The organism is Coprococcus sp. AF99-45, assembly GCF_027663865.1.
GTDB classification, from domain to species: Bacteria; Bacillota; Clostridia; order Lachnospirales; family Lachnospiraceae; genus Allocoprococcus; species Allocoprococcus comes.
Genome location: NZ_JAQDGZ010000011.1, coordinates 1 through 91,324, shown reverse-complemented (window position 1 = coordinate 91,324; position 91,324 = coordinate 1). Strand labels below are relative to the sequence as shown.

General features: G+C 41.4%; 81 protein-coding genes, 4 tRNA genes and 2 pseudogenes. 70 read left to right on the top strand and 17 right to left on the bottom strand.

The annotated features are described in order from the left end of the window. The first annotated feature begins 77 nt into the window (after positions 1 to 77). The 11 genes from PGR14_RS09750 (at position 78) to PGR14_RS09700 (ending at position 12,079) form a co-directional block, all read left to right on the top strand. Positions 78 to 159, top strand: a tRNA-Ser gene (locus PGR14_RS09750). A 39-nt stretch (positions 160 to 198) separates the two neighbouring features. Beyond that, positions 199 to 272 (top strand) — tRNA-Met (locus tag PGR14_RS09745). A 19-nt stretch (positions 273 to 291) separates the two neighbouring features. Next, positions 292 to 364: transfer RNA gene (locus tag PGR14_RS09740), tRNA-Phe, on the top strand. Between the two features lie 34 nt (positions 365 to 398). Further along, positions 399 to 471: transfer RNA gene (locus PGR14_RS09735), tRNA-Lys, on the top strand. A gap of 206 nt (positions 472 to 677) precedes the next feature. Further along, positions 678 to 2,390 (top strand): ABC-ATPase domain-containing protein, encoded by a 1,713-nt coding sequence (locus tag PGR14_RS09730; protein WP_055248048.1) that lies wholly within the window; start codon positions 678 to 680, stop codon positions 2,388 to 2,390. Positions 2,391 to 2,417: 27 nt separating this feature from the next. Next, positions 2,418 to 3,881, top strand: a complete 1,464-nt coding sequence (locus tag PGR14_RS09725; RefSeq protein WP_055248050.1) for a D-alanyl-D-alanine carboxypeptidase family protein — start codon at positions 2,418 to 2,420, stop codon at positions 3,879 to 3,881. Positions 3,882 to 4,346: 465 nt separating this feature from the next. Next, on the top strand, positions 4,347 to 7,508 hold the full coding sequence (ileS, locus tag PGR14_RS09720) for an isoleucine--tRNA ligase (protein WP_055155686.1): 3,162 nt from the start codon (positions 4,347 to 4,349) through the stop codon (positions 7,506 to 7,508). A 37-nt stretch (positions 7,509 to 7,545) separates the two neighbouring features. Further along, positions 7,546 to 10,014 carry a glycogen/starch/alpha-glucan phosphorylase gene (locus tag PGR14_RS09715; RefSeq protein ID WP_270223322.1) on the top strand — a complete coding sequence of 823 codons (2,469 nt, stop codon included), beginning with the start codon at positions 7,546 to 7,548 and terminating at the stop codon, positions 10,012 to 10,014. 42 nt (positions 10,015 to 10,056) lie between these two features. After that, positions 10,057 to 10,956 (top strand): SpoIID/LytB domain-containing protein, encoded by a 900-nt coding sequence (locus PGR14_RS09710; protein WP_270223321.1) that lies wholly within the window; start codon positions 10,057 to 10,059, stop codon positions 10,954 to 10,956. Between the two features lie 43 nt (positions 10,957 to 10,999). Next, positions 11,000 to 11,776: a M23 family metallopeptidase gene (locus PGR14_RS09705; protein WP_270223319.1), complete on the top strand. Its 777-nt coding sequence runs from the start codon at positions 11,000 to 11,002 to the stop codon at positions 11,774 to 11,776. 45 nt (positions 11,777 to 11,821) lie between these two features. Next, complete coding sequence (locus PGR14_RS09700) at positions 11,822 to 12,079, top strand: GIY-YIG nuclease family protein (protein WP_055155688.1); 258 nt, start codon at positions 11,822 to 11,824, stop codon at positions 12,077 to 12,079. 115 nt (positions 12,080 to 12,194) lie between these two features. Here the strand turns inward: PGR14_RS09700 and trhA are convergent, their stop codons facing one another. Further along, positions 12,195 to 12,848 carry a PAQR family membrane homeostasis protein TrhA gene (gene trhA, locus PGR14_RS09695; protein WP_008375553.1) on the bottom strand — a complete coding sequence of 218 codons (654 nt, stop codon included), beginning with the start codon at positions 12,846 to 12,848 and terminating at the stop codon, positions 12,195 to 12,197. Between the two features lie 325 nt (positions 12,849 to 13,173). On the opposite strand from trhA, the gene PGR14_RS09690 reads away from it, so the two are divergent. Beyond that, complete coding sequence (locus PGR14_RS09690; protein WP_008375551.1) at positions 13,174 to 14,769, top strand: DEAD/DEAH box helicase; 1,596 nt, start codon at positions 13,174 to 13,176, stop codon at positions 14,767 to 14,769. Positions 14,770 to 14,910: 141 nt separating this feature from the next. Here PGR14_RS09690 and PGR14_RS09685 read toward each other — a convergent pair whose 3' ends face one another. Together PGR14_RS09685 and PGR14_RS09680 are read right to left on the bottom strand one after the other, a co-directional pair. Then, positions 14,911 to 15,456, bottom strand: a complete 546-nt coding sequence (locus PGR14_RS09685) for an NADH peroxidase (RefSeq protein ID WP_008375550.1) — start codon at positions 15,454 to 15,456, stop codon at positions 14,911 to 14,913. Positions 15,457 to 15,609: 153 nt separating this feature from the next. Further along, entirely contained in the window at positions 15,610 to 15,999 is a 390-nt protein-coding gene (locus tag PGR14_RS09680; protein ID WP_008375549.1) for a Fur family transcriptional regulator, read from the bottom strand. A 316-nt stretch (positions 16,000 to 16,315) separates the two neighbouring features. Here PGR14_RS09680 and PGR14_RS09675 point away from each other — a divergent pair, with 316 nt between their 5' ends. Both PGR14_RS09675 and PGR14_RS09670 read left to right on the top strand, forming a co-directional pair. Next, positions 16,316 to 17,236: a C40 family peptidase gene (locus PGR14_RS09675; RefSeq protein WP_270223316.1), complete on the top strand. Its 921-nt coding sequence runs from the start codon at positions 16,316 to 16,318 to the stop codon at positions 17,234 to 17,236. A 233-nt stretch (positions 17,237 to 17,469) separates the two neighbouring features. Further along, complete coding sequence (locus tag PGR14_RS09670) at positions 17,470 to 17,679, top strand: DUF1858 domain-containing protein (protein WP_022220329.1); 210 nt, start codon at positions 17,470 to 17,472, stop codon at positions 17,677 to 17,679. 99 nt (positions 17,680 to 17,778) lie between these two features. Here PGR14_RS09670 and PGR14_RS09665 read toward each other — a convergent pair whose 3' ends face one another. Next, a complete protein-coding gene (locus PGR14_RS09665; protein ID WP_008375545.1) occupies positions 17,779 to 18,573 on the bottom strand; it encodes an adaptor protein MecA in 795 nt (264 codons plus the stop codon). Between the two features lie 386 nt (positions 18,574 to 18,959). On the opposite strand from PGR14_RS09665, the gene PGR14_RS09660 reads away from it, so the two are divergent. From PGR14_RS09660 to PGR14_RS09620, 9 genes and pseudogenes are all read left to right on the top strand, one after another. Beyond that, entirely contained in the window at positions 18,960 to 19,193 is a 234-nt protein-coding gene (locus PGR14_RS09660; RefSeq protein ID WP_175305589.1) for a hypothetical protein, read from the top strand. 174 nt (positions 19,194 to 19,367) lie between these two features. Next, positions 19,368 to 21,227, top strand: coding sequence for a glycosyl hydrolase family 18 protein (locus PGR14_RS09655; RefSeq protein WP_270223323.1), 1,860 nt, complete (start codon positions 19,368 to 19,370; stop codon positions 21,225 to 21,227). A gap of 74 nt (positions 21,228 to 21,301) precedes the next feature. Beyond that, positions 21,302 to 22,045, top strand: coding sequence for an N-acetylmuramoyl-L-alanine amidase (locus PGR14_RS09650; protein WP_270223315.1), 744 nt, complete (start codon positions 21,302 to 21,304; stop codon positions 22,043 to 22,045). A gap of 38 nt (positions 22,046 to 22,083) precedes the next feature. Then, positions 22,084 to 23,622, top strand: a complete 1,539-nt coding sequence (locus PGR14_RS09645; RefSeq protein WP_055248207.1) for an L-threonylcarbamoyladenylate synthase — start codon at positions 22,084 to 22,086, stop codon at positions 23,620 to 23,622. Further along, entirely contained in the window at positions 23,604 to 24,233 is a 630-nt protein-coding gene (upp, locus tag PGR14_RS09640; protein WP_022220333.1) for a uracil phosphoribosyltransferase, read from the top strand. The genes PGR14_RS09645 and upp overlap by 19 nt, the downstream gene beginning before the upstream one ends. An 11-nt stretch (positions 24,234 to 24,244) precedes the next feature. Beyond that, positions 24,245 to 24,733, top strand: a complete 489-nt coding sequence (locus PGR14_RS09635) for a deoxycytidylate deaminase (RefSeq protein WP_008375533.1) — start codon at positions 24,245 to 24,247, stop codon at positions 24,731 to 24,733. 136 nt (positions 24,734 to 24,869) lie between these two features. Beyond that, entirely contained in the window at positions 24,870 to 25,076 is a 207-nt protein-coding gene (locus PGR14_RS09630; RefSeq protein WP_008375529.1) for a pro-sigmaK processing inhibitor BofA family protein, read from the top strand. A 319-nt stretch (positions 25,077 to 25,395) separates the two neighbouring features. Continuing rightward, entirely contained in the window at positions 25,396 to 26,322 is a 927-nt protein-coding gene (locus PGR14_RS09625; protein WP_147356970.1) for a hypothetical protein, read from the top strand. Beyond that, positions 26,297 to 27,148, top strand: a pseudogene (locus PGR14_RS09620) (CpaF family protein); the annotation flags it as partial. The gene PGR14_RS09625 and the pseudogene PGR14_RS09620, both read left to right, overlap by 26 nt. Positions 27,149 to 27,627: 479 nt before the next feature. Here the strand turns inward: PGR14_RS09620 and PGR14_RS09615 are convergent. The 6 genes from PGR14_RS09615 to PGR14_RS09590 form a co-directional block, all read right to left on the bottom strand. Further along, the gene (locus PGR14_RS09615) at positions 27,628 to 28,542 is read right to left on the bottom strand and encodes a DUF6551 family protein (protein ID WP_270223314.1); all 915 of its coding nucleotides are present in this window, start codon (positions 28,540 to 28,542) and stop codon (positions 27,628 to 27,630) included. Positions 28,543 to 28,544: 2 nt separating this feature from the next. Beyond that, positions 28,545 to 29,465 (bottom strand): hypothetical protein, encoded by a 921-nt coding sequence (locus PGR14_RS09610; RefSeq protein ID WP_055145197.1) that lies wholly within the window; start codon positions 29,463 to 29,465, stop codon positions 28,545 to 28,547. After that, positions 29,452 to 29,868 (bottom strand): hypothetical protein, encoded by a 417-nt coding sequence (locus PGR14_RS09605; protein WP_044999283.1) that lies wholly within the window; start codon positions 29,866 to 29,868, stop codon positions 29,452 to 29,454. The genes PGR14_RS09610 and PGR14_RS09605 overlap by 14 nt, the downstream gene beginning before the upstream one ends. Next, complete coding sequence (locus PGR14_RS09600; protein ID WP_055145192.1) at positions 29,828 to 30,616, bottom strand: hypothetical protein; 789 nt, start codon at positions 30,614 to 30,616, stop codon at positions 29,828 to 29,830. Before PGR14_RS09600 ends, PGR14_RS09605 begins: the two co-directional genes overlap by 41 nt. Next, the gene (locus tag PGR14_RS09595; protein ID WP_055145187.1) at positions 30,613 to 32,466 is read right to left on the bottom strand and encodes a recombinase family protein; all 1,854 of its coding nucleotides are present in this window, start codon (positions 32,464 to 32,466) and stop codon (positions 30,613 to 30,615) included. Before PGR14_RS09595 ends, PGR14_RS09600 begins: the two co-directional genes overlap by 4 nt. A 129-nt stretch (positions 32,467 to 32,595) precedes the next feature. Beyond that, positions 32,596 to 32,985 (bottom strand): helix-turn-helix domain-containing protein, encoded by a 390-nt coding sequence (locus tag PGR14_RS09590; RefSeq protein ID WP_008374249.1) that lies wholly within the window; start codon positions 32,983 to 32,985, stop codon positions 32,596 to 32,598. Positions 32,986 to 33,210: 225 nt separating this feature from the next. Here PGR14_RS09590 and PGR14_RS09585 point away from each other — a divergent pair, with 225 nt between their 5' ends. The 6 genes from PGR14_RS09585 (at position 33,211) to PGR14_RS09560 (ending at position 39,285) form a co-directional block, all read left to right on the top strand. Next, positions 33,211 to 33,426, top strand: coding sequence for a hypothetical protein (locus tag PGR14_RS09585; RefSeq protein ID WP_015525605.1), 216 nt, complete (start codon positions 33,211 to 33,213; stop codon positions 33,424 to 33,426). Between the two features lie 124 nt (positions 33,427 to 33,550). Then, on the top strand, positions 33,551 to 33,871 hold the full coding sequence (locus PGR14_RS09580; protein ID WP_013976760.1) for a helix-turn-helix domain-containing protein: 321 nt from the start codon (positions 33,551 to 33,553) through the stop codon (positions 33,869 to 33,871). A gap of 57 nt (positions 33,872 to 33,928) precedes the next feature. Continuing rightward, positions 33,929 to 34,402 carry a hypothetical protein gene (locus PGR14_RS09575; protein ID WP_015525606.1) on the top strand — a complete coding sequence of 158 codons (474 nt, stop codon included), beginning with the start codon at positions 33,929 to 33,931 and terminating at the stop codon, positions 34,400 to 34,402. Between the two features lie 124 nt (positions 34,403 to 34,526). Continuing rightward, the gene (locus PGR14_RS09570) at positions 34,527 to 37,325 is read left to right on the top strand and encodes a DNA methyltransferase (RefSeq protein ID WP_055164298.1); all 2,799 of its coding nucleotides are present in this window, start codon (positions 34,527 to 34,529) and stop codon (positions 37,323 to 37,325) included. 1,246 nt (positions 37,326 to 38,571) lie between these two features. Then, a complete protein-coding gene (locus PGR14_RS09565) occupies positions 38,572 to 38,739 on the top strand; it encodes a transposon-encoded TnpW family protein (RefSeq protein ID WP_015513594.1) in 168 nt (55 codons plus the stop codon). A 93-nt stretch (positions 38,740 to 38,832) separates the two neighbouring features. Beyond that, on the top strand, positions 38,833 to 39,285 hold the full coding sequence (locus tag PGR14_RS09560; RefSeq protein ID WP_129794634.1) for a VOC family protein: 453 nt from the start codon (positions 38,833 to 38,835) through the stop codon (positions 39,283 to 39,285). Between the two features lie 454 nt (positions 39,286 to 39,739). Here the strand turns inward: PGR14_RS09560 and PGR14_RS09555 are convergent, their stop codons facing one another. Then, positions 39,740 to 40,537: a helix-turn-helix domain-containing protein gene (locus PGR14_RS09555; RefSeq protein ID WP_055151981.1), complete on the bottom strand. Its 798-nt coding sequence runs from the start codon at positions 40,535 to 40,537 to the stop codon at positions 39,740 to 39,742. Between the two features lie 240 nt (positions 40,538 to 40,777). Between PGR14_RS09555 and PGR14_RS09550 the strand changes: the two genes are divergently transcribed. The 12 genes and pseudogenes from PGR14_RS09550 to PGR14_RS09495 all read left to right on the top strand — a co-directional run bounded on the left by PGR14_RS09550 (position 40,778) and on the right by PGR14_RS09495 (position 51,633). Then, the gene (locus PGR14_RS09550) at positions 40,778 to 41,881 is read left to right on the top strand and encodes a tyrosine-type recombinase/integrase (protein WP_270223313.1); all 1,104 of its coding nucleotides are present in this window, start codon (positions 40,778 to 40,780) and stop codon (positions 41,879 to 41,881) included. 18 nt (positions 41,882 to 41,899) lie between these two features. Beyond that, complete coding sequence (locus PGR14_RS09545) at positions 41,900 to 43,630, top strand: tyrosine-type recombinase/integrase (protein WP_270223312.1); 1,731 nt, start codon at positions 41,900 to 41,902, stop codon at positions 43,628 to 43,630. After that, positions 43,617 to 45,125, top strand: a complete 1,509-nt coding sequence (locus tag PGR14_RS09540) for a tyrosine-type recombinase/integrase (RefSeq protein WP_227337806.1) — start codon at positions 43,617 to 43,619, stop codon at positions 45,123 to 45,125. The genes PGR14_RS09545 and PGR14_RS09540 overlap by 14 nt, the downstream gene beginning before the upstream one ends. After that, on the top strand, positions 45,109 to 45,516 hold the full coding sequence (locus tag PGR14_RS09535) for a DUF6262 family protein (protein WP_008374214.1): 408 nt from the start codon (positions 45,109 to 45,111) through the stop codon (positions 45,514 to 45,516). Before PGR14_RS09540 ends, PGR14_RS09535 begins: the two co-directional genes overlap by 17 nt. 20 nt (positions 45,517 to 45,536) lie before the next feature. Further along, positions 45,537 to 45,761: pseudogene (locus tag PGR14_RS16395) on the top strand (TnpV protein); the annotation flags it as partial. Positions 45,762 to 46,192: 431 nt separating this feature from the next. Next, positions 46,193 to 47,506, top strand: coding sequence for a hypothetical protein (locus PGR14_RS09525; protein WP_055297397.1), 1,314 nt, complete (start codon positions 46,193 to 46,195; stop codon positions 47,504 to 47,506). A gap of 11 nt (positions 47,507 to 47,517) precedes the next feature. Next, entirely contained in the window at positions 47,518 to 47,718 is a 201-nt protein-coding gene (locus PGR14_RS09520) for a Flp1 family type IVb pilin (protein ID WP_022220442.1), read from the top strand. Positions 47,719 to 47,755: 37 nt separating this feature from the next. Beyond that, the gene (locus PGR14_RS09515; protein ID WP_055297396.1) at positions 47,756 to 49,123 is read left to right on the top strand and encodes a DUF5702 domain-containing protein; all 1,368 of its coding nucleotides are present in this window, start codon (positions 47,756 to 47,758) and stop codon (positions 49,121 to 49,123) included. Between the two features lie 32 nt (positions 49,124 to 49,155). Beyond that, entirely contained in the window at positions 49,156 to 50,064 is a 909-nt protein-coding gene (locus PGR14_RS09510) for a pilus assembly protein (protein WP_270223310.1), read from the top strand. Continuing rightward, the gene (locus PGR14_RS09505; protein ID WP_049938189.1) at positions 50,049 to 50,474 is read left to right on the top strand and encodes a prepilin peptidase; all 426 of its coding nucleotides are present in this window, start codon (positions 50,049 to 50,051) and stop codon (positions 50,472 to 50,474) included. The genes PGR14_RS09510 and PGR14_RS09505 overlap by 16 nt, the downstream gene beginning before the upstream one ends. Continuing rightward, positions 50,468 to 50,884 carry a TadE family protein gene (locus PGR14_RS09500; RefSeq protein ID WP_055261909.1) on the top strand — a complete coding sequence of 139 codons (417 nt, stop codon included), beginning with the start codon at positions 50,468 to 50,470 and terminating at the stop codon, positions 50,882 to 50,884. The genes PGR14_RS09505 and PGR14_RS09500 overlap by 7 nt, the downstream gene beginning before the upstream one ends. Further along, positions 50,881 to 51,633: a DUF6382 domain-containing protein gene (locus tag PGR14_RS09495; protein WP_055261911.1), complete on the top strand. Its 753-nt coding sequence runs from the start codon at positions 50,881 to 50,883 to the stop codon at positions 51,631 to 51,633. The genes PGR14_RS09500 and PGR14_RS09495 overlap by 4 nt, the downstream gene beginning before the upstream one ends. Positions 51,634 to 51,727: 94 nt before the next feature. Here the strand turns inward: PGR14_RS09495 and PGR14_RS09490 are convergent, their stop codons facing one another. Then, positions 51,728 to 52,459 (bottom strand): sensor histidine kinase, encoded by a 732-nt coding sequence (locus PGR14_RS09490; RefSeq protein WP_055261913.1) that lies wholly within the window; start codon positions 52,457 to 52,459, stop codon positions 51,728 to 51,730. Positions 52,460 to 52,570: 111 nt separating this feature from the next. Between PGR14_RS09490 and PGR14_RS09485 the strand changes: the two genes are divergently transcribed. Further along, positions 52,571 to 52,984 (top strand): HIT family protein, encoded by a 414-nt coding sequence (locus PGR14_RS09485; protein WP_008374196.1) that lies wholly within the window; start codon positions 52,571 to 52,573, stop codon positions 52,982 to 52,984. Positions 52,985 to 53,001: 17 nt separating this feature from the next. Beyond that, positions 53,002 to 53,556 (top strand): RNA polymerase sigma factor, encoded by a 555-nt coding sequence (locus PGR14_RS09480; RefSeq protein WP_055261915.1) that lies wholly within the window; start codon positions 53,002 to 53,004, stop codon positions 53,554 to 53,556. 78 nt (positions 53,557 to 53,634) lie between these two features. On the opposite strand, the gene PGR14_RS09475 is transcribed toward PGR14_RS09480, so the two are convergent. Further along, entirely contained in the window at positions 53,635 to 54,702 is a 1,068-nt protein-coding gene (locus PGR14_RS09475; protein ID WP_055155710.1) for an undecaprenyldiphospho-muramoylpentapeptide beta-N-acetylglucosaminyltransferase, read from the bottom strand. A gap of 143 nt (positions 54,703 to 54,845) precedes the next feature. On the opposite strand from PGR14_RS09475, the gene PGR14_RS09470 reads away from it, so the two are divergent. Together PGR14_RS09470 and PGR14_RS09465 are read left to right on the top strand one after the other, a co-directional pair. After that, positions 54,846 to 55,844 (top strand): DUF4367 domain-containing protein, encoded by a 999-nt coding sequence (locus tag PGR14_RS09470; protein ID WP_055261917.1) that lies wholly within the window; start codon positions 54,846 to 54,848, stop codon positions 55,842 to 55,844. Positions 55,845 to 55,902: 58 nt separating this feature from the next. Then, entirely contained in the window at positions 55,903 to 56,373 is a 471-nt protein-coding gene (locus tag PGR14_RS09465) for a DUF6147 family protein (RefSeq protein ID WP_082438294.1), read from the top strand. 452 nt (positions 56,374 to 56,825) lie between these two features. On the opposite strand, the gene PGR14_RS09460 is transcribed toward PGR14_RS09465, so the two are convergent. Next, the gene (locus tag PGR14_RS09460; protein ID WP_055261919.1) at positions 56,826 to 57,077 is read right to left on the bottom strand and encodes a TIGR03905 family TSCPD domain-containing protein; all 252 of its coding nucleotides are present in this window, start codon (positions 57,075 to 57,077) and stop codon (positions 56,826 to 56,828) included. Positions 57,078 to 57,267: 190 nt separating this feature from the next. Between PGR14_RS09460 and PGR14_RS09455 the strand changes: the two genes are divergently transcribed. The 9 genes from PGR14_RS09455 to PGR14_RS09415 all read left to right on the top strand — a co-directional run bounded on the left by PGR14_RS09455 (position 57,268) and on the right by PGR14_RS09415 (position 68,199). Further along, on the top strand, positions 57,268 to 57,960 hold the full coding sequence (locus PGR14_RS09455) for a 5'-methylthioadenosine/adenosylhomocysteine nucleosidase (RefSeq protein ID WP_055261921.1): 693 nt from the start codon (positions 57,268 to 57,270) through the stop codon (positions 57,958 to 57,960). A gap of 138 nt (positions 57,961 to 58,098) precedes the next feature. Next, on the top strand, positions 58,099 to 59,004 hold the full coding sequence (locus PGR14_RS09450; RefSeq protein WP_173692084.1) for a hypothetical protein: 906 nt from the start codon (positions 58,099 to 58,101) through the stop codon (positions 59,002 to 59,004). A 271-nt stretch (positions 59,005 to 59,275) separates the two neighbouring features. Further along, entirely contained in the window at positions 59,276 to 60,397 is a 1,122-nt protein-coding gene (locus PGR14_RS09445) for an ABC transporter ATP-binding protein (RefSeq protein WP_270223307.1), read from the top strand. Next, positions 60,381 to 61,247, top strand: a complete 867-nt coding sequence (locus PGR14_RS09440) for an ABC transporter permease (RefSeq protein WP_118218444.1) — start codon at positions 60,381 to 60,383, stop codon at positions 61,245 to 61,247. Before PGR14_RS09445 ends, PGR14_RS09440 begins: the two co-directional genes overlap by 17 nt. Before the next feature lie 12 nt (positions 61,248 to 61,259). Next, a complete protein-coding gene (locus PGR14_RS09435; RefSeq protein WP_178529922.1) occupies positions 61,260 to 62,714 on the top strand; it encodes a Gldg family protein in 1,455 nt (484 codons plus the stop codon). 18 nt (positions 62,715 to 62,732) lie between these two features. Then, positions 62,733 to 63,674 (top strand): DUF4340 domain-containing protein, encoded by a 942-nt coding sequence (locus PGR14_RS09430; RefSeq protein ID WP_178529920.1) that lies wholly within the window; start codon positions 62,733 to 62,735, stop codon positions 63,672 to 63,674. 203 nt (positions 63,675 to 63,877) lie between these two features. Further along, positions 63,878 to 66,100 carry an alpha-galactosidase gene (locus tag PGR14_RS09425; RefSeq protein WP_195412741.1) on the top strand — a complete coding sequence of 741 codons (2,223 nt, stop codon included), beginning with the start codon at positions 63,878 to 63,880 and terminating at the stop codon, positions 66,098 to 66,100. A 103-nt stretch (positions 66,101 to 66,203) separates the two neighbouring features. Then, the gene (locus PGR14_RS09420; protein WP_270223306.1) at positions 66,204 to 67,619 is read left to right on the top strand and encodes an aminotransferase class I/II-fold pyridoxal phosphate-dependent enzyme; all 1,416 of its coding nucleotides are present in this window, start codon (positions 66,204 to 66,206) and stop codon (positions 67,617 to 67,619) included. Next, a complete protein-coding gene (locus PGR14_RS09415; RefSeq protein WP_173688814.1) occupies positions 67,612 to 68,199 on the top strand; it encodes a guanylate kinase in 588 nt (195 codons plus the stop codon). The genes PGR14_RS09420 and PGR14_RS09415 overlap by 8 nt, the downstream gene beginning before the upstream one ends. 296 nt (positions 68,200 to 68,495) lie before the next feature. Here the strand turns inward: PGR14_RS09415 and PGR14_RS09410 are convergent, their stop codons facing one another. Together PGR14_RS09410 and PGR14_RS09405 are read right to left on the bottom strand one after the other, a co-directional pair. Further along, a complete protein-coding gene (locus PGR14_RS09410) occupies positions 68,496 to 69,422 on the bottom strand; it encodes a SufB/SufD family protein (RefSeq protein ID WP_270223305.1) in 927 nt (308 codons plus the stop codon). A gap of 17 nt (positions 69,423 to 69,439) precedes the next feature. Further along, positions 69,440 to 70,165 carry an ABC transporter ATP-binding protein gene (locus PGR14_RS09405; RefSeq protein WP_022220430.1) on the bottom strand — a complete coding sequence of 242 codons (726 nt, stop codon included), beginning with the start codon at positions 70,163 to 70,165 and terminating at the stop codon, positions 69,440 to 69,442. Positions 70,166 to 70,533: 368 nt separating this feature from the next. Between PGR14_RS09405 and holB the strand changes: the two genes are divergently transcribed. The 16 genes from holB (at position 70,534) to PGR14_RS09325 (ending at position 89,075) form a co-directional block, all read left to right on the top strand. Beyond that, positions 70,534 to 71,523 (top strand): DNA polymerase III subunit delta', encoded by a 990-nt coding sequence (holB, locus tag PGR14_RS09400; RefSeq protein ID WP_008374157.1) that lies wholly within the window; start codon positions 70,534 to 70,536, stop codon positions 71,521 to 71,523. 3 nt (positions 71,524 to 71,526) lie between these two features. After that, a complete protein-coding gene (locus tag PGR14_RS09395; protein ID WP_008374156.1) occupies positions 71,527 to 72,438 on the top strand; it encodes a PSP1 domain-containing protein in 912 nt (303 codons plus the stop codon). After that, positions 72,428 to 73,183, top strand: a complete 756-nt coding sequence (locus PGR14_RS09390) for a tRNA1(Val) (adenine(37)-N6)-methyltransferase (RefSeq protein ID WP_173690362.1) — start codon at positions 72,428 to 72,430, stop codon at positions 73,181 to 73,183. The genes PGR14_RS09395 and PGR14_RS09390 overlap by 11 nt, the downstream gene beginning before the upstream one ends. A 3-nt stretch (positions 73,184 to 73,186) precedes the next feature. Then, on the top strand, positions 73,187 to 74,026 hold the full coding sequence (rsmI, locus tag PGR14_RS09385) for a 16S rRNA (cytidine(1402)-2'-O)-methyltransferase (protein WP_055155721.1): 840 nt from the start codon (positions 73,187 to 73,189) through the stop codon (positions 74,024 to 74,026). 146 nt (positions 74,027 to 74,172) lie between these two features. Beyond that, on the top strand, positions 74,173 to 75,285 hold the full coding sequence (locus PGR14_RS09380; RefSeq protein WP_055248115.1) for an ABC transporter ATP-binding protein: 1,113 nt from the start codon (positions 74,173 to 74,175) through the stop codon (positions 75,283 to 75,285). Positions 75,286 to 75,587: 302 nt separating this feature from the next. Further along, positions 75,588 to 78,197 (top strand): cation-translocating P-type ATPase, encoded by a 2,610-nt coding sequence (locus tag PGR14_RS09375; RefSeq protein ID WP_044999181.1) that lies wholly within the window; start codon positions 75,588 to 75,590, stop codon positions 78,195 to 78,197. Between the two features lie 71 nt (positions 78,198 to 78,268). Beyond that, positions 78,269 to 79,507: an AI-2E family transporter gene (locus tag PGR14_RS09370; protein ID WP_242854812.1), complete on the top strand. Its 1,239-nt coding sequence runs from the start codon at positions 78,269 to 78,271 to the stop codon at positions 79,505 to 79,507. Between the two features lie 342 nt (positions 79,508 to 79,849). Next, positions 79,850 to 80,461: a hypothetical protein gene (locus PGR14_RS09365; protein WP_055155724.1), complete on the top strand. Its 612-nt coding sequence runs from the start codon at positions 79,850 to 79,852 to the stop codon at positions 80,459 to 80,461. 169 nt (positions 80,462 to 80,630) lie between these two features. After that, positions 80,631 to 81,626 carry an ABC transporter substrate-binding protein gene (locus PGR14_RS09360; RefSeq protein WP_055155725.1) on the top strand — a complete coding sequence of 332 codons (996 nt, stop codon included), beginning with the start codon at positions 80,631 to 80,633 and terminating at the stop codon, positions 81,624 to 81,626. A 24-nt stretch (positions 81,627 to 81,650) separates the two neighbouring features. Next, positions 81,651 to 82,586 carry an ABC transporter permease gene (locus PGR14_RS09355; RefSeq protein ID WP_055155726.1) on the top strand — a complete coding sequence of 312 codons (936 nt, stop codon included), beginning with the start codon at positions 81,651 to 81,653 and terminating at the stop codon, positions 82,584 to 82,586. An 8-nt stretch (positions 82,587 to 82,594) separates the two neighbouring features. Next, positions 82,595 to 83,389 (top strand): ABC transporter ATP-binding protein, encoded by a 795-nt coding sequence (locus PGR14_RS09350; protein ID WP_172676446.1) that lies wholly within the window; start codon positions 82,595 to 82,597, stop codon positions 83,387 to 83,389. A 262-nt stretch (positions 83,390 to 83,651) separates the two neighbouring features. Next, positions 83,652 to 85,223, top strand: coding sequence for an ABC transporter substrate-binding protein (locus tag PGR14_RS09345; protein ID WP_270223303.1), 1,572 nt, complete (start codon positions 83,652 to 83,654; stop codon positions 85,221 to 85,223). Between the two features lie 70 nt (positions 85,224 to 85,293). Continuing rightward, positions 85,294 to 86,244, top strand: coding sequence for an ABC transporter permease (locus PGR14_RS09340; protein WP_055297364.1), 951 nt, complete (start codon positions 85,294 to 85,296; stop codon positions 86,242 to 86,244). A gap of 12 nt (positions 86,245 to 86,256) precedes the next feature. Beyond that, a complete protein-coding gene (locus tag PGR14_RS09335) occupies positions 86,257 to 87,120 on the top strand; it encodes an ABC transporter permease (protein ID WP_055297362.1) in 864 nt (287 codons plus the stop codon). Next, the gene (locus PGR14_RS09330; protein ID WP_055297360.1) at positions 87,113 to 88,084 is read left to right on the top strand and encodes an ABC transporter ATP-binding protein; all 972 of its coding nucleotides are present in this window, start codon (positions 87,113 to 87,115) and stop codon (positions 88,082 to 88,084) included. Before PGR14_RS09335 ends, PGR14_RS09330 begins: the two co-directional genes overlap by 8 nt. 13 nt (positions 88,085 to 88,097) lie before the next feature. Then, on the top strand, positions 88,098 to 89,075 hold the full coding sequence (locus PGR14_RS09325) for an ABC transporter ATP-binding protein (protein ID WP_055297358.1): 978 nt from the start codon (positions 88,098 to 88,100) through the stop codon (positions 89,073 to 89,075). Between the two features lie 238 nt (positions 89,076 to 89,313). Here the strand turns inward: PGR14_RS09325 and PGR14_RS09320 are convergent, their stop codons facing one another. Beyond that, the gene (locus PGR14_RS09320) at positions 89,314 to 91,293 is read right to left on the bottom strand and encodes an ABC transporter ATP-binding protein (RefSeq protein ID WP_055297356.1); all 1,980 of its coding nucleotides are present in this window, start codon (positions 91,291 to 91,293) and stop codon (positions 89,314 to 89,316) included. Positions 91,294 to 91,324: the final 31 nt, after the last annotated feature.

Sequence of the window (91,324 nt, the reverse complement as noted above, 5' to 3'; positions counted from 1 at the left end):
GGTTCGAGTCCGATCATCGGCTTGCATCAGACAGTTAATCTGAATGATGTCTGTTGGAAGACAGTAAAACTTCATATGGGTGGATTCCCGAGTGGCCAAAGGGGACAGACTGGAAATCTGCTGCAAGTTGCTTCGGTGGTTCGAATCCACCTCCGCCCATTGCATATTTAGAAAAAATGTGCTATAATGAGATATCATCGCGGGATGGAGCAGTCTGGTAGCTCGTCGGGCTCATAACCCGAAGGTCGTAGGTTCAAATCCTGCTCCCGCAACTCACACATTAGTGTGTATGCCCAGATAGCTCAGTCGGTAGAGCAGAGGACTGAAAATCCTCGTGTCACTGGTTCGATTCCGGTTCTGGGCACTGTCTTCGAAAGAAGGCAAGCTGTATAACAGATGGAGCATTAGCTCAGGTGGTAGAGCACTTGACTTTTAATCAAGTTGTCCGGGGTTCGAATCCCCGATGCTTCATGATTTAGAAGATGTAAATCCTGTATAAATTGGGTTTACATCTTTTTTCGTTTTATAGAAAATTTAATATGCACCAAGTAAATTTTTGCTAGTAAAATAGAATGATACCAGGGTCAAAAGCTCAGAAAGCCGATGCAAGCTTGCCTGCAAGAGGATTCTTGACCTCTTGCCCCAACATCATAGAATTTGATAAGAGGGAGCAGGATATGAAATCAGCAGCAGAATTAGAAAAAAATTTGATGAGTATCAATCGAAGAAGCTATCCAGCTTACAAAGATTTGAGAGGAAGCTATCAGTTTCAAGGATACCAGCTCAATATTGATCATGTACAAGGAGATCCATTTGCTTCTCCGTCAAAGCTGAGTATTCAGGTGAAGAAAATCCAGGCGAGATTTCCAGAAGAATATTATAAAGAAGAACACAGAAGAATTGCGCTTCAGGATTATCTGACAAGACAATTTGGAAAAGCTGTTTCCAAATTTATTTTCCAGGCAAAGGGTTCCGGAAAAAGTGGATTGATTGGGATAAGCCGCTGTGGACAGGAGGTTCTGGACAGGACTGCATTTGAAATTAAGGATGGAGATCTTCTGGTACGGTTTGAAGTTGGATTTCCGGCAAATGGACGGACGATCAATGCATTTGAACTGAGGAAGATTTTGTTTGAGTATCTTCCGGAAATAGCTGACAGATCTTTATATTATAAGAACCTGAATCAGCAGGAAGTGAAAAAGTGTATAGAACTTGCGGAAGATCAACATTATATAAGAAGAGAACTGACAAAGCGGAGACTTATTGCATTTGTGGCAAATGGTTCTATACTGCCAAGAGAAAGCGGTGTATCACAGAAGCCTATGAAAGGTGCAATTGCTTTTGAAGCACCGGAAAGTATGGAAGTAGAGATGGAACTTCCACACCGGGGTAAAATAAAAGGAATGGGAATCCCGGAAGGAATTACTTTGATCGTGGGTGGAGGATATCATGGAAAATCAACACTTCTGAAGGCACTCGAGCAGGGAATTTACAATCACGTCGCCGGAGATGGAAGAGAATACGTGATTACTTCGGATACTGCGATGAAGATCCGGGCCGAGGATGGAAGATGTGTATCCCATATCAATATTTCACCGTTTATCAATGATCTGCCGAATAAGAAAGATACAGTAAATTTTTCCACAGAGGATGCCAGTGGTTCGACTTCGCAGGCTGCAAATGTGGTAGAAGCGGTACAGTCAGGTGCAAAATGTCTTTTGATCGATGAAGACACCTGTGCGACGAACTTTATGGTCAGGGATGAGCTGATGCAGGCTGTTGTATCCGGCGAACAGGAACCGATTACACCATTTACTCTTCAGGCAGGTAACCTGTATCAAAAGCAGGGAATTTCTATTATTCTGGTGGCCGGAAGTTCTGGATCTTATTTTTACATTGCTGATCATGTGCTGCAGATGGATAATTACCGAACGTACGATATCACAGAAAAAGTGAAAACGGTGATTGGTGAAAAAAGTGAGACCGGAGAGAAAAAGGTTCCGGTTGATGTAGCTGTCTTATTTGATAAAGATCATCACAGAAGCTTAAAGGCCGGAAAAATGGAAAAGAAGAGAGATCAGGTGAAGATAAAACAGTTTGGTAAAGATTCATTTTCTATTGGAAGAGAAAATGTGGATCTGAAATATGTAGAACAAATCCTGGATGCAGAACAGACAACGGCATTAGCGTACTGCCTGAAGAATCTGCTGGAAGAAATGGAACGGAAGGAACAGGATGTTGATCTTTGCGTGGAAAAGCTCTGTAGTCAGATTAAGAAGCAGGGTCTGGCATCCCTTTGCAAAGGAAGTTATCTTTCTGTATCAATGGCACAGATCCGTAAACAGGATATTTATGCATGTCTGAACAGATATCGGGGATTTATTGGATAAGATTAAAGAATTTGGAGGAGAAGATCCGTGAGGAGATGGAAGAAAATTTTAAGTGCATCGCTGGTGGCAGTGATGGTTGGAAGTCTTGGAATGACCGCATTTGCAGAAGATACGTCAGCAAATGAACCAATTGATACAACGGTCAGCAATTATAATCTGACAGAGGAAGAAACTTCCGGAAAAAATCAAGAAGAAATTAAAGCCCTGCAGCAGCAGAAAATCGATGAAGTAACACAGCAGGCATATGATATGAAGATTGCCAGCAATGAGCTGGAGAACTGGCCGGAAGGACCGGCTACTTACGGAGAGGCTGGGATTGTCATGGAGGCAAAAAGCGGTGCGATCCTTTATGCGAAAAACATTGACGGAAAGGCTTATCCTGCCAGTATTACAAAGATTTTAACGGCACTTGTCGCATTGGAAAACGGCAATCTTGATGACAAGATCACGATTACACAGAATAGTGTGGATTGTGTAGCAGAGGGGGATGCTTATATCGGAATGATCGCGGGGGAGGAAATTTCTTTAAATGATGCGCTTCACGCACTTCTGATGGCATCTGCAAATGAAGTTGCTTATGCGATTGCTGAAAATGTGGGTGGTTTAGGATATGATGGCTTTATTGCAAAGATGAATGAACGCGCAAAAGAGCTGGGAGCAGTAAATTCTGATTTTGAAAATCCGAATGGGCTGAATGCGCAGAACCATTATACGACGGCACGTGATATGGCACTTATTACACAGGAACTGCTTGAAAATCATGAAGAATTCAAGACGATTGCCCAGACACAGCAGTATACGATCGGTGCAACTAATCTGGTAAATCAGGCGAGAACCTTTCAGCAGAGTGATATGATGTTTTACGAGGGAAACGATTATTATTATCCAAAGACAATAGCCGGAAAAACCGGTTATACAGATGAAGCACTCAACACGTTGGTATCCTGTGCAGCGGATGATAATCTGGAGCTGATCAGTGTTGTCTTGAAGACACATGGGAAAAATGTATACCCAGACTCCATCAATTTACTGGAGTATGGATTTAATAATTTCGCAAAATATACGATTGCGGATTATGAAGACTCCGCAGATTTTAAAGAAATTGATCCGAATGCATATGTTGTACTTCCGGAAAATGTAAATTTCCAAAGCCTGGATTACGAAATTACGCAGGATGACACGAACAGCAGCACCGGAACAGTAACTTATACTTATCAGGGCAACCCAGTCGGAAAAGCAGCTGTGACATTAAGTGATGAATATCTGCAGAAGGATAACACAGAAAATGAAGCACCGGTGTCCGGCGATAAGTCAGACAGTGAAACACAAAAGCAGGCTCAGAGTACAATACCACGAGAGGTAATCCTTGTAATCTGTGTGATTGCAGCAGTACTCATTCTTATTATTGTATGGAGGGCTGTTCTGAAACACTTGAGAAAGAAGAAAGTGGAAACAAACAGAAAGCGCAGAAGAGAAGTTGACAAAGATTAACGTCTGGTCAGTCAAATATAAGGAAAGAATCACGAAATCCCGCAGAACCCCTTGACGAAGCAAGGGGTTCTTTATTATAATAACCTAGAAATGGTGAAAAAAGATCAAAAGACATTGACGAAGACAGTAAGGTTTATTTGAAAGGTAAAGCGAACCGGAGATGGTGGAAGACCGGTGCAAGTAGGGTAGATCTGAACATCACTTCCGAGTTGCAGTAACTGAAAGCAATCTGGCGAGTAAGTTCTGACGGTTATTTCCCCCGTTACAGGAAACTCATATGCTGGTATGCAGTAACAGGTGGTTAACGATGTACAGACTTTCGTCCTTTTACGGGTGAAAGTCTTTTTTAATTTTGCAGGAAATTCCAAAAACTTCCTGCAAAATTAAGGGCACTACGTGCCGGGGCACATTTTTCTATATACCCAAAAATGCATACAAAGTCATTGATTCAGAAAGGAGCTTATCATGGCTAAGTACAAAAAAGTGGATACAGACCTGAAGTTTGTAGACAGAGAAAAAGAAGTTGAAAAATTCTGGAATGAAGAAGATATTTTCAAGAAAAGTATGGAGAACCGTAAAGAAGGAGAAACTTATACTTTCTACGATGGACCTCCGACAGCAAATGGAAAACCGCATATCGGACACGTTCTTACCCGTGTAATCAAAGATATGATCCCGAGATACCGTACAATGAAGGGCTACATGGTTCCGCGTAAGGCAGGATGGGATACTCACGGACTGCCGGTAGAGCTGGAAGTAGAAAAGCTGCTCGGCCTTGACGGAAAAGATCAGATTGAAAAATATGGTGTAGAACCATTTATCAATAAATGTAAAGAAAGTGTCTGGAAATACAAAGGAATGTGGGAAGATTTCTCTTCTACAGTAGGTTTCTGGGCAGATATGGAAAATCCATATGTTACTTATGATAATAACTTTATCGAGTCTGAATGGTGGGCTCTGAAGAAAATCTGGGATAAGGGACTCCTTTACAAAGGATTTAAGATCGTTCCGTATTGTCCACGTTGTGGAACACCACTTTCAGCACAGGAAGTTGCACAGGGATATAAGGACGTCAAAGAACGTTCTGCTATCGTTCGATTCAAAGTGAAAGACGAAGATGCATACATCCTTGCATGGACAACCACACCTTGGACTCTTCCGTCTAATATCGCACTCTGCGTAAACCCGGAAGAAGATTACGCAAAAGTAAAATGTGCAGACGGATATACTTATTATATGGCATGCGCTCTGCTTGACACCATTCTTGGGAAATTTGCAGAAGAAGACAAACCGGCATACGAAGTTCTGGAAACTTACAAAGGAAAAGATCTGGAATACAAAGAATATGAACCGCTTTACCAGTGTGCATATGACTGTGCAGCAAAACAGAAAAAGAAAGCATTCTTTGTTACCTGTGATGATTATGTAACTCTGACAGATGGTACTGGTGTTGTTCATCTGGCACCAGCATTTGGTGAAGACGATGCAAAAGTAGGACGCAAATATGACCTTCCATTCGTGCAGCTTGTTGACGAAAAAGGTGATATGGGTGAGACAACTCCATTTGCAGGACTCTTTGTAAAGAAGGCTGATCCGGAAGTACTTAAAGATCTGGATGCTCGTGGACTTCTCTTCGATGCTCCGAAGTTTGAACACAGTTATCCGCACTGCTGGAGATGTGATACTCCACTGATCTACTATGCAAGAGAATCATGGTTCATCAAGATGACAGAAGTTAAAGATGACCTGATCGCAAATAACAATACTATCAACTGGATTCCGGAAAGCATTGGTAAAGGACGTTTTGGTGACTGGCTTGAAAATGTCCAGGACTGGGGTATCAGCCGTAACCGTTACTGGGGAACTCCACTGAATATCTGGGAATGCGAATGCGGATGCCAGCACTCGATCGGAAGCATTGAAGAACTGAAATCCATGTCAGACAACTGCCCGGATGATATCGAGCTTCACCGTCCATATATTGACGATGTAACAATCAAGTGTCCGAAGTGTGGAAAACAGATGCACCGTGTACCGGAAGTTATCGACTGCTGGTTCGACAGCGGATCCATGCCGTTTGCACAGCATCACTATCCATTTGAAAATAAAGAAGTATTTGAACAGCAGTTCCCGGCTCAGTTCATTTCTGAAGCCGTTGACCAGACAAGAGGATGGTTCTATTCTCTGTTGGCAATTTCAACCCTGATTTTCAACAAAGCACCATACCAGAACGTAATCGTTCTCGGACATGTACAGGATGAAAATGGTCAGAAGATGAGTAAATCCAAAGGAAATGCGGTTGATCCGTTTGATGCTCTGGAGACATACGGTGCAGATGCGATCCGCTGGTATTTCTATGTAAACAGTGCACCGTGGCTGCCGAACCGTTTCCATGGAAAAGCGGTTATGGAAGGACAGAGAAAGTTCATGGGAACACTCTGGAACACCTATGCATTCTTCGTATTGTATGCTAATATTGATGATTTTGATGCAACAAAATATGCACTTGAATATGACAAATTATCTGTAATGGATAAATGGCTCTTATCAAAACTGAATACACTGATCAAGACAGTAGATAATCATCTTGCAAATTACCAGATTCCGGAAGCTGCAAGAGCACTTCAGGACTTCGTAGATGATATGAGTAACTGGTATGTAAGACGAAGCCGCGAACGTTTCTGGGCAAAAGGAATGGAACAGGATAAGATCAATGCTTACATGACTCTTTATACAGCACTCGTTACTGTATCAAAGGTTGCAGCACCGATGATCCCGTTCATGACCGAAGAAATTTATCAGAACCTGGTAAGAAGCGTAGATGAAAGCGCTCCGGAAAGTATCCACCTTTGTGATTATCCGGTTGCAAATGAAGCTTATATCGATAAGACTCTGGAAGAGAACATGGATGAAGTTCTGAAGATCGTTGTAATGGGACGTGCATGCCGTAATACAGCCAACATCAAGAACCGTCAGCCAATCGGAAAGATGTTCGTAAAAGGTGCTTCCGATCTGCCGGAGTTCTATCAGGATATCGTGACAGATGAGCTGAATGTAAAAGAAATCGAACTTACAGATGATGTTCGTGCATTTACTTCTTATACATTTAAACCACAATTAAAGACAGTTGGACCAAAATATGGTAAACTGTTAGGTGGAATCAAAAATGAACTCAGCAATCTGGACGGAAATGCTGCTATGGACGAACTGAATGCGACAGGTGTTCTGAAGCTTCAGGTAAATGGACAGGAAATTGAACTTACAAAAGAAGACCTTCTGATCGACATGGCACAGATGGAAGGATATGTATCTGAGAGTGACTATGGTATCACCGTTGTACTGGATACAAACCTGACAGAAGAACTTCTGACAGAAGGATTTGTACGTGAGATCATCAGTAAGATCCAGACTATGCGTAAGGAAGCCGGATTTGAAGTTATGGACAAGATCAAGGTAACTTACGACGGAAGCGAAAAAGCAGAAAAAGTATTTGCAGAGTATGCAGAGCAGATCGGACAGGAGACACTTGCGGTAGCAGTTGAAAAGGCTGAACCTGCAGGCTATGTGAAAGACTGGAAGATCAACGGTGAAGCTGTAAATATGGGTGTAGAAAAGCAGGGAGAATAATCCCTGCCGCTGCGCAAAATGAGAAGGGAATATAAGCATGTACAGTAAAAGATTTGAAAAAGAAACTTTTAAAAATGATGTGAAAGAAAATGTGCGGACACTGTATCGTAAAGAGATTGAAGAAGCAAATCCGCAACAGATTTTCCAGGCAGTATCTTATGCAGTAAAAGAAGCAATCGTAGATGACTGGCTTGCGACACAGAAAACATACGAAAAAGAAGATCCAAAGACCGTATATTATATGTCAATGGAATTTCTTATGGGACGTGCACTTGGCAACAACCTGATCAACATGACTGCATATAAAGAAGTAAAAGAAGCCCTTGATGAGATGGGCATTGATCTGAATGTGGTAGAAGATCAGGAACCGGATGCAGCACTTGGTAATGGTGGTCTTGGACGTCTTGCAGCTTGCTTCCTGGATTCACTTGCATCTCTTGGATACGCAGCTTACGGCTGTGGAATCCGTTACCGCTACGGTATGTTCAAACAGAAGATCAAAGATGGCTATCAGGTAGAAGTACCGGATAACTGGCTCAAAGATGGCAATCCGTTTGAAATTCGTCGTGACGAGTATGCAAAGGAAGTCCGTTTTGGTGGTACCATTCGTGTACAGTATAATGAACAGACCAAGAAAGAAGATTTCATCCAGGAAAATTATGAATCCGTACTTGCTATTCCATATGATATGCCGATCGTAGGATATGGCAACCACGTAGTCAATACACTGCGTATCTGGGATGCACAGGCAATCACAGACTTTAAACTGGATGCATTTGACAGAGGAGAATACCATAAAGCGATCGAGCAGGAAAACCTTGCAAAAACGATCGTAGAGGTTCTTTATCCAAATGACAACCACTATGCAGGAAAAGAGCTTCGTCTGAAACAGCAGTATTTCTTTGTATCTGCCAGTCTTCAGGTTATGCTTGATAAATATAAAAAGAAACACAAAGATGTGCGCAAACTGTATGAAAAAGTTACGATCCAGATGAACGATACTCACCCGACTGTAGCAGTTGCAGAGTTGATGCGTCTGCTCATTGACCAGGAAGGTCTTGGATGGGATGAAGCATGGGAAGTAACAACAAAGACGGTTGCTTATACCAACCATACTATCATGTCAGAAGCACTTGAAAAATGGCCGATCGACCTGTTCTCAAGACTGCTTCCGCGTGTATACCAGATTGTACAGGAAATTAACCGCCGTTTTGTAGAACAGGTTCGCCGTATGTATCCGGGCAATGAAGATAAAGTCCGTAAGATGGCTATCCTGATGGACGGTCAGGTAAGAATGGCACATATGGCTATTATTGCAGGCTACTCCGTAAATGGTGTTGCAAGACTTCATACAGAGATTCTGAAACATCAGGAATTAAAAGATTTCTACGAAATGATGCCAGAGAAATTCAACAACAAGACCAATGGTATCACACAGAGAAGATTCCTTCTTCATGGAAACCCGCTGCTTGCAGACTGGGTAACAGACCACATCGGAGACGGCTGGATTACAGATCTGTCCCAGATGTCAAAATTAAAACCGCTTGCAGATGATCCGAAGGCAAGAGCAGAATTTATGGATATCAAATACAAGAACAAAGAACGTCTTGCAAAATATATTCTGGAACACAATGGAGTAGAGATCGATCCGAGATCTATTTATGATGTACAGGTTAAGCGTCTTCATGAATATAAGAGACAGCTTCTTAATATTCTGCATGTAATGTATCTGTACAACCAGATCAAAGAACATCCGGAGATGTCCTTCTATCCGAGAACATTTATCTTTGGTGCAAAAGCTTCCGCAGGATATGTCCGTGCAAAAGAGATCATCAAACTGATCAACTCTGTAGCAGATGTGGTAAATAATGACCTGAGCATCAATGGAAAGCTGAAAGTCGTATTTATCGAAGATTACCGCGTATCCAACGCAGAATGGATCTTCGCGGCAGCAGATGTCAGCGAACAGATTTCTACCGCTTCCAAAGAAGCTTCCGGAACAGGTAACATGAAGTTCATGCTGAACGGTGCACCGACACTTGGAACTATGGATGGAGCCAATGTAGAGATCGTAGAAGAAGTTGGAATTGAAAATGCATTTATTTTCGGCCTTAGTTCTGACGAAGTTATCAACTATGAGAATAATGGCGGATATAACCCGCAGGAGATCTACTTCAATGACTGGGATATTAAGAGAGTCGTTGACCAGTTGATGGATGGAACTTATTCACATGGTGACCATGAGATGTTCCGCGACCTGTATAATTCACTTTTGAATACACAGGGTGGAGACAGACCGGACAGATACTTTATCCTGAAAGACTTCCGCTCTTATGCAGAAGCACAGAAGAAAGTGGAAGAAGCTTACAAAGATCCGGATCGTTGGGCTAAGATGGCACTTCTGAATACAGCAAGCTGTGGTAAATTTACTTCAGACAGAACCATTCAGGAATATGTTGATAATATCTGGAAACTGGATTATGTTACAGTTAAACCAGAAGCATAATCAGTCAAAACCTCTCATACAGTGGTATGGGAGGTTTTATTTATGCGAAAATACTTCAGACAGGCAGGCTATTTTGCTGCCATTCTTATATTACTTCCGTATGTGGTTACGATTCTGCTGAATGGCAGAAGCAGTTTGGCACAGGACAATGGGACGAGCCCGTATGTGACCGTAAAAAGTGACGAAAAGAACAGAAAAATTTCGCTGGATGAATATGGGATCGGGATTCTGGCTAAAGAAATTGAGGGAGATGCGGAGGAGGAAGTGTTAAAGGCACAGGCAGTGTTGATCCGGACCAGCATTTACAAAAGCATCCAGGATGAGGGCACCAGCACTGTCCTGACGAAGGAATATTGGACCAGGCAGCAGATGGAGAGCAACTGGGGAGCAGATCATTATGGGGAATATTATGAGAAGATGAAAGCTGCGTGGGATGAGACAAGGGGACAGGTTCTGATGTATGACGGAAGGCTGATTCTGACCCCGTATCACCGGTTGAGCAACGGAAAAACAAGGTCTGGAAATGAAGTGTTTGGTTCGGAAGAGTATCCGTATCTTCAGAGCAGGGAATGTCCCGAAGATGTGGAGGCAAAAGAGGAGATGACAGTGTCCATGATCCAGGGAAGCGACATGGAAGTGACAGGAACAGACAATGCCGGGTATGTGACAGAGGTCCGTTGTGGCAGTGAAACAGTAAATGGTGAAGAATTCCGGAGAACCTACCATCTTGCCTCGTCATGTTTTGCGCTTCAGGATTATGACGGGCAGACAAGGGTTACGGCGAAGGGAATCGGGCACGGTCTTGGGATGAGCCAGTATACGGCAGAGAAGATGGCAGAGGAAGGGAAATCCTGCGAAGAAATCCTGCAATATTTTTTCACTGATGTCAGTCTGGAAGAGGTCACGGATATTGTGATCGAAAAAAACGAAAAGGGAGAATAAGTTGGTCATTTTCTGGCAAAAATATTGTCAGAGGTGATAGAATATGAATAAAAAGCAGCAGTCCTCTAATAAGAGGAGAAAAAGAGCGTCGATCAGTCTTGCGGTCTGCTTTGCCGCTGCTATTGTGCTTACAGGAGCCTATACATGGAGAAATTACCGGGCAAATGTGAAGGATGAGCAGGCAAAGATCGAGGAAGAACAGCAGGCGAAAGAGGAAGAAATCAAAAGAAATACGGAAGAGACAAGCAGTATTGCAAAGAAAGCGCTGGAAGATGAAGAACCTGTGACAAAAGAGGACAGCCAGGCTGCAAATACGGCAGCAGATGGAAGTACAGAGAACCGGATGGATACATGGGAGACGGACAGCACGCAGACCGCAGGAACGGCAATGAACCTGAATTTCGGGGAGGACAGCCAGCTTCTGTGGCCGGTGGACGGCAATGTGCTGATGAGCTACAGTATGGATAAAACCGTATATTTTTCTACATTGGATCAGTACAGATATAATCCGGCGATGATCATATCCGGTGCGGTGAACGATAACGTGATCGCAGCAGCACCGGGTCTTGTAAAATCCATTGATAACTTTGCGCAGACGGGAATCACGGTGACACTGGATATGGGGAATGGCTACGAGTGCATGTATGGACAGCTCAAGGAAGTGCAGGTGAAAGTCGGTGATTATCTGGAAGCGGGCAATGTGATCGGATATCTGGAGATTCCGACCAAGTATTACAGTCTGGAAGGCTGCAATCTGTATTTCGAGATGTTAAAAGATGGTCAGCCGGTCAATCCGATGGACTATCTGGCTGAAGAATAAGAGCAGAAGAAAGGAAGAGGGGCTTTTTGGTCCCTCTTTGAAGCGATGAATTATACATATATTTTAAAATGCAAGGATGAAACATTATATACCGGGTGGACGAATGATATTGAAAAGCGTCTGGAAGCGCATAATGCCGGGAAAGGCGCAAAATACACCAGATCCAGGAGACCGGTGGAGCTGGTGTATCTGGAGCAGTTTGAGACAAAGGAAGAGGCGATGCGGCGGGAGTATGCGATCAAGCATATGACGCGGAGGGCGAAGCTTGGGCTGGTGATGAGCTATAAAGAGACGGGGCAGTAGGGCATGAAACAGGAGAAGCAGATTTGCTTCTCCTGTCGGCATTTTGCGCGGAATAAAAAATTACTTCCGCAGCTTTAGTGGGGTGAGATTTCTGGATTTTTCGAGGATGCAAGGTTTACAATAAAGAATACATTACAACAAAGTGGCAGGCACTTCCGCCCATCACGAAGAGGTGGAAGATTTCATGGCTGCCGAAATTCTTATGCTTACTGTTGAAAATCGGAAGCTTCAGTGCATAGATTACACCACCGATTGTGTAAATGATTCCGCCGGCGAGAAGCCATCCGAATTCTGCACGTGTCAGATTGTTGAGGATCTGACTGAATGCGAGGACACAGATCCATCCCATACTAATGTAGAGGACGGAGGATACCCATTTCGGGCAGAATACCCAGAACCCTTTAATAATAATTCCGGTGATTGCGATACCCCATACAAGTGCGAGCATGATAAGTCCGGTTCTGCGTTCCAGTACCAGCAGGCAGATTGGTGTGTAGCTTCCGGCGATCAGTACGAAGATCATCATATGGTCGATCTTTTTCAGGATCGTGTTGACACGTTCGGAAAGATCAAAGGTATGGTAGGTTGTGCTTGCGGCGTATAAAAAAATCAGGCTGACTGCATAGATTGCAAGCGAGATCAGGTAAATCCGGCTCGGTTCGTGGGCTGCTTTTATTAAAAGTGGAAATGCGGCGAAAATTGCCATCAGCATGCCGATAAAATGTGTGATTGCACTTCCTGGATCTTTAATATGTTTCTTTTTCATCATAAATCCCTCCTTAGAGATGAATAATTAAAACCATTACATGTAGTAATCAATACTACATTAAGTATATGAGTATATTATACTGTTTATGCATAAAATGCAAGTGAAAATTGACTTTTTAAAAATTATTTGTTAGAATATAACGCGAATGTTACGATGCTCTTTACTTGTATTGTCACCAAGTAAGGAGTTTTTTATTGTGCATTGCGACGGATAAGGAAGTTGGCGCAAGCGACCGCCACAGGCGTGAGAATGCGCCCCGGCAGAGTTTATATGATGGAGTTTAAGGTCATATTTGTAATTGGTATTGTAGTAGAAAGGATAATGGATGGAAACAGTTAGATTTGAAGAAATGGGGCTTTCGGAAGAGATTCAGAAAGCAGTAAGATACATGGGATTTGAGGAGGCTTCACCGATTCAGGCGAAGGCGATTCCGGCGATGATTAGCGGGATCGATCTGATCGGGCAGGCACAGACTGGAACCGGTAAGACCGCAGCATTCGGAATCCCGCTTCTGGAAAAGGTAGACCCGAAGCTGAAAAAGCTGCAGGCGATCGTTCTCTGCCCGACCAGAGAGCTTGCAATCCAGGTGGCAGACGAGATCCGCAACCTGTCCAGATATATGCATGGAATCAAGGTTCTGCCGATTTACGGAGGACAGGATATCGTAAAGCAGATCCGTTCCTTAAAGAGTGGAACACAGATCGTCATCGGAACTCCGGGGCGTGTGATGGACCACATGCGCAGAAAGACAATGAAGCTGGATTTTGTACACACGGTTGTGCTTGATGAAGCAGATGAAATGCTGAACATGGGATTCCGTGAGGATATCGAATTTGTATTAAGTGGTGTTCCTGAGGAGCGCCAGACTGTGCTTTTTTCGGCAACCATGCCGAAGCCGATCATGGAGATTACGAAGAAATTCCAGAATAACGCAAAAGTGATCAAAGTTACAAAAAAGGAACTGACTGTTCCGAATATTGAGCAGTATTATTATGATGTAAAGCCGAAGAAGAAAGAGGAAGTTCTTTCCAGACTTCTTGATATTTATTCACCAAGGCTTTCGGTTGTATTCTGTAATACGAAGAAGCAGGTAGATCTTCTGGTAAATGCACTTCTCGGACGCGGATATTTTGCGGCAGGACTTCACGGGGATATGAAGCAGGAACAGAGAGACCGCGTGATGCAGGGATTTCGGACCGGTAAGACAGAGATACTGGTAGCGACGGATGTGGCGGCCCGTGGAATTGATGTAGATGAAGTGGAAGCAGTATTTAATTATGATCTCCCGCAGGATGATGAATATTATGTACACCGTATCGGTCGTACCGGACGCGCAGGACGCGAAGGAAGAGCATTTTCTTTCGTATCAGGAAAAGAAGTTTACAAACTGAAAGAGATCCAGAGATACTGCAAGACGAAGATCTATGCACAGAAAGTTCCGTCACTGAATGACGTTGCGAATACTAAGATGGAAAATATTCTGGATGATGTGGAGCGTGTGATCGAGCAGGAAGATCTGGATATGATGATCAATGCGATCGAAGAACGTGTCAATAATTCTGAATTTACAGCGATGGATATGGCAGCAGCATTTTTGAAGATCTGCTGTGGAATGACAGAGGATAATAAAAATACAGAGGAAAATGACTGGGAATTTGGAGATACCGGTGCAGGTGAGGACGGAATGGTACGTCTGTTCATCAATATTGGTAAGAAGCAGAGAGTACGTCCGGGAGATATTCTTGGTGCGATCGCCGGGGAAAGCGGAATGGATGGAAAGCTGATCGGAACGATTGATATGTATGATAAGTATACATTTGTTGAGGTGCCGAGGGAATATGCCCGTGAGGTACTGAACGCGATGAAGAACGTGAAAATTAAAGGGAAGACGGTGGCTGTGGAGCCGGCGAACCAGAAATAGGAGGTCGAGCCAGCTCGAATGCGCTGCGCTACTTCTCGCTGCAGGCTGTCGCCTAATAGGGATAAATAGAAGAGCCCCTGGGAGAATGAATAAATTCGTTCTTCCAGGGGCGCTTCTATTTATCCCTGCTCGGCTTGTAGCTTAGCCAAAGTAGCGTTTGAGTAATCCTTCGAATGCTTTTCCGTGTCTTGCTTCGTCTCTTGCCATTTCATGAACTGTGTCATGGATTGCATCGAGGTTTGCAGCTTTTGCACGTTTTGCAAGGTCGAATTTACCTGCTGTTGCGCCGTGTTCTGCTTCTACTCTCATTTCAAGGTTCTTCTTTGTGCTGTCTGTTACAACTTCGCCAAGAAGTTCTGCGAATTTAGCAGCGTGTTCTGCTTCTTCGTGAGCAGCTTTTTCCCAGTAAAGTCCGATTTCCGGATAGCCTTCTCTGTGAGCTACTCTTGCCATTGCAAGATACATTCCTACTTCTGAACATTCACCTTCAAAGTTTGCTCTGAGGTCGGCAAGGATGTCTTCGCTTACGCCTTTAGCTACTCCAACTACATGCTCTGCAGCCCATTCTCTTTCGCCTTCTTTTACTTCTGTGAACTTGTCAGCACCTACGCCACATACTGGACATTTCTCCGGTGCTGCTTCGCCTTCGTATACATAACCACATACTGTACAAACAAATTTCTTCATAATAATAATCTCCTTTTCTTTTTTTGATTGTATATTTGATTTTTTAGTTAGCAATATTAGTAACTGTTACTGATATTAAGATAACATATACATTTGTCTTTGTCAACTATAATTGATAAGTTTTTTCAAAATTTCTGAATTTATACCACATAGTCAGGATTTTCTTAAACAATCACCGCAGATACCGTAGAAAAGCATGGTGTGTGATTCAATCTGACCGTCGAAACTTTCGGATGCGAGCTGGTTGATCTTATCCATGTGATCAAAATCCATATCAATCATTCGCTTGCAGCACTTGCAATAGAAATGATAATGCGGATTGGTACGTGCATCAAAACGATCGCCGCCATCGGGTGTTGTAATTTTAATCGCCTCGCCTATGTCGGCAAGCAGATTTAAATTGCGGTAAACGGTTCCGAGACTGATATTCGGGAATTCTTCTTTGATATGCATATATACAGTATCCGCCGTTGGATGTGTTGTAACAGAGGAAAGATAATCCTTAATAGCCTCACGCTGTCTGCTGTATTTTAAATTTGCCATTGATGTCACCTCCTGCAAAAAAGATAATAATAATAATTACTAAAATTATATTATAATAATATTCTTATAATGTCAATAAAAAATTGTATATTGAATAAAAGAATAAAAAATGGAAATACTGTTAAGCGAGATGTAACAATTTGTAACAAATATGACGAAAAAACAATGCATATAAAGAACGGTGTAGAACTGTGTAATACGAAATAAATGAGTAAAACTTGACAATGTGAAATTTGATTGATATAATATCACCGTAACAAATGTAACAATTCTGTAACATTTACAAAAGATAAGAATACATGAAGGAGGGAGATTTATGCATTCAAATCTAAAAAAAGGATTGTTCCTGGTTACTTTTCTGGGGATGACAGTATCTCCGGGAATTTCGGTTATGGCAGCAGATGGGGACACCGCAGAAGCTGCAAAAATGCCGGGCGTAGGGATAGAAGCGGTATTGAAGGATTTTTATTCTCAGAACAGGGAGATAAAAGCTGAGGATTATCTGGTACCGGAAAATAAGGGCGAGTATTTAGATATGGCATTTGCCAATGTAACGAGTTTTCTGTATGTCAGAAGCGAACCGACAAAGGAAAGTGAATATGTCGGAAAGCTGTATCCGGGATACGCGGCGAAGATCACAGGTCCTGTGGGAGAATGGACGGCAGTCGAGTCGGGAGATGTCACCGGATATGTAAAAACAGAATATATACTGACAGGAGCAGAGGCGCAGACGTATGCGGAGAATCTGGTAACGGAAGCGCAGCAGGAAGGAAAAGAAGAAGCAGAAGCATTTACCTATGCAGTGTCCAGAAAATCTGAAGAAGTGCAGATGACGCAGGAAGTCCAGGAAAATGTACAGCAGACGGAGACTACCGAGGTTTCCGCACAGCCGGCGTCAAATGGACAGGTGATCGTCGATTATGCATGCCAGTTTATTGGGAATCCGTATGTCTGGGGCGGCACAAGTCTGACAGATGGGGCAGACTGTTCCGGATTTGTACAGTCTGTATTTGCACATTTTGGAATCAGTCTTCCACGGACAACGTATGACCAGATCAATGCCGGCGTGGAGGTAAGCTATGATCAGGCGATGCCGGGAGACCTGATCTGTTATGATGGGCACATCGGAATTTATATTGGGAACGGTCAGATCGTCAATGCACAGAACCCGGAACAGGGAATCGGGATTTCACCGGCGACTTATACGACAATTCTTTCAGTAAGAAGAATCGTGTAAAAAGCCTGGAAACACCAGTGAAAGCAGACATTTGAAAAATGCGAAAATGCTGAATTTCCGTGGGTTATCCACATTGTCCACATAAAAACATACGTTTTTTGTGGAAAACGGGGAAAATATTTTACAAAAGCAAAGAAACCTTAATATCCGAGCAATACAGTCGGATATTAAGGTTGTTTTTTGGGATAAATGGTATTATAATAAGGGATACGAAAAGCAAAGGAGGAAGAAAGATGGCAGTCGAAGTAACAAAAACAATGACAATTGGCGAATTACTTCAGGTAGCTCCACAGACAGCACCGGTTCTTATGGAAGTTGGAATGCATTGTCTTGGATGCCCGGCTTCACAGGGTGAGTCTCTTGAAGAAGCAGCAATGGTTCATGGAATTGATGCAGATCTTCTTATCGCAAAGATCAACGCACTCTTAGCAGCTGAAGCATAGACCGTGAATAAATAAAAGATATAATTTAACGGGGACGACAGATCATTAATCTGCCGTCCCCGTCTTTTTTCGCCAAGTTAAAAATTGTGGATTTGTCTGTTATTTAAATGAAGTCAGAGTCTGTATTGCGTTTTTGGCAAGGATCATATCACAGTGTTCTTCCAGAAATGCAAGTGATATACCACCACCCTGTTCCGGTGAACCATACTCGGAGAGCATATTACAGATACGGTTAAAATCAGAAGACGGATGCTCTCCCTGTGCAAGTGTCAGGATGTACATGTTCTCTGCTTCATCCTTGTAAAGTGTGTTCGGACCATCATACATCTCAGCTAAAAAATGACTGGCATGAATCACACTGTCAAGTCTTGAGAAAGAGAAAAGCCGGACCGGTGGAACAGAAGGTTCAGCAGGAGCTGCTTCTTTGGCTTCTGAAGCAGGAGCCTGTTCCTGGACCGGAGTATCGGCAAGTGCTTCCGGGTTCTCCGGGAGCTGGGATACAGCCTCTTTCATCTGGCGGAGAATGTCGAGAAAATCTTCGGCTCCGTCAAGTTTTTTCAGATGTTCCAGCACGGATTTGTGCTTATCAGCAGCTTCGTCCGCAGGAGTAGGTGTGAATCTGGAAAAACGGGTATCCAGTTCATCCGGATCATCAACTTTGGTTATATTCAGAACAATAGAATCACCGGCGGTCGGGATTGCTTCGATCATCAGTGGCAGATTGTCGCTTTCGAATCCAAATTCAGAAGCGGCCTGCTGCATCATCTCGCGGAATAAAGATTTTGCCTTCTCGGAGCCGTAAGCAAGCTCGCTGAGCTTTAACTGTCTCTGGGCGAGATCATCACGGGTAAGTGTGCAGCGGATCTGATTATCATTTATCTTTTCTATCTTCATAAAGTATCACTTCCTATTCAATCAAAAATCTATCTGAACAATTACTAATAGTATAAACAAAAAACGGAACGATGTAAACAAAATAAAAAATAAAAAATGCTTGCTTTTTTATAAACTCTTTCTTATAATGGCGTTACAGGAAAATAAGACAGACCAGTCAATCGCACAAATCTTGAATTTATCATACGCATTTCGCACACAGCGTACAGAATCAAGTACATTCAGGTCATATCAGACGATTTATCAACAGAACCTAACAATTGAACCGAAGTATGGACAGTGATCATTTTCTTGTCATCGGAAAAAGCACAGGAGAAGTAATATATCACAAGTGTTGCCTTATGGTCGCTTTTTGCCGTAAAAACTGTCTGACTCAAGGGGGAAATATGGACGAGCAAGAGAAAAAGTATCAGGATTTATTTACGGAACTGACAAATTATGAGCGTAGCGGTGTCCGGATGCAGATGAATGGCTTTCCGGCAAGTCCGCTTCAGATCGTGTCAGCGCATATGGTAAAAGAAGAAAGTAATTATATGCGGGATTATATTCTGGATGAGCAGGGAATGATCCGGGAACTGGATTTTAACAGTATAGAAACAGACCATTCACAGGTGGAATGAAAAAAGCAGAGCCCCCTCGCCAGGACATGACCTGTGGGGAATGGAAATAGTTCTCAGATGTGTACAAATGGCAGATATATGTGGTATAATAACCTAAAGTATGCGCATATTACAAGCTTAGTTAAGCTGTGAAAATATGCTGCAAACAGGAGGTGTCATGTGGACGAAAGAAGAATGACCAATGAGCAAAGGGAAAGAGAGCGCAGACGCAAAGCTGCGGCAGCAAGAAAAGCTGCTGCAAGATACGAGGATCCGGGCGTAGGTTATCAGAGACGGAGAAGAGCAAGAAAAAGACGTCGCCGTGTCAGAAACGTGTGTATTGCATTGCTGGTGATCTTTATAGTTGTCATTGGGCTTGCCGGTGGAACAATATACTGGATAAAGTATGGGCCGACAAAAGAAACCTATGATTTGAATAAATATTTTGGAATTACGGCAAAGTCGCAGATGGGTGTAACGATCAACAACGAGGTACTGGATGCTCAGGCAATTACAGAAGGCGGAACTGCATATCTGTCTTATAACCTTGTACAGGATTATATCAGCGATCGTTTTTACTGGGATTCCAATGAGCATATACTTTTGTATACACTGCCGAGAGATATGGTAAAGGCAGCGGCAGACAGTAAGGATTATTCTGTTTCAGATACTGTGAACAGTGAGGATTATACAATTGTAAAGACAGAAGGAGATACAGCATATATTGCACTGGATTTCCTGCAGAAATATGCAAATTTTGACTACGAAGTTTATAAAGATCCGGCAAGAGTCGTGATCACCAGTAAGTTTGGAGAGCGTCAGACGGCAAAGGTTAAGGATGATTCCCAGGTAAGGATTCTGGGAGGTGTAAAAAGTCCGGTGCTCGAAGAAGTGAAAAAGGGAGATAAGCTTACGGTTCTTGAAGATGTAAGTGACTGGAAAAAAGTCTGTACAAAGTCCGGAGTTGTCGGGTATATTCAGAAGTCAAAGCTGAAGGATGCCAAGAAAGAGACAATCTCAAGAGAATTTGAGGAACCGGATTATACAGGAATCAAGAAAGATTACAAGATCAATCTGGTATGGCATCAGGTCACAAGTGAAGCTGCCAACGAAGGGATTGAAGATGCGCTTGCAGCTACAAAAGGACTCAATACGATTTCCCCTACATGGTTCAGTGTAACGGATAATTCCGGAAATATCAGTTCCATTGCAAGTACAGACTATGTGGATTATGCACATCAGTGTGGACTGGAAGTATGGGCGCTGGTTGATAATTTCGACCAGAATGTAGACGATATGGAGCTGCTCAGTCATACTTCAAGCAGAGAGAATCTGGAGAATCAGCTGGTAAATGCAGCACTTCAGAATGGAATTGATGGAATTAACGTGGATTTTGAACAGATACCGACGGATGTCGGAGATCATTACATTCAGTTTATCCGGGAGCTTTCTGTGCTGTGCCGGGTGAACAATCTGGTCCTTTCTGTAGATAATTATGTGCCGAAGGGTTATAACACACATTATCACAGAGAAGAACAGGGGGTTATGGCAGATTATGTGATCATTATGGGATATGATGAACATTTTGCCGGTTCCTATGAAGCAGGTTCTGTGGCATCTTACAATTATGTAAAAGAGGGAATTGAAGAAACCCTGCGGGATGTACCGGCAGATAAGGTGATCAATGCAGTGCCATTCTATACAAGGCTGTGGAATGAGACACCGAAGACGGACGAAGAGCGTGCGGAAGATCAGGGAACCGAGGCTGAAAGCTATTCAATGAAAGTTACCAGCGAAGCACTTGGCATGGAAGAAGCGGCACAGCGGGTAAGCGAAGCCGGAGCAACTGTGACATGGGATGATACGGTGAAGCAGAACTATGCAGAGTGGCAGGGAGATAACGATTCAACCTACAGGATCTGGCTGGAGGATGCTTCTTCACTTGAGGTCAAACTCGGACTTATGAAGGACAATAATCTGGCAGGAACGGCGGCATGGAAACTTGGATTTGAGACTTCTGATATCTGGGATCTGATTCAGAAATATGTAAACTGATTACATAATGAGAAAGGTATAGAAAAGAGCTTTCCACGCATATATTTGTAAAAATATATGCAGGAGGCTCTTTTTTGAATAAAAAAATCAGTGAAATAGTAAAAAGGGGGAAAACTATTTTCAAGAGCAAAATAAAGTGGATTCTGGCTCTTATTTTACTGACGGGATGTATTTATGGCAGCTATACATTAAGCAGGTATACCGAGGCGGCTCAGGTGGAGGCAAAGCAGGCTCAGGTAATCCTGGATGCCGGACACGGGGGAAGTGATCCGGGAAAAATCGGGCTGAATAACCTTCTGGAAAAGGATATCAATCTGGCAATTACTGAGAAAGTGAAAAAATGTCTGGAAAAGGAAAAGATAACAGCAGAGCTTACAAGAAAAGAGGATAAAGGGCTTGGAACAACAGGAGACGGAAGTAAAAAGACAGAAGATATGCAGGCAAGAGTGAAGATGATCAACGAGACGAAACCTGTCCTTACAGTGAGTATCCATCAGAACAGCTATGAAGACCCGGAAATTCATGGAGCGCAGGTGTTTTATTACAGCCATTCCCGGGAAGGAGAGGCTGTTGCGAAAATCCTGCAGGAAAGTTTGCAGGAGATTGATCCGGAAAATCACAGGCAGGCAAAAGCAAATGAGACCTATTATCTTCTGAGGCGGACAAAAGTGCCTACGGTGATCGTGGAATGCGGTTTTCTGACTAATCCGGAAGAGGCAGAAAAATTGTCGGGAGAAGAATATCAGGAGCAGGTTGCAGAAGCTGTTGCAAAAGGAATCGCAAAATGTCTGGAATACCTGAACGAGTATGGAAATTAAAATTGCCATGCCATGTGGATAATGCTATAATGAAACACATGGAAACAATAATAAAAAAAATAGACAGAAACCAAATAGATCAGGTGATTATGGAAGAAGCCGGTTCAATCCTGAAGAACGGCGGTCTGGTGGCATTTCCGACAGAGACAGTCTACGGACTGGGGGCAAATGCGCTTGATGAGGAGGCAGCGAAAAAGACCTATGCAGCAAAAGGACGCCCGTCAGACAACCCGCTTATCGTCCATATTGCGAGACTGGAGGATCTGGGTGCGATCGTTGAATCTGTACCACTTATTGTAGATGAGATCGCGGCACATTTCTGGCCAGGGCCACTTACGATGATTTTCAATAAGAACGAAAAAGTTCCGCTGGGAACAACCGGTGGTCTGGAAACGGTCGCTGTGCGTATGCCGGATGATGAGATTGCCCGTGAGCTGATTCTTGCAGGAGGCGGATATGTATCAGCACCAAGTGCCAACACATCCGGAAGACCGAGCCCGACGACAGCACAGCATGTGGCAGAGGATTTAAGTGGCAAGATCGAGATGATCCTGGATGGAGGAAGTGTAGATATCGGAGTAGAGTCTACGATTCTGGATATGACGGTGACTCCACCGATGATTCTGAGACCGGGAGCGATCACAAAAGAGATGTTAAGTGAAGTGATCGGTGAGGTGGCTGTGGATGAAACTTTGATTTCAGAGAACAGCACAAAAGCACCGAAAGCACCGGGAATGAAGTACCGTCACTACGCGCCGAAGGCAGAGATGATCATTGTTGACGGAGAGCCTGAAGAGGCTGTTCGGGCGATCAAGCAGATTGCTTACGAGCAGGTAAGACTTGGATATAAGGTGGGGATCATTGCGTCTAATGAATCGGTTGATCAGTATACGACCGGTGTAGTAAAATGCATAGGTTCCCGTGTGAATGAAAAGACGGTTGCGAGAAACCTTTATAAAGTCCTACGTGAATTTGATGAAGAGGAAGTTGATTACATTTACAGTGAAGCATTTCCGGAGGCAGGTATCGGAACTGCGATCATGAACCGGCTGGGCAAAGCAGCAGGACATCATGTACTGCAGGCATCTGAGATCACGAAGCTTCAGGATTACCGCAGGATTGTATTTGTGAGCAACAGCGCGAACTGTCGTGCTCCGATCGCAGCAGCAATTCTGAAAAAGCAGCCGCTTTTCCAGGAATACGAGGTGTGTGCGAGAGGACTTGTGGTTCTCTTCCCGGAGCCACTGAATCCGAGAGCAGAAGAACTTCTGGCGAGACATCATATTGAGACAGAAGGATATGAGACTGTTGCATTATCAGAAGAGGAATTTGGGGAAGATACGCTTGTTCTGGCAATGCAGGACAGTATCAAACAAAAGATACAGAATGATTATCCGGGAAAAGGACAGGTTTATACACTATGTGAATTTGTAAATGGAAGCAAAGAGATTCCGTCTGTATATGGTCAGACACAGGAACAGTATGAGCAGATGTATGAGCTGATCCAGGGGTATGTCAAAAAACTTGCCAATAAGTTAAACGAGGAGGCAAAAAACAAATGTCAAATGTACACGTAATGGATCATCCGCTGATTCAGCACAAAATCGGGATTATCAGAAGAGAGGAAACAGGTTCAAAGGATTTCAGAATGATGATCGGTGAGATCGCAATGCTGATGTGCTATGAGGCAACCAGAGATCTGAAATTACAGGATGTCGAGATCCAGACACCGATCTGCAAGATGACAGCAAAAGAGCTTGCAGGAAAGAAGCTTGCTGTTGTCCCGATCCTGAGAGCAGGACTTGGAATGGTAGAAGGTATGCTTGCGATGATTCCGGCTGCAAAAGTAGGTCATATCGGTTTGTTCCGTGATCCGGAAACTCTTGAACCGGTAGAATACTACTGCAAACTTCCGGCTGACTGTGAAGAAAGAGAAGTATTTGTAGTAGATCCGATGCTTGCTACGGGAGGATCCTGTATCGCAGCGATCCAGATGCTGAAGAACAGAGGCGTAAAAAATATCCGTTTTATGTGTATTATTGCAGCACCGGAAGGAGTAAAGAAGCTTCAGGAAGCTCATCCGGATGTTGAAGTGTATATTGGAGCATTGGATGAAAAGTTAAATGAACATGGATATATTGTTCCGGGGCTCGGAGATGCCGGAGACCGTATTTTCGGAACAAAATAGAGGAACCGATTATGAGTGGAAAAAGACAGGATTATATTTCCTGGGATGAATATTTTATGGGAGTTGCCATTCTCTCGGGAAGACGGTCAAAAGATCCGAATACCCAGGTGGGATGCTGTATCGTAAGTGCAGATAACAAAATTCTGTCAATGGGGTACAATGGTCTGCCACGAGGCTGTTCGGATGATGAATTTCCGTGGGAACGGGAAGGTGAGGATCCGCTGAAGACAAAGTATGTGTACACCGTACATAGTGAACTGAATGCAATCTTGAATTACAGTGGAGGAAGTCTTGAAGGAGCCAAACTTTATGTATCGCTTTTTCCGTGCAATGAATGCGCAAAAGCGATCATTCAGAGTGGAATCAAAGAAGTAATCTATGATTCAGACAAGTATGCAGATACAACTTCTGTAAAAGCATCTAAAATGATGTTTGACTGTGCCGGGGTGCGATACCATCAGTATCACCGGACCGGGCGAAAAGTGGAAATTGAATTATAAAAGATATGTGGAAGTGCCATTGGACTGCGAAGTGCAGACAATGGCGCTCTTTTTTATTCCATAGGAACTTCTTTTCAGAGGTAAAAAACATATCTGTGTGAAAAAGTTCATAAGATAGAGCAGGAGGTGGCGGAGCATGAAAAGAAGAGGATCATGGCAGATAAACTTTATTGTCAGGGCTTTGACAGGAATGGGCAGTATTTTTCTGGTCAATCAATGGATGGACTATAGAAACATTCCTGTTTCTGTCGGACTAAATGTCCTGTCATTTTTTGTGTCCGGATGTCTTGGAATTCCGGGAGTTGCCATGCTTTATGGGATTATGTTTTATCAGTTTATGTAGGTGTTGCGCAAAACGTTTTTTTCTGGTTTAAAGCTATGGACAAAAGGAAAAGTGGCGCATATAATACGTCTTACAAGAGAGGCAAAGCAATAAGTTAGAAAATCAAAAAATCAGTTTCAGCAGTATTTATATTCTGATAAATACTGTGTCAAAAAAGGAATGCAAACGTGTTCCGTCATATGCCATTCGGCATTTGATTCAAAGTTTGAAAGAAAAAGGGCGGACATGCCGGAAAGGAGCAGAGCAAAGAATCGATAGAGAAATTTTAATTTGTGATCCAGAAGAAGAGTATGTCAGAAGACTTGCGGAGGCGCTGCTTTTGAAAAAAGAGGTGACAGCAGGAGTGCGAATCTGTTCGTCGCCGGAAATGGTACAGGAGTTACTGAAGATTGGTCTGATAAAGGTATTGTTGATCAGTGAGGATGTTCCATATGAAAAAAGAAAGCAGATTTTTACCGGGAAGAGAATTATTCTGACGAGACAGCATTGTGTGGATCTGGGAGAGGAGGAAACGGAGCTTCGGAAATATCAGCCGGTTGACGGACTGATGACCGGGATTTTAAAAGGACTTCAGGAAGAGAAGTTTCCTGGATCGTGTGCGGATAACGGAAATGGAAGAATCCTTGGAGTATATTCACCGGTTCACAGAATTGGAAAGACAACGTTTTCACTGAAACTTGGGAAAGCACTGGCACAGTCAGAGGACGTGCTGTATCTGAATCTGGAAACCTATGCAGGCATGGGAGGATATTTCCGGGATCAGGATGCTCCTGATCTGGCAAATGTTCTTTACTATGCAAAACAGGAAAGAGATGATATCGGGATACGGATTGCATCCATGGTAAAAAGAATGGGTGATCTGGACTATATCCCGCCAATGAAAGTATGGACAGATCTTCGTGCTGTGCATACAGAGGAATGGAAAACTCTATTTGAAAGACTGATCAGCCAAAGTGTATACAGCGTGATCATTCTGGATATCGGAAATGGGATGGAGGATGTGTTTCAGCTGTTAAGGCTGTGTGACCAGATTCTCATGCCGTGTGCGGAGGATGTATATGCGATGGCAAAAATTGCGCAGTACCAGCATATGTTGAAGGTACTGCGGTATCAGGAGCTGGAGTCGCGTACCATGTATATCAATATGGGGAAAAATATGCGTCAGACAGTAAAAGAAACAGTTGAGTTATTAAAAGAAAGTACAGAAAAGAGGTTCTTCTATGCGGAGGGCAGAACAACTTCATGAAGAAATTCTGGCGCAGATGGATCTGTCGAAGGAAGCAAGCGATGAAGAGCTGCTGGAACTGATCCACAGGATACTGGAAGAAAAATCGAAAGAAGAGTTCATTCCGCTTGGAGAAAAGGCAATTCTAGGGAGAGAGCTTTTTAACGCGTTCAGGAAGCTGGATATCTTGCAGGAGCTGATCGAGGATGAAGAGATTACGGAAATTATGATCAATGGAACGCAGCCGATTTTCATCGAGCGTAACGGAAGGATTTATGAAACCGATAAAAAGTTTCTTTCAAAGGGAAAGCTTGAAGATGTGGTTCAGCAGATGGTAGCAGGCTGTAACAGGGTTGTCAATGAGGCAACACCGATCGTAGATGCGAGACTGGAGGATGGATCCAGAGTAAATGTGGTACTGCCGCCGGTTGCGCTCAATGGACCGATTGTTACGATCAGAAAGTTTCCGAAAAGCAGGATTACGATGGAGACGATGATCGATACAGGCTCTATCGGAAAAGAAGCGGCGGCAATGCTGATCCAGGCCGTGAAGGCAAAGTATAACATTTTTATCAGCGGAGGGACAGGATCAGGAAAGACAACCTTTCTGAATGTATTGTCGGATTTTATTCCGAAAGAAGAACGTATTATTACCATTGAGGACAGCGCGGAACTACAGATCACAGGGATTCCCAATCTGGTGCGGCTTGAAGCACGGAATGCAAATGTAGAAGGAACAGGGGAGATCAATATCCGTGATCTGATCAGGACAGCGCTCCGGATGAGACCGGAGAGGATTATTGTCGGTGAAGTCAGAGGAGAAGAAGCACTGGATATGTTACAGGCATTTATATGTACTATATAATAATTATATATATAACGTATATAAGGATGGAAAATATAGATTAGAGGGAGGGGCATAGGAACGATATGAACATTAAGTATAGGTTATTGTGTAAAAGGTTAATAGAGGAAAGGAAGAGAGTAGGTGTCATTCAATATTATAATGTACTGTTCATAATGGAGTTAGTGTCAGATAAAGACATATGGGCTTTAGAACAGTGGATGAATGGTATAAATAACATATATATGAAAGATATACATAATTGGTGTAGAATACATTTTGTTAAATATCACACTGTATTTGTTTACAGGAAAGAGTCTCCGGTAAAAGCAAATATTTGGAATGGGTATTCATATATAAGGTGGCGGATGGAGCGGTTGATGAATTTGGGATAAGATAAAATAGTGATTGCATGAAAGAGAGCCTTAAAGCAGGGTGTTCTTTTGAAAGTATGGATAGAATTAAAGGCTGAAGGCTCTGCGCTATTCGTTTGGCAGAGCCTGAGTATTCTCTTGATCCGTAGAAAATAAATCTAACTGACCTTCTGGAGTGGAACTTTGACTGGATTCATCTTCAGTTGATGGTTCTCTTTTTTTGGGTGTTTTATGAGTGTATAATTTCTCAAAAGGAAGTGAATACTTGGATTTTTTATTGTATTCTAGTAAAAGAGCTTCTGCGAATCCTAATGAACCGGCACGACGTTCTCTGGCAGTACGACTGATTTCTCTGACAGAGACACGCCCAACTTTTTCTTTGAAGGTGTCATCTTTCATTGTTTCTCCATAAGCATTATCCAGACGGGCAATAGCATTAAGCATATTGGAACTAAAGGACATAGGCGCACCTTCCCATGTGGCAACACAAAGGCGTAAAACACGATCAAGAGTGTGAAAACCATATTTTTCATAGATATTAATTAAAGTGGATACAGCACATATACCTCCGGGGCGAGAGGAAGAAGTAATAGTGAGATCATATGATTCAACAAGGTCACGAATAATAAGTTCTCTATCATTACCAGCTTCAATATTAGCCATGAATATTTCATAAGGTAATAAAGATTTGACATATTTCATCTGATTTGCAAAAATATCTGCTTCTTGGGTGTAAACAAGATCATCATAAACCATACACCAGACAGGAGTTTCTCTTGATCCAGAGACGAGAGCAACAATCTCTATAGTGTGTTGTCCGTTGAACACATAATTTATCCCATCACGTCTACTTACTTTTACAGGGTTTATCTGATAAAGGTCAAAATTAGCTGCAGCACGCTGAACGTGTTTGATGGAAAGATTACGTTGATAATCTTGATTTGAACATAAATTTTTAATAGGTATTTGCTCAAAATGCACTTGGGGAACAAACTTTTGTAAATCTTCGGTATTTCCATCCATAATTATATTTCCTCCAATTTTTTTAAAATATTATTTGTGGTTGATATTAGACACATAAGCTGATATTTAAGCTTATATTTTGCTGTATCAGATGCAATTTTAAAATCTGAAACTTTTAATACTCTTTCGATAGAACTGTTCCACGAGGGAATCGTCAATGTAAGACTTGCAATTTCCGCATCTGGATCAAATTGTGGCAGGTTGCGTATTGAAGGAATAGAAACGGAAGATTCTTTCCTTAACATCGGTTTGGCGTAATTATTCCATAGTAATTCCCTTTTCATATCATGATAACTGAGATGTTCTATCTTTTCGGCAAGAAGGTAGTTATTTAGACTTAAAAGTTGCTCTTTTGGTAATCCTGAAAGCTCAATAATATTAGCTTGGGAAATCCAGAGTTGACCAGAACGAACTCGTTTGACAAAATCCGGAACTTTTTCATCAATTATATCTAGTGCACTACTGTAAGCAGAATATTTGTAAACGGTAGCCATTGCTACATTACATTCTTCGGATATTTTTTTTGCTGCGATGCTTGCACCGGAAATATGAGATTTATTCGTAGATGAAAGTTGTCTTGAAACTATAATTTTTTCAGCATCATATTTTTTCCCAATCAGGTATTTTTTATTGATATTGGTTAAATCCTCTCGTTTAAGTTGGTCAGTACATATCCATGAAATTACATCTTCTTTACTGGAAAAATGGAGTCTTTTTATTCGGAAAGGAATACTGTGTTTACGAAATAATTCATATGCTTCTATACCATTAATGACAATACCATTCCATGTGCAGATGGGGGTGTGATAGGAATGACATAATATCTGTTGTTCAAGTTGTTTATAATCTTTTTCACTGAGATATTGATACAAATTGGTGAATTCTAGTTTTGTTTTTAATGTATATATACTATAATTGCGCATACTCATCTCCCATTATTTCTGATTTGAATTCTGTTTGTGGCAGTTTTGTGATGATGTTATCCATGGAAAATAGAGCTATTTTTTTATCTGGGTAAATATTGCCTTCTAAACGAAAAATGTTAAATTTCTCCCAAGAAAGGTTAAGTTGGGAAAGTGAATATAGTAATTCTCGGCTGTACAATTCATAACTGTTACCATTGATGACAAAATAATCCTTAACTTTATGTGCCAATTTATCCTCCGCACAACTAGCCTTTATACCTATCATTTTTTGATCAGGATTAACAAGAAGTTGAATATATTCTGGGTTACCAATTTGACGGAGTGTATTGCGGTGGATTCGTATACGATTCTTTTTAAAGTCAATACATATTAGTGGATGGGAAGAGTGTTTGTTGTTCATAGGATTTTTCCTCACTTTCTGCTGTTGATGGTTCTTTTGCTTTTTCTATGGATTTATCAGTTGCCTTCTTCTTTTCTTGTATGTCAAATACTGCGTAGCCTTCAAATATATTGACTTGCATTGATTTTTGATGTTCTTCCACTGGAATACCGAACTGATTCTTCCATTCTTCAGGATAAGAAGGTGTCCTAGCAGTGGTTACAGTTCCATTGTCTTTTAGAGTACGAGGAAATATTTCAGGTGAAGTTAAATCGAAAATGAACAGTATTTCATTGCCAGAACGAATTAGTTTGCCGAGAATCTTGTACCGATAATTAGGATTCCAGTCCATGAGAGATATCACTTTAGCAAAGAAAATTCGACAGGTGATTTGTTTTGGCGAACGCTTTTTTCCAGAGGAACACCAACGAAAAGAGTCTTTTTCTTCTTCTCGACAGGGACGGACAGCCAGTTTTTTTTCAATGGGATTGACTAATATTTGCACATATTCGACATCGGGTAGTTTTTTTATGCAGGCGGTATTTACAGATACCTTGTAGTTATTAAACGTAAACGAAGGTTCGTAAATATGAGCGAAGAATTCGCCACGTACAACTTGATAACCGTCATAGCTGAAAGAATCATCGTCAATGACTTCCATTTGATTTGAGGGGCTGGGCGCGACTGTTATTGGCATAGGTGTGTTGATTTTCATCATATCAGAAGGTTCTGTAGTCATATTCCATTGATTTATAGGTTGCTCGCTCATTGGGTGTCTCCTTTAATTTCTGTAATAATATTCTTTATATTTTGTATAATGGTTTCTTTGGGAGTGGTTTGTAGCTCGGGTTCTTTATAAGGTTTACTTTCTGAAGCAGTCTGCCAGTTTTTGTCTGCTGTAAATTCTGTTAATTCTGGCGCTTGAGACTGAGTATAGTAATTATTACCGAAGCTATTCATCCAATCGGCAGGATAAGCTAACACACTCTTAGAATCAGATATTGTATCAGGCATGTTGTTATTGGGGGCGGATACGTCGTTGGTACTTGTCGGTATTCGTATTTCTGTATCGTCCATGTTGAAAATAAGGACATTTTCATTGCCTTTTTGGTGGGCAACTCCTAATATTCTATATTTGCATTTTTTGTCCCATTTAAATATCTCGTATAATGTTGGCAAAAATGCAGCGCCGGAAATTGGTTTTGGAATAAGTTGACCATCTTTGAGACGTGACCACTGCACTTTATTTTTTGTTTCAGAGGAACATGGTCGGATAGCAAGTAGTTTTGAGCTTGGGTGTATTAGCAGTTCGACAAATTTTATGTTTGGAAATTTCCGTATAGCATCTTTGTTAAAAGAGATCTGTTTATATGAAAAAGAAACAGAAATCCGACCAACAGAGGAGAAAAATTGTCCTCTGGCAACTTCATAGTCTCTTAAATCGAAGGAACCGGCGGAAGCAGTAATTGTATCAGGTACATTCATATTTGCCGGTTTAAGGACGCTTTGAGATGCTTCAAAGTAGTCTCTAGCTTTAAATCCAGACCATCTTGGATTAATGCTTATAAATCCACTTAGAGAGCCTTCTTGTATCACATGTAATTCTGGTAAAATCTCTTTATTTCCATATTTCGCATTTGTAATTAATTTTTGAACAGCTATGAAATCATCTCGGGAGATAATAGCTTCGTGATGTCCGACTTTTCTGTATTGATTACGGTCTTGATTGTTTTTCCTTGATTTATGGTCAAGATAATTAGGAGTCCATGTTTTTCTCGCCAGAACATCCCCACAATGGCGTTCATTTTGAAGGATTTGTAGTATGGTACTGGATGACCAGACATCATTATTCTTTTTTGTTTTACAACCGAGTTCTGTCAAAGAATCAGCAATTTGTTGAGTACTGCTTCCATTCAGATACATATAAAAAATAAGCTGCACAATTTTAGCTTCATGTGGATTGATTACAAGATCTCCATTTTCGTCTTGGTCATATCCGAGCAGAGGAGGTGTAAGGAATATTCCCCGACGAAAACGCATTTCAATGGAAGAATTCATAATTTCACTTTTGGTATGACTTTCTTCCTGTGCAAGTGTTGACATGAATGACAGAATCATTTCGCTTTTGGGATCAAGAGTATTTAAATGCTCTGTTTCAAAAAATACACCGACGGGTGGACGGAGTGAAGAAAGCTCTCGTACATATCGGATACAGTCAACAACGTTTCTTGCAAATCGGGATACACTTTTTGTTATGATTAAATCAATTTTTCCGGCTTCACAATCTTCAATCATTTTTTTGAATGCATCTCTATGTTGAAGCGAAGTGCCTGAAATGCCTTCGTCGGCATATATTTCGACAAGCATCCAATTCGGATTTTTATTTACTACATCCTGATAATGATTTTTCTGTAATTCATATGAGGATGTTTGGCGTGGATCATCCGTAGATACCCTTGCATATACAGCTACTCGTAGTTTTTTTTCTGTTTTAAAAATATCCTCTGGTGGAAGTGCCGGAATTACTTCCAGTTCTTCTGGATCAATACCTTTGTATCTTTGCCGGATTCTGGCTTTCTGTTCATCAATATTACTGCTTCGTTCTTCACTTTCTTTCATCAATAGCGACATCCTTTATAGTTGATATAACTATCATAGAATTTTTGGATTGAAAAAGACATAAACCATCAGTTAAGTGATTAACAGATGGTTTATGTAGAAATAGATATTTGATTGTTATTGAATGATTTAATAATCATTCGGGTTATCAGCATCGTAATTGTGTTTTGAGGATAGATGCCAATCATTGATTCGTAAAATATTCTTTATGGCTGAAAGAACCTCGAATATGTAACGTTTTTCAGTGCTGGTACAATCTGCCATTAATAAATCAATATCAGTTTGATATTCCGTAGGATTGTATAACAAGTTTCCATAGAGTAATTCATCAATAGTAATTTCAAGGGCATTGCTAATTTTGATTAAAGATTCTAAACTGGGTTTACGCTTGGCATTTTCTATATAGCTTATATAAACAGTAGAAAGATCAGCGATTTCAGCCAGCTCCTCGGCAGATAATCCTCGTTGTTTGCGGGTTTCTCTTATACGTTTGCCTATAAGTGCATAATTTATTTCCATGTCCTCACCTCCTTTCCATCACAACTTGACTTTTTTGTGTTGTAGATAGAAAAAATGGTGAGTTATACAATAGTAATTGGTTGTATAAAAAGAAGTATATCATATGTATATAGCAAAAAGAAGATTGTCGATTGATGGGAGAAAAAGGCGATAAGTTGTAATTGAACAACAGCGAAAAAAAGGTTATTATTTATGTATTAAAAATTATGTCTGAGAGGAAAATACATGGCAGATAAAGAGGAAATTAAAACACTGGAGGAATTAGAGGAAAAAGGAAGAATACTGCGGGAGTACAAAGAAAAATTCCGGCAGATGTGCCAAGAAAATAAAATGATAAAGGGTTCGACAGTGCTGAAACTATATGATAAAATTGAAGAAATACAAAGAGAATATGAGCATTTAGATAATAAGCTGACATTAATGGAATACAACTTTATATAGTTCTATTTTTTTTGTTTTAATACTACTGTTTCCCTTAGTAAATACTTGCAAGATACATCTCTAATATTTTTTCGGATTTCTAGTTACAATTAAGGTAACTACTATCGGAAAGAGGTGTATTTACTTGCGTACAGAGGATTATATTGCGGACAATATTATAGCTTTATGTAAAAAACGTGATATGAGTAAATATCGGCTGTCACAATTGACTGGTATATCTCAATCTTCGATTGGAAAAATTATTGCTAAAGAAAGTTTACCCACTATGCCTACTGTAGAAAAGATATGTGATGCACTGGGAGTAACAATGGCACAATTCTTTGCCGGAATGGATGTTCCAGTAAGCTTATCAGAATCACAACAAGAGGTTTTGAATATTTGGAATAATCTTGATGAAAAAGAACAGAATGTAGTGATACAAATGCTCCGGGGACTTCAAAAATAAAGGAAACAGTTGTAACGAAAATGTTGACTGTTTCTTTTTTTATGGAGTCGGGAGATTATGGTGATTGAAAAGAAATATTATGATATTGCACAGCGTGAATTGGAAGAAATGCAAAGAGAAATTAATGCAGAAAAAGCGCAAATGTCAGAAGAAGAGATACTAGAGGATAAAAAATGGCATGATGAACAATTGGAAACAATTATAAAAAAGGCAGAAGCTCATATGCGTTGTTTTAAGAAAGTTCCAGATCCTCAAAAAGTAGTGAAATTCACTTTTTTACAAAAAGATGCATTGGAAATTGCACGAAATATGCAGATGAATATAAAAACTGAGCGTAAAGAAGATGATTTATGGGGGACGATAGAAATGTCATTTAATAATATGTGGTTTTTAGATTCGGCTCCTAGTGAATGGAAAGATATTTGGAATAACTTGATGAAAGAAGCTCAGAGAGTGTATATAGAAGCAAAAGATAACATGGTCATGTATCAATATTATTATGATTTGGCGGTAGAAGTTCCTTGTGTGTAGACAAAATACAAATAATGATATATGAATGCTGTTCTGTAATAATTTTATGATATACTGTGGATATGATATGTAAAAATAGTCGGAGAAAGATTTGTGAATGTACGATTATTTAGGAGGAAAAAGCATGACAGATGCAGAACAAAGAGAGGCTGCCCGTCAATTTGTAAACCGATGGATGGGAAAAGGGAAAGAAGATGAAGATGGACGTTCTTATTGGATTGATTTATTGACGAATGTTTTGGGAATGGATAATGTGACAGAACGTTTGAACTTTGAAAAGAAAGTTGTAATTGATGGAAATACAAAACGTATTGATGTATATATTCCTGAAACACGAGTAATTATTGAACAGAAGAGTCTTGGAAAAGCATTGGATCAGAAAATCAGGAATTCAGGAGATGTTGATCTTACTCCATTTGAACAGGCAGACAGATATAATGGGAAGCTGACTTTTGATGAAAGAGCTCGGTGGATTGTTACGTCAAATTTTGCTGAAATTTGGATTTATGATATGAACCAGAAACAGCCAGAACCGACAAAGATTGCTTTAGATGAATTACAAAGCAAATATCCATTGTTGGACTTCTTGGTGAAAAAGGAAGTAAAGACAATATCGCATGAAATGGAAGTATCAATAAAAGCAGGAGGTATTGTTGGGCTTATTTATGATGCGTTTTTAAAACAATATCGTATACCAGATATTAAGGAAAAGGATGAAACATTTGAGCAGAAAGAAAAAAGAGAGCATAAACTAAAGAGCCTGAATGCTTTATGTGTGCGAATTGTTTTTTGCTTGTATGCAGAAGATGCTGGTATTTTCGGAAAGAGAAATATGTTCCATGATTATTTGGAAACATATGAAGTAAAGGATTGCCGGAGAGCTTTATTAGAATTATTTAAGATATTGGATACACCTGTATCAGAGCGAGACGAGTATTTGGAGGAAGAACTTGCTCAGTTCCCGTATGTAAATGGTGGGTTATTTGCTGATGAAACTATTGAGATACCACCTTTTACAGAGGAAATTAAAGAATTACTTCTTACAAAAGCGTCAGAAGATTTTGATTGGAGTGATATTTCTCCAACTATATTTGGAGCGGTATTTGAATCTACATTAAATCCTGAGACCAGACGTTCAGGAGGAATGCATTATACATCTATTGAAAATATACATAAAGTTATTAGTCCGCTTTTTTTGGAAGATTTGCAAAAGGAATTTGATAGTATTAGAGCAATTCAAGTGAAGCGTACCAGAGATAAAAAATTGGAAGAATTCCAAAATAAATTGGCATCACTTACATTTTTTGATCCTGCGTGTGGTTCTGGAAATTTCCTTACAGAAACATACTTGTCGCTTCGTCGTTTGGAGAATGAGGTGATAAAGGAAAAAGTTGGCGGACAAATGACATTGGTAGAGGTAAATAATCCAATTAGAGTTTCTATTCAGCAATTTTATGGAATAGAGATTAACGATTTTGCAGTTACAGTTGCAAAAACGGCTTTATGGATTGCAGAATCTCAAATGTTGGAAGAAACGAAAAATATTGTGTATGGATTTAATGATGATTTTCTTCCTTTAAAGACATATGTAAATATCACAGAAGGAAATGCATTAAGAATTGATTGGAATGATGTAATTCCTGCAGAAAAATTATCGTTTATAATGGGAAATCCGCCATTTGTAGGAGCACGTTGGATGGCGTCGGAGCAGAAGGAAGATGTTGAGAAGATATTTGAAGGATGGAAGAGTATAGGAAATCTTGATTATGTTAGTTGCTGGTATAAAAAAGCAGCTGACTATATGGGAAATTATAATATCAGAGCAGCATTGGTATCAACTAATTCAATTACACAGGGAGAAAGTGTTTCGATTCTCTGGAAACCGCTTTTTGAATCAGGTGTACATATTGATTTTGCATACAGAACATTTATATGGGATAGTGAAGCGTCAATAAAAGCGCATGTTCATTGTGTAATTGTTGGCTTTAGCAGAGCTGTAAATAATAAGCAGAAAATAATTTATTCAGGTGAGAACGCAATTCCGGCGAATAATATTAATGGATATTTGCTTGATGCAGAAAATATATTCATTGAAAAAAGAATGAAACCATTGTGTAATGTTCCTGAAATAGCATTAGGTGGGCAAGCAATTGATGGTGGATTTTTAATATTGACGGAAGAGGAAAAGGAAGAGTTTTTGGAAAAAGAACCACAGGCTTCTCCGTTTTTTAGACATTATATGATGGGAAAAGATTTTATTGATCGAAAGCCGAGATATTGTATTTGGCTTGTTGGAGCTGATCCTGGATTATTAAAAAAATGTCCGATGATATTAGAACGGGTGAATAAAGTACGTGAATTTAGACTTAGTAGTACAAGAGCGAACACAAAAAAAGCGGCTGAGAATCCAACTTTATTTGCATCAATACTTGAACATAAAAATCAATATATTGCGATTCCCAAAGTTTCTTCTCAGAATCGTAGATATATTCCAATGGATTATTTAGATGGTGAAATTATTCCGGGAGACAAATTATTCACTATGCCAAATGCATCATTTTATGAATTTGGTGTATTGATGTCGAATGTTCATATGGCATGGATGCGAGCAGTGTGTGGAAGATTAAAAAGTGATTATAGTTATTCAAACACAATAGTGTATAACAATTTCCCGTGGCCTGTAGTAACGGAGAAGAATCGGGAACAAATTGAAAAATCGGCACAGGAAATTTTGAAAGCAAGAACATTATATCCTAATAGTAATCTTGCGGCTTTATATGATCCTTTAACAATGCCAGCCGAGTTACGGCGAGCACATACTGCAAATGATAAAGCTGTTATGGCTGCGTATGGCTTTAGTACAAAAATGACGGAAGCAGATTGTGTGGGAGAGTTGATGAAATTATACCAGAAAATGCAATGATAAAAGTTTATAGAGCTGTTTTTTGCTCAAAGTAAAATATTTGAAAACATAGAATATTCCAAATCCATAAAAGCTGAATGAAAACCAATATGGGAATTTTACAGGTGGTACAAAATTTGTAAAATTTTCATATTGGTTTTTTTGTAATCTGTAAAAATTATAAATTTGGATATCAAGTAAGGTTTCGGATTTTTGATTTTTATGTATTTTTCAATTTTGGATATGGCTCCGAAATTGGCAATTTTGCGGAAGTGTATCCACACTTCCTGTCCTTGCTATTTTTTAATCACATGGTGATTTCACAGGGATATAGGGCTGTTTAGCCTATTTTTTCTCCCTGTGCTGTGACCGAAGAAATTCGAGGAACCAATTATATATTTATGCTGAATGTGAGGTACTGGGGAGCACAATCCTCAGCAAGATTTCAACATCCGGAAAATGCCGTATTGCTAAAATAGCGATATGGTATTACCGGGGTGGATCTTGCTCTAGTGTGTACTGAGACCTCGGCATAAATAGAAAAATGGGTTTGGGGAATCCCCAGCAAGATGAAAACCTGATGAGAGAATATTGTGATGAAAGACAATATTGTTAAACACAGGTGGATCTTGCTCTGGGGTAAGAAAGAAGTATCTTTATATTATCAAAATGATATTTGGAGTTTATGTTGTTGGAAAGTCGTAAGCAGGAAGATAACTTCAAGTTGTTGGTGCAAATATAATGAATAGAAGTGTCCAGTACATTTTTGGTGATGGGTATTTTGGTGGAATCCATTTTTATTTATTTTTGAATAATAAAATTTTGAATCTGCAGCCAATTCTGCCTGCCGGACAATGTTTTTAGATATCTGTAAACGTCACGGACTGGAACTTGATGAAGAACCATCGTATGATGGAAGAAAGTATTTGGAAACACGATAGAAGCAAACGCTGTACTTATCGTCTTGTCTGGCAGGGAAGATTATTAGGCATTAACCAGAGAGATATCGGCAGAGAAAACAGAAGTGATAGACAATGATATTTGTTAGATATGCTTCTTGTCGTTGGCTGCATCATATTAAAACGCTTTTTACGTTAAAAAAGTGCTGTGATCACAAGGCTTTTTGCAAGCAAAAATGAAAAGGCTATATATAGGTAGCCTGTGAAACTGGAAGTGCCCATTTTGGGCCTGATTTAAAGAATAATGTTCTGACAGAGACCAATGGAATGACTCTCTGCTGGGGCTCCAAAAGAAAGGGAAAATGATTATGGAAAAAATGATGAATACAAAAACAGAGGGTAACACATTTACAAAGAAAATCGGGCAGACAGTCTATGTTGTCCGTTATCATTTCAATGAAAATGCAAAGGAAACAATGCAGGAGAAGATTAACCGGATGCTGGTTACAGAAGCAAGTCGACAGGCAGTGTATTAAAATTAGGTGGATGTGATTGAAGAAAAAATATGATATCATGTGAGTAACAAATCGAGATTGAACAAATAAAGAAATTGTAGGAGGAATATATATATGGTTGGAAGAATTTATCACATTGGATTAACCGTTTCTGATTTGGATCGCTCGATTGCTTTCTACAGAGATATTCTTGGACTTAAATTTCAGGGTGAAATCTTTATGGAAGACGAAGAGACAGATAAAATGTTCCGTAAGGAAAATTGTAAAGCAAGGGTTGCATATTTGAATGGTTCAAAGGCTCTTGAAGCACCACCGATTGAATTGATTCAGTTTGTAGACAGTAAAATCCATAAAGAACAATCAGACTTGTTTACGACATCTATCTCAGAAGTATGCTTTTACACGGATGACATTGATTCTGTTTACAAAACCCTTATCGAAAATCATGTGGAGTGCTTGTCTGAACCGCAGTATTTCGACTTTAGGGCAGATGGATTTGGGGAAAGCAGAGCTTTTTATTTCAGAGACCCGGATGGAATCATTCTTGAGATGATGCAACCACTTTGATGAAAAATTATAAGTACAGGAAAGTGACAACTTCCAGTTTGTAGAATTCAAAAATTTAATATGAAATGTGAGATAGAGCGTATGGAAATAATCTATACGTTCTATTTTTTTGCCTTTTTTGAAAAAGTGATTAAAAAACTATTGACATTTTGTTACTGGTAGAAGCAGATGGTTATAAAAAGCTTTTGATAACTATGAGTGCAAAAACAGATAGCTGCGAAAATTTATTATGAGCTAATAGCAAAATTTGATATTTTGTGATATTGAGGGTATGGGGAATCGTAATCTCCATTAAGTTCGTCAGAGAATCATAATCCAGAAATGGGATTTTGAGTTACTCTAGGCGATACTTGCTTTAGAAAATGATTTGCCATAATGAGTTAGAATATGGGAGGAGGAAGCGTTAAAAAAAGAGAGAGCCATAAGCAACTCTCTCTGTGATAAAATCAAAAAGTTATAGTATCAGTGATTCGGTAAGATTACAAAAATCCTTAACAGGAATATTTTCTTTAAGTGGTAAAGCTGTCTCTAAAAAGGTTTCGTCTGCAAATCTTTCGAGTTCAGAATCAAAATATATAATTGAAGCATTTGTATTTAATTGGAATGGTGGAATTGTAACAAAATAATCATAATCTTCGTAAGAAGGAGTGGCGCAAGAAACTTTGATTTTTCCGCCCAATTTCAATTTTGCAAATTCTCCATAAATGGCAGTTAAGGCTTTTTTCCTTTCTTCATCAGAAGTAATTCTATCTACATATCTAATATACCAATAATCTATATTTCCCTCTTTTAATTCAATTAAATAATCGTATGATCTGGGCGTTCCAGATTTTATTGTCCATTCAACTTTATGCAGACTTGTCATCATGGAAAGTCCACGCATTAAGGTAGAAAAAAACTTTTCATGCACCTGAACAGTAGAGAGATCCAAAGAAAATCCATTGTCTGCAATTATCTTTTTTCGTTCCCGTATTTTTTTAGAAGAATATCCCGTTGCATCATATAATTCTTGGATAAGTTCTGGATCATCAATGGCTTTTGCAATTTTATCAATAGTGCTTTTATATGGTCTTCCAGATCGGGCACCGTTGAGCATTCGTGAAATGGTTGCATTATTTAAGCCTGTTTGTTCAGATAATTCTTTTTGTGTTTTTTTCTGTAAAATGATTTGAAGTATATTGATGAATCTTTCCTGATCGTAAACGCTGTCAGGATTTATTAGTGTGCCTGAATTTGATATAAATTCGTTCATTCAAATCTCCTCTTGATTTCTTTGACTTTGTATAAATTGACTTCTTGTATTTTATCTTATCAATTATATCCCTAAAAATCAATTTAAAACATAAAGAAATCAAAAAATACTTTATTGACATTCTCTTAAAAGTCAAAGAAGTCAAAAACGTAATTGACATTTTGACGTCTTTGTGTATAATGTAAATCAAGAAGTCAAAGAAGTCAAACAAATCAAAAAGAAAGGAAGGAGGGCTGTGGATTGAAATATAGGGTTGTTTCGATTTTGAAAGATAATAGACCACGTTTTTTGATTATTTCTGATATTGAAGAAATTGAAATCCTTCCATCAAAGTATTTGAAGCATCTGGATCAGATTAATGCTTCTCCGAATACTGTAAAATCCGCAGCTTTCGCACTTTCATATTATTACAATTTTCTGCAGGAGCAAACGATAGGATTGGATGAGATTATATTGCTATCTTATTCAGAGCAGAATAAACATTTTATTGATTTCTTGTATTGGGTTAAGAGTGGAAAGCATACTGAGCATAATACACAGACGAGCAATAAGACCTGCAATATGTATCTTGGTGCAGTCTTCAGATACTACCAGTTTTTGGAACTGGAAGATGTTTTGCCAATGCTTAAAGTCTTACGAGTAAAAAAAGTATCGTATTTTGACAGTATGGGAGTAAATCATCAAAATGCAGTGAATTCGTTTAAAGGTTTCTTCAAAGAAGAAGAACCTAATCTGGAAGAAATAACATCCGAAGAAATACAGGAGCTGATAAATGCCTGTTCGAATGATAGAGATCGATTGCTGATAGCAATGATGGCAGAAACCGGTCTTAGATTAGGGGAAATTCTGGGAATCCATTATACCGAAGATATTGATTTTGAAAGAAGGACGGTTCGGGTAAGGTATCGTGAATCCAATACCAACTTGGCAAGAGCAAAAAATGCAGAATATAGAATGGCTTTGTTAAGTAATAAAACTTTTGAGTTCTTGGTTAAGTACATTTCTGATAATCGAAAAAGTCTGATGAACTCGGAGTATTTATTTACAAAATTGACTGGAAAAAACAAAGGAGAGCCATTAGATGCGGATTCTGTGTATAGCATGTTGAAAAGACTATCCAAAAAAACGGATATCAATTCCCATCCGCATCAGCTCCGACATTATTTTGCGGAGGAAAGAAGAAAAGAAGGATGGGATTTGAATGACATTCGTTTTGCCCTGGGGCATAAGAAAGTTGAAACTACCATTAAATACTTGGGTGAAAATAATGAACGATTGATAGAAGCAACAGATCAATACTACTCAAATAATGAAGATTTATACCAAATTGCAGATTTTCTGTAAAAGGAAGGAGGGATAACCTTGGCAGTATTAAAAATTGTTCCGAAGTTATATCAGGAAAAAATATCTGAGAAATTAAAGGAAGAAATATCTTTAGTTACGACTGGAGAAGCAAAATACTATAACCGGTTATACAAATTTTTTCAGTATACAGATATACAGTGTACTGCAGATATTAACTATGAAACGAGAAAAATGTATATGGATTCTCTTGAAAAAGAGGATATTTCAGAAAAATATAAAGCGGAATTACTGAGCTTATTTGATCGTTTAAAAATAGAAAATATGCCGGATGTCTATTCACAAGGAAAGCCCTTCTCTGTAGAACAGGAGTTTTTTAAGCAAGACAAATTGTTTTTGCTGTATGTCCCCAATAAGAAGAAAGCACAATCTTTCCGTCAGGTGGTTGATAAGAATGATTTGTTATGGGATTTAACGAGGATACATTCATCACAGTTGGTGCGACAGACAAAAATATTGCTGTGTGAAATTCTGAATATGGATAAGGTACAAAGACATCGAAGATATTTTTTAGAACCATTAAAAGCACTTATACGGTTTTGCGATAAGTACGGAATAGATGATATTGAAGAAATGGAACAGGCAGACGAAAACAGATTTTATCTGTATTTAAACAAGGAGTCGGAAATTATAAAAAAACAGGCTTCTAAGATTGTTGAGTTTGCGAGAAGAACGTTATTTCTAACAGATTCAGAGACAAATTGGCGAGCGTGTATCTGGTATATGGATAGGTTTCAGTTTGATAAATCGAGAATCAATGCCAGTTCACCTGTTAAAAGCCTTTCATTTATTAATATTTACGAAAAAGAAAATCGTTGGTATTTACAATTATACGCAAAATATTTGGTCGGGATATCTGATCTGTCTTTATCAAATATCCGAAATACAATAAGTTTTATTTCACAATTTTTAAAATATCTGGATGGACAGAGTAAGAAAGTAACTGAACTGGAGATGCAAGATATAGCGGATTATGTGTCTGTTTTGGATGAGTCCGATATTAAGTATTCCACTTTTAACCGATATATCACACATATGCATACATTTCTACAGTTTTTGAAAATGAAAAATATTGAAGTGTTGAAGTTTTATCCGGAACGATTTTTAAAAAAAGGTTTTTCAGAACACAATGAAAGAAGTGTTCCAGAAAAAACAATTGCTCATCTAATTAAGGAGCTGCCGGCATTCCCAGAGCATTTACAGTTGATGTATTTGATTTTGTTTTGCACAGGAATTAGGAAAAGCGAGGTTTGTACAATAAAATCGGGAGCCTTTTATTCACAAGGCAATGAGAATTGGATGCGCATATATCAAAGCAAAATGCGGAGAGAAAAAGTCATTCCTGTTCCCAGTTTATTGGTTGGACTGGTGAATGATTATGAAAAAAAGTACGGAATAAAAAATGGGGAGTATTTATTCAAAAATAAAAAGGGTGGTGCATTTAATGGACAGACATTTTCAAATCAGATGATTCGGGAGTGTAAGGCTCGTGGGATTGCCTGCGGAGATTATATCTTTAGAGCACACGATTACAGACATAACCTTGCAACTTCAATGTACGGAAATGGGGTTTCTATACAAGGGGTACGAGATTATCTAGGACATTCAAGTGAGAATATGACAAAACAGTACATTGATTTCATGCCGGAACGTATTGTATCGGCTGAAGATAAATATTTCTCTAAAAATCAGTCATTTAAATTGAAAGGAGCAGAAGATGATGAAAGGTAATATTAATTTGATTTCGTATGACTGTTATCAACAAGCTACAGAAAAACAGTTGGCAGGACTGAAATGGAAGGAAAACAGGGTGTACTACATATCAGAGATTCATAATGAAAAGATGCAGGATGAGATTTATGGGTATATCGATGATAGATGTAGACGTTTGTCATTATCAACAGTAGTAAATGATATTTACAGATTTGATCTGTTAAAAGAATTTCTGAATGAGAAGTGTACAAGTTGTAGCAGCATCACTGATAAAAAATGGGAAGAACTGGAGAGAAGTTATAAAGCATTTTTATATAAAAAAGGATTGGCGCTGTATGTTAGAAGAAATAGACCGGATAGGCGGAATGTTGAGCAACAAAGTAGCGCTCAGATTTCTTTTCTGAAAATGTATTATGAGTATGTTGTGAAGTGTAAAACAGCAGATATTCCAGAAAATGAAAAAGATGTATGGGATATGAGAAAGTTGGATATTGTGCCAAGGAGTAATCCGATTCGTGGAAGATATAGATTAGATTTTCGTGAGATCAGGCAGAAAGAATTTAAAGAGATAATAAAGAAAATATTGTATAGCCACTGCCAGACAAAAGCAATGGGTAGTATAAAAGGTGAATTGCGTGGATTCCGTCGGTTTGCTAGTTTCATGTATGATCGATTCCCAGAAGTAAAGCACTTTACAGAAATTAGCAGGGATATGATAGAAGATTATCTGGTTTATATAAAAACGGATACTGGTCTTACATCAGTCAGTTACACGACAGAGCTGTCGGTTTTGGATAATCTGTTGGATGAAATAGGGCGTGAACTGGAAATAGGAAATATATGCAACCTTTTTCTGTCCAGTGATTGCAGAGCATATGACAACGCTTTACCAGAAGCGTATTCAGATGCAGAAATCAGAAGATTTAATTGTGCATTAACAAAATTAAAGCCCCAGTTAGGCAGATGTTTAATAATACATCAGATGCTCGGTACAAGAATAGAGGATACGTTGACTTTGCGAAGGGATTGCTTATCTGAGAAATCTGGACATTATTTTATAACTATTATCCAGCAGAAAACAAGGAAATATAAAAGACCAGTTAGCAATCAGCTGGCAGAATTGATTAGAAAAGCAATAGAAGTTTCAGAAAAGGAGCATCCAGATTCAGAATATATTTTTCTGCAAGATAATGGAAAATTGTATACAGATTCAATGCTGAAATATCATGTAAATATCATGATTTATGAAAATGATATCAGGGATGATAATGGAAATTATTTTGAGTTTCGTACACATCGTTTTAGACATACTTTTGGAGTAAAACTTACAGAAATGAAATTAGATGATGATAGCATTGCAAGGCTGTTGGGGCATAAGGATACACGAACCATACCACATTATCGGCGGTTAAGAAACGAAGCATTAGCGGAGGATACAAAGGCTGTACGAGATGAAATGAATGAATTATTAGCACAATACAGGAGGGAAAAGGAAAATGCAGAAACACGATAAAATGGTAGCACTGGCAAAAGAAAAAAGTGCGGAAATGACGGAAACAGCAATAACAGCTATTGAAACAATGTATAGAAAAAATATAAAAATTTCAGTTGCTGAACTTACAAAACTAACAGGACTTTCCAGAGGTTTTTTCTATAATAATCCGAATGTGAAACAGGTCATGATGGAATTGAAGGAAAAACAACAGGGAATGATATTGCGAAATCCTAAAAGTGATGCTATTGCAAAAGCACAGGAAGCACGGATTAAGAGTTTAGAACAGAAATTATCCGATAGTGTTCCGAAAAACGAATATGAAAGTCTTCAGAAAAAATATGAAGAATTACAGGTGAAATATAGTCAAATGAAAAAGGGAACACTGTTGAAGATGTACGACCAATTATAGGAAGAAAAGGAGAATATTTTATGCAGAACGAAATTTATGATGAGAAAAATGGACTTACTTATATGTTATGTGGTGATTATTATTTGCCAAAATTGGCACTTACAGATATCGAACCAACTTATGGGAAATATGGGATGCTTCGTAAAAGCTATTTACAGGAACACAGAAAGGCAAAATATCAAATATTGTTGTTACAAGGAAAACTTGTCGAGCATTTGAATCAGATTGATGCAGAAGCAAGGGATACACTTATTGTACGGGAATTTACGTATATGGTAAGGCAGCTGAATCTGAACGTAACCGCGGAAGCTGCCTGGAAGGATTTTGCTGCAAGGGTAGCACTTCCGGAGGTGGATACATTTGTCACTGTATTTTCCCTGGCAAAGAGGAGCGGAGGCGACAGTATTCTGATCATTAAAAATGCGGTTAGACAACTTGGTGATAAAGCGGAAGTGAAAAGAGAAATCGATACCGTAATTGCAGCGAAAAAAATGGAATTTCAGATTATGTCAGTGATTCCTTTGGGAATTATTGGTTATATGCGTTTGAGCTTTCCGGAATTTATGGCGGGGTTATACGGGAATCTGCCAGGAGCGGCTTTTATGAGTATTTGTCTTGGAGCTTACATTGCTGCCTGGAGACTTGGATGCAAGATTGTGGAAATCGAGGTATAGAAATGTGGTTTTGTATCGGAATGTATTTCTTTTTCGGAGCTTGTGCATGGATGTATTTCAAGAAGAAATCACTTTTCAGAAAATGGGACAGGCTTCTTAGACAGATATTTTTTTTGATGTTGGCGGTGACAAGTCTGGCATTTTTGTCGGAAATCGTGCAGAAGACAGGGACGGAAAACTCTGAAACCATGCAGATAAAGCGGAACGGGTACGGGGAAGGACAAAAAGAAGCGGCGCTTTCTATGCAGGTTGAAGGAGAAAAAAAGCAAGATATAGAAATTCGTGTGTCACCGAAAATTTACAGTGAAAAGCGGCTGGAAAAGGAGTTTCAGAAAGCGAGGAAAGAGCTTGCAAAAGTGATTTCCGGGGAAAATAAGGATCTGTCGCATATAAAGACAGATCTGGATCTGGTAACAGCATTAGACGATTTTCCGTTTTCGGTTTCCTGGGAACTTAGCAGATATGATGTAATGGATTCGCTTGGGAGACTGGATCAGGAAAAAATCCGGGAAGAAGATCCGGAGAATCAGGGGATTGGGATGAATATTATCGGAGTTCTGCATTATGAAGATAAGGTATATCCGTGTGAGATGGATCTTGTTATTTTTGCAGGACAGGAGAAAACGCTTTCCACGAAAGAGCGGGTTCTGGAATTGGTAAGATTACAGGACAGTGCTACGAGGCAGAAAGCATATCTTACATTGCCACCCAGTCTGGACGGAAGAAAAATTGCCTGGACAGAGGAGAAAGATTCAAAAGTGATTCCGATTCTGATGCTCGGAATGGCGATAAGCATTCTGCTTGTCGGAAGAGAAATACAGAAAGAAAACAATCAGAAGAAGACGAGAAAAGAGCAGATGATGCTGGATTATCCGGAAATTATCACAGAGTTTACGATGCTGACCGGTGCCGGAATGACAGCAAAAAATGTGTGGAAAAGGATTGCGGAAGACTATGGGATCACCAGGGGAAAAACGGGAAGAAAAAGAGAAGCATATGAAGAAATCTGGAAAACCTGGCAGGAAATGAAAAGTGGGATTCCGGAGATGGAATGTTATGAAAGATTTGCAAGAAGATGTAATCTGATTCCGTATATGAAAATGGGAGCACTTCTTTCACAGAATCTGAAAAAGGGTGCAAAAGGAATTTCTGAAATGCTTCGTATGGAGGCAGTACAGGCACTGGAGGACAGAAAGAGCAGGGCGAGACAGCTGGGAGAAGAGGCAGGAACCAGACTTTTGATCCCAATGCTTTTGATGCTGATCATCGTGATTACGATCGTAGTTGTACCGGCATTTTTGTCGATCCAGGTGTAGGAGGTGAGAGAATGAAGGCGGTAAAAAAGAAGCTGTGGACGGGATGGATCAGAATTCAGAAGATTCTGACGGAAAAAGACGGGATATCAACGGTAGAATTGATCCTTGTACTGGTCGTCATTATCGGTCTGGTTATCATTTTTAAGAAACAGCTTAATGAACTTGTAACTAAAATATTTGAAAAAATAACGAATGAAAGTTCAGGAATCTAAAATAAAAATTTTATTTCAGAAATGAGTGTGTACAGAGATGAAAAAAATGGTAAAGGGAGAGATTACTGTGTTTCTAAGCCTGGTCTTTCTTCTGCTTCTTACTCTGGTTGGGGCTTTGCTGGAAAGTGCCTCGATCCAGCTGGCAAAGAATGAGAGAAGAGCAGACGCAGGCAGGGCAGTGGAATCTGCGTTTGCAGAATATCAGAAAGATCTTCTGGAGCGATATGGTATTTTTGCAATAGAAGGCAGTTATGAATCCGGAACAATGTCTGAAGAAAATATTTTAAACCGACTGTCCTTTTACGGGGCAGAAAATATAGAAACAGAGATTGCGGCAATCCGTTATCTGACAGACCAGAATGGGAAAGAATTTCTGCGGCAGGCGGTTGAATACGAGAAAATGAAGACAGGAGCTGCGGTGATAGAGAATCTGACGGGAAAGGTATCCGAATGGAAGGAGCAGGAACTGAAAGCAAATGAATATGGGAAAGAGAATATAGAGACGAGTAAAGAACTTGACCAGATGCTGGAAAGTGAAAAAGAAGAACTTCCTGCAGAAAATAATCCATTGGCGGATATTGTGGATATACAGGCGCAAGCACTGTTAAATCTGGTCAGCCCGGAAGGATTTACGCTGTCATCGAAAGCTGTAAAGTCAGAAGAGACTGTATCGAACCGAAAGCTCAGGCAGGGATACGGAACCATGAAGGAAAAAGATAATGGAGCCGGAGATACCATTTTTTTCAATCTGTACCTTATAGATAAGTTTGGCAATGCTGCAAATAAGAAAAAGAATACGGTACTGGACTATGAGATGGAGTATTTATTAGGAGGAAAGGCGAGCGACAAGGACAATCTGGAATATGTGATCGGGAGAATTCGAATCCTTCGATTTGCAGTGAATTATGGATATTTGCTGACCGATAAGGACATGCAAATGGAGGTGGATACCCTTGCAACGACACTGAGTGCGGTGTTTCTTTCACCGGAGATCGGACCTGTGATCAAGCATGCGCTGCTTCTTGCATGGGCTTATGGAGAAAGCCTTACGGATGTTAAGACGCTTCTGGCAGGGAAGAAGGTTCCGGCTGTAAAGAGTAAGGAAAGCTGGAATCTGACGCTGGATGGTCTGCTTGAGCTGGCAAAGAACAGAAGTATTCCGGAAGGAAAGGAGACAGAAGAGGGAAATTCTTATGAGCAGTATTTGCAAATGATGCTGGTTTTAAAATCAAAGGAAGAACTGTCGATGAGAGCATTGGATCTGGTGGAAATGAATCTGCGATCTGGAATGGAGAAAACGTTTTTCCGGGCAGATGCCTGCGTATCAGGAGCAGACTTTGACATGACATGTTATCTGAGAAGAGGGATCCGGTATCAGTATCATATTTTATATCAATATCAGTAACAAAAAATGAAAATGTTAGGAGGTGGATACAGGTGTCTTTTCTGAGGACAATCGAAATAATAAATAAAATTCCTTTGATGATGTACAGAAAAATATTGAATTACAAACACATATTTGATATTCGCAGAAAGGAGGAAGGATTTGATTTTCTACCTGATTTGATCGCCATATCTTGTGTCAAAGAAAAGGCATCTGTATCTGCCTCGGTAACAGTAGAAGCTGTACTTTGTGTTCCGCTGTTCCTATATGCGGCGGTGAGTTTGATCTGGATGCTGGAGCTCAGAAGCATCCAGTCTGCAGTAAGATGCGGACTGCAGAGTGCAGGAAAGCAGGTGGCAGAGAGTTTTGCAGAAATTCCGGTGCTGAACCCGATAAGTCTGCATGCAGATCTTGTAAATGCGGTCGGGAAAGAAAGAATGGATCGAAGTATGATTGTTGGCGGAAGCGGAGGAGTCAGCCGTAAAAGATCCTGGGCGATACCGGGAATGGGAGTGCTGGAACTGACGGCAGAATATGAAGTAGAATTGCCGGTTCCTGTCTTTCATATTCCGATACTGCATTATAAAGAAAAAATGAGGATGAAGACATGGACCGGTTATGTAAAGACCTACGAAGCAGGAATTGGAGATAATGAACTTGTATATGTGACAGAAACAGGGATCGTATATCACCGGAATTATCAGTGCACTTATCTGGAACCGTCCGTGCGCAGTGTTGCGAAAACACAGTTAGGGGAACTGAGAAACAGCAGTGGAGGAATTTATCATTTGTGTGAACGGTGTGGATGGATGCCGGGAAATGATGGCAACTGCTATGTCACAGATTACGGGGATCGTTATCATACTTCATTATCATGCAGCGGACTGAAGAGAAAAGTTTATACAGTTCCGCTGTCAGAAGTAAAAGGAAAAGGAGCATGTTCAAAATGTGGTGGAAAATAGCAAAATTGGCAGGATTATTTTTTTTAGGATTCGGAGCAGCACAGGATATAAAATATCAGAAAATCTCGACAGAATATCTGCTCGCAGGAAGCTGTGCGGCGATTCTGTACCGTGCATTATTTGGACGGATGCATTGGAGTGTATGGGTTGCCGGACTGGGATGTGGAATTGTATTTCTCATGATATCGAAATGGTCACAGGAGGGAATAGGGTACGGAGACAGCTGGATGATCCTGAATATGGGTATTTTTCTTGGGATCTGGAATCTGCTTGGAATGCTGATGCTTGCATTTCTTGTGGCTGCGATGGCAGCAGGAGCAGGTCTTTGGAGCGGAAAATGGAAACGGACGACAAGAATGTCATTTTATCCTTTTCTTCTGATCGGCTATCTGGGGACATTTATATGGTAAAGCTAAAAGGAAGTACAGTAGTTGAGATGGCGTATCTGATGCCGGTAGTATTGCTTTGTTGGATGGCAGTCATTTTCGCGCTTTTTTATTACCATGATAAAAATATTATCGGTGGGGCGGCATATGAGACCGCGATTGTCGGAAGTGAAGAATGGCGATGGAAAAAGGAAATAGAAGATGGAAAAATGGAGCAGTATTTTCAGAAAAGAATTGAAAACAAACTGATTTTTTTTGATACAGTATCGGTGGAAACTGCGGTAGTAAAAGATGAATTTGAAGTGACAGCAGGAGCGCAAAAGAGAAAAATGCGCGTATCTGTTAAACGCAGTGCGGCGCTGACCGTGCCAGAGGAAAAAATACGCAGGAAAAAAGTATTGCAGGAGATTGTAGAAAGGAACCAGGAGGAATGAGAGAAGAGTACGAAAGAGATTTACATCATGCCTGGATGATTCTGGAAACAGATGAGCTATATAAAGAAGATTATCAGATGCGGATGCTGATGGAAAATGCGATTCCCGGACTCTTGTCGGTAAGAGGGCAGGGAAAAGATGATAAAAGCCAGTACCGCTACGAGATCAGTGGGAAGATATCCGTGAAGGCAAAGAGAGAAAAAGAGCACTGGAAATTTGCAGATCTGGAAAATTTTATGAGACAGTTTATCCAGGTGCTTTATGCAGTGAAGAATTATCTGCTGGACGTGAACTGTCTGAGCCTGGATCCGGGACATATTTATATATCGGATGAAATCTATTACTTTTGTTATTGTCCGGGACTGGAAGGTAATATTCTGGAAAAGTTTCATGAGCTTACGGAGTATTTTGTCAGGGAGACAGATTATGAACAGAAAGAGGCAGTCTATCTGGCATATGAATTACATAAGGCTTCAATGGAAGAAAATTATAATATTGAGTATGCGCTGGAGCGGATACTGGAGAAAAAGGAGAATGAAATGGAGAGTATACAGCCGGAGAAAAAAGCAGGATATGATCTGCAGGAGGAACTGATCCTGGATGACTGGATTGCAGAACAGGAAATGAAAGGGCAGGTTGTAAAGGACAGGCAGAGCGTCTGGGGATTTCTGAATCAGCGCCTTCAGAAACGTAGAAAAAAACGGGAATCCCAATGGGATGAGATAATGGCGGATGATTCAGAGGAATAAGTAAGATAGGACATGTTTTTCTTTTTACTACATTTTCCAGTTTATGGAAAGAAGTACTTGTAAAACAATTACGTGTTTTTTATAATAAAAATGATTATGTAATTGGTAACAAAAGCAAAAAAGAAGTGCCTTTTCCACAGGAGGAAGTAACTGTTACTGTTCCGGCGTGAGCTGTGATTGTCCGGCTGACAATGGCAAGACCAAGACCGGTACCGTTTGGTTTGTAAGTGACAAAAGGATCAAAAATCGTGTCGAGATATTCCGGTGAGATTCCACATCCGGTATCAGATATGGTAATCTGAAGCATTTGATCTTTGAGGACTGCTTCCAGACGGATTGAACCAGCAGACGAAATGGCTTCACGGGCGTTTCTTAAAAGGTTGAGAATCGCTTCATGCAGCTTTAATCTGTCGGCCGTCAGAGATGGAAGATCAGGGGCTATCAGAGAAGAGAATCCAATGTCGGTATCTACGCAGGAGGCGGCAAAGGACAGGCAGATCTGTCCCAAAAAGTCCTGTGCAGGAAACGTGCTCAGATGCAGATGTTCACTGTTATTATAGGCAGACAGCTCCTGCAGCAGAGAGATTGTGTATTCGATGTCTTCGCGAAGCTCTGACCAGTGGCTGAAATCTCTGGTTTCAGGGTGACTGGACTCTATGAGCTGAAAGGTACTGTAGATTAGCGTCAGTGGATTGCGAACTTCATGACTGATCTTGCTGATTGTATATTGCTGTGAATCCAGGAGTTTCTGAAGTAATTCACGAATTTCCGGACTGGAATTCATAAGCTGATGTAACTTTTCATAATCATTTGCAGTAAATGGCATGGTAACGACCATCCTTTCCATGATATAAAGTAGTTGTAGTTTATCATTGAAAGTCTGGTTCGTAAACAAATTCGAGATTAATCGAAGAAAATGTAGAAAGAAGGAAAAAACATGAGGGATGAGAACTGTATTTTTTGTAAAATCGCAAATGGAGAAATTCCATCTGCAACCATATATGAGGATGATGATTTCAGAGTAATTCTGGATCTTGGACCGGCGACAAAGGGACATGCACTGATCCTGCCAAAAGAACATGCGGCAGATATTTATTCTATTGATGAAGAACTGGCAGGAAAAGCATTTAAGCTTGCAAAGAAGATCACAACAAGATTAAAAGATGTACTTGGATGTGACGGATATAATATCGTACAGAATAACGGGGAAGTGGCCGGTCAGACCGTATTCCATTTCCATATGCATCTGATTCCGAGATATAAAAATGACAAGAGCGGATTCGGCTGGAAACCGGGTAAACTTACAGATGAAGATCGGGATGAAATCCTGGAAAAACTGAAAGAAAAATAAAATAGTGAGGTACTGGAGTGAGTTTTCAGAATAAGAATAAAAAGGAATTCGAGAACGTGTATCATAAAAATAAGTTCAACGTTTATCGGATAGCAATGGGTTATTCTGGCAGTCACAAAGAGTCAGCGGAAGAGATATTCCAGGAGGTTTTTCTAAAACTATATACACACTTTGATACAGTGGATGAAGAATACATGGCAGCATGGCTGGTAACAACAACGAAAAATACAGCTATCAATTATATGAAGAAGCGGGCAAGAGAATGTCCGAAGGCAGATATTGAGCTGTTTTCGGATCTGTACTCGAAGGAATATGCGGAAAGTGCAGAGGAGCATGTATTCCACAAAATTTTACAAAAAGAAAAAGTGGGTTATGGATGGACGATTCTGGATGCATTGTACGAAGAAAATGAAAACTGGTACGAAGCAATCACCATGGTTTACTGTCTGGAGAGAAAACAAAAAGATGTGGCTGAATCTATGGGGATCAGTATCCAAGCACTGACGGGTGTACTGTACAGAGCAAGAAAATGGGTAAAGATACATTACAATTCTGATGATTACACAAAATAGCACCGATGGATATGTAAAGAAAACAGGTGTCGTTCCGGCACCTGTTTTTGAACAATGTAAATAACTGTTGTTAAAAAATTATTTGGAAGCAGCATCTTCGATCAGACCGATAATTGTCTTGATCGGATCCTGCTGAGAAGACTGATTCATTGCATTTATGAAGTCTTCACGGGAATCATAAAGCTTGTGAACAGCTGCGAGAAGCTTTTCATCTGTAAGCTCTTCTTCTTCCATAACCATACTGAATCCCTGACGTTCAAAAGAACGGGCATTCAGAATCTGGTCACCACGGCTTGCATTAGCTGAAAGTGGAATCAGAAGATTTGGTTTGCGAAGAGCAAGCAATTCGCAGATTGCATTTGCACCTGCTCTTGAGATTACAACATCGGCAAGGGCGAAGAGATCTTTCAGTTCATCCTGAATATATTCAAATTGAACATAGCCGTTCAGACCGGTGAGCTTTTCATCGAGCTTGCCTTTACCACAGAGATGAACAACTTGGAAATCTTTTAACAGTTCAGGAAGAATCTTGCGTACTGCATTATTGACTGCGACTGCGCCAAGACTTCCACCGACGATCAGGATAACTGGTTTTACTTCCTTAAAACCACAGAAAGCGCGGGCTTTTTCTTTATCTCCGGTGAAAAGCTCCTGACGGATAGGGGATCCGGTAAGGACAGCTTTATCCTGAGGAAGAGAACTTAAAGTTTCAGGGAAGTTACAGCATACTTTTGCAGCTGAAGGAATGGAAAGCTTATTAGCCAGTCCCGGAGTCATATCTGATTCGTGAATGATAACAGGAACATGGTTCTTCTTTCCGGCAATCACAACAGGAACACTTACAAATCCACCTTTTGAAAAAATTACATCCGGTTTTAACTGCTTGATCAGGCGGTTGGCTTCACTGAAGCCTTTCAGGACGCGGAACGGATCCGTAAAGTTCTGAAGGCTGAAATAACGGCGGAGCTTACCGGAAGAGATACCATGATATGGAATTCCCTGCTGTTCAACCAGCTGCTTTTCCATACCGTTGTAAGAACCGATGTAATGTATGTCATACTGCAGTTCCCGAAGACGGGGAAGCAGTGCAATATTAGGTGTAACATGTCCGGCAGTACCTCCGCCGGTCAGAATGATGCGTTTCATAATAAAAATCCTCCCATTGATGGTGCGAATTAAGATTCGCAGTTGATACAGGCAGAGAGACTGCCCTGATATCATAATATTAAACAGGTGAAGGAAAAAGGTCAAGTTAAAGGGAAAAGAAATCCAAAAGAATGAGGTTTAAAATGGAAAAACATGAAAATAATCTGGATAAGCTTTTAAAAGCTGAACTGGAAAAAGAAGCCGGGGAAATCATGGAAGAAATGGACTCGGACGAATCACTGCAGGACATTTCCTTTCCAGAAGACCTGGATGAAAAGATGTGGAGTAAAATCCAAGAATATGAAGAACAGCAGAAAGCATATGAAAAACTGTCAGATGCCGACAAGGAGGCAATCCGTTTCGGACGAGAGGTTCAGGCACTTCGCGGCGGGGAGAATACGAAAGATCATCTTAAGAAAGATGTGGAGAGTGACAGTTATATAGATAATGTTGTGCCAATTGAGTATGTGAAGCATGAAACAGATAATAAAGCAAGTGACGACGGTACGAACGGAGAGACCGAGAAGGAAGCCGGAAAGAAGAAAGTTAAGAAGAGAAAACGGCACTGGAAGGCATATGGAATCGTGGCGATCGTAGCTGTGCTTGCTATGATGTGGAGTATGGTGAGTATTGGTGGGACGCCGTTCTTTGGAAAGCTGTGGACGCAGACTATCGGAGATAGGAAAATGACACAGGTGGATACGGAGAGAGAGGATGGGAGCAAGAATAAGGTTGATGATTATGATGAAGAAAGTGTATATGAGAATATAAAAGAAAAAATGGGGGTAGATGTTGTTCGAATTTTGAAAAAACCGGATGATATGGTATTGATACAAAGTGATATAGATGAGGTATTGAAAAAGGTTTGTTTGATTTACAATAATGGAGAAAGTATGATTGAATATCAAATGATTTTTAATTATAAAGAACAATCTCATGGATATGATGTAGAAGATAAAAAAATAAAGGAAGAACAAATTGAAGTAGATGGCAATAATATTAATGTTACTCAATATGAACTTCCAGATGAAAGTAAAGAAAATGTAGCACAGTTCATTTATAAAGATGTATTTTATACAATAAATACAACTATGGATGAAAATAATTTCAAAGAACTTTTAAAATCTTTATATTTTTTTTAAATATGGCGTGAGTTTTTTGCTCCTCGATTGTTAATATAGTGTAGAGAGGAGGCGAAAGGTGAAAAAAAGTAAAATTTTGTCGCTGATTTTGACAATGGTCATGGTTTGTACATTGTTTATTAGCACGCAAGGAGTTGTAAAGGCATCGGATGTACCGAAGTGTATTGATGGTTCTTATTTGACAAATGATGATTCCTCAGAAGTAACAGTTGGATCAATGAGTAGAGGCATATATTTGAAAAGTGGATCATCAACAATTACTAAAGTAGGACCAGGAAAAATCGGTGCGGGAGGAAACACGGTAGGGCAGAAAACGGTTTCCAAGATTACGGTTAGTGTAACTGTGGAGCGATTATTGAATGGAAAATGGGCTTATTACACTTCATGGATGGAAACAAACTATAATTCTGTTTATGTGAGTTCAACTAAAACATTATCTGTACCAACTGGATATTACTATCGAGTATGCTGTACCCATTACGCAAACTCAGATGTAAGCGGATCATTCACCAACGGCATTTACATCTAAAAATCACAAACCAAACATCCCAACCCCTTACCCACTCTAACCCACCCCGCACCACCAAACCAAAAATATTTTTTTAAAAATATTCATACGACTATCAACCGGTGCGGCAATTAGCGAAAGTAAGGACGAGGGAACAATATGAGGGAGGGAGATGGGAAGATTCCTTTTAACACCTGTCTGAATTGCAGGTTGATAAAGTTCAACATCTCCGGTCTTGCAGACTGACAAGAGGGCGAACAGAACTGTAAAGACCACAACTAATAAACGTATTTTCTGATTGGACAGAAAGCATATGACCAAATAATACAACCCGGTCGCGAAGTATGTGAGTATGGAACATCAGAGCAAGCAAGAAGCCTAACTAATGTTAAACTGAATTAGACCAAAACAAGCAGGTCGGGATAATTCCTGACCTGCTTGTTTTGACGCAAAATTGCGAAAAAATTATTTGATTACTGGTTATTGTTTAAATATTCTTTTAAAGCAAGTGAAAGCTGATCCGGGCAGGATGTTGCTTTGTATCCACATTTGATACCTTCGATACGTGAAATTGCTTCGTGAATATCCATTCCTTCAACGAGGCGTCCGATGCCCTGTAAGTTACCGTTACATCCGCCTGTGAACTCAACATTATGAATACGTCCAGCTTCATCTACTTCTAAGTGAATATTCTTAGAACAGACGCCGTGTGGTGTAAATTCCATGAGTATAGTCCTCCTTTATATTTATACTATTATTGTGCCTTATAAAATTGCTTCAATGATTATAACACAGCCTTATAAGAAAATGCTAGTGCATATTATAAGAAATCTGATATAATAGCTATTGTAATTTTGAAGGGAAATCTATAGATATAGATAAAAACAATATGTAGGAAAAACGGAGGATTTTCAAATGATAGGAATTATCGGAGCAATGGATGAAGAGGTTGCAATCTTAAAGGAATCGATGGAAGTTCAGGATACGATGGAACGTGCCGGAATGACTTTTGTCAAAGGTATTATGAGTGGCAAGGAAGTTGTAGTTGTAAGAAGTGGTATCGGAAAAGTCAACATGGGAATCTGCGCACAGATTCTGATTGACTGTTTTGGTGTGGATACGCTGATCAATACAGGTGTGGCAGGTTCTCTGGATGCAGATATCAACATCGGGGATATCGTGATTTCTACAGATGCAGTTCAGCACGACATGGATGTAAGTATGCTTGGCGATCCGGTAGGACAGATTCCGAGAATGGATACCTTTTCTTTCCCGGCAGATGAGAAGCTTGTGAAGATGGCAGTGGAAGTAAACAAAGAAGTGAATCCGGACATTCAGACATTTACCGGAAGAGTGCTCAGCGGAGATCAGTTTATTTCCGGCAAGGAAAAGAAGGAATATCTGGTAAAGACATTTGATGGAAAGTGTGCGGAGATGGAAGGCGCAGCAATGGCGCAGACCGCATATCTGAATAAAGTTTCGTATGTCATTATTCGTGCAATTTCGGACAAAGCTGACAACAGTGCAACGATGGATTATCCGGAGTTTGTGAAGATGGCAATCACCCATTATGTAGGGCTTGTCAAAGGTCTTGTAGAAAGAATGTAATGCGTAAGGCAGCAAAGTAAAATAGAAAAGCAGCGTCATTTTCCAGACAGGATGTCGGATTGTGGCGAACGATTAGGGAATCCAAATTCGGAGGTTTACGGTATAATGACGGTAAATCTAAGAAGGAGGATTCTTTTTATGTTGGAAATGTTCGTGGTGAGAGAAACGGTATTTTTTCTGACGGGAGTGATGATCGGGATCGGCGCGATTGCAAGACTGATTACCGGGATTTCACTGAAAAAGCTGGTAAGAGCAGCAAGTAACATGAGTAAAAGCAATCATCCGCTGATGCGGCTTGTAAGGGCAAAATTTGAGCATGGGTGTATGGTGAGTGATAAAGTACAGAATGTTGGTGCATTTGTAGAGAAATATTTGTATGAATACCGGGTGCTTGGCGTGAGGCTGCATACCTGGAGGCAGTGGGCGAAGGGGAGCATCTGGCTCTGCCTTATCTTTGGAGCCACAGGAACAGCGCTTGCTTATGCAGCGGGGGAGAGGGAACAGGGACTTTACAGATATGGTATTTTGGGCGGTATGGGAGCTTTGGCGCTCTTTCTACTCCGGATGCTTGCGGATGATGCCTATCAGCTGGAGGCAGCGAAAACCTATATGGTAGATTTTCTGGAAAATACATATGCTCATCGCTATGAGAAGACCAATCAGAAAGAAATCCAGGTTACGGTTCAGAGAGCGGATGAGATTCCGGAGAAAATGGATGCAGAGGAAAATGAAGCGGTGCATTCTGGTCAGGTGCAAAGACCATTTTCAGAAGAAACCGTGCCAGCAAGCGCAGCTACGGTAAATGCGGTTTCTGCGAACGAAAAACGGTATACAGAAGATGGACAAATGCAGCAGACCGTGCAGACAGTAGCAAAAGTGGGACAGGCGAATGCAAATCAAGCTGATGAAATGCGGACGCAGCAGCCTGGAGCACGGATGGAAGATACAGCCGGTTCCAGATTTAAGCAGGAAGATACCGGCGAAAAGCTGGAGCCGACAAAAGAGGCAAGAATCCGGGAAATTCTGGAAGAATTCCTTGCCTGACTGGTGTGGATAATCGCGAGTTAAGTGAAATCTGCCCAGTATATAAAAAAGTCTTTTTTGGGTAAAAAATGATTTAAAAATATAAAATACCGATATGTGGAAAATCTGATTCCAGATATCGGTATTTCTATTATTATCGGGCAGGTGGTACACTTTTGCAGTTCACAGTTTTACAGAAAAAACACAGAATGAACACAGATTGCCCCCAGAAGTTTCACAAATCATCCGTATAATTGAAAAGCATGAAATTTTGTAGTCAGGAGGAACAACATTGATTGAGGTAAAAAATCTTGTAAAGAAATACGGCTCACATCTGGCTGTAGATCATTTGAATTTTACTGTAGATACCGGGCAGATCTATGGATTTCTGGGACCGAACGGTGCCGGAAAGTCCACAACGATGAATATTATGACAGGCTATCTTGGCGCCACAGAAGGTGAAGTGCTGATCAACGGGCACAATATACTGGAGGAACCGGAGGCAGCAAAAAAATGTATTGGTTATCTGCCTGAGATGCCACCGCTTTACACGGATATGAAGGTGAATGAATACCTGAGGTTCGTAGCGGAATTGAAGAAGATCCCAAAAAAGGAACGGCAAGAGCAGATTGAGAAGGTCATGCTGATGGTGAAGATCATGGATGTACAGGACCGGCTGATCAAGAACCTGTCCAAAGGTTATAAGCAGAGAGTCGGACTTGCGCAGGCAATCCTTGGATTCCCGGAGATCATCATTCTGGATGAACCGACGGTCGGACTGGATCCGAAGCAGATCATTGAAATCCGTGAACTGATCCGCGAGCTGGCAAAAGAGCATACCGTGATCCTGAGCTCGCACATTCTGGCAGAGATCCAGGAAGTCTGTGATTATATTATGATTATTTCCAAAGGGAAACTGGTGGCAAGTGATACACCGGAGAATCTGGAAAAGCTTCTGACGAATCAGCAGACTGTGGAAATCCTGGCAAAGGGAAATGAAGATACGGTACGGAAAGTCATCGGCACAATCGGTAATGTGCAGAAGGCATCCGTGGAACACGGAAAAGAAGAAGGAACGGTAAAAGCGAGTCTGTTCCCGAAGGATGGAAAGGATATCAGGGAAACAGTATTTATGGCATTTGCACAGGAGGGCTGCCCGTTACTTATGTTGTATCACAGCCGCACGACGTTGGAGGATGTCTTCCTGGAGCTGACGCAGGGAAGCACACCTGCAGCAGCAAAAGAGATGAAGGACGGCGAAAAGAAAGACCGGATGGTAAAGCGGCGCAAGAAAAATGCGCAGGAAGAGGCAGAAGAGAACGAGCTGACTGAGATGGATGAAGAGCCGGAAGAAAATGCCGTTCCGACAAGTGAGGATGAAAAGGAGGATCTCGAAAATGACAGCAATTTATAAACGAGAATTAAAATCCTATTTTCAATCAATGACAGGCTATGTCCTGATCGCATTCCTTGTGATCTTCACGGGAATCTATTTTATGGCGTACAACTTAAATTCGGGATATCCCTATTTTTCATATGTTCTGATGAATATCAACTATGTGTTGATCATCATTATCCCGATGCTCACCATGCGTTCCTTTGCGGAGGAACGGAAGAACAAGACAGACCAGCTTCTGCTTGCCGCACCGGTAAAATTATTTGATATCGTGATGGGGAAATACCTTGCGATGGTGACGGTATTTGCGGTACCGTGCCTGATTTTTTGCATTTTCCCAATTATCATTAAGAGCTTTGGAACGGCGTATCTGAAGGTGGATTATCTGTCGATCCTGATGTTCTTCCTGCTCGGATGCGTGTATCTGGCAATCGGAATGTTTCTTTCGTCACTCACAGAAAGCCAGATCATTGCGGCAGTAACAACCTTTGGCGTTTTGCTTCTGATCTATCTCTGGGGAGGACTGATTGATTTCCTCCCGACATCAGCTACAAGCGGCATGATCGGTATTGTGGTATTCGTTACCATTGCGGCGCTGATCATTTACCGGATGACGGGAAACTGGATGATCGCAGGAATTATCGAAGCGATCGGAGTTGTTGCGGTTGTGATCGTAAGCTTTGTAAAATCTTCATTATTTGAAAATATTTTGGTCAACATCATGAAGAAGCTGTATCTTGCAGATGTATTTGACAACGTAGCATATAACAAGCTTTTCGATGTGAGTGGGCTGATCCTGTATCTGAGTGTGGCAGGTGTATTTATCTTCCTGACCATGCAGTCCATTCAGAAAAGACGTTGGAGTTAGGAGGGAGAAGACATGGAAAAAATCAAAAAAATGTTCAGCAGCAAGTCTTCCCGGAACGGAACTTACAGCGTAGGGCTTGCAGTGATCGTGATTGCAATCGCGATCGTGATCAATCTGGTGGCAGGACAGCTTCCGGAAAAAGTAAGAAATATTGATATCAGCAGCAACAATCTGTACGATATCAGCAGCGTGTCCACAAAAATGCTGAAGAAACTGGATAAAAAAGTAGATTTGAAAGTGATCGCAGAACAGGATTCTGTGGATACCAGGATCAAGACTTTTGTGAAAAAATATGCGGCGCTTTCCGGCAAAGTAAAAGTGGAATGGGTGGACAGCGTACTGCATCCGTCCATTCTTCAGAAATATAATACCGATGGGAATGTAATCGTTGTGTCCTGTGATGCAACCGGAAAGTCTACAACGATTTCATTTTCAGATATTATCCAGTCCGATTATTACTCTTATTATACGACCGGAAGTGCCAGTGAAAGTTCTTTCGACGGAGAAGGACAGCTTACCAGTGCGATCAATTATGTAACCAGCGAGGAAACAAGCAAGATTTACCGGACCAGTGGTCACGGAGAATCGACATTTTCAAGTTCGGTAAGTGATCTGCTTACTAAGAATAATCTGGAGACGGAAGAAATCAACCTGAGTATGAGTCCGGAAATTCCGGATGACTGTGACCTGTTGTTCCTCTATGCACCGACATCGGATATTACAGATGATGAAAAGACAATTATTGAGAAATATCTGAGTGACGGCGGAAAGGTTTATCTGATCCTTGGAGATACGACTTCAGACACACCAAATCTGGACGAAATTATGTCGGATTATGGACTGAAAAAAGTCAGCGGTTATATTGCAGATACCCAGAGATGCTACCAGGGAAATTATTATGCAATCTTCCCACAACTTTCTCTGAGTGGTGACCTGGGAAGCGGCATCAGCAATCAGATGGTACTTCTGCTGAATTCACCTGGTATGGAGAAAACAGATACGGATAATGATAATCTGACGGTTACCTCATTTATGCAGACATCAGACAGTGGATATGCAGTGACAGAAAATGACCAGACACAGGGACAGTATATCCTGGGAGCCGTTTCTACCAATGCGATTTCTGCGGATTCTTCAGATTCGGACAGCGAGGATGAAGACGATAAGAGTGATGCAACGGATACAGACACAAAGACAGCAAGACTTACGGTGCTTGCTTCTGCATCTATGATCAGCTCGGATATCACAGATCAGCTGACGACACTGGATAACCTGACTTTGTTTGTAAATTCAGTGACAGAGAATTTTGATAATGTAAACAATGTTGCGATTGAAGCGAAGAGTCTTTCGACTGAGACCAACACACCGATGCATGCAGGTGCATTCAGCATCCTTGTGATCTTTATTATTCCGCTTGCAATTCTGATCCTTGGATTTGTGATCTGGATGAGAAGACGGAAAGCGTAAGAGGCAGGAGGAAAAAAGATGGAGAAAAAAACAAGGACAATAGGAATCCTTCTGCTCGTACTGCTTGCTCTGCTCATTACATTTTTCGGGCTGAAAAAATGGAATACATCTAAGTCAGAGACAGAAGAGAAGAAAAAAGAAAACGCAGTGGTGCATATTTTTGAGACAGATTCGCTGGAGTCGATCGAGTATAAAGAAGCGTCCGGGGAAGAAATGTCCTTTGTAAAAGAGGATGATACCTGGGAGTATGCGCCGGACACCACGATCGCACTGACGGAGAGCAGTATGCAAAATATGGAAGATGCATTTTCGGATATTCAGGCGGTAAAAGAGATCAAGAATCCGGATGACCTTTCGGACTATGGATTTGATTCACCGGAATATAATCTTACGCTGACCGGAAAGGATGGCGAGGCACATAAATTTCTAATCGGGAATGCTTCCGGAGAAAATTATTATTTCATGGAAGATGGAACAGAAAAAGTGTACACGGTATCGGCAGATCTGATTTCGGAAATGGTATGGCAGCTTGCAGATGTTGCTGAAAAGGACAGCTTTGTAACAGTTACATCCGATAACTTTGTAAAAGAGACTGTGACAAAACCGGGTGACGAGGTAAAAACCTACGAAGCGGACAATGAGGATCAGGAAGATACTGTCACAAGTATTATGACAGCACTTTCCGGATTCTATTTTACAGATTGTGCAGATTATCATGTGACGGACGCGACGCTTGGCAATTACGGGCTTGCGGAAGATCAGCGGACGAAGGTGGAGCTGACTTACAAGGATACGTCGGATGATGACAAGGAAAAGACAGTTACATTCTATGTGGGAAGCAAGGACGACAGTGCGACCTACTATTATGTACAGATGGACGGTTCACAAAGAGTAAGCCGGGTACTGATCGATACGGTAGAGAAGGCGCTTGGATGGAAAGTGGACAGTAGTGCAGAGTAAAAGAATACAAAGAGAAAATTAAATAAATCTGCTAAGAAAGGAAAAGGGATGATGTCTTTCAGGAAAGGACAGAGTCCCTTTTTTGAGTGTACGTTTTTACAAATTTATCCGCAGGAATCATTGACGCTGAAAAACCAACAGTGATACTATACAGATAATACGGAAAAATGAACGTTATACAATACGGAATGAGGAGAAACGATATGCCAATCATATACAATGAAAAAACAAGAGAGTTTCATCTCTACAACCAGGAGATCAGCTATATCATCAAGATCCTTGACAACGACCAGCCGGGACAGCTCTACTACGGAAAACGCCTGACACACAGAGAAGATTTCAGCCATCTTTTTGAATATGCGATGCGTGATATGTCACCGTATGCTTTCGAGGGAAATTCTACATTCTCACTGGAGAATATCAAGCAGGAGTATCCGACTTTCGGCTGCGGAGATATGCGTTTTCCGGCATATGAGATCGAGCGGGAGAATGGAAGCCATGTAGTCGAGTTTGTATATAAAGAGCATAAAATTTATAATGGCAAACCAAAGCTTGAAGGACTTCCGGCGACTTATGTAGAAAGTGATGATGAGGCGCAGACTCTGGAACTGGTTCTGGAGGATACAAGTATCAATACAAGAATTGTCCTTTTATATACGATCTATGAAGCATTTCCGGTGATCGCGAGAAGTGTACGTTTTGAATGTGATTCTGACGAAAAGATCACACTTCTTTCTGCAATGAGCGCCTGTGTGGATCTGCCGGACAAGGATTATGAGATGATCGATCTTGCCGGTGTGTGGGCGAGAGAGCGCCATGTGAGAAGACATAAGCTGGATTACGGTATCCAGAGTATTTACAGTATGCGCGGATGCAGCAGCTACCAGTTCAATCCGTTCCTTGCACTTGCGCGTGAAAATGCAGACGAGTTCCAGGGGCAGGTCTACGGTTTCAGCCTGGTTTACAGCGGAAATTTCCTCGCACAGACAGAGGTAGACAATTATGATACCGCCCGTGTGCTGATGGGAATCCATCCAAATGGATTTAAGTGGACACTTGAAAAAGGCGAATCCTTCCAGACACCGGAGATGGTAATGGTATATTCGGAAGCCGGACTTAACGGAATGAGCCAGACCTTTCACAAGCTGTACCGCACACGTCTGGCAAGGGGAACCTGGAGAGATAAGGTTCGCCCGATCCTGATCAACAGCTGGGAAGCATTTTATTTTGATTTTGATGCGCCAAAGCTTCTGGGACTTGCGGATGTGGCAGCAGATCTTGGAATGGAGCTTTTTGTATTGGATGACGGATGGTTTGGAAAGAGAGATGACAGTACTTCTTCCCTTGGCGACTGGTATCCGAATGAGGAAAAGCTGAAAGGAACGTTAAAGGAGCTGGCAGAAAAGATCAATGCCAAAGGTTTAAAATTCGGGCTCTGGATTGAACCGGAGATGACGAACAAAGACAGTGATCTGTACAGGGCGCATCCGGACTGGATTCTTGCAGAACAGGGCAAGCGGATCTGCCACAGCCGGACACAGTATGTACTGGATTTTTCTAAGAAAGAGGTACGTGAATATATCGGGGACATGCTGGAAAATCTTCTTGCAGAAGTGCCGGTATCTTATATCAAATGGGATATGAACCGTACATTTTCAGAGGTGTTCTCCAATGGAAATGACAGAGAGTATCAGGGAAAGGTCTGCCACAAATATATCCTTGGTGTGTATGAACTGTATGAGCGCCTGACCAGCCGTTTTCCGCATGTATTGTTTGAATCCTGTGCAAGTGGTGGGGCAAGATTTGATCCGGGAATGCTTTACTACGCACCGCAGGGATGGACTTCGGATGATACTGACGCAATCGAACGTCTGAAAATCCAGTATGGAACTTCAATGGTTTATCCGGTGAGTTGTATGGGAAGCCATGTATCAGCTTCACCGAACCATCAGACAAACCGTGTGACACCGCTCGAGACAAGAGCAGATGTGGCTTACTTTGGAACTTTTGGATATGAGCTTGACCTTTTAAAGCTTGGCGAGGAAGATAAGGCAGAAATCCGCCGTCAGATCGCATTTATGAAGGAGAAGAGAGATCTGATCCAGAAAGGAACTTTCTATCGACTGAAGAGTCCGTTTGAGGGAAATGAGACCGCATGGATGATCGTATCGGAGGATCAGAAGAAGGCGCTGGTTGGTTATTACCGGGTAATGCAGCCGGTCAATGTTGGATTTAAGAGACTGAAGCTGAAAGGGCTGAAAGAAGATACCTGTTATAAGGTCAGCGGATATGCTTATGACTGCTATGGCGATGAGCTGATGCAAGTCGGAATGATCCTGTCCGATTCTGCGTCCGGTGTATGGAAGAAGGGCGTGAATGATAAGGGAGATTTCCAGGCGGAAGTGTTTGAGATTGTAGCTGTGTAAGCCGGAATATATGGGAAGGACGAAATGGGAGAACCGTTTCGTCCTCTTGCGTTTTCGGAAGAAAAATTATATGATGTTTCTAAAAGACTTAAAGAGGTTTAAAATGGAACGACTATACGATAAATTAAAAGCATATTCCGAGAGCGATTTTTACGCATTTCACATGCCGGGACATAAGAGAAACAAGGCACTTCTTGGAATTGAACTTCCATACGATCTGGATATCACGGAAATCGATGGTTTCGATGATCTGCATCACGCAGATGGTATTTTAAAAGAAGAGCAGGAAAGAGCCGCAAGGGTATTTGGGGCAGAGGAAAGTCATTTTCTGGTAAATGGAAGTACTGCCGGAATTTTAAGTGCAGTGATGGGATGTACGCACCGGGGAGATAAGATTCTGGTGGCACGCCATTGTCACAAATCCATTTACCATGCAATTTATATGAATGGTCTTGTACCGCGCTATGTGTATCCGGAATTTGATATTTCCATGCATATGAACGGGGAGATCAGCAAAGAAGATGTGGCAAAAGCACTTGCTGCAGAGCCGGATATCAAAGCCGTTGTGATCGTATCTCCAAATTATGATGGCGTGGTATCGGATGTGAAAGGAATTGCAGAAGTGGCACATTCGTATAGGATTCCACTGATCGTAGATGAAGCACATGGACCGCATTTCGGATTTCATCCGGCATTTCCGGGGCGCGCAAATGATCTGGGAGCAGATGTGGTGATCAACAGTCTGCACAAGACACTGCCGTCTCTTACACAGACTGCAATCCTGCATATCAACGGAAAAATTGTAAACCGCAGAAGGATCAAGAAGTATCTGGATATGTTACAGAGTAGCAGTCCATCCTATATTTTCATGGCAAGTCTGGATGCTTGTGTGGATTTTGTGGATGGAAAATGTGAAAATGCATTTGAACTTTATGTGGAGAGACTACAAAAGTTCAGAGAAGAGCTGGAACCATTACAGCATTTACAGATTCTCCGTACAGAACATTATGATATTTCCAAAGTTGTGATTTCCACAGCAAATGCAAATATTACAAGTCCGGAGCTTGCGGACCGGCTGCGAAAAGAATATCATCTGGAAATGGAAATGACCGGAGGAACCTATGTACTTGCGATGACAACCGTGGCAGATACGCAGGAAGGACTGGACAGGTTAAAAGCTGCGTTACTGGAAATAGACGGTCAGCTGGAAGCAAAAACAGCCGTTTCCGGAAGCATAGAGATTTCCGGAGAGCTTCCTAGACTGGAGCAGTATTTTACACCGCAGGAGGCAGCAGACCGGGAAGAAGACGGAGAAGCAGAAGAGATTCCGTGGAAAGAAAGTGAAGGACACATTTCTCTGGAATACGCATATCTCTACCCACCGGGAAGCCCGGTTATCGTACCCGGAGAGCGGATCAGCCGGGAAGCAGTAGAACTTCTTTGTTATTATGAAACACAGAATCTCCAAATAGAAGGAATACAGACGGAAGGCAAGATAAAGGTGTGGAAACATGAGTAAAATATATTATCTGATGGGAAAAAGTTCAACGGGGAAAGACACAATCTACAAAGAACTGAGAAAAAGAATGCCACAGTTAAAAAATGTAACGATCTATACAACCCGTCCACGGCGTGAGGGAGAAAAAGAAGGCGAAGAATATTTCTTTACAGACGAAACTGAACTTGAAAAGTTCAAAACAGAAGGCCGATTGATCGAAGAACGTGCTTACAATACAGTTTATGGTATCTGGCACTATTTCACCGCTGATGACGGGCAGTTCAATTTTGAACAAAAAAATCAGGATTATCTCATGATCGGAACTCTTGAATCCTATGAAAAATTGAAAACCTATTTTGGAAACGAAAAAGTAGTTCCACTTTACATCGAGGTAGAAGACGGAGAGCGCTTAACCCGCGCCCTCGCCCGTGAGAAAACCCAGAAAGAACCCAAATACGCCGAAATGTGCCGCCGTTTCCTCGCCGATTCCAAAGATTTCTCCGAAGAAAACCTCGCCCACGCCGGAATCACAGAACGCTACGAAAACACAGACCTTGAAGACATCCTTGAAAAAATCTGTAAAAAGATACTTGAACAGTAGAGATTTCAACACTCAAGCGAGACAGGCTCCACCTGGCCAGGTGAACCCTGCATTGAGAAATTCTTGAAACTTAAATAAGATTTTATAATGTAGTGGAGTTAAGACACAGAAAAAGACAAAAATTATCCTCTGGATCTGCGAATTTTGCACTACGGACCCGAGACTTAATCAATTGTGCAAGCCATTGCTGACACAATTGATGCTTGCAAAGGCTCGGTGGAATGGTTAGTGCAACTGCGCATAGCCAGAGGATAATTTTTGTCTTTTTTGTCTCTTTTACTACTACACGTATGACTCTAATTCAAGAAGTTCTCAATAATCACCCCTTCTGCTTCCTCTTCCGTCATTCCAAGAGTCCGCAGCTTGATCAACTGCTCATCATTGATCCTTCCGATCGCAGCTTCATGGATAATAGCCGCATCCACATGCTTCGCATTGATCTCAGGAATTGAACTTACTTCTGCATGATCCATGATAATAGAATCACACTGAACATGTGCATGGCAACGGTTCTTTCCGACAGCCCTCGGATGGAAGACCTGTCTGGATTCGCCTTTTGCAACCGAACGAGATACGATCTGCGCAGAGCTGCCTTCTCCGAGCAGTTCCACCATCATATTTGAAGTAGCTTCCTGTTTTCCATGTGTCATCAGTTTTTCAATGACATAAAGCTTGGAACCGGCTTCCAGATGTACATTATTTTCACGAACTGTAGAATCGACTCCTTTGATCTGAGCAGTATCCAGCGTAAATACAGAATTTTCACCAAGATAAACTTCGGTAACGGGATTGAGTACACGGGCTCCGGTGCCTTCACCCTCTCCGTAATGCTTTTCTACATAGCGTACATTTGCATTTTTTTCCACATGGAAAGTATGAATACCATCATGGCGGCTTTCGTTACATCCGCTGTTGTGGATACCACATCCGGCAACGATAGTTACATTTGCACCTTCTGCTACATAAAAATCATTGTAAACAATGTCCGTCATTCCGCTTGCGTCAACAACAACCGGAATATGAACTTCTTCGCCGTCTGTTTTTCCATCGATGAAAATATCGATTCCCGGCTTGTCCTGTTTTTTCTTGATTTTAATATGCTCACTGTCACCGTGGCAGAGCGCGATCCCATTATGTCGTAAATTGAATGCACCGGACTGTGTAAAACCGGTATCATCGATCTGAGCTAATACTTTTTCTGTAATTTTATCCAATAAAGTCATTGTATCTTCCTCCCCTGTTATCTACATTTCAGACAGCTGTAAGAATCTGCTGTCTTCCCTAATAATTGTGGAAGGATATCCGCGGTCTGTCCGATCGAAGCAATCTTTCCGCCTTCGATTACCATGATCCGGTCAGCCATCTGGATGATTCTTTCCTGATGGGAAATAAGAATAAGACTCTGCTTTTTCTCTTTGTGCATTTTTTCAAACTGTTCGATCAACATAGAAAAACTCCAGAGATCGATTCCGGCCTCCGGTTCATCGAAAATACAGAGTTTGTGCGGCTTTGCGAGAACGGTTGCAATTTCCAGACGCTTCATTTCACCGCCGGATAAGGTTCCGTCTACTTCACGTTCAATGTATTCGTTGGCACAAAGTCCAACGGTACTTAAAAGTCTGCAACAGACATCTCTTGTCAGATCTTCTCCAGCCGCAAGTGATAAAAGCTTGCTTACCGTCATTCCTTTGAAGCGCGGTGGCTGCTGGAATGCGTAACCGATTCCGGCTTCTGCCCTGTGGTTGATATCATAATCACTGATATCGGTTCCGTCTAAGATGATCTGTCCGGCACTTGCCTGGTCAATCCCCATCAGCACTTTTGCAAGTGTGGATTTGCCACCTCCGTTCGGACCGGTGATCACCAGCATTTCCCCGTCTTCTACGTTAAAACTGATATTTTCTACGATACTTCGTTCTATTCCGTTTTCATTCACCTGGAATGTAAGATTTTTTACCTCCAGCATGAGTTCATCCCCTTTCTGTGTAAGAAACTTATATAAAGTTTGTCTGGCCAAAATACCTTTTGCCCCCAACATCTTGTATGATGTAAGTATCAAAAGAATAAATTGCGTGGAAATGGAGCAATCCGATTACATCATTGGATACAGAAGCTTTATATATTCATGCTTATTATAAAACATATCGGAAAAGTTGTCATCTTTTATTATTGAGAAGATAGTTTGTGTGCAGAAGATATGATTTCAACATACCTACAAAGCGAAATTCGCAGAATTTTCAGAAATAATTCAGAAAGACCACAGGAATTTGCTCTAGGTATCTGCATAAATTTATGTTATACTAATGGAATAGTAAGAAAGAAGAGGGTGATAATATGTCAGGATTTAAAGATGTCGTAGGACATAGCGAGATCATTCAGTATATACAGAACGCAGTTACAGAAGATAAAGTATCACATGCTTATATTCTGAACGGCGAGAAGGGATCTGGAAAGAAGATGCTTGCAGGTCTTTTTGCACAGACTCTGCAGTGCGAAAAGGGCGGAGCAGAACCGTGCTATGAGTGCCATTCGTGCAAGCAGGCAGTCAGCGGCAATCATCCGGATATTATCTGGGTAACGCATGAAAAGCCGAACAGCATCAGTGTAGATGATATCCGGGTTCAGATCAATGGGGATATTCAGGTGAAGCCTTATAATGGAAAATACAAGATCTACATTGTGCCGGATGCAGATATGATGACTGTACAGGCACAGAATGCTCTGCTGAAGACAATCGAAGAGCCACCTGCTTATGCGGTAATTCTGCTTCTTACAGAGAATGCGAACAGTCTGCTCCCAACGATCTGCTCAAGATGCGTTATGCTGAAGCTCCGCAACATTAAGGATCAGCTTGTGAAAAGGTATCTGATGGAGCAGCTTCAGGTTCCTGATTACAAGGCAGACGTGTGTACTGCATTTGCACAGGGCAATATTGGAAAAGCTGCTATGCTGGCAGGCTCTGAGCATTTTAATGAAATTAAAGATGAGGCAGTTCGTCTGCTGAAGAATATCGATACCATGGAACTCGGTGATCTGGTGGAAGCTGTGAAACGGATTTCCGCTTACAAGATTGAGATCACAGATTATCTGGACATCCTTATGATCTGGTATCGTGATGTTCTGATCTATAAAGCAACAATGAATATCGACAGACTGATTTTCGGTGAAGAGATCGACAGTATCAGGGAGCGTGCGAAAAAGAGCTCTTATGAAGGAATTGAGACAATTCTGGAAGCACTTGAGAAAGCAAAGGCGAGACTGCGCGCCAATGTCAACTTTGATCTTGTCATGGAACTTCTTCTGTTGACAATAAAGGAGAACTAGGGAATGACAAAAGTAATTGGAGTCCGTTTTCGGACTGCAGGAAAGATCTATTTTTTCTCACCGGGCAAATTTGAGGTGAAGCGTGGCGATCAGGTAATTGTAGAGACCGCGAGAGGAGTAGAATTCGGTAACGTTGTGATGGGACCGAAGGAAGTGAAGGATGAAGAGATCACCCAGCCTCTTAAGACGGTGATCCGCCTGGCGACAGAGGATGACCGCCGTGTAGAAGAAAAGAATCGCAAAAAAGAAAAAGAAGCATTTCAGATTTGTCTGGAAAAGATCCACAAGCATGGACTGGAGATGAAGCTGATCGATGCAGAATATACCTTTGACAACAATAAAGTGCTGTTTTACTTTACCGCAGACGGAAGAATTGATTTCCGTGAACTGGTAAAGGATCTGGCAGCGGTATTCCGTACCAGGATCGAACTTCGCCAGATCGGTGTAAGAGATGAGACGAAAATCCGCGGAGGAATCGGGATCTGTGGACGAGAGCTTTGCTGCCACACCTATCTGTCTGAGTTTGCACCGGTTTCGATCAAGATGGCAAAAGAACAGAATCTGTCTCTGAACCCGACTAAGATTTCAGGTGTATGTGGCAGACTGATGTGCTGCCTGACAAATGAGGAAGAGACATACGAGGAACTCAACAATAATCTTCCGTCTGCAGGTGAGGCGGTGACAACTCCGGAAGGACTGAAAGGTGAAGTACAGTCATTGAGCGTACTGCGTCAGCTTGTCAGGGTTATTGTAACTCTGGACAATGATGAGAAAGAAATCCGTGAATATCCGGCAGCTGACCTGAAGTTCAAACCGCGCCGCCGGAAAAAGGATGTGAAGCTTTCCAAACAGGAAATGAAAGAGCTTGCAGCTCTGGAGAAAGGTGAAGGAGCGTCAAAGTTAGATGACAAATAATCTTAAGCCGGGAGAACGGCTCGATGATTTACAGATAAAAGGCTATGAGATTATCCAGAGCCCGGGGCGGTTCTGCTTCGGAATGGATGCAGTGTTTTTAAGTGCCTTTGCCAAAGTAAAAGCGGGAGAATGCGTTCTTGATCTTGGAACAGGAACGGGAATTCTCCCGATTCTTTTGGCCGCAAAGACAAAAGGAAAGCATTTTACAGGACTGGAGATCCAGGAAGAAAGTGCGGATATGGCGTGTCGGAGTGTCCGGCACAACCGGCTTGAGGAGCAGATCGACATTGTGACGGGAGATATCAAAGAAGCGTCACAGATATTTGGAAAAGGTTCCATGGATGTGATAACAACGAACCCTCCATACATGATCGGAGGTCATGGAATGGCTAATCCGGAAAGTGCTAAGGCAATTGCGAGGCATGAGGTACTGTGCACACTGGAGGATATTATCCGGGAAAGTGCACGGATTTTAAAAGCTGGAGGAAGATTTTATATGGTACACAGACCGTTTAGGCTCGCAGAGATTCTGACAGCAATGTGTGAGGCGAAGCTGGAGCCAAAAAGAATGCGTCTGGTGTATCCATATGTGGATAAGGAACCGAACATGGTTTTAATAGAAGGAATCCGTGGTGCCAAATCGCGGATGACAGTAGATCCGCCACTGATCGTTTATGAGAAGGACGGCAGCTATACACGGGAGATCCTGGAGTATTACGGGATGACAGGAACTGGAAAGGAGTAACGAATGGCAGGAACATTATATTTGTGTGCAACACCGATCGGCAATCTGGAAGATATGACGTTCCGGGTGATCCGGACGCTGAAAGAAGTTGATCTGATCGCGGCAGAAGATACCAGGAACAGTATTAAACTGCTGAACCATTTTGAGATTAAAACACCGATGACCAGTTATCATGAGTATAATAAGATAGAAAAGGGACACGCTCTGGTGGACAAACTTCTTACAGGGATGAATATTGCGCTGATCACCGATGCCGGTACACCAGGGATCTCAGATCCGGGTGAGGAACTGGTGAAAATGTGCTATGAAGCCGGAATTACGGTCACTTCCCTTCCGGGAGCCGCTGCCTGTATTACGGCACTGACACTTTCCGGGCTTTCCACCAGAAGATTTGCATTTGAGGCATTTCTTCCAACGGACAAAAAGGAAAGACAGGCAGTCCTGGGTGAGCTTGTAGATGAGACAAGAACGATGATCGTTTACGAAGCACCGCACCGTCTGGTGAGAACCTTGAGAGAGCTTGGAGAAGTTCTAGGTGGGGACAGACATCTGACTGTGTGCCGGGAACTTACAAAAAAGCATGAGACTGCATTTCGCACCACATTTGCGGAAGCGGTTTCCTATTACGAGAGCAACGATCCGAAGGGGGAGTGTGTGCTTGTGATCGAGGGGAAGAGCCGGGAGAGCATTTTACAGGAGGAGCGCGCAAAATGGGAAGAAATGACGGTTCAGGAGCATATGGATTACTATATGAACCAGGGAATCGATAAGAAAGAAGCCATGAAAAAGGTGGCAAAAGACCGCGGAGTCGGAAAGAGGGACATTTATAAAGAACTGCTGTAAGGCTTTCGTCAATTTGTACACCTTCTTAAAAAATCTTTGTTCAACCCGGTCATAGACCGACGATGTAAAAACAGATATACTTTATTTCAGAAACAAGAACAGCGACAGTGTGTAAGAAGCGCACAAAGATTTAGGAGGAAAAATAAATGGCAAGCTTATCATTAAAGCATATTAACAAAACATATCCGAACGGATTTGAAGCAGTTAAAGATTTCAACCTTGAAATTGAAGATAAAGAATTTATCATTTTTGTAGGACCATCTGGATGTGGTAAATCTACCACACTTCGTATGGTTGCAGGTCTGGAAGAGATCACAAGCGGTGAACTCAAGATCGGTGACAAAGTGGTAAATGATGTAGAACCAAAAGACAGAGATATCGCGATGGTATTCCAGAACTATGCTCTGTACCCACATATGACTGTATATGATAACATGGCATTCGGACTTAAATTAAGAAAAGTTCCGAAACCGGAGATTGATAAGATGGTTCGTGAAGCAGCTAAGATCCTTGACCTTGAACCACTGCTTGACCGTAAACCAAAAGCTCTTTCAGGTGGACAGAGACAGCGTGTTGCTATGGGACGTGCAATCGTTCGTAACCCGAAGGTATTCCTTATGGATGAACCACTTTCCAACCTGGATGCTAAACTTCGTGGACAGATGCGTATCGAGATTTCCAAACTTCATCAGAGACTTGGTACAACAATCATCTACGTAACACATGACCAGACAGAAGCTATGACACTGGGAACCAGAATCGTAGTTATGAACGCAGGTGTTGTTCAGCAGGTAGATACACCACAGGTACTTTATGATACCCCATGCAACCTCTTCGTTGCAGGATTCATCGGATCACCACAGATGAACTTCCTTGATGCTGTATGCCAGAAGAAGGGTGACAAAGTTGTCCTCAAAGTTGGACCGGCTGATATTGTACTTCCACCGGCAAAAGCAAAGAAACTTATCGATGGAGGATATGAAGGAAAGACTGTTGTCCTTGGAATCCGTCCGGAAGATGTACATGATGAGCAGATGTTTATCACATCTTCACCGAATACAGTTATTCAGGCTAAGATCCGTGTATATGAAATGCTTGGTGCTGAAGTTTATCTCCACTTTGATTATGAAGGAGCTACAATGACAGCCCGTGTTGATTCTAGAACAACAGCAAGAACAGGGGATACAGTTACATTCGCATTCGATGCTGAAAAGATCCATGTGTTCGACAAAGAGACAGAAAAGACAATTACAAACTAAGATGTGAAATTATTTGCCGGAGTTTCCGATTTTGGAGACTCCGGTTAAAATTTTCTTGACAATCGGGCTATTCGTGGTATATAGTTACGTTAATAAAGGGGAGTAACCTACGCAAGGGAATCCGCGTTTGTGGTGTCGTCAGTACGGTGGAAGCATCCGGTACCACAAGAAAATGGTGAGACTTTTATTGCATTATTTGTTGTGCAATAAGGGTTTCTTTTTTTGTACATTTTTATCGAAAGAGAGCTTCGTTGCATAAGAAATTCAGGAATGTGAATACTCAGAAACAGGAGGCGGAAAGGATGAAAGAAATTTATCAGTCATCGGTAAAAGAAGTGCTTGGACAGATGGGAAGCAGAGAAGAGGGACTTACGATAAAAGAAGTGGAAAAGTCCCGTGAAAAATGTGGATGGAATGAGCTCGCGGAGGGAAAGAAAAAAAGTGTGCTGCAGATTTTTATGGAGCAGTACAAGGATTTCCTGGTGATTATCCTGATTGCATCGGCGATTATTTCAGGAATTTTAGGAGACGCAGAAAGTGCGGCAGTTATTGTGATCGTCATTACAATGAATGCGATTTTGGGAACCGTGCAGACGGTAAAAGCAGAGCAGTCGCTTCAGAGCCTGAAAAAGCTTTCAGGACCGGAGGCGAAGGTTCTCAGGAATGGTACGGTGACACCGATTCCGGCAAGAGAACTGGTAGTTGGAGATGTGATCCTTCTGGAAGCCGGGGATTATGTTCCGGCAGACGGACGACTGATCGAGAACGCAAGTCTGAAGATCGATGAAAGTGCACTGACCGGGGAGAGTCTTGCAGTTGAGAAGAGCCTGGATGAAATCGAAGAGGAAGTGCCGCTTGGTGACCGGAACAATATGTTATTTTCGGGAAGCTTTGTTACTTACGGACGTGGAAGAGCCGTTGTGACAAGTGTAGGTATGCAGACAGAAGTCGGAAAGATTGCCGGACTTTTGAAATCAACATCTGAAAAGCAGACTCCGCTTCAGGTGAATCTGGAAGAGTTCGGAAAGAAGCTTTCGGTTCTGATCCTGGTATTTTGCGGAATCTTATTTGGAATCAGTGTATTTCGTGGAGAAAATATCGGAAGCGCGTTTATGTTTGCAGTAGCACTTGCGGTTGCAGCAATCCCGGAGGCATTAAGTTCAATTGTAACAATCGTCCTTTCTTTCGGAACGCAGAAGATGGCCAAGGAGCATGCAATCATTCGAAAACTGCAGGCGGTAGAAGGTCTTGGAAGTGTCTCCGTGATCTGTTCGGATAAAACCGGAACTCTCACGCAGAATAAGATGACTGTTGAAGATTATTATATAGAAGGCAGAAGAATCCGGGCAGATGAGATCGATATGGCAGATCCGGCACAGAGATTTCTGCTTGATTGCAGCATTTTATGTAACGATTCTACCAATGAAAATGGAGTGGAAATCGGAGATCCGACAGAGACAGCGCTGATCAATCTGGGAAGCCGCTATGGAGTGGAAGCTGCAGAAGTAAGAGAAAGTTATCCAAGAGAAGATGAGATTCCATTTGACAGTGACCGGAAAATGATGTCGACGCTTCACCGGATAGACGGCGAAAACCGGATGATCGTCAAAGGTGCGGTTGACCGTCTCCTGGATCTGACAGACCAGATCTGGACAGAAAATGGAATAAGGGAGATTACAAAAGAAGATAAAGAAAAGATTCAGAGTCAGAATCAGGAATTTTCAATGGAAGGTCTTCGAGTGCTGGCATTTACCTTCCGGGAGATTCCGGAAGAACATCTGCTGACCGCAGAGGATGAGGACCATCTGGTATTTCTCGGAATGATCGCGATGATGGATCCGCCGAGGGAAGAGTCAAAAGCGGCAGTAGAAGAATGTATCAAAGCAGGCATCCGTCCGGTGATGATCACGGGAGACCATAAGATCACGGCAGCAGCGATCGCAAAACGGATCGGCATTTTAAAGGATTTATCCGAAGCCTGTGAGGGCGTGGAGATTGAAAATATGAGTGACGAGGAGTTGCGGGGATTTGTCCCGAAGATTTCTGTCTATGCAAGGGTTTCGCCGGAACATAAGATCCGGATCGTCCGTGCATGGCAAGAGCGCGGAAATATTGTATCGATGACCGGTGACGGTGTCAACGATGCACCGGCTCTTAAGCAGGCAGATATAGGTGTTGCAATGGGAGTAACCGGAACAGAAGTTGCCAAAGATGCAGCGGCGATGGTACTTACAGACGATAATTTTGCCACAATTGTAAAAGCAGTGGAAAACGGACGAAACTTATACCGTAATATCAAGTATGCGATCCAGTTTCTGTTATCGGGAAACTTCGGTGCAATTCTCGCTGTTTTATATGCATCGATCGCAGGACTTCCGGTTCCGTTTGCACCGGTTCATCTGCTTTTTATCAACCTGCTGACTGATAGTCTCCCGGCAATTGCACTGGGAGTAGAACCGCATACCAGTGATGTGATGAATGAGAAGCCAAGACCGGCAGACGAGTCGATCCTGACAAAAGATTTCCTGTCAAAGATTGGTCTGGAAGGACTGGTGATCGGTGTAATGACGATGATCAGTTTTCTGACAGGATATCATCAGGACGGTGCACTTCTTGGAAGTACTTATGCATTTGGAACGCTCTGTCTTGCACGGCTGTTTCACGGATATAACTGTAAATCAGATCATCCGGTGATTTTTACCAAACGGTTTTTCAATAATAAATGGATGCAGGGCGCATTTGCACTGGGCGCAATTCTGATCACGGCTGTACTTACAATTCCGGGGCTGCATCAGGTGTTCAAAGTAGAAACATTGAACTTTGAACAGCTTGGGACTGTCTACCTGTATGCATTTGCCTGTTTTCCAATCATACAGCTTCTGAAGTGGGTACGTGGAAAATTATCTGAGTAACAATATGGGAAAATGCTTACTGGTTGTAAGGGGATTAACCATAAATATATTGTAGTAGAATGGAGAAAATAGTGGATTTTAGTAAATTATCTATAAAAAAAATCCGGGAACTGATCGTATTTACAGCGCTGATCGTAGTTGCATTGTGGAAATTTGATGTGGTTCTCGGCGTGATCAAGGCGGTATGGGGAATTATTTTCCCCTTCGCTCTTGGCGGTGCGATTGCGTTTGTGATCAATGTGCCGATGAGCTTTCTGGAGAAAAAATTATTTGGAAAGGCAAAAGAGAAAGGAAGTAAGGCGGCAGGAAAGCTTGCAAGACCGATCAGTCTTCTTCTTACGATCGTACTGGTAGTGGGGGTGATTGTGCTTGTTATGTTCGGTCTGATTCCGCAGCTTACGGCAACAATTGGAAGTCTGATGAACAGTATTGCAGATTTTATTCCGCAGATGCAGAGCTGGGTACGGGAATTTACGCACAATAACCGGGAAATCATGGATCTTGTGAACCAGGTGGAGTTCAATCCGAATAAGGCAATCCAGTGGGGGATGAGTATTCTCGGAAATGGTGCGGGAAATTTTATGAATACAACGATGACAGCAGTTGGATCCATCGTCAGTGGAGTTACTACATTTTTTATTGCCTTTTCCTTTGCCTGCTATATTCTTTTCCAGAAAGAAAAACTGCATGTGCAGGTGAGAAAAGTGTTTTTCGCGTTTATTCCAAAACGAAAAGCAGAAGTGATTCTTGAAGTCTGTTCCCTGACCTACCGTACCTTCGCAAACTTCCTTACCGGACAGTGCCTGGAAGCAGTCATCCTCGGAAGTATGTTTGTAATTACATTAAGTATACTGAAAATGCCGTATGCACTGCTGATTGGAATCATCATATCCTTCACAGCCCTGATCCCAATCTTTGGAGCCTTCATCGGCTGCGTACTTGGCGGCCTCCTGATCTTCATGGTGAGCCCGAAACAGGCAATCCTTTTCATCCTTGTATTTCTGATCCTCCAGCAGATCGAAGGTAACCTGATCTACCCACACGTAGTCGGCAGCTCCGTAGGGCTTCCCTCCATTTGGGTTCTCGCCGCAGTCACCATCGGCGGCAACCTTCTGGGAATCATAGGAATGCTCATATTCATCCCGCTGGTATCCGTACTCTACACCCTCTTCCGGGAATATGTATACTTACGCCTGAAAAGACAACATATTAAGAGAGTGACAAAAACAGAGGTAGAAGAATATACTGTAGAAGAAATTAATCGAATGAAAGAGTTATACAAAAAAGAACATCCTGAGAAAGATAATTGAATAAAGAAATGGTTTTCTACATATAAATGTATCGAAAATCGCAGCAAAAGCCTGCAACTTTGAGATGCAATCTCAAAGAGCAGGCTTTTCTACTCCCCATTTATAGTTTGGCGGAAAAGTATGACTTGTAGAATGTCAGCCGGGCGGAAAATAAATTGTGTTCAAATTCAATTTTTTGGGCAATGGAGACGAAACGCAGGAATCGTGGAGGCCATGGCTGAACACGATTCCCGCCCTAGGACGTTCGTCGGAATGGTGTGCACAACTTGAATTTGAACACAATTTATTTTCCACCCGGCGTCCCCTCTCCAACACTCTTCCCCATCCAAGAAAGGAGAAAAAATGCTCAATTACCTGTGGTCGGGAATGATTCTTATTGGCATCCTTTTTGCCGCTTTCTCCGGCAAAATGCCGGACATCACCACCGCCGCCTTAGATTCCTCCAAAGAAGCCGTCACCCTTTGCATCACGATGATGGGCGTCATGTCCTTCTGGACCGGACTCATGGGAATCGCAGAAAAATCCGGCATCCTGAAAACGGCAACCGTCCGCCTTTCCCCTCTGATCCATTTCCTCTTTCCAGAACTTCCAAAAGATCATCCGGCAGAAAAACCAATTGCAGCAAACATCATTGCAAATGTACTCGGACTTGGCTGGGCGGCAACTCCGGCAGGTCTTGAAGCAATGGAAGAGCTTCAGAAGCTGGAAGAAGACCGCCGCCTTGGAAAAGCAGCAGGACCGGTAAGAAAAAGAGGCGTTGCAAGCAATGAGATGTGCACCTTCCTGATCGTAAATATTTCTTCACTGCAGCTGATCCCGGTGTCGGTGATCGCCTACCGGAGCCAGTACGGAAGCGTAAATCCGACAGCCGTTGTTGGACCTGGGATTGTGGCAACGGCGGTCAGTACCGGGGCGGCGATTTTGTTTTGCAGGATAATGGACCGGAAAAGCTAGAATTTTTGTAGCTTTTTGTAACATACCTTGACTAAAGTACAAAAAAACGCTATAATCAATATCACGGCAAAGCTTTAAACCATTGAAGTTTAAACCGCTAAAGTTTAAAGCTGTAAAGCCAAAACGGAAAAAGTTTGTTCGAAAAGAACATAGATGGAGGTATGTTATTATGAAAGCAAGAAAAATTTTAGCAGTATCACTTACTGCAGCAATGACACTGGCACTTGCTGCCTGTGGCGGAAGTTCATCAGACAAAGAATCTTCTTCAAAGGATTCATCAGACAAGGTATATAAGATCGGTATCTGCCAGCAGCTTGAGCATGCAGCTCTTGACGAGGCAACCAAAGGATTTGAAGAAGCCTGTGAAGAAAAATTCGGAAAAGACAAAGTGAAGTTCGATCTTCAGAACGGACAGGGCGAACAGGCAAACTGCGCAACCATTGTAAACAATTTTGTGGCAGACAATGATGACTTGATCCTTGCAAATGCAACAACTGCTCTTCAGTGTGCAGCAGCTGCAACAAGCACGATCCCGATTCTTGGAACATCTGTTACAGATTATGCAACTGCTCTTGATATTTCTGACTGGACAGGATCAACAGGTATGAACATTTCAGGAACCTGTGACCTTGCACCGATCGATGAACAGGAAGCAATGCTTAAAGAGCTCCTTCCGGATGCAAAAACAGTAGGTATCCTTTACTGTTCAGCAGAACCGAACTCAGCATACCAGGCGAAGAAGTTTGAGGAAGCACTTGAAAAAGATGGAATTAAGTATAAAGAATACACAGCAGCAGATTCTAATGAAATCCAGTCTGTAGTGACAAGTGCAGTAGATGAGTGCGACGCACTTTACATCCCAACCGATAATACAATGGCATCTAACACAGAGATTATCAACAATATCTGTCTTCCGGCAAAAGTACCGGTAATCGCAGGTGAACAGGGAATCTGTGAAGGCTGTGGTATTGCAACTCTTTCTATCAGCTACTATGACATCGGATACAGAGCAGGTGAAATGGCTTACGATATCCTTGTAAATGGAAAAGATATCTCAACCATGGATATTGAAAGTGCACCGAATGTTACAAAGATGTATAACAAAACAATTTGTGACGAACTCGGAATCACTGTTCCGGACGATTACGAAGCAATTGAGGAATAATAAGTATAGAAAGAGGCAAGAACAATGTATTTAGCAGCTTTAGATCCGATGTCTCTTGTGCGTGCACTTCCGGGAAATGTAGCGCAGGGGATCATCTGGGGAATTATGGCGCTTGGCGTTTATATCACCTTCCGCATTCTGGATTTTGCGGATCTGACGGTTGATGGATCACTGGCGACAGGCGGAGCGGTCGCTGTTATGCTGATCCGCGGCGGTATGAATCCGGCACTGGCACTTCTTTTCGCATTTCTGGCAGGTATGGCAGCCGGATTTGTGACAGGTATTTTACATACGTTTTTTGGAATTCCGGGCATTCTGGCCAGTATTCTGACGCAGATCGGACTTTACTCGGTGAATCTCGGAATTATGGGAAAATCCAATCAGGCAGTCAATGTTATGCAGTATAAATTGGTTGCATCGCTTCGTTATGTGACCGGCGAAGGAAGTGAACTGTTTTTTGTAAAACTGATCGTGGCAGCACTTATCCTGATCGCAATTATTTACTGGTTCTTTGGAACTGAGCTTGGTGCATCGATCCGTGCAACCGGATGTAACCCGCAGATGGCAAGTGCACAGGGAATTAATACAGGCTTTACAAAGGTTCTGGCGCTTATGATCTCCAACGGACTTGTGGGACTTTCCGGTGGGATTTACGCACAGTACCAGGGAGCAGCCGATGTTAATATGGGACGTGGTGCCATTGTAATCGGACTTGCAGCCGTTATCATCAGCGAAGTTATTTTTGGAAAATTCTGTGCAGGCAGAAAAGCAGCCTTTGCATTTACACTGGGAGCAATCTTTATCGGAGCGATTATTTACTATATTGTAATCGCACTGGTATTGTGGCTGAAGATGCCTTCTGATTATATGAAACTGTTCTCAGCGGTAGTGGTTGCATGCTTCCTTGCAGTTCCGTACATGAAGGGTAAATATTTAACAAAGAAACGGAGGACTGCATAATGGGATATATGTTGGAAATCCAGAATATTCATAAAACCTTTAATCCGGGAACGATCAACGAAAAGGTCGCACTTAACGGAGTGAATCTGAACCTCAATCCGGGTGATTTCGTGACTATCATCGGTGGAAATGGTGCAGGAAAATCCACCACACTGAATGCGATCGCAGGAGTGTGGTCTGTAGACGAAGGAAAGATCATCATTGATGGAGTGGATATTACAAAGCTTTCAGAGCATAAAAGAGCACTTTATCTGGGAAGAGTTTTCCAGGATCCGATGACTGGAACTGCGGCAACCATGTCGATTGAAGAAAATATGGCGATCGCAGCCAGACGTGGCGAGCGCAGAGGTCTGGGATGGGGCATTACGAAAAAAGAGCGGGAGCGCTATAAAGAAGCCCTGAAAGAACTTGATCTTGGACTGGAAGACCGTCTGAGCAGTAAAGTCGGACTTCTTTCTGGTGGACAGCGACAGGCGATCACTCTTTTGATGGCGTCTCTTAAAAAGCCAAAGCTTTTACTTCTGGACGAGCATACTGCAGCACTTGACCCGAAAACTGCAGCGAAGGTGCTTGCCATCTCCGATAAGATCATTCAGGAGCATCAGCTTACTGCAATGATGGTAACACATAATATGAAAGATGCCATCGCGCACGGCAACCGCCTGATCATGATGCATGAAGGAAAAATTATCTACGATGTAGCAGGAGAAGAGAAAAAGAATCTGAAGGTTGCAGATCTGCTGGCGAAGTTTGAAGAAGTCAGCGGCGGCGAGTTTGCGAATGACCGGATGATGTTGTCATAGAGAATAATTTAAAAATGAAATAATAGTAGAAAACAGGAACGAGGTTTTACGATTGATGTAGAGCCTCGTTTTTTTGCACGTCTTGTTTAAATGTACTATTAAAAAACAGAGCAGATTCTAAAATACTATAAAATTATAGAGAATACCTATTAGTAATACAGGATAGAAATTATCAATTGGACTTATAAATAGAGTAGTAGTACAATAGAAAAAACAGAGACATGTCGAATGTCGACAATGTTATATTATTAGGAGGTTTACAATGAAGAAGAAAGTACTCAGCGCTTTACTTTGTGCAGCTATGGCAGTTTCTATGCTTGCCGGATGCGGCGGATCAAAGTCAGACAGCAAAGAAGCTGACAAGAGCGCAACCGAATCAACAAAAGCAGCAAGTGATACATTTACATTTGCAATCGGTGGGGACACAGGTAATACACTGAATCCGATTACTGCAGATGACCGATGGGGACTTATGACATGTCATATGGTTTATTCACCTGCGTACTATATTTACCAGGATGGAACAATCGACTGGATTCTTGCAGAAAGCATGGATGCGTCAGAAGATGGTAAAGTTTATACGATGAAGTTAAAAGAAGGATTAAAGTGGAGCGATGGAGAACCGTTAACAGCAGATGATATTGTATTTACTTTTAATTCTATTAACGATATGAAGCAAAATCTTTATGTAGGTGGGGAACCGATCAAAGTTGAGAAAGTAGATGATACTACAGTAACATTTACACTTGCAGAACCAAGTGCTTCTGTAGTAGAACTTCTGTCGGCAGAGACATTTATTGTTCCAAAGCATATCTTTGAAGGAAAAGGAAGCTTTGACGTGAATATGCTTGAAGATAAAGTTGTTGGATCTGGTCCATATATGCTTGAAGAATATAAGACAGGTGAACATCTTAAATTTGTGAAGAATCCGAACTACGCAAACGGAGAAGCAAATATTGATACAGTTGTATATAGAATTATTGAAAATTCTGATACAGCAGGTCTTGCACTTCAGAAACAGGAAGTAGATGCACTGAGCGTAACTGTTGATCAGGTTGACACATTTGAAGGTGATGACAACTTTACCGTTTCAAAATACAGCGAAGGTCGTGTTTCTTATCTGAGACTGAACTCTGTTGCACCGAGTATGAAAGATAAAGACTATCGTGAAGGAATCTTCAGAGCTCTTAATCGTGATGAAATCATGACTGCAGCATTTACAAGTGAAGATTATTACAAATTAGGATATACGTTCCTTCCGTACTCAAGCAGCTACTACACAGAAGATGGAGTTGAAAAGTGGGATCAGGATATAGATAAAGCTAAGAAGCTTACTGCAAATGGTGCAAAATCCTTAAAACTCTGCTATGTTGAGGAAAGCACAGAACAGAAAAATGAAGCACTTACAATCCAGGCTGAATTAAAAGCAGTTGGTATTGATGTTGAGTTGTGTGGTGTGAACCAGGCAGCATACATGAGTGCAGCTTATGATCCGGAATGTACAGATTATGATATGTTCCTTGGAGCATACGTAATGGGTATCGACCCGGATACATTTGCACCGCTGTTTGATTCAACAAAAGATGATATGATGAACTTCCACAATGCAGACATTGATGCGAAATTCAGTGAAGCAGCTACAACTCTTGATGATTCTAAGAGAAAAGAGCTGTATAGCGAACTTCAGGTTCTGGTATCGGAAGAAGCACTTCAGTATCCAATGGGTACAAGTATGAAGACAGTTGTTACAACTGCCCGTGTTGGAGGACTTGATGATGCACAGTTCGTACCGATTTATACATTCGGAGATGTATCAAAATTAACTTTAAAATAATGGATGACGGGGAGGAGGGTTAATAAGCCTCCTCCCTTTTTTAGCAGAAACTATATTTGGAGGAAGAGGAATGAAATATATTGTAAAACGTATTTTACAGGCAATTCCATTACTGCTTATCATTACATTTATCTGCTTTATGCTGATCAATCTTGCGCCGTATGATGCAATTGATTCAATTACGACACCGGATATGACAAAACAGGAGATAGAGGCAAAGCGAGAAGCGTATGGACTAAATGATCCTGTAATTGTTCAGTATGGAAGATGGCTTGGGAATATCTGCCGGGGTGAATTTGGTTATTCACTGAGATCCAGAACAAGCATTTCTTATGATCTTAAGAGCAGAATCCCGTCTACGATCAAACTGGTGTTGCCGTCATATCTGACAGCTTTTTTACTGGCAATCGTATTAGGACTGGTTGCCGGAAGTCATAAGAATCAGTGGCAGGATAAGCTGATCGATGGAATCTGTTCCATCGGAATTGCGACACCAACTTTCTGGTTTGCGATGATCATCATGTTTTTCTTTGGTTATAAGTTAGAGCTGTTCCCTCTGATGGGAATGCATACGATTGGAAAAGAAGATTCTATTCTGGATTTTCTGCAGCATTTTATTATGCCGTATGTAGTTCTTACTGTTGGATTTATCCCGGATCTGACCAGATATGTGCGTGGTTCTACAATTGGGCAGCTGAAAGAAGATTATGTAATTGTGCAGAAGTCATTTGGCGCAAGCAAAGCAGAAATTTTGTTCAAGCATGTCAGCAAGAATGTCCTTCTTCCGCTGATTACCAAACTTGGTATGGCGCTTCCGATGCTTGTAACCGGAGCGGTTATTACAGAGACGATCTTCTCATGGCCGGGTATCGGACCTTATTTTGTAAGTGCAGTACAGGCAATGGATTATCCGATCGTTATGAGTATTCTTGTGCTTTCAGGAACCCTTGTTATTCTCGGAAATCTGTTATCGGATATTTTATATTGTGTGACAGATCCTCGAATTAAGTCAATGAAATAGAGGGGGGTAAAGATGAAAAAGAAGAACAGAAGACTTGAGAATGTAAAATATGAGTTTAAACATAATAAGTTGGCTATTTTTGCGGCGATATATTTGATTGCAATTATTTTAGTCAGTGTTTTTGTTGTATTCAGCAGTGTAGATCCGGATGCTCTTGACGTAGCGCATAAACTGCAGTCACCGTCATCTGCACACTGGTTTGGAACAGATGAGCTGGGACGGGATTATTTTATCCGTGTATTATACGGTGGACGTGTATCACTGGTTGTTGGGGTACTGGCGATGCTGACTTCGATTGTAATTGGTGTAACCGTTGGTATGGTAGCGGGCTATTTTGGCGGAATTGTGGATAATATTCTGATGCGTATTGTTGATGTGTTCAGTTCTATTCCATGGATCATTATGGTAACCGTTGTCGGACTGTTATTTAAGAAAGGTCTTGCATCTATTATTATTGTAATTGGTCTGTTCAGCTGGATGGAAATTGCCAGACTGGTGCGTTCGGAAGTGCTTTCTGCAAAAGAGAGGGAGTATGTGCAGTACGCAGATTTTATCGGAATTCCTTCTGGAAAGGTTATCATGTCACACGTATTTCCGACCGTATTTCCAACGATCATCACAGCAGCAACAGCACAGATAGCAAGTGCGATCATGGTAGAAAGTTCACTTAGCTTCCTGGGACTTGGTGTTGCGGCACCGATGTCCAGCTGGGGAAGTCTGCTCCAGAGCTCACAGCAGTATCTTCAGAAGGCACCTTATATGGCAGTTCTGCCGGGCATTCTGATCATTCTGACCGTGTATTCTTTCAATAAATTAGGGGATGTACTTCGTGTGTTTGTAGAACCGAGAATTACAGCAGGTGATAAAGATGAGTAAGAAGAATGTATTAAATGTAAAAAATATGAATGTTTCTTTTAAAAGTCATGGACAGGAAGTAAAGGCTGTAAGAGGAGTCAGCTTCAGCGTAGATCAGGGTGAAATCGTAGGTCTGGTTGGAGAATCCGGAAGTGGAAAATCTGTAACCATGAAAGCAGTTATGGGGATTCTGCCAGACAACGCAGAAAGAACTGCTGAGTCTATCTTTTTAAATGAAAGAGAATTAAAAGATCTGTCGGATGAAGAATGCAGAAAGGTCCGTGGAAAAGAGATGACCATGATTTTCCAGGATCCGATGACCGCACTGAATCCACTGAAGAAAATCGGAAGCCAGATTGAGGAAGTTATTATCCGGCAGAGAAAATGTTCTAAGAATGAAGCGAAAGAAAAAGCATTAGAAATGCTGAAGAAAGTAGGTATCCCGAATCCGGAAGTCAGACTTGGACAGTATCCACATGAATTTTCAGGCGGTATGCGCCAGAGAGTTCTGATCGCGATGGCACTTGCCTGTGAACCGAAGCTGCTGATCGCAGACGAACCGACGACAGCACTTGATGTTACGATTCAGGCGCAGATCCTGGATCTTTTACATGAACTGAAGGATGAATTCCATACTTCGATCATGCTGATCACACATGATATGGGTGTAGTAGCAACTGTCTGTAGTAAGGTTATCATTATGTATGGTGGTCTGGTGATGGAGAGCGGTACGGTTGAAGAAGTATTTTATGAACCAAAGCATCCATATACAAAGGCACTTCTGAAAGCAATTCCTTCACTGGATCTTAAAGAAGGCGAGCGCTTACAATCTATTCCGGGACTTCCGCCGTCATTGATCGATCCTCCGAAAGGATGTCCGTTCGCGGAACGCTGTGAGTATGCAACTGAGAGATGTAAAAATGAGAAACCAGAGTATACCGAATTTACAGAAACACACAGAGCAATGTGCTTTTTAAATGAGTAAGGTGGGGAGATAGATGAATAAAGAAATATTAATATCTGCAACGGATTTGAAGAAGTATTTCCCGGTTCATAAATTTATGAGCGGTAAGCAGTATGTAAAAGCGGTAGACGGTGTAAGCCTTGAAATCAATAAAGGTGAAACTTTTGGTCTGGTTGGAGAATCAGGCTGTGGAAAATCAACACTGGAACGTACCCTGATCCGTATGTATGATATCACAGATGGAAAAGTAACCTATAAAGGAAAAGATATTACAAATGAAAAAGCGAAGAATCTGCAGTGGATGAAGGATGAAGTGCAGATCATTTTCCAGGATCCGTATTCTGCTTTAAATCCATTCTGGAATGTTCGCGAAATTATCAATGAACCTCTTAAAAAAGCCGGAATGGAAGAGAAAGAGGCAGAAGAAAGAATTGAATATTTATTAAATAAAGTTGGAATGTCAAAAGCAGATATGGATAAATTCCCGTATGAATTTTCCGGTGGACAAAGACAGAGAATCGGAATCGCAAGAGCACTTTCAGTTAATCCGGAATTCATCGTATGTGATGAGCCGATCGCAGCACTTGATGTATCGATCCAGGCACAGGTTGTCAATATGCTGGAAGATCTGCAGAACGAATTCGGTCTGACGTATCTTTTTGCAGCACATGACCTTTCAATGGTACGTTACATCAGTACCCGAATCGGAGTTATGTATCTTGGAACATTGGTTGAGGTGGCAGAGAGCAATGAACTTTATACCAATCCGATGCATCCGTACACAAAGGCACTGCTTTCCGCAATTCCGATCGTGGATCCGTTAAAAGCAAGAGAACATAAAAGAATCCAGCTCAAAGGCGAGCTGCCAAGTCCGATGAATATCCCGGAGGGCTGCCGTTTTGTGACTCGTTGTCCATATGCGACAGAAGCCTGTAAAAACGGTGTCCCGAAACTCCAGGAGATTTCCAAAGGACATTCCGTTGCATGCCATAGGGCGAAAGAAATCTTGTAAAGAAAATTGACATAAAAGTGTAAAGATGCTAGTATAATAAATAGAAAAGGTGCTACCGATGACGGTTCGCCTGATATTATTTGGTTATTAAAAATAACCGCTCATGTTTTCTCAGGACGATGGGCGGTTATTTTTACGTCTTGGAATCATGCTTTCCACGCACATACCCAAGACTGTAAAAAGTCGCACACAGTGAAATCACCATTCACATCAGTGTGAAATAAAATGACAGAATTGTCTAATCCATCAACTGCAATTCATACAATTTCTTATACAACCCATCCTTCGCCAGCAGCTCCTGGTGGGTTCCGGATTCTTTTATTTCCCCATGATGCATCACAATAATTTTATCTGCATGCTGGATCGTAGAAAGCCGGTGTGCGACCATGATCGTAGTTCTTCCATCCATCAGCCGTGCAAGTGCCTGCGTGATCAGTGTTTCGGTTTCTGTATCGATGTTGGCAGTTGCTTCATCGAGAACAAGGATCTTCGGATCATAAGCAAGTGTCCGTGCGAAGGACAAAAGCTGGCGCTGCCCGGCAGATAGAGTACTTCCGCGTTCTGTAACCGGTTCATCATATCCGTGCGGCAGTTTCTGAATAAATGGATCTGCATTTACAATTTCGGCAGCCCGTCTGACATCGTCCGGTGAGATTGCTTCATTATTCAGCGAGATATTACTTTTGATGTCTCCGGTGAAGATGAAGACATCCTGCTGAACCTGACCAATCGCACCGCGGAGCACATCCAGATCAATTTCATGAATATCAATCCCATTAATCAGGATCTGTCCCTTCTGAATATCAAAATATCTTCCGATCAGATTTAAAATTGTAGATTTTCCTGCTCCGGTAGCGCCGACAAAAGCAGCCTTTTCACCCGGATGGATTACAAAACTTACATCTTTTAAAATATAATTTTCCTCTTCGTAGGCAAACCAGACATGGCGGAATTCAATTTCACCAAGAATATTGACCGGAGCTGGATCGGCCGGAGATACGATCTCTGGTTTTACATCAAGAACACTGAAAATCTTTTCTGCGGAAGCAATGGAAGACTGCAGGGTTCCAAGCTGTTCGGAAAGCTCCTGGATTGGCTCAAAAAAGGAGCTGATGTAGGTGATAAACACGAACAGGGTTCCGAGAGAAAGACTTCCATTTAACACAGAAAGGCTTCCGGTACGGATAACAAGGATCATGGCAATGACCGAAACCAGATAGATTGAAGGCCGGAAGATCGCAAAAGTCATGATTTCGCGGAAATTGGCACGGTACAGTTCCATAGATTTGCCTTCAAATTCACTGTATTTCTCTTTTTCGCGTGCAAAGATCTGGATCAGCTTCATACCGGAAATATGTTCGGACAGGAAGGTGTTCAGCTCTGTGATTTTATTTCTTGTGATCTGGTAAGCTTTTCTGGAGAGATGCCGGAAAACAAAAGTCAGGATTGCAACCAGAGGTAAAAGCAGGAAGGATATACCTGCCATTTTCACATTAATTGAGAGCATGACAACAGCGTAACCAATAATCTTAACAACGTTTTTAAAAAGTTTCACAAGAATGGTGGAAAACAGTTCGTTGACTGCTTCAGTATCGTTAGATACACGTGTTACGAGCTTGCCAACCGGTGTTGTATTGAAAAAAGAAAGTGACAGGCTGTGTATATGTGTAAATGTTTCTTCACGCAGTTTGTACACGATCTGCTGCCCCATCTTCTGTAAAAGCCAGGTGTCGGCAAGGTTCAGGAAAAATCCGCTAAAAAGCAGCAGAAGAAACAGGATTCCGGCTTTTAAGATCCCCTTAAAATCATTTTGTCTTAAAACCTTCAGATCATTGGAAGTAAGCTTCTGTGCACCTTCTCTGACATAATTTTTTAAAACAGATGTATCGGCATTTTGTAGTGCAGTACATTCAGCGCGGGTGAGATTTTCTGCCATGTAATAGTGATCCTTCCAGAGAAAAATCTGATAAAAGGAAGCAGAATCCGCCTTAGATACTGCCTGGTCGCGCGACAGTACAAGACCGTTCCAGTTTACAGCGTCCGAAGCGGAAACGTCGGCTTCTACATACGGATGATAATAACCGTTGATATACTGGTCGATTGCATTTCCGATGATGATCGGGCGGTAAAGTTCCACCGCAATGATAAAGAGAACCAGGACAGTTGCCAGGGTCATTACCCATTTATGCGGTTTTAGATAACTTAAAAGTCGTTTCATCTTATGGCTACCGTTACTGAAAACTTATAAA

What these genes read in the sequence shown, in the direction of transcription:
- PGR14_RS09340 (WP_055297364.1), top strand. Translation starts at nt 85,294, where the DNA reads ATGAAATATATTGTAAAACGTATTTTACAGGCAATTCCATTACTGCTT.
- PGR14_RS09355 (WP_055155726.1), top strand. Translation starts at nt 81,651, where the DNA reads ATGTATTTAGCAGCTTTAGATCCGATGTCTCTTGTGCGTGCACTTCCG.
- PGR14_RS09665 (WP_008375545.1), bottom strand. Translation starts at nt 18,573, where the DNA reads ATGAAGATAGAAAAGATAAATGATAATCAGATCCGCTGCACACTTACC.
- holB (WP_008374157.1), top strand. Translation starts at nt 70,534, where the DNA reads ATGTCAGGATTTAAAGATGTCGTAGGACATAGCGAGATCATTCAGTAT.
- PGR14_RS09425 (WP_195412741.1), top strand. Translation starts at nt 63,878, where the DNA reads ATGCCAATCATATACAATGAAAAAACAAGAGAGTTTCATCTCTACAAC.
- PGR14_RS09715 (WP_270223322.1), top strand. Translation starts at nt 7,546, where the DNA reads ATGTACAGTAAAAGATTTGAAAAAGAAACTTTTAAAAATGATGTGAAA.
- PGR14_RS09375 (WP_044999181.1), top strand. Translation starts at nt 75,588, where the DNA reads ATGAAAGAAATTTATCAGTCATCGGTAAAAGAAGTGCTTGGACAGATG.
- PGR14_RS09330 (WP_055297360.1), top strand. Translation starts at nt 87,113, where the DNA reads ATGAGTAAGAAGAATGTATTAAATGTAAAAAATATGAATGTTTCTTTT.
- PGR14_RS09365 (WP_055155724.1), top strand. Translation starts at nt 79,850, where the DNA reads ATGCTCAATTACCTGTGGTCGGGAATGATTCTTATTGGCATCCTTTTT.
- PGR14_RS09410 (WP_270223305.1), bottom strand. Translation starts at nt 69,422, where the DNA reads ATGACTTTATTGGATAAAATTACAGAAAAAGTATTAGCTCAGATCGAT.
- PGR14_RS09660 (WP_175305589.1), top strand. Translation starts at nt 18,960, where the DNA reads ATGGACGAGCAAGAGAAAAAGTATCAGGATTTATTTACGGAACTGACA.
- PGR14_RS09525 (WP_055297397.1), top strand. Translation starts at nt 46,193, where the DNA reads ATGTGGTTTTGTATCGGAATGTATTTCTTTTTCGGAGCTTGTGCATGG.
- PGR14_RS09700 (WP_055155688.1), top strand. Translation starts at nt 11,822, where the DNA reads ATGAATTATACATATATTTTAAAATGCAAGGATGAAACATTATATACC.
- PGR14_RS09675 (WP_270223316.1), top strand. Translation starts at nt 16,316, where the DNA reads ATGCATTCAAATCTAAAAAAAGGATTGTTCCTGGTTACTTTTCTGGGG.
- PGR14_RS09395 (WP_008374156.1), top strand. Translation starts at nt 71,527, where the DNA reads ATGACAAAAGTAATTGGAGTCCGTTTTCGGACTGCAGGAAAGATCTAT.
- PGR14_RS09325 (WP_055297358.1), top strand. Translation starts at nt 88,098, where the DNA reads ATGAATAAAGAAATATTAATATCTGCAACGGATTTGAAGAAGTATTTC.
- PGR14_RS09515 (WP_055297396.1), top strand. Translation starts at nt 47,756, where the DNA reads ATGAAAAAAATGGTAAAGGGAGAGATTACTGTGTTTCTAAGCCTGGTC.
- PGR14_RS09710 (WP_270223321.1), top strand. Translation starts at nt 10,057, where the DNA reads ATGCGAAAATACTTCAGACAGGCAGGCTATTTTGCTGCCATTCTTATA.
- PGR14_RS09555 (WP_055151981.1), bottom strand. Translation starts at nt 40,537, where the DNA reads ATGAACGAATTTATATCAAATTCAGGCACACTAATAAATCCTGACAGC.
- PGR14_RS09495 (WP_055261911.1), top strand. Translation starts at nt 50,881, where the DNA reads ATGAGAGAAGAGTACGAAAGAGATTTACATCATGCCTGGATGATTCTG.
- PGR14_RS09435 (WP_178529922.1), top strand. Translation starts at nt 61,260, where the DNA reads ATGGAAAAAATCAAAAAAATGTTCAGCAGCAAGTCTTCCCGGAACGGA.
- PGR14_RS09415 (WP_173688814.1), top strand. Translation starts at nt 67,612, where the DNA reads ATGAGTAAAATATATTATCTGATGGGAAAAAGTTCAACGGGGAAAGAC.
- PGR14_RS09505 (WP_049938189.1), top strand. Translation starts at nt 50,049, where the DNA reads ATGTGGTGGAAAATAGCAAAATTGGCAGGATTATTTTTTTTAGGATTC.
- PGR14_RS09335 (WP_055297362.1), top strand. Translation starts at nt 86,257, where the DNA reads ATGAAAAAGAAGAACAGAAGACTTGAGAATGTAAAATATGAGTTTAAA.
- PGR14_RS09585 (WP_015525605.1), top strand. Translation starts at nt 33,211, where the DNA reads ATGGCAGATAAAGAGGAAATTAAAACACTGGAGGAATTAGAGGAAAAA.
- PGR14_RS09575 (WP_015525606.1), top strand. Translation starts at nt 33,929, where the DNA reads ATGGTGATTGAAAAGAAATATTATGATATTGCACAGCGTGAATTGGAA.
- PGR14_RS09345 (WP_270223303.1), top strand. Translation starts at nt 83,652, where the DNA reads ATGAAGAAGAAAGTACTCAGCGCTTTACTTTGTGCAGCTATGGCAGTT.
- PGR14_RS09560 (WP_129794634.1), top strand. Translation starts at nt 38,833, where the DNA reads ATGGTTGGAAGAATTTATCACATTGGATTAACCGTTTCTGATTTGGAT.
- ileS (WP_055155686.1), top strand. Translation starts at nt 4,347, where the DNA reads ATGGCTAAGTACAAAAAAGTGGATACAGACCTGAAGTTTGTAGACAGA.
- PGR14_RS09600 (WP_055145192.1), bottom strand. Translation starts at nt 30,616, where the DNA reads ATGAGCGAGCAACCTATAAATCAATGGAATATGACTACAGAACCTTCT.
- PGR14_RS09390 (WP_173690362.1), top strand. Translation starts at nt 72,428, where the DNA reads ATGACAAATAATCTTAAGCCGGGAGAACGGCTCGATGATTTACAGATA.
- PGR14_RS09455 (WP_055261921.1), top strand. Translation starts at nt 57,268, where the DNA reads ATGATAGGAATTATCGGAGCAATGGATGAAGAGGTTGCAATCTTAAAG.
- PGR14_RS09440 (WP_118218444.1), top strand. Translation starts at nt 60,381, where the DNA reads ATGACAGCAATTTATAAACGAGAATTAAAATCCTATTTTCAATCAATG.
- PGR14_RS09540 (WP_227337806.1), top strand. Translation starts at nt 43,617, where the DNA reads ATGATGAAAGGTAATATTAATTTGATTTCGTATGACTGTTATCAACAA.
- PGR14_RS09380 (WP_055248115.1), top strand. Translation starts at nt 74,173, where the DNA reads ATGGCAAGCTTATCATTAAAGCATATTAACAAAACATATCCGAACGGA.
- PGR14_RS09360 (WP_055155725.1), top strand. Translation starts at nt 80,631, where the DNA reads ATGAAAGCAAGAAAAATTTTAGCAGTATCACTTACTGCAGCAATGACA.
- PGR14_RS09610 (WP_055145197.1), bottom strand. Translation starts at nt 29,465, where the DNA reads ATGCGCAATTATAGTATATATACATTAAAAACAAAACTAGAATTCACC.
- trhA (WP_008375553.1), bottom strand. Translation starts at nt 12,848, where the DNA reads ATGATGAAAAAGAAACATATTAAAGATCCAGGAAGTGCAATCACACAT.
- PGR14_RS09670 (WP_022220329.1), top strand. Translation starts at nt 17,470, where the DNA reads ATGGCAGTCGAAGTAACAAAAACAATGACAATTGGCGAATTACTTCAG.
- PGR14_RS09605 (WP_044999283.1), bottom strand. Translation starts at nt 29,868, where the DNA reads ATGAACAACAAACACTCTTCCCATCCACTAATATGTATTGACTTTAAA.
- PGR14_RS09475 (WP_055155710.1), bottom strand. Translation starts at nt 54,702, where the DNA reads ATGAAACGCATCATTCTGACCGGCGGAGGTACTGCCGGACATGTTACA.
- PGR14_RS09320 (WP_055297356.1), bottom strand. Translation starts at nt 91,293, where the DNA reads ATGAAACGACTTTTAAGTTATCTAAAACCGCATAAATGGGTAATGACC.
- PGR14_RS09535 (WP_008374214.1), top strand. Translation starts at nt 45,109, where the DNA reads ATGCAGAAACACGATAAAATGGTAGCACTGGCAAAAGAAAAAAGTGCG.
- PGR14_RS09430 (WP_178529920.1), top strand. Translation starts at nt 62,733, where the DNA reads ATGGAGAAAAAAACAAGGACAATAGGAATCCTTCTGCTCGTACTGCTT.
- PGR14_RS09420 (WP_270223306.1), top strand. Translation starts at nt 66,204, where the DNA reads ATGGAACGACTATACGATAAATTAAAAGCATATTCCGAGAGCGATTTT.
- PGR14_RS09680 (WP_008375549.1), bottom strand. Translation starts at nt 15,999, where the DNA reads ATGGCAAATTTAAAATACAGCAGACAGCGTGAGGCTATTAAGGATTAT.
- PGR14_RS09645 (WP_055248207.1), top strand. Translation starts at nt 22,084, where the DNA reads ATGGAAACAATAATAAAAAAAATAGACAGAAACCAAATAGATCAGGTG.
- PGR14_RS09565 (WP_015513594.1), top strand. Translation starts at nt 38,572, where the DNA reads ATGGAAAAAATGATGAATACAAAAACAGAGGGTAACACATTTACAAAG.
- PGR14_RS09490 (WP_055261913.1), bottom strand. Translation starts at nt 52,459, where the DNA reads ATGCCATTTACTGCAAATGATTATGAAAAGTTACATCAGCTTATGAAT.
- PGR14_RS09635 (WP_008375533.1), top strand. Translation starts at nt 24,245, where the DNA reads ATGAGTGGAAAAAGACAGGATTATATTTCCTGGGATGAATATTTTATG.
- PGR14_RS09470 (WP_055261917.1), top strand. Translation starts at nt 54,846, where the DNA reads ATGGAAAAACATGAAAATAATCTGGATAAGCTTTTAAAAGCTGAACTG.
- rsmI (WP_055155721.1), top strand. Translation starts at nt 73,187, where the DNA reads ATGGCAGGAACATTATATTTGTGTGCAACACCGATCGGCAATCTGGAA.
- PGR14_RS09630 (WP_008375529.1), top strand. Translation starts at nt 24,870, where the DNA reads ATGAAAAGAAGAGGATCATGGCAGATAAACTTTATTGTCAGGGCTTTG.
- PGR14_RS09450 (WP_173692084.1), top strand. Translation starts at nt 58,099, where the DNA reads ATGTTGGAAATGTTCGTGGTGAGAGAAACGGTATTTTTTCTGACGGGA.
- PGR14_RS09500 (WP_055261909.1), top strand. Translation starts at nt 50,468, where the DNA reads ATGGTAAAGCTAAAAGGAAGTACAGTAGTTGAGATGGCGTATCTGATG.
- PGR14_RS09705 (WP_270223319.1), top strand. Translation starts at nt 11,000, where the DNA reads ATGAATAAAAAGCAGCAGTCCTCTAATAAGAGGAGAAAAAGAGCGTCG.
- PGR14_RS09615 (WP_270223314.1), bottom strand. Translation starts at nt 28,542, where the DNA reads ATGGATGGAAATACCGAAGATTTACAAAAGTTTGTTCCCCAAGTGCAT.
- PGR14_RS09520 (WP_022220442.1), top strand. Translation starts at nt 47,518, where the DNA reads ATGAAGGCGGTAAAAAAGAAGCTGTGGACGGGATGGATCAGAATTCAG.
- PGR14_RS09570 (WP_055164298.1), top strand. Translation starts at nt 34,527, where the DNA reads ATGACAGATGCAGAACAAAGAGAGGCTGCCCGTCAATTTGTAAACCGA.
- PGR14_RS09350 (WP_172676446.1), top strand. Translation starts at nt 82,595, where the DNA reads ATGTTGGAAATCCAGAATATTCATAAAACCTTTAATCCGGGAACGATC.
- PGR14_RS09590 (WP_008374249.1), bottom strand. Translation starts at nt 32,985, where the DNA reads ATGGAAATAAATTATGCACTTATAGGCAAACGTATAAGAGAAACCCGC.
- PGR14_RS09405 (WP_022220430.1), bottom strand. Translation starts at nt 70,165, where the DNA reads ATGCTGGAGGTAAAAAATCTTACATTCCAGGTGAATGAAAACGGAATA.
- upp (WP_022220333.1), top strand. Translation starts at nt 23,604, where the DNA reads ATGTCAAATGTACACGTAATGGATCATCCGCTGATTCAGCACAAAATC.
- PGR14_RS09685 (WP_008375550.1), bottom strand. Translation starts at nt 15,456, where the DNA reads ATGAAGAAATTTGTTTGTACAGTATGTGGTTATGTATACGAAGGCGAA.
- PGR14_RS09730 (WP_055248048.1), top strand. Translation starts at nt 678, where the DNA reads ATGAAATCAGCAGCAGAATTAGAAAAAAATTTGATGAGTATCAATCGA.
- PGR14_RS09595 (WP_055145187.1), bottom strand. Translation starts at nt 32,466, where the DNA reads ATGAAAGAAAGTGAAGAACGAAGCAGTAATATTGATGAACAGAAAGCC.
- PGR14_RS09655 (WP_270223323.1), top strand. Translation starts at nt 19,368, where the DNA reads ATGACCAATGAGCAAAGGGAAAGAGAGCGCAGACGCAAAGCTGCGGCA.
- PGR14_RS09485 (WP_008374196.1), top strand. Translation starts at nt 52,571, where the DNA reads ATGAGGGATGAGAACTGTATTTTTTGTAAAATCGCAAATGGAGAAATT.
- PGR14_RS09690 (WP_008375551.1), top strand. Translation starts at nt 13,174, where the DNA reads ATGGAAACAGTTAGATTTGAAGAAATGGGGCTTTCGGAAGAGATTCAG.
- PGR14_RS09460 (WP_055261919.1), bottom strand. Translation starts at nt 57,077, where the DNA reads ATGGAATTTACACCACACGGCGTCTGTTCTAAGAATATTCACTTAGAA.